The organism is Psychrobacter sp. JB385 (assembly GCF_900163785.1).
Taxonomy (GTDB): Bacteria; Pseudomonadota; Gammaproteobacteria; order Pseudomonadales; family Moraxellaceae; genus Psychrobacter.
In genome coordinates, this window is record NZ_FUKN01000013.1 from 346,028 (window position 1) to 461,370 (window position 115,343).

The window sequence follows — 115,343 nt, forward strand, 5'->3', positions numbered from 1 at the left end:
TCAAACGCAGATGAATCAACTGGTCGCAGGCGATATTCATTACTACTCAAACAAAGCACAAACTCATACTGCCGCGCATGGTGATGTGACCATACAAGCGCATCAAAGCGAGATGCGCCTTGATAGTGAGCAAGTACTGCGTATCCATAGCCGAGACAGTATTGAGATCATTGCGCCTGATACGCTGACGTTAAAAGCTGCTGGCAGTGGAATTGAGATGTCTAGTGGTAATGTGACGTTTATCACGCCAAGCCAAGTAGGTTATAAGGCAAGTAAGGTAGATTGGGGTAGTGGGGGCGGTGCTGCTAAGGAATTAGTGATGAAGCAAATGCAGTTTGAAGCTTGTGAGAAGTTAGCAGAGCAGGCTGAGGACAATCATGCCGCTAGTACCGACTTGTAATAAAGATGACTTTCACTCAAACCTTATATACAGATATAAAAGCATGACAGTATCATGAATATTCAACCAGAAAAACCATTGAGCATAAGTCTACAGACGCAAATGCTTAACGCTAGGGTACTTAGTACCTTTGACGTCATGATTGTTCATCATAGTCAAACAGAGTTGATTGAAGAAATTCATTCTGTTTTTCCTGATGCCATATATTCATTAGAGCAGGAACTGATGCGCTATCACATGATTGATAGTCCAGTCATGGTCACGCTAAGCTCAGACATTAGTAATATATTAGAGGTGCATTTGCAGCAGTGTGAGCTGCTATCTCGTCATCACGGGATACTCACACTATTGGATTATACTGCCCCTAATATAAGAGCATATAAAACAAGAGTCAGTGCAAAAGAGTATCTACCAGATGATCCTGAATGGCAGCAGCCAATAGTTACTGTAACTGATATAGAAGCCTTCAAACCAGATACTAAGCAAATCGCTCGTTTACTAGGATTGAACCAAATCATCCAGAAAGGTGGTCAAAAAAAGCATTTTCGCTACTTAGATGCGCAAGTACTGATTCACCTTTTACCGTTACAACAGCACCATTATATTGCCAATCGCTATGGCTATCCCAAGCGGCTGTGGTTGGCCTTTGGTAGTGACTGGTGCAGTTTAGATAAGATTCACGATTGTGTACTAGACACTAAAAGCTATATCCAACATCAATCAAGCTACTGCCCAATCGCTCAAAACCAGTTAGATAACATTAGTATACTCAATCGCTTCTTTGCTAAAGAAGTGATTGATGGTAACGATTTGATATTCAATCACTATGAGGCATTACTTAGTTGGTTGGACAAAGCCAACACTCAACTAACCGCTGCCACGCACCTTACCAATCCTGTGGATCGTATGACGATGATGAATAGGTGGCTGTATGAGTGCTATGAACAATCTAGCTTAGCAGAAATAGATAATTAAAAAATAAGGAACAAGGTCATGGCAGAGAGATGTGAGCAGTGCTTGACGGAAGGGATTACATTATTACCAATGCGTTGGGGCTGTAGTATTGATATTAATGAGCTAGGCATAGCTAATTTATCTTATCCTCAAAGGCTATTGCATGAGGGCTATGTTTATATTCTGGATAATAACAATAAATGGTATGGCTATATTATTACTGAAGGTCGTTATTTTAAAGGTTTCACGGTAACTGGTGTATCAGGTCCGCCGCCTTATGCAAATGAGCCTGACTTACCTTACAAAGACTCAACATGCTTAAAGGGAGGTAACTGTACGGTATTAAACAGCTTTATCCGCATTCCTAATCCAAATAACGATATTGAAACGTTATGGATAGCTTATAGTCCTGTTAAATGGACAAAAACAGTATTAGATAGGCATAAAAATAATACTGATGGTGCTAAAACAAATAATATGATTGAACTTAGCCAAGCACTAAAAAATAATTCTAGGTTATATGAAGCTGGTCAAGCAAGTACATGGGGTTATGCATCGGATGGAGGTTCAAATTCACAGGCTTTATTTGGAAACCTTCCTATAGAGTACGGACCTATAGGGCCTTTTCAAATAAGAGAAAAATTTATAAAACCAAACCCATTCACAAATGAGGGTTATCTGCCGAATAAACAAAAAGAAGCAATAGAGTTAAATAATGCACTCATTAGCTATATGAGAAAAGATATAGATACGACTGGTGAAGACAACACAGTATTTGTTGTCACTTTTTCTGACTCTGTTGGTACGCTGATTGATTTAAATGAGCTTATGATTAATATTGAAGATTATTATGATTCAAAACTACTTAAAAGTATGTCTGTTAATTCTTTTGATACACTGAATCATAAAGCATTTATTGCTAACACTATACTTGATTTAGAAAACCAGATTAAATCTAATGCTCCAGCATATGCTGATAAACGGAAGCGAGAGTCTCTAAGTGATCCCTATGGCTCTAATCACATCTTCTTGACTTCAAAAGAAGATTTGGCAAAAGGTTATTATAAAAATAATTGGGAAGAGGGTTTTAAAGAGTTTATTAGATATGATGAAATGAAAAAATGGTCATCTAGCTATGATAAGGCTAAAAACACTAACAATATAAGTCGAAAAGAAATATTAGATGAGTTAGTTGAAGCTTATAACGAAGAATTACTCTCAGAATACCTAAAAGCAGAAATGACGTACAATTTTGATAGTGGCGATATAGACAGCTGTGCAAGTTATACGCTGACTGTACAAGAGTTTATTGGTTCAACTGCCAAGTACTCTATCATAGCCGAACAGTATACTGCTATGCTGACAAAAAATTCACTTTCAAACAAAAAAAACTACTTAGGCCGAGCTTACTGTTTCAATGATGACAGCACTATTAACCAAGTTGAAAATCAAAGCAAAGGCCTTACCATTAATGGCATTTTAACACTTTCATGGTCTGCAGCAGCAGGAGAGGTGTTATCAGTGATTAAAAATAAATATCTAACAAAGTTAAAAGATTATGGTACTACCATTACTTTAGAGCAACTCACCTTTGATACTTACTTATACGCTCGTAAAATTGGTAATGATAAGCTAGTAACCAGTACTGCTTACCCAAATATAAAGCTTGGGCGTAGTGATTTATTGATGAGTATATTTACTAGAAGGCCTTTGTCTGTGGTTACCGTTGAGGGTAATATTAAAGAAATTACTAAAGGGGTTTATGGGCTACTCAAAACAGAACTTAGCAAAAATGGTGGTCAGCAAATAAGTAACAATAAGCTGAGAGATGCCGCTTCACAATTTGTCAATGAAATGGAAGCAGATGGCATTGAGGTAAACAAAAACATAACTACCAAAGTGACTGTTTTCGTTAGTATAGAGGCTTTGACTAATGCTAATAGTGCAAAAAGCTCAGCAGATATAGCAAAAGCTATGATGACTGATTACAGACTAAAATTTGAAGAGTTTAAAGTTTTTTATAAAAGTCAAGCATCCCAGTCAGGTGCTGGTAATTTTGGTGGTGTACTACAAGTATTGTCTTGTTTAAGTCTGTTTGGAGGCTTCATAGATTCTGCTGGTACTGATGCGAAAGAGCCTTTACACAAGTTTGGTGCCAGTATAGCGATATTGGCAGGTGGTGTGGTACAGCATAGAGCTGACGTTGTTGGTTTAAGAAGAGAGCTTTATGGGGCAGTTCCCACTAATAGTCCTCACAGACAGGTTAAACTGGCTAGAATGGTAGAAGGTACTGAACTTGCTTATTCAGGTCTAAAAGTAGGCGCTAGGAGCCTTAATATTGGTGGGGCAGCCGTCTTTGCTTATTATGACTATCAAGCAGCGATGACTAACTTTGAAAATAATGATAATGCAATGGGTGTCTTGTACTTAACATCTGCTGGTTCGGGCGTTATATCAACTACTTTGCTCGCATTTGGTGTTAGTGGTTCGTGGGTACCGGTAGCGGGGTGGGTTATTTTGGGTGTATCTATCGTGGCTGGGTTGGCTATTATGTGGTTCGAAAGAACACCGTTAGAAAAATGGCTCCAGTATGGTACTTGGGGGACAGATAATAAATCGTGGACATTTGAAACTGAAAAGCTAAAGCTTGAAAAAGCAGCCAATGGCGAAGCCATAAAAATTTAGGACAATGAATAATGAGTGGATATGTTGTAGACATGGAAGGGCGGTTTCGACTGACCAAGAAGCCACCATTTTTGACCCCTGGTTATCAGGCAGTGGGGCAAAAGCTTGATGATGTAAAAGGCATCCGTAAAAGAGTGCTGTTAGAAAAAGATACAACCTACGATGTGCCGTTGCAGCCTCAACAAACGGTTGTACAGTTTAATTCAACGTATCTAGAAACCACAGGTCGCAATGAAAGAAGACGTGGCGATGCGGTAGGATGGGGGCTGGCTTTAGGGTTTGTTGGACTGTCTGTTAGCAACGGTATTATCTTTGCGATAATGAGATTTATAACAGATTTTAATATTGTGTATTTAAGTGTTTGTCTTATTCTTGCTTTTTCTATGATTCTTCTATTCTTTGTTCCATTAATAAATGTACTCTCAACCGAGTTATTGACCACATGGCATTATCCTATCCGCTTTAACCGCAAAACCCGTAAGGTCTATGTCCGTCAATATAACCGTAAGGTAGAGGTATATAACTGGGACGAATTGACCTTTTTTATTGCCTATATTAGTGAAGACAGAGACATTAGAGCGGTTACCTTTGATAAGGATGGCGAAACCGTGACAGGTATGTTTGCACTCGCTTTTCAAAACAATGTCATAGATCAGAGTTTAATCAGTTATTTTGAGTTTATCCGTCGGTATATGGAAGGCGATGATCAGCAACTAAAAGAAGTCAAAGAAGCCATACGTTATATCTATCCCATTCATAAGAAACGTGAAACACCGCTCATGTCATTTAAGCGCTTGATACTCAATGTACTATATTACTCTCACGAAAATATAGAGTATCCTGAACGCACGTTTAGATTTTATCCAGTGACATTAGTTATTCTGCCTTTATTGGCACTGCGCTATGTAGGCCGCGTGATTTCTATGCTGACCAGTTATCGGCATCGCTTTAGTAGACAAATCGAAGCGGAATGTCAGATTGATCCCAATGACCCTTATGATCTGAATAAGAATTTACCTGAAGGCAATCTTGAGCAGCGCAACCAGCCTATTTGGAAAACAGTGTCTTACAGCGTAGGAATCGCTATTGCTACTATTGCCATGCTATTCGTGGGTGCATTTATTATAGACATGATGGGTGCTGTAAGACCACACGGTGATTATCCAAGTATGGTTGGTAAGCTGTGGTATGTGGTCAGTTTGGGGTGGTTATTTTAATAAATTTTTGGTCACCTTTTTTTTATTGTATGTGATCGCTTAAATTAAAATTAGAAGGCTTTGAATGCAACTGCGCAACGACTTTGCTACTCATATTAGTGAACTTAATAATCCTATAGATCGCCCATACACTCAGCCTATAGATAAGACGTTACTCAACGATCATGAAAGTGATATAAGTTATCTTAATAGAGAAATTCATAATTTAAACCCCGATTACCTTACCTTTTTCCCTGCTTATTTTTGGTATTTTTATTTTATTATTGGCTGGGTTTATTTTTCTGTTTTTATGTTTTCTATTATGAGTCTTATGGTAGTAGGAAATGAAGAGCTATTGAATTCCAAATTTATGGTTTGGTTTTTAATAGTTGGGATCTTCATATTTATACCGTCATGTATACCTCTAATTCTAATTCTCTATCAATTCATTACCAAGAAACCGTTTCGCACCCAATATTACTTCTTAAAGCAGCAGCAAAAGATAGCCTACTACTACCGTCCGCTATGGAAAATCAGACAGCCCTACGAGCTGAAAATAGTAGACTACAAAGACATCCATCCAGACCTGCATCAAGACAAAGGCAATCGGGCATATACACCGCTTAATTTATACGTTGCCGACACCGAGACCGGAGATATCACCCATCATCTAAAATTGGAAGACTATAACGTGAATCCAAGAGTGCAATGGGCCTTTATCCGTACCTACATGGAAAGTCCAAGTGAAGCGCTACCGATAGATTCAAAGCTATGTCAGGCTTATCCTACTGATACAAGCAAATCATTATTTGCTTGTAGCGACATTATCTATCGAAGAGAGGGTTCTATAAACACGAAACATAGTGGGGGAACCGTTATGGGCATGCTAGCTATAGGTTCAATATATGCTTTAGGTAACTTGTTTCATGGCAGTCATTATCAATGTGTCAAAAGGGCGATTCTACATCCTGATGTTAAGAAGTTACTCACATGGGATGGTAAAGACAATCCTTATCCGATACAGCCAATCACTACTGAAGCACAGAGGGCATTTCAAGGTAAGAATTGGCAAGTCAATTTTAGATGGATAGTAGCGATATTAATTAACATAAGTTTGTTTTCGTGGGCAGTGGTGGTTTATAATAGTTAGTTAACATTGCTCGCTAATCACATATCGTTTAACTATGATCTTACCCATTCCTCCCATACCTCCTGTCGGTAAAATACTCAGTCGCCCCTATGAGGGCGGTATTCCTAATTTTAAAGAAAAAAATGCCAGTATTAAGAGATTAAGTTCGCTTATCCATGAGGTGAATCCAGATTATCTACTGTTTCATCCAGTAATAAACTCTATTCAAAACGTATGGCTTTTAGCGTCATATTGTGGTGCATGGTTAGGTGGGCAGAATATATTTTTCTTGTTGGCGGTTATATATGATTACATTTTTTTAAGTCCTTTTGATATTGTTGGTTTTTCATTAATAATAATGCTGATTATACTGATATCAATCTTATCATTCGGTGCATTTTTTACTCTAAAGCAACTTAAAAGAAAGCAATCTCGATACCACAAAATATTGCTATTAAAAAATACTCAACAAATCGCTTATTATGAGCACAAGCGTAAGCAGAAGCCTATCTTTCACCTAATCAATTACAAAGATATTACTGCCTCAGTGAGACGTAATGAAGGCTTAGTTTATGAAGTTCTTAATTTGCACGTTATCGATGAGTCAGCAGGAGATTTGATACACTCTATTAGTTTTGAAGATATGCGACTTAATCCCTACGACCAATGGTCCTTTATTCGCACCTATATGGAGCGTCCAGCAGATGAGCTACCACTAAACTCAGAGTTTGCGCAAGCTTGTCCAACTGATATGAGTAGATCATTATTTGCCTGCGCTGATATTGCTCAAGCTTCCAAAGATTATTATCTTAAAAATCCCACGCATGAGTTTCGTCTTGGTGATTGGGCTAGATGCTGCATAATCAGCTATTTAGATCTAGCTGAAGGCAATATCTATCAATCAAGCGCCAATCCTGCCCTGCATCCGGAAGTGCAGCGTCGTCTCATGTGGGAGGGAAAAAACAATCCCTATAATATCTTGCCTATCACGGCAGAGCGTCAAGCGGCCTTTGCTAACCAAAATAAAGCGGTTAAACGTAAATGGTATTCAGGGATTGCGATCAATGCGACATGGTTTATCGGGTCGGTACTGTATGTGATGTTGGTGATTGCTTAATAAAAAGTGCAATAAAAAAGTCGACACCACTTGGTATCGACTTTTTTGTATTGTCTCATAGCGTTTACATACCAATCTGAGTGACCAAAAAGTAGATAATCGTGCCGATATAGTTGCCGACGACATAACCGACCGTACCGATGACTAAAATAGGGCCGACCAGTTTTGTCCAGCCTTTACTAATTGCCAACGCCGCTGCCGTAGTCGGTCCACCGATATTGGCATTACAGGCAAGTACAACTTCTTCAATATTGAATTTGAATAGTTTACCGATACCCATGGTAATGGCCAAATTGACCATCGCAATGATAAAGACAAAGACGAATAATAAGGGTGCTTTGGTCACAATCAAGCTGATGGAGGCTGGGATACCGATGACAACAAAGAAGAGATAAATACAATAAGTACCAAGCTCCTGACTACCATTTAATTTTTCAAAAGTGCCTTTAAAGAGAGAAGCCACGATAAAGGTAATCGTGGTCAACAATAAGTATTTATCAGTAATGAGGTTGATAATCAAATCACCGATAATATTATCGCTGGTACCTAATACCGCTTTTAATAATGCAGACAATTTGAATGAAATCAAAACAATGAGCATGGAGCTTGCTAAACAGATTGCAATGTCTTTTAATGATATGAGATTGGGCTTCCAATAAGCCTCAGACAAAGTGCGACTGCTTTGCATTGCTGGATCTTTTTCAATCTCATCAGTATGCGGTGAGCCCCATATGCGGCGAATAATAGGTATACCAGCCAATCCAATGAGTATTAAAAAGTAAAAAGCCATCATCATATTGTCAGCGACGATCGTAGCAGCATTAATACTTTCGCTCGGCTCTAATTTGGCGGACATAGCAGCATAGTTCACACCGCCACCACTATAAGAGGCTGAAATCATCCCACTGATTTTATCTAAATCGGGTATGTAATGTCGCAGCGCCAAAAAAGCAATGACCGTACCGATCATGGTTGCCATAGAGGAGGTTAAAAAAAGTAATAATAGCTTCCAACTTTCTTTGACCAGCGACTGTATGTTGGTCTTGAAGAGTAGTAAGGGGATGGCAAGCGGGACGATATAGCCCCAAACAATGTCATAAGTAGGTGCGTCTGTTGGGATGATTTTTAAGTTTGAAGCCGTAATAGCGATTAACAAAGCGATCACCGCACCGGGTATTTTACTCGCCCATTTATAGCGTTGCTCAATGAAAATTGCTGAAGTGGCAGCAACCAATACGAATGTCCATAATGCTAAATGATCATCTGCTTGAATAAGTGTTTCCACAAAGTCCCTCCATGAACCAAATACAAGTGTTGCTTAGCAAAAAACTAGGTTAGGTACTATCTTAAGCACTACGCGTACCTAAGACGCTACAGACTCCCAATGAGCGGCCCCATAGATAGCATGATCCTGCTGATAGTAATGCGCCCAAAGCGGGTTGCCATAGTCAAAGTGCCACCATTCTGTTGGCAAATTGCTAAAACCAACGGTCGTCATGACTGAGTACAATAAGCGTCTGTTCGTGCAAGCAGTATGCTCGGGTTGGTCTTCATAAAAATGCGTGTGTGAGCGTTCTGTGGGCTCATCGAAATCAGCGCCCATATCAAGCCATTCACCCGTTTTTACATCAAACAAAGTAATATCTACAGAGCCACCTGTTAAGTGAGGACTGATAAAATTTGGACCGACTGGCGCGACAAAGTCTGACAAAATGTCTTGTTGATCAGACATACTTAGATTCGGATACTTGGCTTTTATGATGTCGCCTATCTCTGTTTGAACGGCTTGTTGGACATCTCGTGAGCGCCAAGCATCTAGTACGACGATCCCTAAATGATCAGGGAGTAGGTTTGCCGCCTGTTGCAGCTTTTGAATAACAGAGGATCTTGCTACACAAACATCAATGGCGTGTGATATATTTTGATCAAAATAAATAGGAAATTGTTTTAATTTTTCAGTATTTGGAATGATATGTAGGGGCTCATCTGCTTCAAACACGGGGATAGCTTCTAAGTTTTGCCATTTGTGTTGAGGAAGCTTGGGAATGGGGTTTACAGACATTGTTTTCTCGCATTAACGGGTTTTGCTTTGCATTTAATATATACAGTTATAGTAAATATCAGCAGTATCGCTATTTATCTTATCTTGTGTTTAAGAAGTGAGTCAACTTCGGGTTATGACATGATAAGTTTTATATTCTATAGGCTGCTATGGAGTGAGCAATGATAATAAAGCGTATCAACGCCTTTAAAATCAATGTTTAGCAAGAATTTTTTATCCATTGTGCCTTTAAGATACCAATAGTTGATAGGCATTTGAGTTCAACTACCGACTGATTAAAAAAGTACGTGGGCGTTTCTGGCTATCATAATAAGTCCACTAACGACCATAAGTATGAGCAGCATGATTCTAAACTGACTCACACTCATGCCCGCCAAAAAGCGTTTGCCAATAATATTACCAATAACTGCACCCAGTCCTAACACAAGCCCATATAGCCAAATATTCGCAGTAAGCAAACCAAAAAAAGCATAGCTGCCGATTTGTACAATGCCCACAAAAAAAGAATTGGCGGTTTTGGTGGCAATAAGACTTTCTTTCTCTAGACCAGCATTCATATAAAAAGGATTGAGTATCGGGCCGAGACCACCTATCAATGTGCTCATAAAAGCAATGACAAATCCTAAAGGTATAAAGCCAACTTTTGGCATATTAAAGGTCTTGCTTACCTTGCCAAACTTATATTGAAAAATGGTAGATACCAAAAATACCCCGACCAATAATTGGATCCAGTTGGCATTTAAACGACTAAAAATCAATGCAGCCAGCCATGCCCCTAAGATTGCACTAGGTACGTAATATTTGGTCAATGACCAATCAATATGATGCCAAAATAGATAAATTCGTGAACCATTACTGATAAAAGTGGCCAAGTTGATTACTGGTGGCGCCGCTGCTGCTCCTAGCATCCAAGAAGTGACTGGTATCAGTAGTATGGCTCCGCCGCCGCCAGAAATGACAGAGATGATAAAGGCGACCATACCAGCGATAAACAAGCCTGCTAAATGCCAAGTTGGAATTGTTTGTAGTAGGTCTAAAACAATGAACAATATAGAATCCTCTTCCCTGAGTCATATTGAATAATGATTGTGTACTTAATTATTATATAGCATTGAAAAATGCTGGGTAGGGGGCACGGATAGATACGTTTATCCACGCAAGCACTGTCATTTATTTGCTTAAAAAAGGAAAGAAAGGCTCAAGCAGACCAGCCAAGGTTTATCAAGTAGGCAAGAAAATGTTAGTGGACGACTAATAATAAAGATATCTTTTGATAATGAAAACAATGATGCAGTGTTTTTTAGCGTATCGCAAGGCTGACAATCAAATGCTTTAAACAGGATAAATACGAGTAATCTAATCCGTGATCGTTTTTATCCAGTGTAATGGTTGGCTCGTCGTCTTCTAGGTAGACTATGCCTATGTATGCTATCAATAGGATAAAATAGGCTTCGCTTAATTTGTAAATATAAACGCGCACAAAAAAGCCCAAACGCTTATGACGTTTGGGCTTTTTTGTACTGCTATATGGTACCCGGAGCCGGACTTGAACCGGCACGCTATTGCTAGCGAGGGATTTTAAATCCCTTGTGTCTACCAATTTCACCACCCGGGCAAAACTTGTATTATCTATTCAGTAAGCATTCTACTTGCTAGATAAGTGCTGGCTATTATAAGCGGTTATGCTAATAATGCAAGCTAAAATTAACGTAAAGTTAATAAATAATTGGAGGCTGGAGTCGGAATCGAACCGGCGTTAACGGAGTTGCAGTCCGCTGCATGACCACTCTGCCATCCAGCCAATCAAGGTGGACTATATTAGCAAAAATATACCAAATTACAAGTCATTTTTTGATTAAAAACAGGTTATTTTCTCGCTTACTTATATTTAGATACTATTTGCGTTTATTTATACTATAAAAAGGCTTCATAGACTCTGCGTTGGGTAGGTATTTGATAGCGAACATACAGATTGATATTATCAGTGACAGCTTATTTACTGAGTTTTCACTCTAATAGCATTTGGTTTTTTGATAGCATGGTAGATTAGCGACGTCTTATATAGCTGCTCTAAGTATTTAGATAATTTGAATAATATGTCACTCGATCATTGCGCAAAAATCCAGCCACACCCAATCCATAGCGTTCAGCGACGCGAACCGCGGTACTGGTAGGGGCAGACATACCAACCAGCCAAGGGATATCACTACGAATGGATTTTTGTACCAGCTCAATCGATAAACGTGAGGTCATCAGCACGCAGCTTACCTCTCTTTTCTGACGCAACTGCCAGCCAATCAGTTTATCAAGGGCATTATGACGGCCTACATCTTCAAATAGATACAATTGTTGTTCATGTATCGTGGCAGCTGCATGTACCGCGCCAGTCAATTGATGTGTATGCTGCAACGCATCCACTTTTTGTCGCATGTCTAATAGATACTCAAGACTGGGTATTGCTGCACGCTTGGTTGAGTGAGATTGAGGCGTATGAGGTAAGCGCCTTTGTGAATAGCTGCTAAGATCGGGCAGTGCTTGTGTCAATCCAGTAATGCCGCACATGCCGCATCCTGTGCGTCCTGCTAGCTGACGCCTTTGAGCCTGAATACGTTGATGACAGCGCTGACTTAGTACCAGCTCGACCACATAGACATCATAATCTTGCAGTTGCTCGGAAATTTGCTCAAAAGTAGCAGGTTCATTACTGTCAGCATCTAGGTCTTGAGCAAATTGTTGATAACTTGAAATATCAATAAGCGGCGTCACTTCCCAATCTAATAGCTCATGACTATGTTGAATTAAGCCTTCACTAAATAAAAACCCAACGGCTAAATATTCAAGCTGGTTCGGACTTGCCATTAGTACCGCGTAATGTATGCCATTGATGACAATGGCAACAGCGGCCTCTACTGCTAAGCTGGCTGGCTGGTTGTCAATATAAGGCTGAGCTGCGCCGCTCTGAGCGTATCCGTCTGAAAGATAAGCGTGTTTCTGTGACGAATGAACACGCGCAAGCGGCGTTGTAGGGATGTCTAGAGCATTAGGTTGCTTATCTGCTAAAAATGGCTCATTTGCTTTATCTGTCACATTAGTCTTGGTTTTATCTGTCATTATAAATAGTCACAATGTTCAGTCATCGATATAGTCAATCCAATATAAAAGAAATACAGTACTGTCAACATCATATGTTCTTGCTCGTTTTGCGTTCGCAAACACATAGGAGATGAAAATATATTGTTAGCAGTACATAATCGTTGTTGTACGTTTTTTATTTAGGGTTCACCATATTAGTTTTATCATCGTCGTTACCGAGAGACTTGGCGTTCAAGAACTAAGCAGAGTCTGCCATATCTATTTCTGCATTCACACGCTGTAAAATCACGGTCGTGGATTTGTAAGCAGGTATATGAGAGTCTGGCGCATGCGTATCTAAGTCGAATAAATCATTACACTCAGGGTAGTAAGCTGCTACAGCATTTGAGGCAATATCCATCTCAGTCAATACTAATGGGCCTAATATACGTGGCTGCTGCGTGCTGTTTTCGCTGGCGTGTCGAGTAACCATCACCTCATCGCCTTTTTGCCATCCTAAACGGCTCATCTCATCAGGATGCATGAACAGCACATCACGTCGATCGGTGTGACGATAACGATCTTGAAACCCAAAAATCATGGTATTAAATTGGTCATGGCTACGAACACTGGTCAGCTGCCAAATTTTTTGCTCATTACCTGACGTATCATCCGTAGGATTAACAGCTCTAATTTTTGACTCCTCTCTAAACGAGGAGGTTGCCTCTGCCATTTGTGCAGCCACATAAGTGATCGGATATTCGGGTACTACAAATTGAGCTTTACCATCGCTAGTATTCCATACGCGATGACGCGCTGGATGATACAAATGAAAGCCGCGCTCAGTGGTACGAATGTGTTGATTGAAGTCCTCAAATCCGTCAATTGCTTGGGCAATATAGTCACGAATGATATCGAAGTCTTCGCTCATTGCTTGCCAAGGGATTGAAGTATCAGTGCCAAATAGGTGAGTTGCCATATCCGCCACAATTTGCGCTTCAGACTTTAATGTATCGCTAACTGGTTTAAGCTTGCCTTGAGTTGGCACGATCTGGCACATAGAGTCTTCGATAGTGGCAAACTGTTCACCTTTGGCGGTCACGATGCGTTCAGTACGACCCAAACATGGCAAAATAATATTGTTAGCGCTTGGGTATAGCATCGTCTCGTTGAGCTTAGTGCCCACAAAAATATTGAGCTGAGTCGTGGTTAACGCTTGTTGAATGGCTTTGGTATCAGGCGCTGCAACGGCATAGTTGCCACCCATACCCATAAATACTTTTAACTTGCCAGCAATCAATGCTTTGGCACCTGTGACCACATCATAGCCATGCTCTTGCGGCATAGGATGCTCAAACACACGCTCAAGCGTATCCAGTAGTTTTTGAGCAGGGCGTTCATGGATGCCCATGGTACGGTCGCCTTGTACATTGGAGTGTCCGCGCACTGGGGACGCGCCTGCGCCATCAATACCGATCATACCCATTAGTAGCAATAAATTGGCAATCATCGCCACATTATCATCGCCTTGCACATGCTGAGTAATACCCATGCCCCACGTGCAAATCGTTGCTGGACTGTCAGCCACTAGCTTAGCAAGACCGATAATTTCTGCCTGAGTGATACCGCAACCACGCTCAATATCTGTCCATGACTGCTCGGTTAACCACTGCTTTAATGGCTCAAAACCTGAAGTATGAGTCGTGATAAAGTCAGTATTGATCTTATCGTTTTCAATAAGCCATTTAGCCATACCGGTTAGCAATGCTGCATCGCCACCAATTTGTATCTGAATGACGTCATCGACCATTTTATCGCTCTGACCAGCTGCCATATGAGTAGGTTTTTGCGGGTTTCTAAACTTACTCAAGCCTTGTTCACGCATGGGGTTGATTGAGATAATTCGGCAACCTTGATCATGAGAGTAAGCCAGCATTTCAAGCATACGTGGATGATTGGTTGCAGGGTTTTGTCCAAACATCAGTATCAGTTTGGCTTGTTCAAAGTCTTCTAGTTTGACCGTGGCTTTACCAACACCTAATTGTCTGCTTAGCATGACTGAAGTGGGTTCATGACACATGTTTGAGCAATCAGGCAAATTATTGGTGCCAAAACAGCGTACAAATAACTGATACATGAAGGCGGGTTCGTTGGTGACACGCCCTGAGGTATAAAAGAGCGCCTCATCTGGTGAGTCAAGCTGTTTTAACTGCTCAGCAATACGCTGATAAGCGGTTTCCCAAGAAATCGGCATATAATGGTCTTGCGCTGCATCATAATAGACAGGCTCTGACAAGCGGCCAATGTGCTCAAGCTCGTAGCCTGACCATCCCTGTAGTTCAGTAACCGTATGTTTTGCAAAGAAAGCCGCATCTGCTTTTGTGGTCATGGTTTCACTAGCGACCACTTTAATACCATTTTCACAGACGTCTATGGCTTTATGTGACTTATGATCGGGCCAAGCGCATCCTGGACAGTCAAAACCGCCTTGAGGCTGATTACTTTTGAGGACACTGGCACTACCACGCAAAAAAGTCTGATAGTCCATCAGTTTACGAGCAGAGGATATGAGCGCTGGCCAACCAGCAGCAGGATGAGTATAAACAGGAATTTTACGCATGACAGATCTCACAGATAAATAGCGATATACAACAACTATATCTCTATGAGAAAAGTTTTTATACGATTATTAACTATAGATAACAAAAAAACCTCCAAGAAAATTATGTCTTCTTGAAGGTTTATAACAATTGTTTTTATGTGGCTTAACTTAAAATTAAACTGTCATCTTCTACTTTTTCACCGCGCGTTTGCTCAAACATATCGAGCAAGTCATGCACTGTCATGCCTTTACGAATGTCACCTGAGACATCTAGAACGACTTGACCTTGGTGTAGCATGACCGTGCGAGTGCCATGCGCCAACGCTTGCTGCATGGAATGCGTCACCATCATCGTCGTGAGCTGGTTGTCCGTCACGATCTTATCGGTTAACTCCAAAACAAACGCCGCTGTTTTGGGGTCAAGTGCAGCGGTGTGTTCATCGAGCAACAGAATTTTAGAGGGTTGTAAGGAGGCCATAAGCAAGCTGACGGCTTGACGCTGACCACCTGATAATAGCCCCATGCGATCGGTCAAACGGTTTTCTAATCCCAGTTTTAGCACTGACAGCTTTTCTCGAAACAGATCACGATTGTTTTGATTGAGCGCAAAGTTTAAACCGCGTTTGCCGCCACGCTTGTAGGCAAGAGCCATGTTTTCTTCAATGGTTAATGCTTCACAAGTCCCTGCCATCGGATCTTGGAAGACACGAGCCACCCAATGAGCGCGCTGATGAGCGGTCTTTTTAGTGACATCAATACCATTTAATAAGATGGAGCCACTATCGACACGGGTGGTGCCGCTAACGGCATTCAAAAAAGTTGATTTACCAGCACCATTAGTACCAATGACGGTCACAAATTCACCATCTGCAATATTTAGGTCGATGCCGCGTAATGCAGGATTTTCAATGGGCGTTCCAGGATTAAAGGTCAACCGCAAATCTGTAGCTTGCATCATAATAATTATTCCTTATGGTTGCACATTGACATTAAGCCCGAACTTTACGACTTAAAAATTTATTTTTGGCTTTTGGTAATACCAGAGCCAAGACCACGAGTAACGCTGTAATCAAGTTCAAATCTTGCGGACCAAAACCGATGCTACGCAGTGTTTGACTAGATAGCGCAACCTGAATAAAGAGTTTGTATAGCACCGCACCGACGACCACTGCAAAAGTGATTAACCAAATCCGCTTAGCAGGAATAATAGTCTCACCAATGATAACCGCTGCCAAACCAATGACAATCGTACCAATACCGATAGATATGTCTGCGCCACCTTGCGTTTGTACAAACAGCGCACCAGCTAAGGCTATCAAACCGTTAGAGATTGCCATACCAATAATGGTCATCCACGACGTATTGATACCTTGAGCCTGTGCCATTCTAAGGTTTGAGCCAGTCGCGCGCATGGATAAGCCAGTTTCGGTACTATAAAACCAGTTTAAAAATAACATGGCAAGCAACACGACAGTGCCGATGATTAGACAGCGCATCCAGTAGCCGTTGCCATCGGACACTAACGTGCTAAACACAGTGGTTTCGCCCAATAGCGGCAAGTTTGGTGCACCCATGATACGTAGGTTGACAGAATATAGCGCGACCATCACCAAGATACTGGCAAGTAATTGCAAAATCCCAAGCTTGACGTGCAACCATGCAGTGACAATACCAGCGACTGAACCTGCTAGCATACCAAACGCGCAGGCAAGCCATGGATTGATACCAGCGATAATAGAAATACCAGCGACTGCACCGCCAAGTGGAAAGCTTCCATCAGCAGTCAAGTCAGGAAAGTCGAGAGTACGAAATGAAATTAGCACACCAAGTGCTACTAGGCCATAAATCAGACCGCTTTCAAGCGCACCAAAAAAAGCAATTAAGGACATAAGAGATCAGTAAGTCATAACCAAGCGTTTAGTAAATAACGTTGTCGCTATTCATAGGATAAAGCAACCAAAAAAATCGGTACCATTTTATCCATGAATCAAGTTATCTAAACGGCTGAGCGGTGAATTTAACAGATTAGGTAATCTGCGGTTAGGGTAAACCAAAACATATCAAAAAGAAGCCCAGCCTACTGATTCATAGCTGGGTTTCTTATAATAAACACTTGCTGTCATAGCGACACATGGTGAATGACAATGTTGTCATTATCACGCATTATCTTTTTTCGCTATGACCATCCAAGTATAAAAGTTCGTTATTCTACCACTTCTTTTGCTTTATCGATAACCGCTTGTGTCAAAGTAATGCCTTCTTCTTTAGCATGCTTTGGACTGACGTATAGGTCTAACATTTGCGGGGTATAGACAGGAATAGCACCTGCTTTTTCACCATTCAAGATACGAACAACGATTTTGCCAGTTTCGCGACCAAGATTGTAATAATTCACGCCCAATGCTGCCACTGCACCGCGCTCAACAGAACTGGTGTCTGAAGCAATAAGTGGGATTTTACTTTCTTTGGCGATTTGGTAAAGCGACTCGTAAGCCGATACCACGTTATTGTCAGTTGAGGTATAAATCATGTCGACTTTACCCTCAAGGCTACGTGCTGCCATAGCAATATCATTACTACGCTGAGCAGGTGCTTCATGCACATTGATACCGAGTGGCGTTAATTTTTCTTTCAGATTTTTTAAGATGATGGTTGAGTTCACTTCACCTGGGCTATAAACATAACCAACATTCTTTAAATCAGGAATGATTTGACGCATCAATTCGATCTGTGGTTCATACGGTAGTGCATCTGATGCGCCTGTCACGTTGGTGCCAGAGCCGTCAAGCTTAGGTACCAGTTTGGCTGCTACTGGATCTGTGACCGCTGAGAATACCATAGGGATACTGCTTGTTGAAGCTGCAACAGACTGGGCAGACGGGGTTGCAATAGCGACGATCACATCTGGCGCATCGGCAACGAACTGTTTTGCAATCTGTCCAGCAGTTGCTGTATTGCCTTGGGCGCTTTGGAAGTTGACAGTCAAGTTTTCACCGTCTTTAAAGCCTGCTTCATTCAACTCGTCTATGACACCTTTGCGTACATCGTCAAGCGCTGGATGTTCAACAATAGCAGTAATAGCGACTGTCTTCATCTCTGTTGCCGCATCACCAGTGGCAGCAGTATCTGTCATACTGGTATCTTGTGCCGATTGATTGCAACCGGTCAAGATAGCGGTACAAACGCTGCCCACTAATAGCGCCTTGCTAAACTTAAAATGACCAAAACGATTTTGATACAACATAGGTTTCACTCCTGAAATAATAATGTGTCCGTACATTATTGAATAAATAAAAGTTCATACGAGCCATCTAAACAGACAGCCACTATCTAAAGGTTATTTCTCAGCACTTTGCGCTTTGTTATCGACATTGATGGCATTTTTTAATAAATCATCTGTCAAGCTGATGCCTTGATCAGCTGCGTGTTTCGGGCTTGCATATAACGTTAGGGTGTTCATGACTTCAGGCTTAATGGTATTGATAGCCTCACCATTTAACACGCGATAAACCATCTTACCTGTGGTGCGACCAAAATCATAATCATTGACACCCATGGCAGCAGTCGCACCTCGTCTGACACTAAATTCATCTGAGGCAATGACGGGGATTTTTAGCTCATTGGCAGCGCCTGCCATCGCTTCAAAAGCGGATACCACGTTATTGTCCAATGACGTGTAAATAACATCGGCACGGCCAGATAAGCTACGAGTCGCCATAGCAACGTCTGTTGGGCGATTGGCCGTAACATCTAATATGGTCAGTCCACGTGCTGTGGCAGCTTTTTTAAGCTGGTTGAGTACGACGACCGAGTTCACTTCGCCTGGGCTATAAACGTAACCAATGGTTTTGGCATTAGGGACGATTTTTTGGATATTATCTAGTTGTGGCTCAATAGGGAGCTGACTAGACAGCCCTGTTACGTTAGATTGGATTGGCACCTCATTTTCATCGATGAGCTTTGCTGCTACAGGATCTGAGATGGCTGTATAAATGACAGGAATTGTCTTAGTTGACGCTACAACAGATTGAGCAGACGGCGTCGAGATGGCTACGATCGCATCTGGATTGTCTCCTGCAAATTGCTTGGCAATCTGACCTGCTGTCGCGGTATTGCCCTGAGCGCTTTGAAAATTCACAGTCAAATTTTGGCCTTCAACGTAGCCATTATCTGCCAGCTCATCAATAATACCGCGACGCATCTCATCTAATGAGGGATGCTCGACAATTTGTGTGATGGCTAGCGTCTTGGCAGGCTTGGCAGTATCAGCAGCCGAGCTTTCATTGGTAGCAGCAGTATCGGTTGCGTTTGAGCAGCCAATCAGTCCAAGAGTGACACTGATAGCAGCGCCGAATAGGCTTAAGCGTAAAGGAGAAGCAATAGTCATTATTAGGATAACTCATAGGTTATATCAATCACAAAAACCAAGCGAGGACTGCCAGATTGGTTGAGCCTGCTAATAGCAATGCTCAAATGATCTGTTTGGCTCTCTTTGGTTTTAAAAAAGATATTGGAAAATGCAGATTAGCCGAGTCAATGCTAGGTTGATGTCAAAATAGCAGGCTAACCATTAAATAAAGTAATCGTTCCGTCGATTATTATGTTCATATTATGACAGTAATGTAAGTTATCGCAATAAAAAATTAAAGCGCATTCGTCATAGGCGTACTGAGTAAGACCATTAGGCATTGTCGTAACCATTATCATAAGCGTGGTTTTGAGTATTTAACCATAAAAATTAGCCTCTTAAGGCATTGTCTTATCCAATAAACTGATAGTCAAAAAGCGTACAAGCTAGCAACGCATCTATTACGAACCGACTTCATAATTAACGTAAGCTAATGTTTATACGAAAGTTTTTTATATGAGAAGTAGAGTACGTCCAAAATACATATCATTATTATGTTGACGTGTTGAATATACCACGCACTCGAATATCTCATTATTATTATTCAAACGCATATTTTAAGGATAACATCATGAATACGGCTAATTTAAAGTTATTAACCATCGCTGGAATTACGGCAAGCTCGTTGATTTGCCTGCCTGCTATGGCAAAAGACAATCATGGTAATGGGCACGGTCATGGAAATGGCAACTCCGCTCACATTAGTAAAGATTACAACCATAACAGTTATCAAAATAATGGTAATGCCCACCCTAATATCAACGCGTATCGCAATGCAAGTCCCAATGCCTCATTCAAGCGTGACCTTGATAAGTACGGTTATAGAGTAGTCGGCAAGATTGATAGAAGAGATTATGATCGTTCTGTCATTTTAGACCGTTATGATAACCGTTACGAGCGTATCCGTACGCCAGACAATAAGATTGTGACAGTGATTAATAATACGTTGGAAATTATTGATGTTTTGAGTAGATAACAGCGAACTTTAATTTTTTAAGTCAGCCATAAAAAAACGGTCTATTTAGACCGTTTTTTTTTCGTTCTTTAATGATTACTTACATCATTACTTAAGTTAACGTTACTTATTAACGTTCCTATGCGAGCACATCACCAATGACACAGTTGTCAGGTAGAGTAACGACCGTTAGCTGAGTTTTTGGATTGCCTGTTGACAATACCATGCCTTCTGATATACCAAATTTCATCTTACGTGGCGCAAGGTTGGTCACGCAAATGACCTTCTTACCCGTCAGTTGCTCAGGCTCATAAAATTTACGAATACCGCTAAACACGTTGCGTGGTTTGTCTTCGCCAACATCTAGGGTGAACTGGAGTAACTTGTCCGCACCTTCTACGTGATTGCATTCTAAGACGTGTGCTACTTTCATCTCGACTTTGGCAAAGTCATCAATACCAATATAATCCGTTTGCTCAGCATCTACATTAGCAGGTGTTTTGTCTTTTGCGGCTGGCTTATCATTATCAGTCACAGCAGGAGCATCTGCTTGAGTCAATGATGCTTTTGAGTCTTCTACCATCGCAGTGATGTCTTTTTCTTCGATACGCTGCATTAAGGGTTTGAACTTATTGATTTTATGACCAAGCAACCACTCATTGCGGCTGGCAAAGCTTAAATCATCAATATTCAAAAACTCTTTGGCATTGGCGGTCAGCTCAGGCAATACTGGCGCGAGATATACCATTAATTGACGGAAGATATTGATTGCAACCGAGCAGACGTCTTGAACTTCTTGCTCAGTGCCTTCTTGTTTGGCGAGTGACCATGGTTTTTTGCCATCAATATATTCATTGGCTTTGTCCGCACATTGCATGATTAAGCGCATTGCACGCGAGAACTCACGATTTTCATAAGCCGCGGCAATCTCATCGCCAGTCTTGGTGATATCTTCTAACAACTCAGACTCTACGCAAACGTCTGATAGCATGCCATCGTATTTCTTAACCAAGAAACCTGCGCTACGACTGGCGATATTGACCACTTTACCGACCAAGTCTGAATTAACCTTTTGCATAAAGTCTTCTAAATCAAGGTTGATATCTTCGACTTTGTCAGACAGCTTACTGGCGAAGTAATAACGCAAATATTCAGGATGCAAGTACTCAGCGTAGGTTTCGGCTTTGATAAAGGTGCCGCGTGACTTACTCATTTTTTCGCCATTGACCATCAAGAAGCCATGGGCAAACACGCCTGTTGGTGTGCGCAGCTCGCTACCTGCAAGCATTGCAGGCCAAAACAATGCGTGGAAGTAAACGATGTCTTTACCAATGAAATGATAGACCTCAGTTTTGTGCTCGTTTTCTTGCATCCAATAACGGTCAAAATCTAGCGCGTTCTCAGTGCCTGCGCGTTTATCACATAGGTTTTTAAAACTTGCCATGTAGCCGACAGGCGCATCAAGCCAGACATAAAAATATTTGTCTGGCTCATCGCTTGGGGTGTCAGGAATCTGGAAACCGAAGTAGGGCGCATCGCGTGAAATATCCCAGCTGGTAAGTCCCGCATCAAACCATTCTTGTAGCTTGTTAGCGACCGATACTTGTAGACGGTTGTCACTGCGTGTCCAGTCTTTTAAGAACTGCTCAAACTCAGGTAGATTGAAGAAATAATGCTTGGAGGTTTTGAGCACAGGCGTTGCATCAGACAACGTTGAATACGGCTCTTTGAGGTCTGTCGCATCATAAGTAGTACCACATACTTCACAATTATCGCCGTACTGATCTGGTGCACTGCATTCAGGACAGGTTCCTTTGACAAAACGATCGGCCAAAAATAACTGCTTTTCAGGATCAAATAGCTGCTCGACATCTTTTGTGCTGATATGACCAGCATCATTTAATCGACGATAAATCAGCTCAGAGAATTGCTTGTTCTCTTCTGAATGCGTGGTGTGATAATTATCAAAGTTGATAAGGAACTTCGAAAAATCGGTTTCGTGCGAGGCTTTGACAGCGGCAATTTGCTCCTCTGGCGTCACGCCATTGGCTTCTGCCTTTAACATGATCGCTGTACCATGTGCATCATCTGCGCAGACGTAAGTGACTTGATGGCCTTGTGCTTTCATCGCACGTACCCAAATGTCTGTCTGAATATATTCTACAAGATGCCCCAAATGGATATCACCATTGGCGTAGGGCAGCGCACTGGTTACTAGAATCTCACGCACTTTCATCACCTATATTTTTATATAAACGGGTTGGTTATCAAACGTCGTCAGCCATTTATGGCTATTAGACGCGATATTATCAATGCTAAAAACTTCTAAAAATGAAGAAAATTTAAAAAGTGTGCCTATGATACCGTAATTCAATCATCTTTGTGATGTTCCTCTTTAATTAATACGGTAATTCGCTTCATACAGTACATACATTCCTTATTATAAAAAACCCACCTAGCGAGCTGCTAAGTGAGTTTTTTTATTTGAATGCAAATTTCTAATGTAAGAGAGAAATGCTGGAAAATTTATATGAATTTTAAAATGAGCCAAACATGGTTCCTAAGATAATAATAGCAGTGACGGCTATTAGTGGAATGACAATGGTCACCATTGCCAGATTTAGATAAGACTGTTTGTGTGTCAAGCCGCAGATTGCTAGTAAGGTGATGACAGCACCACTATGAGGAAGCGTGTCCAAACCACCTGCTGCCATAACGGCCACACGGTGCATCAGCTCAGGGTCGATACCTGCGTTTACCGCCATTCTTAGATAATCTTCGCCTAAAGTGGATAGCGCAATACTCAAACCACCAGAGGAAGATCCTGTAATACCAGCCAGCGTAGTCATCGCGACTGCTTCTGAGATAAGTGGATTGTCAGGTGTTAAGTTCAGAATGCTATCGCGAATAATAATAAAACCGGCTAATGAGGCAATGACGGCACCATAGCCCACTTCTGATGCGGTATTAAAAATAGGCAGCATGGAATCATAAGTACCACGGTTGATGGTTTTTTGCAGGTTGTTCCAATGCCCAATACGTAGCAGAATTAACACCACACACGCCACGATTAAGGAGATAATAATAGACCATAATCCGAGTGAGCCTGCGATATTTAAGTCAGGGAACTGAGTCTGGAGAGGGGTAAAATCCATCGAGGGGAAAACCGCATACGTCAATAAGGCGTTTAGAGCGATTACCAGTACCAGTGGAATCATAGCAACAGTGAATGACGTGTGCTGAGTAGTTAAGACCTCAGTTGTCTTGGCTTCTTTTGTACTACTGCCAAGACTGCCTGTGTCTTCCTCGTCATGCTGACCGTAGCCTTCACCTGCTGCATTGGCTTTTTTAGCGCGAGTTTGCAACCACAGCCAGCCACCAATAAACATAATAGTACCGCCGATGATGCCCAGTACAGGTGCCGCGAATACATTGGTATTATAGTAAGGAATCGGAATGGCATTTTGAATGGCTGGGGTGCCGGGCAACGCGGTCATGGTGAAGGTAAAAGAGCCCAAAGCAATGGCTGCTGGAATCAAGCGTTTAGGTATGTCAGCGGCCTTGAATAAATCTTTAGCAATAGGATAGATAGCAAACGCTACCACGAATAATGACACACCGCCGTAGGTCAAAATAGCGCAGACTAAGATAACGGCCAAAATGGCCTTACTAGCACCAAGCTTTTCAACCACTGTATTGGCAATAGCTGTGGCTGCGCCAGAGTCTGCCATCAAACGCCCAAATAGCGCCCCTAGTAAGAAAATCGGAAAAAATTTGAGCAAAAATCCACTCAATGCGCTCATAAAGACATCGGTATAGGCAGGAATACTACTTAAAAAATCCCCTGACAGTAATACTGCTAATACCGCCATAATCGGTGCTAAAATCAACACCGAATAGCCGCGGTACGCGAAGAACATCAATAATAATAAAGTAATGACAATAGCAAATGTGCTAAACATAATCGCCCTCCTTGGCAAAATTAAAGCAATGAGAAGGCAAAACCTATGATCACAGATCAACAAAGAGATAATAACAGACGGATTCACTGTTTATTGCTAAATAGCAATCTAGACTGATACGATGTTGACCTACCATATACTGAGCACTTCCTTTCGCTCGGACACCTGCAATCTTATTTTCTAGTCGCTGCGGGAATAATATGGTAAGTTAGCATAAATATTTACTATATGATATATCGATATAAAATGTATTAGTATAGTGCTGAGTGCTAACGAAACCATGAGTTGAGTACTGATAAACTGATGAGAAGTAACTGAAGAAAGCGAAAATCAATGATGATTGAGCAGCCTCAATAACAAAGAATAGACTTGCAAGGAGATGAGCATGAGTCAATCAAAAGTATATAGCAGTGCCGAAGAGGCGTTAAAAGATGTCGTAACTAGCGGTCAAACGCTTGCCATTGGCGGCTTTGGTCTATGCGGTATTCCTGAAGTATTGATTGAAGCACTGCGTGATAGCGGTGTAAAGGATTTGACCTGTATCAGTAATAACGCGGGTGTCGATGAGTTTGGTTTGGGTTTGTTATTACAAACTCGCCAAATCAAAAAAATGATTTCCTCTTATGTGGGTGAGAATAAAGAATTTGAGCGTCAGTATTTAGCAGGGGAGTTAGAGGTAGAATTGACACCGCAGGGCACATTGGCTGAAAAGCTTCGTTCGGGCGGTGCAGGTATTCCTGCCTTTTATACGGCAACTGGTGTGGGCACGCTTGTGGCTGAAGGTAAAGAGACGCGTGATTTTGATGGTCGTACTTATGTCCTTGAGCATTCACTACGTGCGGATGTGGCACTTATCAAAGCGCAAAAAGCAGACAAAGCGGGTAATTTAATCTTCAACAAAACTGCTCGTAACTTCAATCCAGATTGTGCAATGGCAGGTAAAATCACTATTGTTGAAGTAGAAGAGATCGTCGAAGTCGGTACTTTTGATCCTGATGAGATCCATTTGCCAGGCATATTTGTGCAGCGTATTGTGTTGAACAGCACGCCTGAAAAACGTATCGAAAAAACCACGACCAAAGCCGTTGAAGGCGCTTAGCGTACTTACATTCATCGCGCAATACATCAAAAAATTGTTAAATTAATAATAGAACATTGTAATAATAAGGAAGTTAACATGGCATGGACAAGAGAGCAGATGGCACAGCGTGCCGCAAAAGAGCTGAAAGATGGTTATTATGTCAACTTAGGAATTGGTCTACCAACACTTGTGGCAAACTATATTCCTGAAAATGTAGATGTATGGTTGCAATCAGAAAATGGCCTCCTAGGCATTGGCGAGTTTCCAACCTTAGAAAACGTCGATGCTGACTTGATCAATGCAGGCAAGCAAACGGTCACTGCAAAATCAGGTGCGAGTTATTTTAGTAGCTCAGAATCGTTTGCGATGATTCGAGGCGGTCATGTCAATCTTGCCATATTAGGCGCCATGGAAGTCTCAGAGCAAGGTGATCTTGCTAACTGGATGATTCCTAAAAAAATGGTCAAAGGTATGGGCGGCGCTATGGATTTGGTCGCTGGCGTGCAGCGAGTGATTGTACTGATGGAGCAAGTCAATAAACACGGCGAGCCAAAGATTCTTGCTAACTGTGAGCTGCCATTGACGGGTAAAGGCGTGGTAGATCGTATCATCACTGAACTTGCGGTATTGGATGTCACAGAAAAGGGTCTAAAGCTGGTTGAGTTGGCAGACGGTGTTAGCTTTGATGAGTTGCAAGAAAAAACCCCTGTCAGCATTGCCCAGTAGAGATTGAGCGCTCAAATTCGTTACTTATTTTGATTTTATAAAGGAAAATATATGGCGACCCAATTACAACAGGATTTGACGGGCAAGGTGGCCTTAGTCACTGGCGCCGCAAGTGGTATCGGGCGCGATATTGCTGATACTTACGCGCAAGCAGGGGCAGCGGTCGGCATCGCAGACATAAACATTGACGCCGCCCAAAAGGCGGTTGATGCTATCGAAGCTTGTGGCGGTAAAGCATTCGCCATTGCAATGGATGTGACATCGGAAGCTGCTGTTAACGATGGGGTACAAAAATTGGTTGATACCTTTGGTGGGATTGACATTTTGGTCTCCAATGCAGGTATTCAGATTATTGATCCTATTCACAAAATGAGTTTTAGTGACTGGAAAAAAATGCTAGATATCCATTTAGATGGCGCCTTTTTGACCACCAAAGCTGCTTTGCAACATATGTACAAAGATGACAAAGGCGGTACGGTCATCTACATGGGGTCAGTGCATTCGCATGAAGCCTCATTGTACAAAGCACCTTATGTGACGGCCAAGCATGGTTTGCTAGGACTGTGCCGTGTACTTGCCAAAGAAGGGGCTGAGCATAATGTGCGTGCGCATGTCATTTGCCCAGGATTTGTCAAAACGCCTTTGGTTGAGAAGCAAATTCCGCAACAGGCAAGCGAGAAAGGGATTAGTGAAGAAGCAGTCGTCAACGACATTATGTTAGTCAATACCGTCGATAAGGAGTTTACTACTGTCGATGATATTGCACAATTGGCCTTGTTTTTAGCGGCGTTCCCAAGCAATGTCTTCACTGGACAGTCTATTGTTGCCAGTCATGGTTGGTTTATGAATTGATACCTTATTAATAAATGTCTGTTACTGGTGCCAAACCACAAGGTCATTCCTACTGGCGTTGTGGTTTTTTTATGTCTGTAATTGAGCTACACTGTCACGAGAAAAGGTTTGGACAAAAGGCTTGTCAGCTATATCATTGACCGCATCAGAGTAGTGCTTGATTTGTCTTGCCATACCAACCCACTTGTATAGGTAGCAACGGTAGCCATGTTTAATTTTATGAAGAAAAAAACCAATTCAGACCCTGAAACGCCGCAACAAAGAGCAGAGCGAGATAGTGCCGTTGATAAAGTACTACTCGGCTATGAAATTGGTACGGTGAGTATCGCGACCATGGTCACAGGTCTTGAGCGTCAAGGTGACCAGCTTACTTTGGATTTGCGGCTACCTCAAGACAGTCGTCCTGAAAGCATTCAACAGGAACTGGGACAGCTTCTTCAGCCGCATGGCATTAATACCATACATATGAATGTACGTTTGCCTGCACCAGAAAAAGGAGCAGGATCGACCTTACCTAAGCCCATGCCAAAGACAACCAATGCCATGGACAATCAAAGCCAGTCATCTGCAACCAATAATGCCAATGCTGAACCAGCAATTACCAAGTCAGCGCCAACACAAGCCTCATTGGCAGCGCATCCACGTATACGTCATATCATCGTCGTGGCATCGGGCAAAGGCGGCGTTGGTAAATCAACCACCACCGTCAATATTGCGTTAGCATTACAAAAACTTGGTAACCGCGTAGGCGTACTTGATGCAGACATTTATGGGCCTAGTATGCCAACGATGTTGGGTGTAGATAGCGTAAAACCTGAGTTAGAAAATGAGCAATTTGTTCCTGTTAATGCGCATGGCTTAGCGATGCTATCGATTGGTAGTCTGCTCGATGGTGATAATACGCCTGTTGCTTGGCGTGGTCCTAAAGCGACAGGGGCTTTGATGCAACTATACAATCAAACCAACTGGCCACAGCTAGACTACTTGGTGATTGATATGCCGCCAGGAACAGGGGATATTCAACTGACATTGGCGCAGCGTATTCCAGTAACGGGTGCGGTGATTGTCACGACGCCACAGCATGTAGCACTACTCGATGCACAAAAAGGCATAGAGATGTTTAACAAAACCAATATTCCTGTGCTTGGCGTGGTTGAGAATATGGCACTACATACCTGTAGCAACTGCAACCATACCGAAGCCATCTTTGGTACGGGTGGTGGTGAGCGGATCGCTGAGCAGTATCACGTGCCTTTATTGGGGCAACTACCGCTGGCTAGTGGCATCCGTGCTCAAGTGGATAAAGGGGAACCAAGCGTATTGGCTGATGATGAGTTTGCGTCATATTATGTGAACATCGCTAAAAACATCGAAACCAATATTGATAAATTCGCCAAGCCTGTTGATGACAAGCGGATCTTTTAATGTTTGAAAAGTCTGATGAAGGACGGCATTTTTATGTCTAAAATATTAGTACTTACTTAAAGAGAGTATTTTGAGTTTATCTACCTATGAAAGGCATCTTAAAGAAGTGCCAAAAAAATACAACGTATTACAGTTATTTCGGCCGCCGATATATGTGATTGAGCTGTCAAATAATCAACTGAGAACCGTTTGCTACTACAAAGATGGTAGTAGCAAGCGCCATCAGCTCAATGCTGACTTTAGTAACCGTCGTATGGTGATTGCCGATTTTCTTAAGGCAGTACAGGCTACTTCTGATCTGCTTCAACAGTTTCCCAAACACCCATTTGGAGTAAATACTTTTGCAGTAGCTAATGTGACTGAAGAGTTGGCAGATGGTTTGACTATGGTAGAGATCAAAGCCGTTATGGAGGCTGTTTGGACAGCTTCAGGAGAGGCAAAAAGAAAAATAGTGTATACCACTGTTAGTTACCAAGGACAGACAGTTTCCTAAAATGCTGCAATGATAATGACCGTAGGCTTCGTTGACTATAAACTTATTGCGCCCCTATAAATTAACCCATCAATTCCGTATAATCACCACTATCAAAAAATCGTCGCTACTAAATATTTGCTAAGGAATAACAATGTCTATCAAATCTGACCGCTGGATTCGTAAAATGGCTGAAGAGCATGGCATGATTGAGCCATACGAACCAGGTCAAGTGCGTTTCAATGATGATGGCGAGCGTTTGGTGAGTTACGGTACGTCAAGCTATGGTTATGACGTGCGCTGTGCCCCTGAATTCAAAGTATTTACCAACGTTCATTCGGTTGTCGTGGATCCTAAAAACTTTGATGAAAAAAGCTTTATAGATATTGTGGGTGACGAGTGTATTATTCCGCCTAACTCATTTGCGCTAGCACGTACGATGGAGTATTTTCGTATTCCACGCGACGTATTAACCATTTGTCTTGGCAAGTCAACGTATGCACGCTGCGGCATCATCGTCAACGTCACGCCACTTGAGCCTGAATGGGAAGGGCACGTTACCTTAGAATTCAGTAATACAACCAATCTACCCGCGCGTATTTATGCGGGGGAAGGCGTTGCACAAATGCTGTTCTTCCAAAGCGATGCTGATGATGTGTGCGAGACCAGTTATAAAGATCGTGGTGGTAAGTACCAAGGCCAACGCGGTGTAACGTTACCTAGAACGTAATAACTATACTCATGTCTTAGTGCCTTTATGGGTCTTAGTTTGTCTAAAAACATAAGCAAAAAGCCAGTCATATCGAATATGGCTGGCTTTTTGTTTGTACGGAGCGGGTTATTTTAAAACTTTTAAACCTGCTTTATTATCACGCTTAGGTTTAGGCGCGCTAGTCGTTTTATTGGCAGTCGTGACCGACTCTTCTTCAGGTTGATAGTTTTCGTATTCGTTCGGGTCAAAAAACATACCTTGTGAGTTTTCTTTTGCATAAATGCCCATGACTGCGGTGAGTGGCACCCAAATATCTTGTGATACCCCGCCAAAGCGAGCGCTGAAATTAATGTAGTCATTCTCCATACTCATGTTACCAGTGGCACGGCTGGCAATATTGAGTACGATACGACCATCTTGTACATGCTCTGTTGGAATCTGTACGTTTTCAGCAGTGGCATCGACCATTAAGTATGGGGTAAGTTCATTGTCTTCTATCCATTGATATAGCGCGCGCACCATATAGGGACGGGTTGGAGTAATAGAGGTGATGTCGCTCATTGTTTGGCTTCCTATATTGATTGCATTGAATGATTACATTTAAAGTGATGGTTTCAACTTTTCATCGATTTACCAAGGATTTATACTCTTTACTGTTTTTTATTTTAAGGCTGTGACATCTGATTGTCTAATCAGCGTACGCTTTTTTGAAAACTGTCTCGCTCAAAGACCCGTTTTTGATATTCAAATAACGGACGACTAATAGCGCGTGGCAATTCAATCTTCATCTCTTCGAGTCGCCATAATAAAGGTGCCAACAGAACATCGCACCACCCAAATTCATCCGCCATAAAATAAGACTTATGAGCAAACAAAGGGGATAGGGTGATTAAAGAATCGCTTAGTTGTTTTTTAGCCATCGCTGCCTGCGCTTTATTGAAGCTATCTGGGTGCGTCAGTAGGCGTTTGCCAAGTGATAGCCAATCACGCTGAATGCGCCAAGCAAGCTGCCGGAACTGCGCGCGCTCTTGTGGTGTCTCAGGCAATAACTTGTTTGTGTGGTAACGTTCTTCAAGATACTCAAAGATGACATTGATTTCATAGAGCGCAATTTCACGCTGCTGTAAAACAGGCAACGTATGATAGGGATTGAGCTCGGTTAAGTCTTCAGGACGCTCAGAATGTAGGCGTGATAAATAGTAAGCAAGCTTTTTTTCTTCAAGTAATAGGCGTACCACATGACTGTCGTAGCCGTCATCAGCGTATAAAATTAGCTGACTGCTTGGTATGTCATTCGCATCAATCATGAAAGCCTAATGTTAGTAGTAAAGCCTGTCATCGTAAACAAAGTCGCCTTATTTATCAAGGTAACGTACGTAAACATTGCTGCTCAGCCCTTTATTTGTTGATAGGAGGTTTATCATTTAGGCACAAAAAAGGCACTACCAATGTAGTGCCCAATATTACCTGTAACATCTAGGTATTCAATACTTGGTTATTTTACATCTTTCCAGAACTCTTTATTCAATAAGTAAACTGGGATTAGTAAAACAAGTAAGAATAAAATAACAAAGAAACCAATCACTTGACGGTCGTGACGTGCCGGCTCTGCCATCCATGCCATAAAGTTAACCAAGTCACCAACCTCGCTTTGAAACTCTTCGGCACTTAGCTGCTCTTGCATATTGTGTAATACATGAGGCATTGCTGCATTTTGTAGCACTAAGTTATTAGCGCCCCAAGGACGGCTTGGGTCTTCATAAAACGAGAGTAGGTAAGTATATACCCAATCATCACCACGCAGTCTCGTCTCAAGTGACAAATCTGGAGGCGCTGCGCCAAACCATGCTGCTTGTACTTCAGGGTTAATCTCAGCGTCGATATGATCACCGATTTGATCAGTGGTGACCATCAGGTACTTTTCGACCAGCTCTGGCGGTATCTCTAAATCTTTGGCAATGCGTGAGTGCCGAACATACTTTGCTGAGTGACAACCCGCACAGTAGTTCATAAAAGTTTTCGCACCATTTTGTAGAGAACCCTTATTGGTAAAATCAATAGGAGCAGTACTACAAGCTAAATGCTCTTCAACACCTTCAGCGTTCACGAATGTACCACATCCGTGACCGCCAGCTGCTAATGCCGTACCAGCAGTCAAGGTCAATGTCGCGCCTAAGCCTAGACCAGCTAGGGATTTAATTAGCGTGCTCATCAGTGACCTCCGGTAACGCGTTCTGGTGGCTGTTTACACTTCTCAATGGCAGTGTAGAACGGCATCAGTAAGAAGAACAAGAAATATAGAATCGTAAACACACGAGCCATAATAGTCGCTGTTGGTGTTGCAGGAGTTGCACCTAAATAGCCCAATACGATAAAGCTAATAGCAAAGACGGTAAGTGCAATCTTAGATAAAATACCCTTATAGCGCATAGAGCGTACAGGCGATCTATCAAGCCAAGGAATTAAGAATAACACAGCAATAGCAGCACCCATGGCGATAACACCACCAAGCTTATCAGGAACCGCACGCAAAATGGCATAGAATGGCGTGTAGTACCATACTGGTGCAATATGCGCTGGTGTTTTCAGTGAGTTGGCCGTCTCAAAGTTTGGTGGCTCAAGGAAGAACCCGCCGCCTTCTGGGAAGAAGAATACCACTGCAAAGAAGCAGATAAAGAAGACCACGATACCAACCATATCATGCACAGTGTAATACGGATGGAATTCAATACCGTCTAATGGTACACCGTTTTTGTCTTTTAGCTTCTTGATATCGATACCATCAGGGTTGTTTGAACCCACATGGTGGAGCGCCACAATGTGCATAAATACCAGACCCACTAGTACTAATGGGATAGCAACCACGTGCAGGGCAAAGAAACGGTTTAAGGTAATACCAGAGATGATATAGTCACCACGTACCCACTCAGCAAGACCGTCACCAATGACTGGTAGCGCGGCAGGAAGGTTCAAAATAACCTGTGCACCCCAGAATGACATGTTGCCCCAAGGTAGCAAGTATCCAAAGAAACCTTCTGCCATAAGCGCTAGATAAATACCCATACCGATGAGCCAAATCAGCTCACGAGGTTTCTGGTATGAACCGTATAATAGCGCTCTAAACATATGTAAGTACACTACGACAAAAAACGCAGAGGCGCCAGTCGAATGCATATAGCGGATGAGCCAGCCACCTTTTACGTCACGCATGATGTATTCAACAGATGCAAATGCCCCTTCGGCACTTGGATTGTACATCATCGTCAGCCATATACCGGTCACCAATTGGTTGACCAATACAATCATCGATAGCACGCCAAAAAAGTACCAAAAGTTAAAGTTCTTTGGCGCATAGTACTTTGACATATGGTATTCATAGGTTTCTGTCGCTGGAAAACGCGCGTCCACCCAGTGCATTAACTTTTTACCCATACTCATATTAAGCCTCCCCAACCGTCAAAATGGTACCATCCATACCATATTCTGGGACGGGTAAATTAAGCGGTGCAGGAACGCCACTGTATACACGGCCTGCTAAGTCATATTTTGACCCATGACACGGACAGAAAAATCCACCATACCAATCGTTACCACCTAAATCCACTGCGCCCACATCAGGACGGTAGTTCGGTGCACAACCCAAATGCGTACAAACGCCTTCAACCACCAATATGGTTGGTTCTAAAGAGCGAGTAGGGTTTTTGCAGTATTCAGGCTGTAAAGACGCATCAGAATTAGGATCAGACAATAATGGTTTGACTGACTCTAGTCCCGCGACCATATCTTCGGTGCGTTTAACCACATAAATAGGTTTACCGCGGTATTTGACAACGATCATTTGTCCTGCTTCGATAGAACCAATATCTTGGGTCACTGCAGCCCCTGCAGCCTCAGCTTTAGCACTTGGATACCAAGAACGGACAAAAGGGGTCGCCACAGCAGCTACCCCAGCTGCACCGATTGCGGCAGTCGAGGCAATAAGAACTCTACGGCGTTGTACATTAACGCCTTCGGCTTGGCTCATTAATACTTCCTCCAGGTGAATGAAATGGGATTACCCCACACTGGGTTTGTGGCTTAGAAAATACACAATATCAAGCCACTTTAGCTGTGCCTAATCTTGCTAATTGTTGCTATTCTAAGCTATTTTGGTGATAAAATAAATTATTGCGTTAAAAATAAAGCAACCTTTGTAGGACATATTATAAGGTTGAATATGATGACCAGCATAAAATAACTAACGTTATCAATATCTAGCATCTATGTTTTTTACTAGGGATTGTAAATGTGATGACCTTATAATTAATAAGGATATTTAGTAATAGCGCATGATACTTGAAATTGCGGTAATGTTCACTAACTTTCAGTATCTAAACAGATTGTAACTGCTTTATAAACAAATAATCACCACTTTATCCTGTAAAGCGGTGATTATTTGAAGGTCTTTAAGCATTTATCGAGCAAAAATAAGCAATGTCTAACAGGTTTTTCTAAAGAGATAATAAGTTATTTCTTACTATTAGTCCTCAAGTGTGCTCCAGCGTTCAAGCTTATTCATCATCTCTTCTTCGATCACTAACAAGCGCTCACTAGCAGCAGTGGCCGCCTCAATATCTTGCGTAAACCATGAGCCGTCTGCCAGTTGTTTTTCTAACTGGCTTTGTTCTGCTTCTAGTGCTGCAATCTCTTTCGGTAAATTGTCAAGTTCACGTTGCTCGTTATAATTGAGTTTCTTAACCACTTTTGCAGGTTTTGCCGCTACGGTCGACTTATTAGTCGCTTTAGTATTAGCTCCGTTATTGGCTGGTGCTCTAGCAGCACGGGCAGCTTCTTCGCGGTTTTTCTGCACCAAATACTCTTGATAGCCACCCACATATTCTTTAACAATGCCTCTGCCTTCTTCGTCCTGATCAAACACCCATGTAGAGGTGACAACGTTGTCCATAAATGAGCGATCATGACTAATAAGTAAGATAGTACCGTTGAAACTGCTGACTGACTCTTCTAATAGCTCGAGAGTGGCCATATCCAAATCGTTGGTTGGCTCATCTAGCACCAAAATATTGGCAGGCTTTAGCAGTTGCTTAGCCAATAGCACACGATTACGCTCACCACCTGACAGCGCTTTTACTGGGGTACGGGCGCGCTCTGGTGCAAATAAAAAGTCTTGTAAGTAGCTCATGATATGCGTCTTACGACCACCAACCTCGACAAAATCAGAACCTTCAGAAACGTTTTGCGCCACGCTGGCTTCAAGATCTAATTGATCACGCAATTGATCAAAAAACGCAATTTGCAAGTTGGTACCAAGCTCAACATTCCCTGTTTTGGTGACCTCAGCATCAGACATATCGAGTAGGGCTTTAATCAATGTGGTTTTACCCGCACCGTTAGGACCAACGATACCAATTTTATCACCGCGCATCACTGTCGTGCTAAAGTTGTCAACCAAGACATGACCATCGTATTCGAGGTGTAGGTTTTTAACTTTACAAACCAGTTTACCGCTTTTCTCACCTTCACCCATCGTGATATTGACGTTGCCGACTTGCTCACGGCGACCGCTACGCTCTTCACGTAAGGCCTTTAGTTCACGTACGCGGCCTTCGTTGCGGGTGCGGCGTGCTTTGATACCTTGACGAATCCAAACTTCTTCTTGCGCCAGTTTTTTATCAAAGTTGGCATTGTTCTTTTCTTCAGCCAATAATTGCAACTCTTTTAGCTCTTGATAGCGCGCATACCCTTTGGCACCTTGAGTAACGTCATAACTGGTCAATTGACCACGGTCAAGCTCGACGATACGAGTGGCCAATTTATTGACGAAGGCTCTATCATGGGTTACAAACAATAGCGTCAAGCCTTGCCAGTCAAGTAAAAAACGCTCTAACCATTCAATGCTCTCAACGTCCAAATGGTTGGTTGGCTCATCTAGTAACAAGACATCAGGTTTAGTGACCAAAGATCTGGCCAGTAGGACGCGGCGTTTACGACCCCCAGATAAAGAGGATAAATCATCTTCTGGATCCAATCCCATCGTGGTAATCAGACGTCTAGCATCACGCTCTAAGTCCCAGCCATGCACCGCATCGATGTCATGTTGTAGCGTTGCCATGTGCTCACAAGCATCCATGTCACCATTGGCACACAGATCAACTTGTTTATTATAATTAATCAACAAGTCAGCAGTGCGGCGACTGCCACCCATGACAATATCTAAGATACGTCCGCTTGTTTCAGGAACGTCTTGTTCTAGCATAGCAACACGCATGCTGCTATTGGTAATAATCTCACCGCTATCAGGCTGCAATGAGCCATTAATCAGTTTAAATAACGTAGACTTGCCTTCGCCATTGCGGCCGATCAAACACACACGCTCACCTGCATTAATAGCAAAATCAATGCCATCAAGAACGGGGGCGACGCCGAATGCTAAGTGAATATCTTTTAAATGTATCAGTGCCATAGAATATCTTAAGCTTATATAATAGAGGAGTAGGGGTTGTTGCAAAATTGCTAGCAGTATAACATGCCACCACGTGACTGTAGTGAGCGTAAATGGTTTTATAAGGACTATTTATAGCTTTTACGGCGAGCTGCTAAATTATGACTCTCAATCAATATTTAGTGCCGCTATTCATCGGCTGCTGATCCTTACTATTAGCCAATAAACCTCACCTTATTTATCACAATTTAGAGAGCAATATGAACCAATCTAATAATCAAAATGATGCCTCAAATCCGCCTAATGAATGGCAAACACAGCAAGTTATTGACCTACAGATGAGTATGGCACATCTTGAGCTGACAGTAGAGCGCCTTGACGAAGTCATTGCAAGACAAGACAAGGATATCCAAACGCTCCAACGACAGCTACAACTGATTTATAAACAAGTTGAAAGTCAGGATACCGAAGGAGGGATTGCGCCTTTCGATGTGATGGCAGACAAGCCGCCGCATTATTAATATTAGCGAAAGAATCATGCACGCATACATCAATAAAAACGGTAAGCGTATTTTTAGACAAGTGTAACGTCCAGTGACTATGTGGTCATAATGTAGAAATAAGCTGTTTTTATAGTTGTTTTCATGTTCGAATATCTTTAATATCGCTCATCTCGGATGCTGCTTGCCTAATGAAAATGGTTTTAGTAGTAAAACAATGCGGATGTTTGGAGATATACAATGCGGGCGAATTTTCACTTAAAAACTCTTACAGTAGCGGTTGCTACCCTTTCTGTTATTAGCGTTGCTAACGCTGCTGGTCTTGATCGTTCAGGCCAAGACATCACCGCATTTTTACAAGATGGCACTTATGCCGAAGCTGTTTATACCTATATCGATGCTGATGTTACGGGTCATGACAATGCTTATGTTGGTTCGGACAAGAATGCCTATCAAAAAGGCAAGAAGATTGACGACATTGCTGAATCATATGACTTTTTCCGTTATGGTGTAAAAGCAGACATTAACGATACATTTAGCGTCGGCATTCTATATGACGAGCCGTTTGGTGCTGCTGCTGATTATAGTGGCAATAATAATTTTGTCGACCAAAACCCTCTTTCACCCAGAAATGGTGAAGGCACTAACGTAGAAGTACGTACTGAAAGTATTACTGGTATCATCGGCGCAAAACTTGGTGAAAGTAAGAATTTTCAAGTCTATGGCGGGCCAGTAGCTCAACGTGTGAAGGCAGATGTAAAACTGCGTGGAACTGCTTATAGTGCAGCGAACGGTTATAGCATTCATGTCAGTCCAGACCAAGATTATGGTTGGATCGCAGGTATGGCTTATAGCAAACCAGAAATTGCACTTAAGGCGGCTTTAACCTATCGCTCTGAGATTGAACATAATGCTCCAGCCTCTGAATTATATCCTTTTGTTGCTAATCTACCGCCAGCTTTAGGGCTTTCAACAAATAGAAGCGATACTATTGAAATCAAAACGCCAGAATCAGTCAATTTTGACTTTCAGACAGGTATCAATCCAACGACACTAGCTACTGCAAAGGTTCGCTGGGTACCTTGGAGTGATTTTGCAATCGTACCATCTCTATATAATGATGTTAGCAAATTGTCGACTGGTGATAATACAGGGTTACCCTTGGTTGACTATGATGATGATCAATGGCAAGTAGAGCTGGGTTTAGCGAAGCGTGTAGCACCAGCACTAGCAATTAGTGGTACTGTTGGTTGGGATAGTGGCGCTGGCAATCCAATAACTTCCCTAGGCCCTATCGAAGGCTACTATAGTGCTGGTCTTGGCGCAAAATACAACTTCACTGAAAACTGGGCAGTATCAGCTGGTGGTAAATACTTGTGGTTCGGTGATGCTAAAGGGCAGATTCCAAACAAAACTATCGTCAGTGATTTTGAAAGCAATGATGGTTTTATCCTTGGCGCAAAACTTTCTTATCAAGCAAAATAACGTATAGAAGAGTCGTACTGTTAAAGTCCTTAATAATGAAATAAGAGCGATCCGTAATGGGTCGCTTTTTTACTGCGTTATTTATACGTAAAACTTTGTCTTGATCATTCAATCAAAATAAGTGACTTTTATTTTCTTCACATGTCAGTGATGGAAAAATGTGTTTTCCTAAAATAAGAATCCGTATGTTGTTTATATCTTATATGTACTGTTCAGTCATATTTGAGAAATAAAGTGCTTTAATTGTTGTCTTAGTGTCAAAAAGGCATTAGTATTCAACTTAGGACACTACTTTAATTATCGAAATACTACGCATAGTAATGCTAAGTATTGATGATTCAAGTATCAAAACAACGAGGACGTTTGGAGATACACAATGCGCACTACCTTTCATTTAAAAACCCTTGCAGTAGCAATTGCCACACTTTCTGTTGCTAGTGTGACCAATGCTGCTGGTCTTGATCGTTCAGGGCAAGACGTCACCGCTTTCTTACAAGATGGAACGTATGCCGAAGCTGTTTATACTTATATTGATGCTGATGTAAGCGGCTACGATAGCGCGAACGTCAACCCTAACCAAAATGACTATGAGCGTGGTAACAAGACGGGTGATATTGCTGAATCCTATGACTTCTTTCGTTATGGTGTAAAGACCGATATCAACGATACTTTTAGCATCGGTGTCTTATACGATGAGCCTTTTGGTGCGGCTGCTGAATACACGCAAAGTAATTTCGTTGCAAGTGAAGACAGAAATGCTTCAGGAGGGGCATTGGTAGGTGATGGTGTAGACCCACAGACCGCAGGTGCAATAGCATTAGCTGAATCAGCCACTGCAGGTGAAAATACCAACGTAGAAGTCCGTAGTGAAAGCTTAACAGGGATTCTCGGTATGAAATTCGGTGCCAATAAAGAATTCCAAGTATATGGTGGTCCAGTTGCTCAGCGTATCAGAGCTGATGTGAAGTTGCGTGGTTTGGCTTACGGCCCTGCTACTGGCTATACGTCAACCAGTAACCCTGATATGGATTACGGTTATATCGCAGGTATCTCTTATAGCAAACCAGAAATTGCACTTAAGGCTGCCTTGACTTATCGTTCTGAGATTGACCATGATATTGATATCGCTGAAAATTATCCTATAGCAGGTATCTTAGCTCAAGGAGCTGCTTTGCAACAAGGAGCTACTCCAGCACAGGCAGCAGCTATAGGTGCTGCGGCTGCCAACCGAAGCAGCAATTATGAGATTACAACCCCTGAATCAGTCAACTTTGATTTCCAAACGGGTATCAATCCAACAACACTAGCAACGGCGAAAGTGCGTTGGGTGCCATGGAGTGATTTTGTAATCACACCACCATTATATAATGACGTTAGTAAACGTAATTACGGTCCTGATGGTCTAAACTTGGTTGAATATGAAGACGATCAGTGGATGGTAGAGCTAGGTCTGGCTAAGCGTGTTGCACCAGCCCTTGCTATTAGTGGTACTGTGGGTTGGGATAGTGGTGCGGGTGACCCGACAACGTCGTTAGGTCCTGTTGATGGCTATTATAGTGTCGGTCTTGGTGCCAAATACAATGTCACTGAAAACTGGGCGGTATCGGCAGGTGGTAAATACTTGTGGTTTGGTGATGCAAAAGGCCGTCTACCTAGCGGAAAAATTGTTGGTGATTTCCAAGACAATGATGGCTATATCTTAGGTTTGAAACTTTCTTATCAAGATATCAAATAGTATCCATATTTAGCAGTACTAATAGATAAAGAAGCGATCCGTGAGGGATCGCTTTTTTTATAGCAGTTATCAATAAATTACCTATATAGAATGGACTGAGAGAAAACCAGTTATGAAATTTCCAGACACCCCTATACTATAGATTGTTTACTCTCTAAAAATTGGTTCACGTTACTGTGTAGTTTGTTTGATTATAAAGACATACTGTATTTGTCGAAATCCATCAATGAATAGATGTGAATAGTGATTACAAACAAATGCTAAAAGTAATCATAGGATTGCTAATGCCACAAACTTCTTGATCTCATCTATGAGTGTCACAGCTTTATCTTAAACATGAGCCTCTAGACAAAGATGGTCTTTATCAAATCAGTCAAATGACTACACCTTAAAGGGTAAACGACAACTCATAAAAAAACCTCGCCAACGTTGGCGAGGTTTTCTAATGACAAACTACTTTATTGCTTTACTTGTTTAAGTTAAGTTCCATTTCTTTATATTTTGCAGCCACTGAAGGTCTTGGACCGCCAGTCATGATACTAACCGCAAAAATGGCAATAGTACTTAAGATAAAGCCTGGAACGATAGCAAATAACCAGCTGTTAAGTGCCATACCATTCATTTGGAATGGACCATAAATCCATAGGATAACAGTCAAGGCACCAATTACCATACCAGCGACAGCACCGTTACGGTTCATACCGCGCCATGTCAGACTGAAGATCACCAATGGGCCAAACGCTGCACCGAATCCTGCCCAAGCATTAGAAACCAAATCTAGTACTGAGCTATCTGGGTTAGAAGCTAGGAAGATAGAGGCGAGCGCGACGGCTACAACTGAAACACGGCCTACCAATACCTGACGAGCTTCTGGTGCATCTTTATCAAAGAATAGTTTATATACATCTTTGGTTAGTGAGCTTGATACGACAAGCAGCTGTGATGAGATGGTACTCATGATGGCTGCTAAAATCGCAGCTAATAAGAAGCCTGAAACCAGCGGTGTGAATAAAAACTGGGTGAAAACCAAAAAGATGGTTTCAGGGTCGTCTAAGGTCATGGCCGTTTTTTGTACATAGGCGCGACCAGCAAAACCTGTCATCAAAGCACCCATCAAGCTGATAACCATCCAGCTCATACCAATATTTCGTGCTGTTGGTACATCTTTGACCGAACGTATCGCCATAAAACGAACGATAATATGTGGCTGACCAAAATAACCTAAGCCCCACGCCAGTAGTGAAATAATACCAATGATGGTCATACCATTAGTTATGTTCAGCATACTTGGATCAATATTTCTCACCGCTTCAGTAGTGGCTGAAACACCACCAAGATCTGTGAAGGCGACAATAGGTACAATCACCATCGCAAATAACATGATGACGCCTTGCACAAAGTCAGTCATCGATACTGCTAAGAAACCACCAAATAGCGTGTAAGCGACGACCACACCAGCCGTGACCCATAGACCTGTCGTGTAAGATAAATTGAGTGAACTTTCAAATAGTTTACCACCGCCCACCAGACTTGCAGCAGTATAAACCGTAAAGAATAAGATGATAACCAATGCAGAGATAACACGCAGCATATGCGATTTATCTTCGAAACGATTGGCAAAATAATCCGGTAGAGTAATAGCATTATCAGCAACCTCGGTATAAACACGAAGTCGCGGTGCTACGATAAGATAGTTTAAAAGGGCACCAAGCGTTAGGCCAAGTGCAATCCAGATACTAACCACACCGTCTGAATACATGTAACCAGGTAGACCAAGTAGTAGCCAGCCTGACATGTCAGACGCGCCTGCAGAAAGTGCAGTGACTGCTGGGCCTAAGTTACGTCCCCCTAATAGATAGCCTTCTGTATCATTGGCTTGCTTAAAATAAGCATAAACGCCAATTCCAATCATCACTAAGAAATAGGCGCCAAGTGATATCAGTACGCCACTAGAAACTCCGTTCATATAAGTTGTCCTTAACCAATATTATTGGCTTTAATTATGTTTGACTATAAGACTTTAAGCTTACAAGACGAGGTTCAAAACAATATTCAAAGACAAAAGAAGCCATTAAGTAGGACATAATGGCTTCTTTCAATACATGCTGTTAGCTTTTCATGAGTGACAATGCTTTATGGCTAGCACTCATATAGAGATAGAGAGCAACGGGAAGTTTTCACTCCACTTATCTGTTATTATTGCTCGCATCTGCTATTTGTATATGAGTATTAGCAACTTATATAATCAGTCATTTGCAACTATTCAGCTTGCTGTTAATCATCATATCTTACGCGAAGTATTCAATATATGACTATCAGTGTCCTTGTAGTAAACTTTTGTGAGAAAACAACGTCAACTGCATTATAACGTATGACTATCACAAATGCGAACAGCTTATTTTGTAAATCAAATATAGCGAATACATGTATATAGCAGTTATTCTATAGGAGCAAGTAAGTCTAATAAGGCAGTCACGCTACTAGATGGCGTTAATTTTGGATTGATTACGACGCCTAAGTAACGCTGTAATTCAATATTGTCCGCCATATCAATACGTTCCAAATCTTGACTAATCATCGTTTGTGGTAGTACTGACCAACCAAGACCGACAGAAACCAACATGCGAATAGACTCAAGCGGGTTGGTGCTCATGGTGGCATAAGGCTTGAGATTGTGCTTTGCAAATTCAGCCAACGTAATCTGACTGGTGAACGTATTGGCAGAAGGTAAAATAGCAGGATAACGTGCCAATTGCTCTAAAGTGACATTAGACTTGGTGGCCAAAGGTGACAGCGTACCTGTCATAAAGTACAGAGGATCAGACCATAATGTATGATAGCTCAAGCGCTTATCATAAACAGGTGGTAGTGTTACAAAGGCCAGTGACAAATCACCATCCAGTACGGCTTTGTGAGCCTTTTCTGAGTCAACAAAGTGTACTTCTAGTTGTACGGCTGGGTAAGTTTGAATAAAGTGCTTTAGTACAGGAGCTAGATGATGCAAACCAATGTGATGACTGGTACCGATGACCAATTTACCAGAGACAATGTGCTGAGAATGTTGCAAGTTGATTTTAAAGTTTTCATAGTCCTCTAGCCAGCGTTTGGCATGAGGTAGCATTTCACTAGCAGCTTGAGTCGGCACAATGCCTCGTCCGACTGTGTCAAATAGCGTGATATTGAACTCATCTTCCAGATTTTTGATACGCTTACTGACAGCAGGCTGTGTAATGAACAGCTTTTCTGCTGCGCCCGAGATACTGCCTGTATGCATGACAGTAACAAATGTCGTTAAGTTTGTGGTGTTCAAGCGAATGTCCTTAGCTATGTAGCGAACTATAAATAAAAGTTAACTGACCTAATCACAGGGTATTAGAAATAAAAGTTTGCATCTGGTTAAAAATCATCAATTATTATTATAGGATTAGCCTGCTATAATCACAAGACATCAAGGCGTATTGTGACATATTTATTGTAGCCACTTGGAAATTTGGCACACAAAACAAGTCTCAGTGTCCCAATATAGTCATAAATAAAAGAAACACATAACATTTGAACAAACACTTCGCCTATTATTACTGTATAGGAAAGTGAAATATTCAATGATTAGTAACCAATAAAGGATAAGAACATGGCCGGTCAAACGTTATACGACAAACTTTGGAGCGCTCACGAGATTACCAAACGTGACGATGGTTCAAGCCTAATTTATATTGACCGCCATTTGCTGCATGAAGTGACAAGCCCGCAAGCATTTGAAGGATTGGAGTTGGCAAATAGAGCGCCATGGCGTTTGTCTGCCAATATCGCAAGCCCTGACCACAATGTGCCAACAGTATCTAAAGAGCGCTTAGAAGGGGTGTCTGGTATTAAAGACAAAGTCTCACGCTTGCAAGTGGTCACATTGGATGACAATTGTACCAAGTTTGATATTGCTGAATTTACTATCAATGATGCTCGTCAAGGTATCCTACATGTAGTGGGCCCTGAGCAGGGCTTGGTATTGCCAGGTATGACAGTCGTATGTGGCGACTCGCATACAGCGACACATGGCGCACTTGGTTGTTTGGCGCATGGTATCGGCACCTCAGAAGTTGAGCACGTGCTAGCCACGCAGTGTTTGATTCAAAAGAAATCAAAAAACATGCAAATTCGCGTTACTGGTAAGCTTGGTGCTGGCGTGACATCAAAAGACGTGGTATTGGCCATTATTGCTAAAATTGGTACGGCCGGTGGTACAGGATATGCGATTGAGTTTGCAGGACAGGTTTTTGAAGACATGAGTATGGAAGGTCGCATGACTGTCTGTAACATGGCGATTGAAGCAGGTGCTCGCGTAGGTATGGTCGCTGTTGATGATGTCACCATTGATTATGTCAAAGGTCGCCCGTACGCGCCAAAAGAATCACAATGGCAGCAAGCTGAAGCTTATTGGCGTACCTTATATTCAGATGACGATGCGGTATTTGATACGGTAGTTGAAATTGACGGTAGCCAGATAGCGCCGCAAGTATCGTGGGGAACCTCGCCCGAAATGGTTGTCGATATCACGCAATCAGTACCAACACCTGATCAAGCGGTTGATGAAGCGCAAGAAGAGGGCTGGTTACGGGCCTATACGTATATGGGATTAAAAGCTGGGCAAAAAATCACCGATATTCAGCTTGACCGTATTTTTATTGGTTCATGCACCAATTCGCGTATTGAAGATTTGCGTGACGCTGCGGCAGTTATCAAAGGCCGTAAAGTTGCTGATAATATCAAAGAGGCAATCGTTGTCGCTGGCTCAGGACAAGTGAAGCTACAAGCAGAAGCAGAAGGTCTTGATGCTTTATTCACTGAGGCTGGGTTTGAATGGCGTGAGCCAGGTTGCTCTATGTGTCTTGCCATGAATGCAGATAAGCTTGAGCCGCAAGAGCATTGTGCATCGACCTCTAATCGTAACTTTGAAGGTCGTCAGGGTAATGGTGGTCGTACGCATTTGGTCAGTCCAGCAATGGCAGCAGCAGCAGCGCTCGCAGGTCACTTTGTTGATGTAAGAACGTTTTAATTCTACATTGGTATAGAGCATGACAATGAAAAGGCTATTTGTTTTATTTTGCCTATTGAGTAGCTCTCCGTTAGCGATGGCTCTTGAATACTGTAACGCAAAATTTGCCTACTGTATTGATGTGCCTAACCAATTAGAATGGCTGCCTGAGGCAGATAATGGAGATGGACGTCATTTTAAGTTGGCCAATTCCAATGCCGATATTTTAATTTTTGGCAGCTATACACCAAGTGTCTTGTTTTATACAGATAGCGATTACTTGAAAGAGAAGCAGCATCGATATAAGACAAGTACCATAGTTACTTACGAACTTTTAACAGTTAACACTTATACAGTAAGCGGCTATAGAGATAACGGTCAAGTTTTCTATCATGTTATTAAGGTTGAAGACGGTAAGGAAGCTGTCCTACACTTGAACTATTCCAAAAATGAAAAGAGTAGGATGACTAAAATAGTCAAGCACATGGGACGCTCTTTTGAGCTTTATTAAGTAGCCAAAAAATTTTACGTTAGTAATTGATATTTTAAGGAAAAGCTATGCAAGCTTATAACACTCAAACGGGTATTGTTTGCCCACTAGATCGTGCAAATGTCGATACCGACCAAATTATCGCAAAGCAGTTTTTAAAATCTATTAAACGAACAGGTTTTGGTGTCAATTTATTTGACGATTGGCGCTATCTCGATGACGGTTATCCGGGTCAAGACAGTAGCACACGCGTTATCAATCCAGACTTTGTTTTGAATAAGCCACGTTATCAAGGTGCGACTATTTTGCTGGCACGTAGAAACTTTGGCTGTGGCTCTAGTCGTGAGCATGCGCCTTGGGCATTGTCTGAGTATGGTTTTCGCACAGTCATTGCACCAAGTTTTGCCGATATTTTTTATAATAACTGCTTTAAAAATGGCATGTTACCCATTGTATTGGATGAAGCGATTGTCGATACTTTGATGAAAGCCACCTTTGCCAACGAAGGCTATCAGCTAACCGCAGATCTTGAGCGTCAGGTAGTGATTACTCCAACGGGTGAAGAGTACGCTTTTGAAATAGACGCATTTCGTAAGCACTGCCTGTTGAATGGACTTGATGATATTGGTTTAACGTTACAGCAAAGCGATGCCATCAAAGATTACGAGCATAAGATGATGCAAAAAACACCTTGGATATTTAATGAGGTGCGAGCCTAAGGAGTCAGATTCTAGCAGGCAGGTCATAAAAGCTCTGAGTAGTAATAATGTAGCGTTGAGTTATAGTGGTGAACTGGCTAAAATAAAGAGCAGTTTTTCACAGTCTTTTATTATCTCTATTACAAATAGTAGCCGCCATTATGAATAAAAAACGTTATGCGTTATGGACCAGTACAATTTTTGCCGCAACTTTATTGGTGTCTGGCTGTCAAGTATTGACTGGCTATCAGAAGATAGATGAAGCAGAAAATGCCAAGTCATTGGTAGGAAGCATTCAACCGCTTGATGGCGAGGTAAATATTACTTGTGCGGGTACTTATCATTGTGAAATTGTGCAGATAGACAAAACATTGGTTATTGCACCTGACACTCATGAGCCAGTCAATCCTAATATGTTGGTAACTTTACCAAACCATGATGGTGTTAAAAAAACGGTAAATGCACCGATGGATATGGCTCCATTGACCACTAAAGATGCGATCAAGGTAGTGCCATTATCTGCATCAGCAATGCCGGGTTTGACCAATTATTATGCTCGAGTCATGCCTGCAAAACGCGAGGTACATGTCAATTTTTATCCAGAAAACAATGAAGGTTATGTAGAGCGCTTTGCGATGATTCATGACTTTGTTAGGACAGGCACTTATAAGCTGCGAGCTTATCAAAAAAAATCTGATACAAACTCTGGTAGCTTATTAGAGACTGCCTCACCTGAACCCTTATGTGTCGATCTGCTACAAGATAATCAAGTACAGCGCCGATTCTGCAAACAACTTGATACCGAGCACCAAGGTGAGTTTGTAGAAGCGAGTATGAGGCAAGGATTATCAGCAGTGTCGAACCCTAAAAAGGTAAAAGCATAGAAGTGTGTTTAGCAATCACGTATGAACGCTCAAATAATAGTGAGCAATAATGCGTCATCACACTATCAATTAATAAAAATGTTCAATTAATAAAAATATTCAACTAATAAAAACTTATTTGTTTAAAAGGACCAGTATGGCAACGATTTTAACATTAGCAGGCGATGGTATTGGCCCTGAAATCATGACTCAAGCCATTGATGTGCTCGAAGCCGTCAATAAGAAGTTTTCGCTAGATTTGATATTAGAATCTGGATTGATTGGCGGCGTAGCCATTGATGCAACTGGCGAGCCTTTACCGGATGAAACTCTGATACGTGCACGTGCTGCAGATGCTGTATTACTCGGAGCAGTTGGTGGTCCTAAATGGGATAGTATCGAACGCAGCAAACGCCCAGAGCGCGGCCTACTTAAGATCCGCGGTGAACTTGGTTTGTTTGCTAACCTTCGAGTAGCAAAACTATATCCGCAGCTTGCTAATGCATCAAGCATCAAGCCTGAAATCATTTCTGGCTTGGATTTATTGATCGTTCGTGAATTGACTGGTGGCATCTATTTTGGTGAGCCGCGCGGTATTCGTACATTAGAAAATGGTGAGCAGCAAGGTTATAACACCATGGTGTATAGTACCAGTGAAATACAGCGCATCGGTAAAGTGGCTTTTGAGTTGGCAAAAACGCGCGCGCAAGCTGCAGGTACAGCGCCAAAAGTATGTTCGGTAGATAAGGCAAATGTCTTAGAAGTGACTGAATTGTGGAAGCAGACGATGATCGAGATGCAGCAAGCAGACTACAGCGATGTGGCGTTGTCGCACATGTATGCTGACAATGCTTGTATGCAACTTATCAAAGATCCCAAACAGTTCGATGTGATGGTCACAGGCAATATGTTTGGCGATATTTTATCTGACGAAGCCGCGATGCTGACCGGTTCTATCGGCATGCTACCATCAGCAAGTCTTGATGAAGCTGGTAAAGGGATGTATGAGCCGTGTCATGGCTCAGCACCTGATATTGCTGGTCAAGACAAGGCCAATCCACTGGCAACCATCTTATCTGTAGCGATGATGCTTCGTTATACCTTTAAGCAAGAAGCAGCGGCGCAAGCCATTGAGCAAGCAGTCAGCGACGTCTTGGATGATGGTTTACGTACTGTCGATATATTAGATCGTAGCGAAGAAGGACTCAAGCAGGTTGGCTGTCAAGAAATGGGACAGGCAGTATTGGCCAAACTGATATAAAGCCAATTTGAGGAAATCAATCTTCTCTTAGTCTTATCGAAAAGCGCCAATTGGTACTTTATCAACCCATAAATTGCTCAGCAGTTTATGGGTTTTTTATTGCTTATTCATTGAAGATAAAAACGGACAGCAATAATTTACGCCATATTAAAAACCTTCTTATCAGCAGTGTTAACAGATATGCCTCACAATTCAGATGCTATTAACATAAAGCTGTTACATCCTCACAGAATAATGTGTCAACATGAGTTGTTTGTTAAACTTAAAAAGTAACGCTTGAAATAGATTAATAAAGCTATGTATCGAGCAAGTGGGCATTCGGAGTAATCAGTCTTAATAATAAGACCCTTAATAACAGCATAATAAAAAATTAGGAGCATTACATGCATCAATTGAAAAAAATAAGCGCTGCAATCGCAGTGGCAAGTCTATCAACAGCAATGTTTATGAGTCAGAGTATTGCAGCGACGAATGATGGTCAGAGTGCCAATAACGCCTCTAGTATGGCTACGACTGATATCAGTCCAGTAACCAATGGTGTCAGCCAAAAGCTGATGGGGAATAGCAAAACGGTCAGTTCGCTCAAGAACTTACTTCCCGTTATCAACTATACAACAGATAATTTGTCTCCCATGGCAACAAAAGTGAATGCAGCAAATTGGAAGGCAGGTACAAAAATCGATCGTACCACAGGGACAAAGTTGCAGGCACTATTGAACTGGCATCATAATGGCGTGGGTCCCGTAGATGGATACTGGGGTAAGAATACGCGCAAAGCAATGCAAGCATTTCAAAAGGCAAACGGTCTGAGCGTCACTGAAAATTTGAACAACGAGACATGGCAAGCATTAACTAAAAATGAAAAGCTGGTTGCCCAGCCTGTCTTGGTGAGCTATCAATTAAGTGATGACGATGTGAATGTCAAAACGATCAAAATACCAGCTGACACAAAAGAAAAAGCCAAGCTCGATGGCATGTATTATGAAAGCCTCACTGAAGCGCTGGCAGAAAAGTTTCATATCAGTGAAGATTATCTAAAAGCATTGAATCCTAATGCCAAGTTTACAGCTGGTGAGACCATTATTGTCTATAACCCTAGCAATCCTAATACCAAACCTGTTAGTCGCGTTGTTGCAGATAAGGCTACCGAGACATTGTATGCTTATGATAACAATAACAAACTGATTGCTAGTTATCCCACCACGGTAGGAAGTACCGCGACACCGTCACCAACAGGAACGCATACTGTAGAAGTAAAGGTACATGAGCCTAATTATACGTATACCGCTGATGATGGTAGCAAGTTAATCATTCCGCCAGGGCCTAACAATCCTGTTGGCTTGGTCTGGATTGGACTTAGCAAACCTACATACGGCATTCATGGTTCGCCAGATCCTGCCCGTATCAGTCGCCAAGCATCAGCAGGTTGTATCCGTCTCACCAACTGGGATGCACTGGCACTTTTAGGAGTAATCGAAAATGGTGCCACGGTTGAATTCAAATAAAAGCTGTTTTGTGATTCAAAATTGATATTCAAAGAGTCCATAAAACACACAAAAAAATACCGCTGATATTAGCGGTATTTTTTTACTAAAATAAGTTGCATGCAGTAAATATTAAAACATTGATAGGCAATAATGAGTAGGTTAGCATTTTCATTATTATTATCAGGTAAACCACTCAAACATTCATATCAGCGGTAAGGAACAACGTAGCAACTGGTAGTATAAGTAAATGCTCTTATACCATTTTAGTTGATAAAGAGTTAGTTCTTACCACGGTAAGTAATGCGACCTTTCGATAAATCATAAGGTGTCATTTCTACTTTAACTTTATCGCCTGTTAAAATACGGATATAGTGTTTACGCATCTTACCAGAAATGTGAGCAATGATTTCGTGTCCGTTTTCTAAACGCACTTTGAATAAAGTATTTGGAAGGGTGTCGATGACTTCGCCTTCAAATTCAATGATATCGTCTTTTGCCATAATTTGTATCAATCAATTAAAAATAAGCCCATATTATACGTAAGTTGACTGGTTAAAGCAATACAGAACATGGTTTTGACTTGACAGTCTGTAAGTGATATGTATATCAATCAGGCAGGTTTAGCCAAAGTGGCGTTAAAGGCGCTTTTGGAAGCAATTTTTGAAAATGCTCAGGATAGTAAGCATTAATAAAATACAAACCATCACCAGATGCAGTTGGCGGTGCTATGGTACGATCTTTTTTGTTTAAAATATTCAAAAAATCTGTCGGATCAAGTTCATGTCTACCAATAGCATACAACGTGCCCATTAAATTACGAACCATGTGATGCAAAAATCCATCTGCTTGAATATCAAAAACGATAAACTGACCGTGAGAAAACAAGTTTGCATGGCTAACCTGACGCACAGGTTGGTTGGATTGACAGGCCGCAGCACGATAACTGCTAAAGTCATGTGTACCCACGATATCGGCTGCCGCCAATTGCATCGCTTCTAAGTCAAGAGGTTCGTAGATATGCGTCACTTGATGGTTGAGTATCGCAGGACGCTGTGCTTGATTGAGGGTGATATAACGGTAACGCCGTGCAATGGCACCAAAGCGTGCATGGAAGTCGGCTGGCATGGGTTGAATCCAGCGTAGCGCTATGTCATCAGGCAGTAGGCTATTTACACCGCGCAACCAGTTATGTGTAGGGCGATACGCACGCGTGGTAAAATGAGCAATCATATTGCTAGCGTGCACACTGGCATCAGTACGCCCAGCGGCGACGACTTCTACTGGCTCATTGGCGACCTTACTGATGGCGACCTCCAACGCTTCTTGTACACTCAGTACTTCTCGCTGCCGTTGCCACCCATGATAATGCGTGCCTAAAAACTCAATAGCAATTGCTAGGGTATAGGTTGGCAAAGTTTCAGGCTTGCTGGTTTTTATGTCAGGCATTATGTCAGTGTTAGGCATTGTATTTGTAAAGCTTATAAAATGAAAAAGGAGTTACCGTTTTTTAATGGTTGTACCGGTTTGAGTCACATTATTTAACCAGCGCTGTCGGCGTCTCGCTGGACTGTCGTAACGTAGTAACAACCACAATAAGCGTGCATAAACAGCGGGAATGGTCAAACGGCCACCAGAGATCACATGGTGCTCGTATTGCCAACTGCCAGCCGCATAACTATCGCTAACTCCGCCAAACGGGCATTGACTAGTACCTACTACCATATGTCCTTTTTGATGAGCAAGCTCCAAGGTTTCTGCCAAAGCTGCTGAATAAGGGACATTGCCGGCACCAAACCCCATCAAAATAATGCCAGAAGGCGGCTGTGATAGTAAGGCTTGTAATTGACTGTTTATCGCTTCAGCATCATTGGGCAAACAGTATAGCGCGCTGATACGCACGTTATTAGCACGGCTTTGAATATTTTCTACTACTTCTTGCTGGTCATCTAACCAATGCTGACGACGAGTATCTGGTAGGCTTTTTATATAACTGTTGGCTGGATAAGCTGCTCTAAAATGACCTGTAAACGCCATCAAATCATGACTGTGAATTTTTTGAACCGTCTGAGCAGGCCACGCCTCACCACCAAAACTGATCTTGACGCCAGATTCACCTGCTGCTGCCAACTGTAGTGAATGATTCAGATTGTCCCAAGCATCGCTATGCTCATCGATACAGTAAGAGTGGATCACTTCACTGTCTAGTAAAGGACGCATACTCCCAGTTAAGACAATACAGATATCGCTACCAGCAAAAGCTTCTGCCAAAAAAGCGCCCAAATAGCTTAGCGTGTCTGTCCCAGTAATCAACACAAAACGTCTACCACCTTGCGCATATGCAGCCATTAGAAGCTGATAAAAATGGGCAAAATCGCAGGGTGTCAATTGACTGCTGTCTTTGAACAACGTGTTGTCTAACCATGAGCTTTTTGATAGATGTGCTGTGTGCTCTTGAGCTGCTAATAGCTCCTGCACGATAGGTAAAAACACGTCTGCTGATAACGATGATAAAGGTTTTCCATAGCTACCAAAGGTGCCACCGGCATAAATCAGTTGAATAGGATCAGATAGAGTCTTTGTCATAGTAGAGGATGGCATAGTATTGGTACGATAAAAGAAGATAAGGCAGTAATAATAGATAATATAAAGGCGAAATGCAAAAAAATCAGCAAGTATTCTATGTTGTATATTTATAGAATACCTGCTGATCAAAAATCAAGCTATTTATGCTTGTTGTATCTGTAATTACGCTGTGCGTTTAAGCAAAAGTTTGGCTTGATGTTGCTGCTCTTGGTTACCTTGATCGATAACTTCATTGAGTAAGCGTTTGGCGCTATCGTATTCCCCCAATTGTACATATTGAGTGGCCAAATCTAAGGTCACTTGATGACTATCCAACGACTTTACAAAATCAAAGTCTGCTGAAAAACGGGATGCGAAATCTTCTGCTGATTCGGTATCAGTTTCATCTTCAAAAGTAATGTTACTGTCGGTTTCGACAGGTGCTGACGACGTCGGCATTGCTGGAGTACTTGGCTCAAACTCAAAGTCTTCCTCTAATACGGTGTTGTCATCGAACAATAGCGGCTCAGAAGCGGTAGTAACCTCTGGCGTCTCAATAATTTCGCTCTCTACAGAGTTGTCGTCGAATCGCAGTTCTTCAAGACTGATGTCTTCAAATTTATTATTGTCAAGGTTACCATTTTCAAGGCTACTGTTTTTAGAGTCAATATTTTCAAAAGTGTGGTCGTTAGAGCTGCTGTCTTCAAAGTCAGTATTTTCAAGAATGAAATTATCGATGTCATTCGTGTCTTCAAGAGTAGGTACAACGCTCTCTGACACAGTCTCTGTATTATTTGATGTATCAAAATCATCTAATGATAAGACGAAATCCTCTTCATTTTGATTCGAATCGATATTCAATGCTTCGACAGTTGATTCTTTATTATCAGTAATCGTATCGGTCTCAGCATCGGTGACCAAATCATCAAAATCTAAGATGAACTCTTCGCTTTCTAACGTCATATCTTCGTCAGCGTTATCAGAGTCACGTGACGCTACAGATGTGTGAGTTGGTGCTTTATCTGCTTCAGATGAATCAAAATCAAAGTCGAAATCAATGATATCGCTGTCTTCACTAGTTGTCTCATCGACGGTAACGGTATTGAAGCTTTCTTCTTCTGTGTCATTCGATGAGGTTACAGGCGCTGCACTAGTAGTGACTGGTTCTTCAAAACCATGATCTTCAAAATCATTGTCAAAGTCGCTGAGGGTAAGATCAAAGTCGTTTTCTACTGATTCATTAGTAGAGCTGATTTGATCAAACTCATTTGGCGCTGCGGTTTTATGGGTTTGCTCATCTGCCCAAGTAGGATTGCTATCTTGTACAGCTGGCTGGTCAGGCAGGACGTTTTGATCGTCAGTTTGGCTGATTGGTAAGTCAAAATCGATACTTTCAAAGTTGGTTTGATCTTCTACTGGTGCTGCTTCTACAGCAACTGATGCTTGCTCTTCAAAGAATAAAGCCTTTAATTCATTGGCCTGAGTGATACTTTGTGGATCGCTCTGAGTTTTAATAGTGTCATAAACAGTGTTAAAGTTTTCAGGTTGATCGAGTGTGGCATAAATGCTCAGTAGCTTAAGTAATAATTGACTGTCGTTCGGCTTCTCATTCAGTCCGCGAGTGAGTGTCTCAATGGCTTTGTCATGGCGCTGCTGATCGATAAAGCGCTGAGCAATGGTGATGTGATCAAATTTCTTATCAATATCTTCACGGCTATGAGCAGGAGTATTGTCAGTTGTTTTGGCGGTCGGCGTTAGAGTTGCAGCCTTTTTCCCTGTTTGAATAGCGGGTGGTATTGACGTTTCTTGTGCTTTCTTTTTGCGCAATACTAAAACAGCTACCAATAAGATGAGCACCAATCCGGCGATGATATATAGCATATTGTCCATAATTACTCCAACGCCTATCTATGATCATGGCGTACTGCATTGATCAATCAGGCAATTATTGATTGCGTAGTTTTTTAAGACGAGCTTGTAGCTCAGCCAGTTTTTGGTTTTGTAATTGAATTTTTCTAGCATAGTTATCAAGCGCGCTACTGGTCTTTGATAATTGCTGTGCTTGTGTCGCTGTGCTTTGTCTTGATGATTTTAGAGTCGCTAAGATATCTGTACTCAGACCATTACCCTTGGTCGCTGCTGATTTTGCCTGTGTGCCCTCGGCACTACCGTTATGATCAGGCGCTAGAACTGAAAACTGAGCTTTTGGCAATGTGCGAGTCTTAGTGGTTGTAGGCTCTATACGTTGTTTGTTTGCTTGAGCCATTTCAGATGACTGCTGTGAGGGTTTTTTGGTGGTTTTGGGTACCGCAGCAGTGTTTGCGCGGCGACTATATTGTCTTTGTGCGCTAATCGCGTCTTCTATTTTTTTCTGTGATGGGATCACCTCATAGCTGGGCAAGTTTAGCTTTGCATCTGCTTTTAGTTGACCTGCATCTTTATTGATGAAAGCGTCAGGGTTTTGTGATTGAATCTGCTTCATCACGGTTTGGACATTCAGATCATTTTCTTGGGCAATTTGCTGCGCGATCATCCATAAGCTATCGTTGCGTTGTACTTGGTATTGAGCCGCTGTGCTATTAGTTGTATTGCTAGAGACGGCATTGGTAACATTCTGAGGATTATTGAGGGTCTTGGCGTCAGAGTTTGCGATATTCGCTGGTATATTGCTAGTTGAAGCAACGATAGAGGTGGCATCGCTTGTATCAAGGTTTGTCTCTGAATTTTTAACAGCCAAATCTTTAGCCATAGTGTTATTGGGCATTGGTTCAAGATTAGAGGCAGCAACAGTGCTGACTTCTTTCTCGATTCTTGGCTGTATCTGGCGAGTGACTTGTATATTCAAAATATCTAACTGTTTGTCAGTAATAGCTTGAGTGGGTGCTTTATCAACTGCAAGGGTGGCTTGACTATGGTTTGCGTTATTAGCAGTACTATTATTGAGCCTGTCGTTGGCTATGCTTTCAATAGAATTGGCGCCAAGGCTACTTTGCTGAGTTGCAACATTTGCTTTATCTGTCAAACGACCATTGTCTAAACGGCTAGGTGCATAAGAGAGGCTGTTGCCTGCTGACGCCGTGACGGTAGGCGCTTGGATACGAGTCGCCTGAATACTAGGCACAGGCGATTTTGCAGCGATCAACTCATTTGTCGATGAATGGACGGCTGGTAGATTCGATGTAGACACCAATGGCGGCGGCGCGCCTTTTCTGAGCGTCAGCGGCTTGGCAGTACTGGCAGATACCCTTGGTAAGTTCGGCTTTTTTGCCCCTGTGTTGATGCTAGTAGATGTATTAAGGGGCAGGCCCGCATCGAGCGGCATCAGCAAGGTTTTGGGAACGACATTGCTCTGACCTTTATCATTAATGGTTAATACCACATCAGCAAAAGGTTTTGATACTGGCTGTGAGGTGGTAATGATGACTTGACCACTGGTTGCTGACGTGGGCGTAAAGCGTACCATCATTGAATCTGTTTTGGTCAATCCCATTTGCTGATAAATAGCTGGGTTTGCTAAGCTTGCTGAAAAGTCTGCTGCTCGAATATCAGTGACGACGATACTTGCTGCTAGCGGCTCATGCTGGGCAGAGGTGACGACTGTCTTGCCAATCGTTGCGGCCTGAGCACTTGAGGTTAGAGCCACATAACCGACAGAATACAATAATGCCATCGAAATCGCGCGATGTACAGTAGTCAAGCGATGAGAGAGATGACAAGACATGAGCCGCCCTTTAGGATATAAGTTGTCTTTGCTGTTATAGCAAAATACTAGCCAGTTTACCAGTTTATTTCACAACTGTTGTGACCAATAAAGAAATGTTTGTCTTATGTTCTATTTGCCTTTTTATCGAGCAACATGGCATCGCCGTAACTAAAGAAGCGGTATTGCTTTTCAATGGCGTGTTGATAGGCATGTTCGATGGCAGCTTTGCCAGAAAAAGCGGAGACCAACATCAATAAAGTAGATTTGGGCAAATGAAAATTGGTCAGTAGACGATCTATCACCCCAAACTTAAAGCCAGGGTAGATAAAGATATCTGTATCGCCTGACCAGCTAGAAAGTGGTTGACCTGCTGTCGCAGTCTTTTGATACGCAGTTTCAAGGACACGAGTGACCGTCGTGCCAATAGCAATGACTTGGTTGCCGTTGGCATGAGTTTGGTTGATAAGATCAGCGGTTGCCTGCGGTAAGTGAGCATACTCACTATGCATCGTATGATTGAGCAGGTTGTCTGTCTTAACGGGCGCAAAAGTACCAGCGCCAACGTGCAACGTGACAAAAGCGGTATTGATGCCTTTTTCTGTTAGTTGATTCAATACAGATTCATCAAAATGTAGGCTTGCAGTAGGGGCCGCCACACTTGCAAGCTTGGCTGGATCATGAAAGACAGTTTGATAACGCGTGTTATCCGTATCATCTGCATGACGCTCAAAGTAAGGCGGGATAGGCAGCTCGCCATAAAGCTCTAGATGAGGCAAAATAGGGGCCTCAAATGCCAAAATAAACAGATTGTCTTGACGACCAATCATAACCGCATTCATATGACCATCTGCCAGCGATACACGCTGCCCAAGCTTAGGTGCCTTACTGGCTTTTACATGACAAAGCGCAATATGTTCTTTATTGACAGTCGTATCGTTTACGGTCTCTATGTGTAGAGTGGTTACATCTAAATCTGAGAGGGTCACCAAACGCTCAATCAATACCTCAATCTTACCACCTGTGTCTTTTTGACCAAATAACCGCGCCTTCATCACTTTTGTGTCATTAAACACAATCAAATCGCCTGCGTTCAATAAATCGGGTAATTCAGCAAACAAACGATCCTGCACACTGGCTGTGTTTTTTTGATTATCAGTGGCTAAATACAGCAGTTTTGAGGCAGAACGTTGTGCCAGTGGATAGCGAGCAATAAGACTATCTGGCAATTCATAATCATAATCATCAACGCTCAAATAGTCTAAGACGTTGTGGTCTGCATCGTTATCAATTAAGGTGAGAATCGTAGAATCTAGCGCATGAGAGTCGGTCATAATGAGTCTTTAAATGAATGTAAATTTTGGCACAATTGTAGCAGAAATGAGGTTGTGAGAGGATAGCTAAATACAATTACTCATACCTAAAATAGCTTAAAAACCATAAATAGCCTAAGCATTAATTTATCATAATGGACCATAGATAAAAACACCCAAGATTTATGAGTTATAAAACTATTCAAATAAATTGAGCTGAGGTAGCAATTGTGCTGCTGGTAGTAACGATGAAAAAGTAACGCCCACCAGCCGAATGGGAAGCTGGCGTGGAATGTCTAAAAACAACTTATCAAGCCAATAATGAGCAGATTCGGCGCTATCAAAAGCCGTAGAGAGCGTGTGTGTACGCGTGATTTGCGTGAAGTCTGCGTACTTTACTTTTAAAGTAATGGTATGAGCGATGAGCGCCTTCTTTTGTAGCTGATTGAATGCGTCCTCATTTTGTTCATAAATCTGTATACGCAGTGCATCATCATCGTTTAAATTCTCTGTAAAGGTGGTCTCTGACCCAACAGATTTATGCGTTCGCTCTGATTTTACTGCACGCTCATCACGCCCATGAGCAATGTCATGATAAAACTGTCCACGCTTGCCAAACTCTTGCACCAATAAAGCCGCTGACAGGTTGCGAAGATCCGCACCGTTATTGACACCCATCGCGTGTAGACGCTGAGCAGTGGCCTTCCCAATACCGTGAAAGCGCTCGATAGGTAAGGTGCTAATAAAAGCTTCACTGTCTTCTGGCGTGATGATGGCTGTGCCATTGGGCTTGTTAATATCAGAGGCAATCTTGGCCAGCATTTTGTTAAAAGATACCCCAGCAGAAGCTGTCAATCCAGTGTGCTCAAGAATCTGGGCGCGTAGCCAATTGGCCATTAGGGTTGCTGACCCTTGATGGACTTTTAACCCAGTGACATCTAAGTACGCTTCATCCAATGACAACGGCTCAACATGAGGCGTTAAGCGGTACATAATCTGACGGATCTCGCTGCTGACGGCTCTATAAACCTCAAAACGTGGTCGTACAAATATCACGTCTGGACAGCGTTTGCGCGCCTCGTAGCAAGACATGGCAGAACGCACCCCAAATTGACGTACTTCATAACTGGCCGCTGCTACCACACCGCGACCATTTGGATCGCCGCCTACGACCAGCGGTTTACCTTGCAACTCCGGAAAATCGCGCTGCTCAACACTGGCATAAAAGGCATCCATATCTATATGGATAATCTTACGAGGATTGGGGTTTTTGAAGGTTGTCATAGTCCTTATTTTACCTGACAGACAGTTTGAGTTCAGTATCAATTATTGTCGCAATCAATATAATAACCATGTGTTTCAACACCTACTTGGTTGAGCCAACATCAGTATTAAATGAACGACGCACAATGATTGCAACGTGCTACTAAGATAAATTTTCCTTGCTGAGCCGTTGCTGTCAGAGGCTACGCAAAATTTATCTTAGTAGCACTTTATTTGTTTTATAGTGAATCAACCATGTGCTGACATCAATATACTTGACTGATATGTAAAGCGGAGTGTACCTGTGAAAAAATTCGAAGAAATATGTTTAATAGTCATTGATGACATTAAGTCTGGTAGAAAAAAAATTGGAGACAAAATACCTTCAATTCGTGCTATGTCAAAACAATATAACGTGTCAAAAAATACCATAGTGAACGCGTATAGTATTTTGTTAGAGCAGCGTTGGATCAAGGCGTTACCCAAATCAGGGTTTTATATCAGTGAAGATTTATCCAGCAAAGAGACGCACAATACCATGCTGGATTTGACCAATTTTTATAATGGCGTCGATTTACTTGAGCAACAGCTGGTCAACGAGTACAGTCACAAGCCTGGTGAGGGTAGATATCCAAGAGAGTATATGGATAAGCTCAAGCTAGACAGCTATTTGGGTTACCCGAACTATAGTGACAAATCCTCTTATCTTGACTATGGATATGGTGATCCAGCCGGTAATAGTATGCTTCGAGGACTGATCACTGACATACTCAAAAACCACTCTCTTGACGTTGATTCGCAAAATGTCTTAATGACCTACGGTACCAATCATAGTGTGGATTTAATCATTAGGCATTTTTTATCAGAAGGCGATAACGTTATCGTAGAGTCACCTGGATATTACCCTTTATTCAGTAAGCTCAAGCTTCATAAAGTGAATACGATTGCGCTCAAAAGAACCAAGTTCGGCTTAGATGTGAACAATCTAGAAGCCATTATTCAAAAAAAGCATCCTAAAATGTTGTTTTTGCAGCCCTTCGCGCACAATCCAACAGGAACAGACTTAACCATAGAAAACCTTGAAGCCATTAAGTCGGTCTGTATAGAGAATAATGTGGTTATCGTGGAAGATGATCCTTTTTTACTGATTCGAGAAAAAGCCGCCAGTTATCTGTTTAGTGAAGACGATCCTGTGATTTACTTAAGCAGCTTTTCAAAAACCGTTTCGGCCTCGTTAAGATGTGGTTTTATTGTCGCCTCTACACCGTTAATAAAATCCCTTACGCGTCTAAAAATGATAACGGTCATCAATACGTCATCAATCACCGAAAACATCCTTAATCATATGATCAGTAGTGGCACACTCGGCAGTCATCTACAAGCACTAAAGAGTCTGTCACATGAAAAGTCGGCCGAATCAATCACGGCGCTGAATACCATCGAAGGCCTAAAGCTTTATCCTCATAATCCCAGCGGTCATTTTTTGTGGTTTCGTATTCCAATGGATGACAAAAAAGTCGTCAATCACGCCAGAAAAAACAATATTTTTATGGCACCAGGCAATCTGTTTTTTCCTTGTGAAAATACGTACTTTGCTTTGAGAATCAATAAATTTTATATAGACCAAACCACGGTTACATTCATTGAAGAAGAGGTGTTCAATACGCGTTAGCCCATTGTTTGTTATGACTACTTTAAGCCAGTTGCCCAAAAAGAAACTGCTGGGTGAACACATTGTTCACGCTTAGTACGACTTCACGACCTATCTGTTTACCTATTTTACTTATCCTGCTTATCTAGTGACATCTTCCTGTATTCAATCGACTGTATTGGCCACAATTACCGCGCTTTATAAGAATGGGTACAGTTTTGAGGGAAAAAGCCTTTCTGTACCCTTGGAAGAATATTCTGCGCATGGTATTTCTATAATAACGGACTGAGATAGTACTGCTATGAGCAGTCTTAGGGTTTGCTATATCAAACCCTTTTTAAAGGAATCATTTTACAGGATGTATACCCATGCAAGACTCAACCTCTTCTTCGCGCATTTCCAGTTTTTATAAACTTGAGCACCAGCAACGGTTAGAAAAAATCGCTGAATTTTTGGGCGAAAGCAATTTCAATCAAGAGCACTTTTTGAACACTGGTAATACGGAGTTTCAAACCGTTGATAATATGATTGAGAATGCCATTGGTACGATGAATATACCCATTGGTGTTGCTACCAATATGATCATCGATGGTAAAGACAGATTGATTCCTATGGCGACAGAGGAGTCGTCCGTGGTGGCGGCTGTTTGTAATGCCGCCAGACAATGTCGCGCTACTGGCGGTTTTTATACCCATACTTCTGAACACATCATGATCGGTCAGATTCAATTGGTTGATGTCATCAATCCCATGATTACCAAACAAGTTATCCTCGAAAATGAGCACGATATTAAAGCTATCTGTAACGACGTAGATCCATTATTAGTGAAGTTAGGCGGTGGGTTCAAAGGGTTAGAAGTGAGAGTGTTGGATGATGGTCATGAGTACAATATTATCGTACATATTTTGGTAGATACGTGCGATGCCATGGGTGCAAATGCAGTCAATTCTATGGTTGAGGCGTTATCACCAGCGTTAGAGAGCTGGACATCTGCCAAGGCAAATATGAGGATTTTGTCAAACCTTGCAGACAAACGCCTGTCAATGGCTCGTGCCACATGGCCTACGGATGAAATAGGAGGCGAGGCCGTCAGAGATGCGATGCTATCGGCATTCCGATTTGCAGATACTGATCCTTATCGGGCAGCGACCCATAATAAAGGCATTATGAACGGGATATCGGCTGTGATTTTGGCAACAGGGAATGACACACGAGCGATAGAAGCGGGCGCTCATGCTTATGCTTGTAAGACAGGCCAATACCGCAGTTTATCCAGTTGGGGTGTGGATAAAGACGGTAATTTATGTGGCAGCTTAGAGCTACCTATGGCAGTCGGTCTGATTGGTGGTGCGACCAAAGTGCATCCAACGGCGCAGCAAAACTTAGAGATTTTGAACATTGATTCTGCAGATGAGCTGGCTAGGATTACGTGTGCGGTTGGATTGGCACAAAACTTTGCGGCAATGAAAGCCTTGGTGACCACAGGCATTCAAAAAGGCCATATGTCACTGCATGCAAAAAACATTGCACTTATGGCAGGTGCCAAAACCCATGAGGTTGATACAGTAACTGAGCTATTGGTTCAGAGCGGCAAAGTACGTATCGATGTGGCTGAAGAGATTTTAACAACCTTACGTCAAAACAATACGTAAGCGGGGCATGTCGATATAAAAAAGGTTCAGTAAGCATCAAGGTCGATGCTTCAAGGCTGGTTTTTAGATGGTCATTCTATACGGACTATGATGACAAGGATGAATATGACTATGGACAGTTCAAACAGTGATTTGGTAGAGGTCTGGGGAGATACGGTTAATTTTAAGTCCATGCTGTTCGCTATCGTGATAGGTAGTGTCGTGAGCACAGGTACTTTTTTATTGGCCAAGTTTTTTCTGTCTTCTTCGTCTGGAGACACCACGCTACTTAATGGTTATGCAATGCTTATTGGCTTAGGAGGGTGTCTGCTCTCAGGGTTTATTTGCTCCATTATGTTTAAACCAGCGAGGACAGTGATATCCAGTCAAGAAGACAATAGCGAGAATGTCAAAGCATTCATTGTCGACTTGATTAAAGACGATCCCAATTATACCAGCGTCGATGACTTACCTGCTGAGGTAAAAGAAGAGCTGAATTTGTTGCAATTAATGACTGTGTTTCAAGAAGCCGAAGAGACAGCAAAAAAGAAATAATAACCCATGGACGGTTTTTCTAAGTATTTATATAAGAGCCATTAGCCAATACACGACAGCCACTGGCTAAGAGTACAGACTTCAAGGAAGAAGGCGATGTTACATGAGATTTTGATTCAATTTTGGCCAGCGCTGATGTATGGCGTTATTGGCGCTATTATTTTTTCGCTGATTGGTATGGTGTCAGGAACGGATGAGACCGCGACCATGGTACCACTCACCTTAATGGTGATTATCATTGGAGCGCCACCAGCCGCCGTGTTTACGTTTTGGATGGCAGGTGCGGTGTCCAAACACATGACGCATGCCATACCGACAGCGCTGCTGGGGATTCCTGGTGACACGATGGCGACGCCTATGTTAGAGGAGGCAGATCTCTTACGGAAGTTGGGCATACCGCATATTGCTCTCAAAAAGATGATCTCAAGCTCAATTATATCGGCTTTTATTGCGGTGGTTGCCGCTGTTGGGTTTGCCTTAATTTTAGCGCCATTTGGTGATATTATTACTAAGTTTGCGCCGTGGATTTTTTTAATAGCGGCCATATCGATTGCTTATTTTTCTAAAGGTAAGTGGGCATCGGTACTATTACTCATTCCCTTTGTGACGTTCATCTTGGCGCTAAAAGCCTTTACAGCACAATACGATACCAGTCTGGGCGTGACTTACTTCTTAGCCATTGCTATCGGCCCGCTAATAGCAGATTTGTTTACCGTTATGAGTCCTGCTGGTAGAAAGTTGCAATCTCGAGCAAAAAATAATGAGGTTCAAGTCGCGCCAGATTTGAAGCTCTGGCAGGGTTATTTTCCCAATCCATTTAAAATTTTGAACAAGACACAGATTAAATTTACGGTAATAACCTCCCTCATATCGAGTGCCACCTTTGTGTTTAGCCCAGTAGCGATGACCGTGATATTGGGCGAGTTTGTCGGTTCGCGTATCAAAAATACGTATCACAGGCTAACGACAGTCTTATCTTCTAAGAATGGGGTCACTGAATCGACCTACATTGCAGAAGCTTTGATTCCACTCATTGCGTTTGGTCTGCCGCTCAGTCCAGTCGCTGCTGGCCCTGCCGCGCCTTTATTCAATGCGCCGCCTGTGTTCAATGTGGAGACAGCTGAGGTAGCAGGTAATAATTTGCACCACTTACTCAGTCCGATGGATTTTCTTTTTTATGGTGTCCTATCAGTCATATTGGCCGCTATTATCGCGTATCCTTTTTCAATGAACTACGCCAGAAACGCCGCTTTATTTGTAGTGAAAAAAATCAGTCACGAAGCGATTATCGCCACTTTTATCGGTCTGATTTTGGTCATTAGTATATGGGAAGGCGGATTGGTTGGCGTGTTTACCGTTCTAGGATTGGGTTTATTGGGTGGTCTTTTATCAAAGCACTTCTCATTCAATACAGGCTGTCAGTTCATGGGTTATTACGTGGCTGTGCTGTCGATCCCTGCGATTATTTGATATCGACTCTTGATGAGTAACATCTTTAATAGAGTGCTGAATAGCGTTCGGCACTCTTATATATTGTTAAACAAAGAATAGCGATAATGATAGTAAGGCATGGCTAAAAAATTTGGTATGAATTCTACTAAGCACGAATAAAGGTGCTAAGGTGAATGAATCAGGAAGAAAGTAATTTTAAAAGGGAGAGTGAATTTGTTGGCTTTATTGGGGTTTTTGACGATTGCTGTATTTTTGGTTCTTATATTGACTAAAAAAGTATCCGTGATTGTTTCACTGATTTTAGTACCGATCGTTTTTGCATTAATAGGCGGTTTTGGCAGCGAATTGGGCACTTTTATGTTGGACGGTATCGTGAGCGTGGCGCCAACGGGCATCATGTTAGGGTTTGCTATTTTATTTTTTGGTGTGATGAATAATGCTGGACTATTTGATCCATTAATTACAAGAATCTTAAAACTGGTCAAAGGCGATCCAGTAAAAATCACCATAGGGACAGTTGTCATTGCCATGATTGCTCATTTGGATGGTTCTGGAGCGTCTACTTTTTTGATTACCATTCCTGCATTATTACCGCTATACAATAAATTAGGCATGAGCCGAATTGTACTCGCGGGTATGGTAGCGCTCGGCGCAGGTACCATGAATCTTACGCCTTGGGGCGGACCAACCGCACGAGCCGCAGCGGCACTAGAAGTTAGCACCGCTCAGTTATTTAATCCTATTATCCCCGCATTCATAGCAGGTATCGTTTGGATCATCTTTGTGGCGTATCTGGTCGGAAAAAAAGAGCGTAAACGTTTGGGTGTTCAGGAGATGGAGCATAGCTTGCAGGATGAGATGACCGAAGAAGAACGTAGTATGCGTCGTCCTAAGCTGTTTTGGTTCAATTTGGTATTGACCGTTTTGACCATTGTGGCGTTGGTTCAAGTATGGCTGCCATTACCAATTGTCTTTATGGTGGCGTTTGCCGTCGCTGTGCTTATCAATTATCCCAAACCAAACGATCAGATGGATCAGATACGCGCGCAGTCGGTTGGCATGATTACGGTTGTTTCGATTATTTTTGCTGCTGGTATTTTTACAGGGATTCTGTCAGGTACTGGCATGATTACGGCGATGGCGACGTCTTTGGTTAACATCATTCCTAATCAAGTAGGCGGCTTTATGGGAGTGATTGTCGCTACCATCAGCATGCCACTGAGTCTGATATTCACCCCAGACGCTTATTACTTTGGTGTCATGCCGATTCTGGCAGAGACGGCTGGTGCCTATGGATTGGATCCTGTTCAAATTGGTCAGGCATCTATGCTTGGACAAATGACCACAGGGTTTCCTCTAAGTCCTCTCACGGCTTCGACATTTTTATTGATTGGGTTGGCAGGGGTAGAGCTTGCTGATCATCAAAAATTCGTATTCAAATGGGCGTTTGGGACGACCATCGTTATGACCATTGTGGCAGTCATCACTGGCGTCATCATATAAATAGAATATATAAAGAAAAAAGGAAACACTTCATGAAATCTATCAAAATTGGGTCGGGTGCAGGGTATTCAGATGATCGATTAGAACCCGCTCTTGATATCATTCGAGATGGCGATGTTGATTATATTGTGTTTGAATGCTTAGCAGAACGTACCATTGCCATTGCACAGCAGCGCAAAATGAAAGATTCAAAGCAAGGTTATGACAGTCTGCTTGAGTATCGAATGGAGCAAGTCTTACCGCTTTGTGTAGAAAACAACGTCAAAATAGTTACCAATATGGGCGCGGCCAATCCAAAAGCGGCTGCCGAAATGGTCAAGCAAATCGCTGAAAAACAAGGTTTGCACCGCTTAAAAATAGCCGCAGTCACTGGTGACGATGTATTCCCAAAAATTGAGCGTTATCAGAATGAGACACTGTTAGAAAACGGTCAGCAAATTCAAGCGCTTGGCGAGTCAATCGTTTCGGCAAATGCGTATATTGGCGCGGCAGGTATCGTACAAGCGCTTAAGGCAGGTGCCGATATAGTCATCACGGGCAGAGCTGCTGACCCGTCATTGTTTCTTGGTCCCATGATGTATGAATTTGGCTGGTCTTTTGACGACGCTGAATTGATCGGTAAAGGCACCATCGGCGGGCACTTAATGGAATGCGGCGCGCAGATTACAGGCGGGTATTTTGCTGATCCTGGCTACAAAGAGGTACCAGAGCTGTGGAACGTAGGTTTTCCCATCATGGAAGTGACTGAAAACGGAGAATATCATATCACTAAATTGGCGAGCGCTGGCGGTTTGGTGTCGTTAGCCACAGTAAAAGAACAATTGCTTTATGAGATTCATGACCCCGCGAACTACCTAACGCCAGACGTCATTGCTGACTTCTCTAATATTCAAGTTGAAGAAGTAGCAAAAGATGTGGTTAAGGTGTTTGGTGGCTCGGGCAAACCAAAGACGGGTTTGCTAAAAACGAGTATCGGATACAAAGATGGGTACATTGCCGAGGCAGAAATCAGCTACGGCGGTGCAGGTTCAGTTGAAAGAGCAAAACTGGCCAAAACCATTATGGAAAAAAGACTGGCGGCTCAAGGTATTGAACCCATTGAGACGCGCTATGATTTTATTGGACTCAACTCTTTGTATGCCAATGAGGTTTTTGACACTCAAGAAGTCTCTGAAACGCGGCTTCGTATTGCTGCAAGAACCGAGGATGAGACAGTTGCTAATGCTATCGTGCGAGAAGCAATGTCACTTTATACCAATGGGCCAGCAGGCGGCGGTGGCATTCGCTCAAATATCAAAGAGATAGTATCTATAGGCTCAATACTCATTCCCGAAGCAGACACTGATATTAACGTTTCATATTGGGAGGTATGATAAATGAAATTACGTGAAATAGCCCATTCCCGAACAGGTGATAAAGGCAATATATCCAATATTTCTCTTATCGCTTTTAAAGAAGAAGATTATGAGCTTCTCAAAAACAAGGTCACTGAAGATATCGTCAAAGAATGGTTTAAAGACATTGTACAAGGAGAGGTTGTTCGTTATGAGCTACCGACTCTCAATGCGTTCAATTTTGTGATGCATGGCGCGCTGGGCGGCGGGGTGACCAAGTCGTTAGCGCAAGATATGCATGGCAAAAGCCTAAGCTCTAAATTATTGGATTTAGAGATATAGACAAGTCAGTCGTTTATCGCAGGTCTGACAGCTGCATATAGCAGTTTTGGAAATTATGTATTTAAGAGAGTGCCTTCATATCAAGGTGCTCTTTTTTATTGAAAGTTTGAGTATGAGGGCAAGAGGTCGAAACATCAAAAAATATCATATTAACGAGACAGCTTGTGGTTAAATGAATAAGAATAAAAAGCAAGAATAAGGTAGCCTCAGGGTTATAAATAAAGTCTACATTCGGCTAACAGGGAAGTAAAAAAATGAAAGGGATTACACGTTTTTCAAATAGCTTGATGGAAAAGTATTTACCAGATCCATTTTTATTCGTCATTATCTTGACGGTTGTCATCTTTGTCCTTGGTCTAGGATTGACGGACTCTTCACCCGTACAAATGGTTGCATTTTGGGGAGAAGGGTTTTGGGCGTTACTTGCATTCTCCATGCAAATGGTGCTGGTGCTGGTAACGGGCTTTGTGCTTGCAAGCAGTCCGATTTTTAAAAAAGGGCTTGGTAAGCTGGCAAGCTTTGCCAATTCGCCAGGCAGTGCCATTGTTTCAGTGACGTTGGTGTCACTGGCTGCCAGTTGGATAAATTGGGGATTTGGCTTGGTGATTGGTGCGCTATTTGCCAAAGAGCTGGCAAAGCGCGTGGAAGGCGTTGATTACCGCTTATTGATTGCTAGTGCTTACTCTGGGTTTATTATTTGGCACGCTGGGTTTTCAGGATCGATCCCTTTATCGATTGCGACAGAGGGTCATCCATTCGCGGACAAGATTGGTATCATTCCAACGAGTGCTACTATCTTTGCCACTTATAACTTAATTATCGTTATTGCGCTCGTGATTATCGTGCCTGTATTAAACCGTCTGATGATGCCAAAAGCAGAAGATACAGTGACCGTCGATCCCAAGCTCTTGGTTGATCCTATCGTTGAGGACGTTCCAGCTAAAGCCGATATGACGCCAGCAGAGCGTTTAGAAAATAGCTGGATGTTATCGATGATTATCGGTCTGATGGGCATTGCCTTTATCGTTTATTATTTCGTGCAGAATGGCTTTGCGTTAACGCTCGACTTAGTGAACTTTATGTTCTTGTTCCTTGGGATTATTTTTCATGGCACGCCTCGTAAGTATTTGATAGCGGTTCAAGAGGCAGTCAAAGGCGCGGGCGCTATCATCGTACAGTTCCCATTTTATGCGGGTATCATGGGTATGATGACCGCCTCTGGTCTGGCGGCTATTATGTCGCAGGCGTTTGTTAATATCTCGACAGCAGAGACATTGCCGCTTTTTGCCTTTTTGAGTGCTGGACTCGTCAACTTCTTCGTGCCTTCAGGTGGTGGACAATGGGCGGTACAAGCGCCAATTATGTTAGAAGCGGCAGAAATGCTGGGTAGTGATCCGGCAAGAGTAGCGATGGCAGTGGCGTGGGGTGATGCATGGACCAATATGATCCAGCCGTTTTGGGCCTTACCAGCTCTTGCCATTGCAGGACTAAAAGCCAAAGACATTATGGGCTTTTGTGTCATTGTTTTGGTTGTCAGTGGCGTGGTGATCGGTTTGGGATTGCTGTTTTTATAAATACAGTTTAAGCGTTAAAGCATTGGCCTTGCCTTTAGGGGTGGGGCTTTTTACGCTTGAATACCAAAAAGATGACGACTATCCCATGGTTTATTGAAAGAATGATAAATGTTAGAAAATAAAGGTTTTATCTTTATGGTTAATTCAGAGTAAATGTGGAACATACAGAGGTTATATCTTATTGGTATAAATCTTCCTTCCTTGCGGTTCGAGAGAATATTCATTGAACACAAGACTCAAAACGTGCCAATAGACTGGTTATGTGCTCAACTGCATCTGCATTGCTCAAGCGATAGTATTTTACTTTTTAAGGAAGAATCATGACCCTACAAACACAGCAACAGACATTCATTTATAAAGTAATGATAGTAGGATTATCGTGTGGGATAACCATGTCAGCTATGGCTGATCTTGGTAAAGTGAGCACGTTAGTGAGTAACGGCGTAGCCACTGCTCAAGCCACTCTTGGCCATATGTATCTTACTGGAGAGGGTATTGGTCAAGATGACGTTAAAGCGTTTGAAAGAACCAAAGAAGCTGCTTATAGAGGCAGAGCGTTTTCTCAGTATGCACTTGGTGAGATGTACAGTAATGGCACGGGCGTACGTCAAAATGATACTAAGGCCATTGAGTGGTACGAAAAAGCTGCCAAACAGGGCAATGCTGAAATTCAATATAATCTTGGAACGCTTTATCAAAATGGTGACGGCATTCCGCAAGATGATCACAAGGCAGTTGAATGGTATCAGAAGTCAGCTGATAAAGGTTTTGCACCCGCTCAGTATAATCTGGCTGCAATGTATTACGAGGGTCAAGGGGTGAGTCAGGATTACGTGGAGGCACTAAAATGGCTAAGAAAAGCGGCTGCTCAAGGATATGCGAGCGCTCAAAACAATATCGGCGACATGTACGAGACTGGCAAAGGCATTGAGCGCAATGATACAAAAGCCGCTGAATGGTATCTAAAAGCTGCAAATCAAGAAATAGCCGAAGCTCAGAACAGTCTTGGCTTGATGTATTTTGAAGGCCGCGGTGTGAAGCAACACAAGGCCAAATCGCAAGAGTGGTATAGCAAATCTTGTGACAACGGATATGAGCCTAGTTGTGATGAGTTGTAGCTGGTGGTAGCGAATTTAGGCTAGAGTGGCACTTGGTAAAATCTATATTAGTGACAATATATATGGCGATAAATCTAGTGCTAACACCAGATACAACAAAGCCCCTGATATCAGGGGCTTTGTCGGCTCTATAAGTAACTATAGAACTATATATTGGTACCAGTGGTCGGAACGGTATTTATCACGTAAATAACTGATTTTAAGTGGAAAATTATTTTTATAATTTTTAGATGTACATGGCAGTGTACAGAGGGTGCTGATTTCATTTTCTCATTGATGGCTAACAAAATATAATTCAACTTTCTCTTATTCTGATTTTAGCGTTTATGAATACTTGAATTATGTCAACTATCGGACTTAATAGATTCGTACTCTGCGTCGATAATTCTTTTTAAGCAGGATGTTATGTCTTCACCGTAGGCTTCTGATATTTCTTTAACTTTCTTTTCATAGCCATGTGGCAACTTGATTTTTTTTTCAGCTTTCACTGGCTTTTTATCCCTAAATACCTTCTGATTCCAAGCAGTACGCATTCTTGATATCCATTCAACTTTGGCGTCGCTGGCCTCATAAGCACTTTGGACTAATTTTCCGTAAGCCTCTACTCTTGGCAAACCACTCTTTGTGAATTTTCTATAATTATTGGCTTTACTTTTCTTTCCATCTTTATCCATAGCTTCATTTTTTACAATTTCCTCTGTTTGTTTTAATTTTAGTCTCTTACTTAAACTTTGGTCCAGTTCAATTGTATTTTTAGTCTTGCTAATAAGCTTTTGCTCCAAATCTAAATGTAAATCAAGTGCATCCAGTGAAGCACATATTTGTGCATAGCGCTCCTTGTTACTAATAGGAAGAAATGTAGGGACGTTGATCAAAAGATGATTTTCTTGTAGGTACTGAATCGCCCAGTCTATTTGTTTGTGATTTTTATAGTTCAACCAAACCAAATCTTTAGGACTCACTTTATGGCTATTGTAGCTAGGGATTGCAAACTTCATTATTCGGATTTTGTCCCATCGTTGAAAGAACCCGAAAGTGCTTCGTTCCTTTTCTCTACCGTATTGGTAACAGTCGAAATTTAATATCAGGTCTCTAGAAAAAACATTATGCACAATCTCTATTGATAAGTTCCAGTTTTGTCCAATAATTAATAACGAGTAGAACCAAAGAGAGGCTCTTAAGTCATCTTTTAACCAACTTATTAACTCATCTTTAACTAGGCATAAGTCTGTTCTAAAAAAGGTGTAATCAGTCATACCCCTATTTGACTCATGACTACTAATAAGCTTGAGATTCTCAATATCCTGTAAAGGTCCAGTTACGAACCCTAACCGTTCTAAATTACAGTATATAAATTCAATCTCTCTCTGGGAATATCTTATTTTGTCAAAATCAAAATGATTATAGTCCAATTCAGTCTACCTTAACTTTGAATATTAACTGAGAAATTTTAGTAATTATAATATCATTTAATAATAATTTTAGAGTGATTTTTACGTAACGTAAAATACTATACCTTCCTTGTGTTACATAGGTTTCAGGGGTTATAAATATATTTATTTGGTTCAATAGAATCAGTATATTATTCCTATAAACATAATACGTAACTCCCCACACAATAAACTCGCTTTTAAACGGGATTTTAAAAACCCAAAGCTAAGTTACAGCGTGATATTTTTTGATCTTAAAATCCGGTTATTAATATTATTAATAAAATGTAAGCCACAAGTAGATTCGCTGATCACTCTCACTATTGAAAATAATAATTTACTCATCTGCCTAAGATTATGAACGTATAACTTTAGGTAGATAACATGATCATCCCAAACTTAAGCCATGAGGTAGTAGTCGCTAAAGTCGACAAACTCGTGAGCGATATCCTTAACCCTAAAAATCGAATTAGCATTCAACAAATTAGTTATCGACTAAATCTTTATTATCAGCCAATGACACTGCTCTACAACAACGAATTAAAATACACGAACTCGATAGAATGGTTTATAGGCAGCTGCTACCTTGTTTGCGGTAATTGCTATCCTCATGAGATTTTTTGGGATGAGGCGATGGCAGAGAGTTTTTTGAATGCGCTAAATTTTTATCAGTACGAGTATGCCACTGATAAAGCAGATTTTGCTTTTCAAGAACAACGCAATAGCCAATCACTTATGGAATATATGAGTTATTACTTAGAGAAATATGCACGTGTGCTTATTGTAAGAGTAGATCTTAAACTGAAAGTAGAGTTTGCCCACCTTGTTGATGCTGAGATCTTTCAGGGTTTCATGAATCAGCTTATGGTAAAAATCCAAAGAGACAGAGAAAAGGAAAAGAAAAGGAAAAATGGAAAGTTAGCAAATGCCAGTAAAGGGTGTTTTGAGGATCTAAGAGGTTATGCTTGGGCTATAGAGCAGGGTATTGAGACTGGTGGTCTACACTGTCACTTAGTTTTGATTTATAACGGTGATAAGCGTCAGAAAGACTGGTTTTTAGGCGATACTGTTGGTAAGAGATGGGTTGAGATTACAGAGGGTTTAGGCTGGTATTACAATGGTAATACCCCTAAGCGTAAAGCAAGCTATAGGCGCCGAGGTAAGCTCGGTATAGGGATGATTGATAGAGACAAGCCTTTAGAGGTGAATAACGCTATTAATGCAGCGTTGTATCTAGCTCGCCCCAACAAATATGAGCAACGCCTCAAATCTTGGCCACTTAAAATGCGTAGCTTTGGTCGCGGGGCTCTACCTAATAGCTAAGTAGTACTCAACATATATGATATCAAAATAATTTCAGATACATACTACCTCCATGAGATCGAGCATTAGCGTCCTAATGCTTATCCTACTTTGCCCATTAAAGGTCTGCCTCGTGCAGACCTTTTTTATGCTCAACATAAAAGGAGTTCTTATGAAACCAGTATGTCCACATTGTAAGTCATCTAGCGTTGATGAGATGACTGATGGCACTAACCACACTATGAATGAGACGCTGTTATCACCTACTGTATTGATCAGTATTGGCATCAGTCTATGTAGATCATTTAACGTTCATCCAGCAGTTGGCGTTATTGCAGGTACTGCAATCGCAACGTTATTCAAAATGTCTCAATCGAACAATGCTCTACCAATGCTGATTAATAAGCAGTATCGCTGTGAGGACTGTACTCACATGTTCTCAACCATCCATTCATTTAACTCAATCTAACTAAACCATCAACTCACTAAATAACACTTAAAAGGAAAATCAACATGGCACATTTAATCGAAAGCATGGCATACATCGGCGACACCCCATGGCACGGTCTTGGCAACGAGCTATCCCCCAAACAGCCGATTGAGGTCTGGGCACGTGAGGCTGGGATGGATTGGCGTATTGAATCCTCAGATGTCAGCTACATGGCAACCAACGATAAAGGGCAAAACCTGATCATGCCTTATGACAATAACAAGGTACTGTATCGCTCAGACACGCTTGAGCCGTTATCAGTGGTGAGTCAGCGCTACCAAGAAGTGCAACCAAGTGAGATTTTAGAGTTTTATCGTGATCTGACTGAACAAGCAGACTTTGAGCTGGAAACCGCTGGTGTACTTAAAGAAGGCCGTAAGTTCTGGGCACTCGCTCGTACGGGGCAATCAGCAACGCTACGTGGCGGTGATGTCAGTCATGGCTATCTGCTCCTAGCAACCGCTTGTGATGGTACGCTTGCCACCACAGCACAATTCACCAATATTCGCGTGGTGTGTAATAACACTTTAGCGATCAGCCTCGCTAATGGCAGTGGCGGTGTGGTGAAAGTACCGCATAGCACTACCTTTGATGCCGAGAAGGTCAAGCAACAATTGGGCGTATCCGTCAGCCAGTGGGATGCGTTTAACTATGAGATGAAGCAGTTAACCAATAGACGCGTCACGCAAGCAGAAGCAGCCAACTACTTAAACCGTGTGTTTAATGATGTCAAAGACGATGGCTTGATTCTGTTTAATACGGCGAAGAAGGAAAAAGATGCCATCCCTAATGCAAAAGCGATGAATCAGGTGATGTCCATGTTTAACGGTCAAGGTCGCGGTGCAGATCTGGCATCCGCTAAAGACACGGCTTATGGGTTGTTAAATGCGATGACAGAATTTGTTGATCATGAACGCCGTGCGATGTCGCAAGATCATCGCTTGGATTCCGCCTGGTTTGGGGCTGGGGCCAAACTTAAAGATAAAAGCCTCGATGAAGCGCTACGCTTGATTGCTTAGATAGTCTGATCTAATGAATCAACCACGCCTTTGCGCGTGGTTTTTTTATGCCGTTAATTAAGCAAGGCACATTTACAGATACAGATCACCAAGAATAAATCTACTAAAGGAGTTCACCATGAACCTGATCGCAGTAAACAACACAACCACGAATCAGCTAAAACCTAAACGTTCAGTCATGACAGGTAAAACGTCCAGAACCGCTAAGTCTAAAATCAAGGACAATCCAGCAGAGGTCACGCTAAAGCAAAATGAAGTCATTAGTAAACTTGCTCAACCAAAGACATCAACCACCGCTAAGCGTTTGGTCAATACCAAGAAACTAAGCCGTGAAGACTGGCTACGAGTACGAAAGCAAGGTATTGGCAGCTCTGATGCTGCCGCTGCCTGCGGTATCCATCCGTATCTATCCATGCTTGAGCTATGGATGATCAAAACAGGACGCATGAGCTCAGACATTGATGCCAGTAGTAATAACGGCATTGAAGGGTATTCGCCGCTCTACTGGGGCAATACGCTTGAACCCATGGTCGCAAAATACTACCAAGAGCATACAGGTAATAAAGTACGCCGCGTTAATGCTGTCTTGCAGCATCCTGATCCTGATAAAGCGTTTATGCTGGCCAATTTGGACTATGCCATTACAGGTAATGATGAGGTTCAGATTTTAGAGTGCAAAACCGCTGGTGAACATGGGGCCAAGCTGTGGAAACATGGCGTACCTCTCTATGTGACTTGCCAAGTACAGCATCAACTGGCGGTTACAGGCAAAACTGCTGCCCATATCTGCGTGCTACTTTGTGGACATGAAGCGAAGATTTATAAGGTTGAGCGTGACGAACGCTTGGTTGAATCTATCACTGAGCATGAGCGTTTGTTCTGGCAATACGTGGAAACGGATACTCCGCCCACACCGGATCACTCTGAGTCAGCAGCGCGAGCATTAAAACAGCTGTATCCAACTGCTAAGCCATCAAGCAAGGTTGATCTACGAGGCGATGATGGGGCCAACAGGTTGTTTGAACAATTACTTAGCTACCGCGCATCTATAGAAGACATCGAGCAGCGTTCTGATCAAGTTAAGCATCAACTGCAAACACTGATTGCCGATAATGAGGTGGCTGTGTTCTCAAAGGGCGCTATTTCTTGGAAGCGCTCTAAAGACAGTGTTGGTCTTGATAGCAAAGCTGTCATAAAAGCGTATCCTGAATTGCTCGCGCAGTTTAGTAAAACACAGCAAGGTAGCAGACGCTTTGTTGTGCTCAATAATTGAGCTAAAAATCACTCAATCATCAACACAGCAATCAACCAGTCGAAGCGAATCAAGCAAGCGCATAACCGCCCACCTAACAAGGTGGGCTTTTTTATGGCTAAACACAATCTATTAAACATATAAGGAATATCACCATGATTAAAGGTCTAACGATAACCCCGCCCGTATTAGGTCGCATCAGCATCGGCCGTGTCATTGAAAAAGACGGCAAGCGTCTGCCTGCCAAAGACGATCAATTCACGATTACCAGCCAAGTCCAAAACAAGGATGGCTGGGTCAATCATCCACTTGATGCAAAGCTACGCGAAAATAACGACGGTAAGCTCAGACAAATACCGGTACGCATGCTGTTTAATGATCCTGAGCTAAACCTGCGAGCTGAGTACACCTTGTTCGATAGACAAACAGGTCGGCCACTATGCGTGGGTGACGGTGAGAAGTGTCAGCGTAGAACCAATAACGGTGTCGAGCAGCTTACTTGCCCGTCGCCAGATCGCTGTCCGTTGGCGCAAGGCGGTGCTTGTAAGCCGTATGGTCGTCTGTACGTTAATCTGAGTGAGGATGATGAGCTTGGCACGTTTATCTTTCGAACCACAGGCTTTAATAGTATTCGCACTTTAGCCGCACGCTTAAGCTACTTTGCCGCAGTATCAGGCAACAAGTTGTCATGTCTGCCTCTGCAACTCACACTCCGAGGTAAAAGCACCACGCAAAGCTATCGTACGCCAATCTACTTCGTGGATTTGACGCTACGTGAAGGCGTCACTCTAAAACAGGCCGTACAAGATGCGCAGGCAATTGATACGGAACTGAGCGAGCACTGCTTTGATCAAGCGGCCTTAGAAGAAGCTGCCAAACAAGGTTACGTAAATTCCTGCTTTGAGATTGATAGCGATGGTCTGCTGGATGTGGCTGAAGAGTTTTATCCGATGGAGACAGAGAATATGAGTAGTAGTCAGCAAGGAAACTATCAGAACGGGTTAGCCACTCAGAACATGACCAGCATCGAGCACGGACTACGAAAAAGCGTGACGGCTGTGAGTTAAAACAATTGTACGGATATGCAACAAAAAAAAGAGCTGATTGATTCAGCTCCTTTTTTTGTTGTCTGAGTCAACGTTAGAAGCCGGACGGTATGGGATGCCGTAAAAAAATATGGGACTCCGTAACTGTATGAGAAGAAAGATTCTCATTAACTTACAAAGGAGATAATCATGGAAAATTTAAACGCAGCACAACCTGTAATCGAGCAATGCAATCATATACCACAGTTGCTAAGTATCAAAGATGTTAGCAACTATACTGGTCTTAGTCGTTCTACCATCTATGAGATGATCAACGAAAACTCTGATCGCTATGATCCAACCTTTCCTAAGAAAGTACAGCTTACCCAAGTGAGAGTAGTGTGGGTAGCGGGTGAGATTGCAGAATGGATCAATACTAAGATAGCAGAACGCTCTGCTTAAAGTTATCTAACCGCTTTACCACTAAAGGTAGGGCGGTTTATTTTTTGCTAGATTTTACAGATTAGATATACTTCTAACAATCTCATGTATTTTTTACATGCCAAACTTTATAGTGTGAAGGCGTTTACTACCCACTAATCAATAACTCTACAGCGACTTCAAAATAATACTTATTTTTGATAGTAATATTTACTTTACCTTTATGGGCATTAGCGATAGCTTGAACAATAGATAGACCTAGTCCTGTTCCAGAATACTTATTGTCTGTTTTATCATGACGATAGAATCGCTCAAATAATTTATCGGCCGCGCTTTGCTCTAGCGGTTTTTCTAAGCGGTTAGTCAAGGCGATTCTTAATAATGATTGTTTTGAGGATAGAGGATCTTCTTTTGAGCTCTCAAGAGTGATATCTAAGGCAATGATGGTAGCTGATACAGTGATAACACTGTCACTAGCTGCATAATAAATCGCATTTGACATCAGATTGGCAAACAACCGTTGCAATAAACCTTCATCCCCTAGTATTGTTTTAAAATCACCTGATTTCTCAAAAACTATCTTACGATCCTCTGCAATCATTTCATAATAGTCTATCAGCTTTGTGATTAGACTCTCGGTATCTACGTTACTAATTTGCGTGTCGCTTAAGCCTTTTTGAGTTTTTGCCAGCAGCAACATATTATTAATCATAGCCGATAGCTGCTCTAACGTGTCATGTTGATGGTGTAGCTGCTCAATGTATTCATTACCATCTCTTGGCTTATTCAACATGACTTGCGTTTGCGTACTCAGCGTCGCAATTGGGGTACGGAGCTCATGGGCGATATTATCTGAAAACCGAGACAAGGATTCAAAATTACTCTCAAGTTTGACCATCATTGAATTATAAGATTTTGCTAGTGGTCGTAGCTCTAAAGGCATATCACTGACGGTTATTCTTTCATCCAGTCTTTCAGGGTTAATCCTTTTCATTTTTTGTACGATAGTGGCTAAAGGTGCAAAACCCCAATACACACTTAATGCAGCTACTGACACCAGTAGTAATGTAATAGCGAATAAAATCATACTAAGCTGACGATTGAAATGCATGAGATAGTGGTGATGAACATCGATGGGCAATGCAATAAGTGCCAAAACCTCTTGGTTTTCGATGATGATTGCTCGGTAATTCCTACCCTTTATCTCAATCGTGAATTGCTGATCACGATAGACTTGCCACAATTGTGGCAGGCTAAAATCTGATGGTAGGTCGTTGATGAAGCTGGTTGGATCGCTAGATAACAGTACCCCGTTTTTATTTGCAATGACAGTTTTTAAGTCATAGTCAAGCCGAGAAGGATGTAGATGGTTGGCGCTAGTTAATGACTGAGATTTTGAAGCTGCTGCTGACTTTGTCTGATCATCAGAAGCATTGATACTTTTGCGTAGGTTAAAAGCTGCATGCGTGATAATCTCAGAGTCCATTTGTTCAAAATGTCCACTGACAGAACGCTGCACCCACGCGTAAATAATCACTTGAGAGATAATTACGAATACGGTTAGCAGAAAAACGGTGCGCCACAGTAATGGCAGGCGTCGACTATCTAACCGATATTTCATATTAGATATCGTCAGCTTCGTCAGATGGCTTGCTATCAGCGATTGTATTGACAGCATCTAATCGGTAGCCCATACCACGCACAGTATGAATCAGCTTTGCCTCATGTTCATCGTCTATTTTTATACGAAGCCGCCTGATTGCCACATCAATCACGTTCGTATCATTTTCAAAATTCATATCCCATACTTGAGAGGCGATGACTGAGCGTGGTAGGACTTCACCTCGGCGCTCTAATAAAAACTGTAATAACGAGAACTCTTTTGCGGTCAATTTAATAGGCTGGTCTCTTCTATGTACGGTACGCTTTGCAATATCCATTTTGAGATCTGCTATTTGCATAATCGTACTTTGATAATCGACTTGATTGGCACGTCGCAATAAGCTTTTTATTCTGACTATCAATTCTGCAAATGCAAAAGGCTTGGTTAAATAATCATCGCCCCCAATCTCAATCCCTTTTATCTTATCGCTTAAGTCATCTTTTGCCGTTAAAAATAGCACAGGAGTATGCTTACCTGCAGCTCGGTAGTTACGCACCAGCTCAAAGCCACTAACATCCGGTAGCATGACATCCATCAGTATCACGCTAAATTCTTCAGTCATCAATGCGTGATAGCCATCTAGGCCTGTTAGATGATGATCCACAATAAACCCAGCTTCAGTTAAGCCTTTTTTTATATATTCGCCAAGTTTCAACTCATCTTCTACAAGCAGTACTTTCATAATAGCTTCCCATATACCTTTCACGCTTACCTAGCATAGTAAAGCATAACCCCGCTTTGAACATCAAAAATTCGCAAGATGACAATATTGTAATCTTGCGGTCATGTCTCTGTCAGAATCAATAAAGTATGCTTTAGAGTAACTTAATACTTTGAAGTCTTGTTGATTTCATACCAATCAAATAAGGATCTATCATGTCACTATTTAAATCAATCGTAGCAACCGCTATCGCTTTAGTTGTTTCAACGTCAGCTTTGGCTCATGACCCTAAGATGCATGCTGAAAAAGATCAGATGAACTGTGAAAAAATAGAAAAGCATATGCAGATGATGCAAAAGATGGATCACAGCAAGATGGACATGAATGATCCTGCCATGAAAGCAATGATGGCTAATATGGGTAAAATGAAACAGATGTACCAAAAACACTGTGTGAGCAGTGATAGCGACTCTTAACGATTCCTTTTATACGCTCATGATTATTGCTAGATGATTTTCATCAAAGGTTAATCGGATATTAATAAAAATGGATTTTTAGGATGAGCCTATGAAGTTTTTACTAGGAATACTCTTTGCTGTCTTTGTCGCTATTGTAGGCGTTTTTGCGGTAGTGACTAGTGGTGTGATAAATATTGGCGCTGATCAAGCCCATAGTCCACTGGTTTATAAATTTTTAGAGACTGCCCGCACGCGCTCAATAGCAAATGCTAGCAAGGACATCATCGTTCCAAACCTAGCAAAAGTAGATATGATCAGTACAGGCGGTGCGGATTATAAAGATATGTGTGCAGGCTGTCACTTATCACCTGGGGTGGAAAGCACCGATTTTAGTGAAAGTCTATACCCTAAACCGCCCAACTTTACCAACGCTGATGTGGTGAAGCGCTATCAAACGAAAGCTGGCGCACAGCAAGGATTTTGGGTGATTAAGCATGGGATTATGGCGTCTGGAATGCCAGCATGGGGTGCCTCTCACGACGATGACAGAATGTGGGCAATGGTGGCTTTCATTAGATCGTTGCCTGAATTGAATGACGCTCAGTACACGATGCTGACCACGAGGATAGACACTGACATTATGGACATGAGCTTTGATGGAGATATGGATATGTCGGATGATAGCTTTGAAATGCAGCACTAATTATTTAATAAAAAGCGTAGCACTAAAATAGTGCTACCTTTTGCAATTTAAGTTTGGCCTGTTTTACTTTATTTAGTGATAGGTTGTAGAAATTTTAAAATGTCCAATAGACAAATACATGCTTAGGAGTGTTTTATGAGACGCTATACCAATATGTTTTCTAGTAAGCACAACCAGTTATCTGGTCGTACTCTTTTAGTGATGATGACATCTTCACTGTTACTAGCGGCTTGTAGCCAATCAAATACGGGCACTTCTGATTCAAAACCCGTACAACCTGAGCCAACTGTCGCCACATCAACCACTCAGGTGACAGAAACACAAGCTGAATCTACAGCGGTTACGACGCCTGTAATCAACCAATCAGACCTACTTAAAAATGTTTCAGCGACGGTTTATAAAGATGCCAACTGTGGGTGTTGCAAAGAATGGGTAAGCTATGCAGAAGATAATGGATTAAGCGCAACCGCACACGATGTTGAAGATCTGTCTTTATTCAAAGAACGCTATAGCGTACCGCAGCAGATGCGTTCTTGTCATACCACTGTCACCACCGACGGCTTTGTTTTTGAAGGACATGTTCCTGCAAAATACATGGCACAGTTCTTAGCAAATACTCCTACACAAGCCATTGGACTTGCTGTACCAAGTATGCCTGTTGGTAGCCCCGGTATGGAGTATGAAGGTAAATTTATGCCTTACAAGGTAATGCAGCTTAACAAAGACGGCACCACAGAAGTTTATGCCGATATTGAGTCTCCTCAGCAGCAACTGTGATTAAATTATTCGTTAAATATAAGAAATATTACAGCCATAAGCTTAACCACCATCTCGCAAATTAAATTAGGTCATCATTATGAATAAACAGAACATACTGAACCGCCGACGTTTTTTGACTGGATCTTCTGCTGTCCTTGGTGCTTCCTTGATACCGACCATTGCCAGTAGCGCATTAGGCCATTCGAGTCGCTCGGGCAGTCAGGCGGCTACCATTAATAGTGATCAAAACACTCATAAAGTACCTATATTGACAGGCAAAGAGTTTGATTTATACGTCAGTAAACAGTCTGCTATTGTGAACGGTAAAAAGAGCATGGCGACGCTCATCAATGATTCACTGCCAGCACCAACGCTAAAGATGCGTGAAGGTGATACGGTGGTGATACGTGTTCATAATCAGATGGATGAATCAACTTCTATTCATTGGCATGGGTTGCTGGTGCCGTTTGAAATGGATGGTGTACCTGGAATTAGCTTTGAGGGCATTCCTGCGCACAGCACCTTTACTTATAAGTTTAAGCTCATGCAGTCAGGCACCTATTGGTATCACTCACACAGTGGGTTCCAAGAACAAACTGGCATGCTGGGTGCTATGGTGATTGAACCCAAAGGTCGCGAGCGTCATCCTATCGAAGAAGACCACGTGATCGTGCTCAGTGATTGGACCAGCCGTAACCCGCATAATCTACTGAAGCTGCTCAAACAGCGCGCAGACTTTGACAACTATCATCTGCCAGACTTCAAGAAGCTGTTGTCTGATATTGCCGAAACAGATATGAAAACCGCGTTTGATAAGCGCAAAATGTGGAATCAGATGCGCATGATGCCAACCGATTTTACTGACTTGTCGGGTGAGACTACCTTTACCTACCTTATTAATGGCAAAACAACGGCAGCTAATTGGGCACAAATCGTTAAAGCAGGACAGCGCGTTAAATTACGCTTCATCAATGCCTCAGCCCAAACCATTTTTGATGTGCGCATACCCGGTCTCAAAATGACTGTAGTGGCAACCGATGGTATCGATGTCGCACCAGTTGCGATTGATGATTTTCGTATTGGTGTGGCTGAGACTTATGATGTCATCGTTACCCCGACCAAAGATGCCCATACCATATTTGCCCAAAACATAGACCGTTCAGGCTATGTCGCAGCAACACTTACAACCAAAGAAGGCGCTCGTGCAGCAACGCCTGCCATGGACAAAGTTGAATGGCTCACAATGGCAGATATGATGGGCGCTATGGGTGCTGATGGTTATAAAGCCCGTCATGCCAAAACAGAATATGATTTTAAGAGTGATATGCGTGTGGACAGTCCACGTATGAATCTTGATGATCCCGGTATCAACCTGCGCAATATTAATAGAGAGGTATTGAATTATAGTCAGCTGCGCTCTGTCGATGAGGCAATATTTGCGGAGCAGCGCAAACCTACCCGAGAGATCGAGCTACATTTGACTGGTAACATGGAGCGTTATATTTGGGCGTTCGATGGGGTCAAATTTAGTGACGCGACACCAGTTAATATTAAGCCGGGTGAGCGCGTACGTATTACCTTGGTTAATGACACGATGATGAATCATCCGATGCATCTACATGGGATGTGGAGTGATTTACGTATGCCTAATGGTGAGTTTCAGGTGCGCAAGCATACTATTATGGTACAGCCAGCGCAAAAGATTAGCTTCGATGTGACAGGAGAAGCTGGACGATGGGCATGGCATTGTCATCTGCTGTATCACATGGAAGCCGGTATGTTCAGAGAAGTGGCCGTCGTTTAATAAACCTTCGAATATGAGCCTTATTATGAAAATTTATAAAGTAAGTCTACCGTTTATTGGCATGTCATCTTTGATGTTATTAACGTTACCTTTAGCAAATGCTGCTGAGATGCCCATCATGGATCATAGCAGCATGGATATGTCAGGCATGGATCACAGCAATATGGATATGTCAGGCATGGATCACAGCAGTATGGACATGCCGGATATGGATCATAGCAGTATGGGCATGTCAGGTATGGATCATAGCAGCATGGATATGTCAGGTATGGATCATAGCAGCATGGATATGTCAGGCATGGATCACAGCAGTATGGACATGTCCGGTATGCAAGGTGGTCAGGCTCCAGCTGATGCTCGCAGTCCTGACTACTCAAACGGTGTTCCCTATGGACGTTATGGCAAGCCTATGATGATGGGTGATATGCCATTATGGGGCGTTTCTGTAGATGATTTAGGTTATCAGTTTGATGACGATCAGATTAATTATGAGGTTGGTGCTTGGTATGGCCTAGATGAGCGCCGCCTCTCTTTACGCAGCGAAGGTAGTGTTCAGACCAAGGGTGATAAAGAAATTGATAGTCTGACCTCGTTGTCTTATTGGAAGCCACTAAGTATCTTCTGGAATGGTTTGGCAGGGGTAGCCTACGATACCGAGAACGATAAGCCTGCTATTATGGCGGGTATTGAGGGCACAGCACCTTATTTTATTGAAACCGATGCAATGGCTTATCTGTACTCTGATGGACAAGTCCGATTGGACCTCGGCGCAGAATATGAGTGGCGTTTGAATCAGCATTGGGTTGTGATACCAGAAGTAGAACTAACGGCATTTAGCAAAGAGGATAGCGACAACCATATTACTAAAGGCTTTAATGAATTAGAGGCTGAAGTGAGGCTGACTTATGAGACACTAAGCCGTCAATTAGCGCCTTACGTTGGTGTGAGTTATGAGACGGCGCTTGGTAGTGCTCGTGGTCAACGACGTCAACATAATGAATCAATTGATAGCAGTAGTTTGACAACGGGGGTCAAATTCTGGTTCTAATATCATTAAAATAATAGGAGATATACTATGAATGCTTCAGATCAGAAAAACATGAATCATCAACAGGGCATGAACCCGTATGTAAAGTTCACCCTGATGATTCTAACGTCTACGATTGTGATGTACATCATGATGTATTTCAATACTTATGAGTGGGATCATATTTATTTTAGTGAGACCAGAGCCTATATGGCACTGTATATGGGTGCAGGTATGGCAGTGGTCATGTTGGCCTTTATGACCAACATGTATAAGAAGACCAAAATTAACTTGATGATCTATGGTCTGAGCGTATTGATGTTTGCTGTTGGTATTTGGGGTGTTAGATCACAAGCAACAGTCGATCAAGTCGATTGGATGCAGGCCATGATACCGCATCACTCGATTGCTATTCTCACTAGTAGTCGTGCTGATATTGAAGATCCGCGTGTGCAGCAGCTTGCCGACGATATCATAGAAGCACAAAAGCGTGAAATTAATGAAATGAAGCAGTTGATTGATGAGCTGGAATAAAGCATGAAGAGTTTAAAAGGTGGAATCTAGAAGTTAGAAATTAGATAGGAGTGTGTATTGTGAAAACAGCCGTGGTTTATCGCATGGTCAAACCGGATCATGTTTGTCCATTTGGTTTAAAAGCACTCGATCTTTTAGAGCGTAATGGTTATCAGGTCGAAGACAAGCATTTGACGAATGATGCTGAAACTCAAGCACTTAAAGACAAGCTCAATGTTAAAACTACGCCGCAGATTTTTATCGATGGCGAGCGCATAGGCGGGTATGATGATCTGCAAGCCTTTTTTGGCAAAGAGGTTTCTGAAAGTACTGAGATGAGCTACACGCCAGTGATTGCGATATTCTCAACCACAGCACTCGCTAGTATTTCACTCAGTTGGGGTTTTAGCAGCACATTGTTTTCGGTACAAACTATCATCTGGTTTGTTGCCTTATCCATGATCGTGCTTGCTATTCAAAAGTTGCAAGACTTGGAGAGCTTTACCAATCAATTTTTGGGATATGATTTGTTAGCACGTAAGGTGGTCCGTTACGCCTACGTTTATCCTTTCGCCGAGGCGTTTGTAGGTATTGCCATGTTAGCAGATCTCGCATGGCTAAGTGTAGTAGCGGCTACCGTGGCTATATTTATAGGCGGTATCAATGGCCTCTCAGTGTTTAAGGCCGTCTATATAGACAAGCGTGAGTTAAAATGTGCCTGCGTTGGTGGTAACTCAAATGTACCGCTTGGTTTTGTGTCTTTGACTGAAAACATCATGATGGTTGGTATGGGCATATATATGCTCATGAAATTTTCAAGCATATTCTAGTTCTTATGATGATTGGCCTTAGGCTTGAATCTAAATAAATCCGTGAATCATTTAGAGTATAAAGATAGCTTTATAGGTAGTTTTTCTATCACACATTGGCTGATTATATTGGTAATAGTAGTGGTCGTGTTTGATACTGCTAAGCTCAAGAATGCAGGTAAAGATTTAGGTGGGGCAGTTCAAAGCTGCTGATTGTTGTCTGCTATGCTTTTATAATGACAGAATAAATGTAGTATTAAATACTTCTTACACATAATGATTTTTTAGAGAAACTGCACGGAATAATCTTTATTATTACGAATATTACAAAAATAGTCTTTTTATAAAAAAAGACTATTTTTGAACTATTATCCATTAATAAAACTATATAAAACAATTACTTAAACCTCTCTCTAGAGACGATTAAATAGTCTTAAATTTGTCAATAAGTAATGTTTTTTAGTGTTTTGATTGAAAAGGTAGGTAGGCTATTTAAGAGTGAAAGCGAGTAGATAAAACTGGTTATATGCTTACCTGAACACGCATATCTTGTGTAGAGGTCAACTAATTTAGAACACATGATAAGAGGTTTACCCAAAATGAGCCTTTCCCAAAAACCGTATAACTGCTCCCAACCCTCTACCAATAAAAAAGCCACCTTGCAAAATGCTAAGGTGGCTTTTTTCAGAACTACTAGCTATCCATCAAGTACAGCTACTCATATACTGTGCTTCTGTCAGATCTGGGTTACGACAATCGGCTAACGGATCATATCCGTCGTCATAACCTGAACGTTCGATCACGAATTTACGCAGATCAGCATCTGTGCCACCACCAAGGGTAAAATCATTTAGTAAATCTATCATGTCTTGTGGTACTTCAATATCGTTATTAACAAGGTAGTCAATGTGTGCTGCTTGTGCTGGTGTTAGTAGTTCGGTCGTTTCTACAGAGTAATCACCGGTTCCATTATCGTAGTAGTCATTATTCGACGTATCATAAGTAGCTTCACTCTCATCTGATATAGACGTAGTATCAGTATCCAGTTGCTCACTTAGATCTTGGAATATGTCATCATAGGTTTCATTTGCAACATCTTCATCAATCAAGCCGAAGTCAGTGACAGATGATTCCTCGATGTTCTTATTAGAGTTTTTATCTTTTAAGTCTAATGAAAAAGAAATCCTTGTGACTTTCCAGCTAAGACCGTCTCTCTGCATAATCACATCTAATGACTCATCCGAATCATCAGCATCAATGATCTGAACTTTGAATTGATTAAAGGATAGGTAGCCAGCTTTATAATCAATATCTTCATTGTTGATTTTAGCCTTATCTTCAGAGCTGTCATTACTTGAGTCAAAATCCAAATTTTGCCCTTGAAACATTAATGCAACCCCATCAGGTGTGACCAAACCATCAACGAGTGGATCTATCATTGCAGCGGCTAACATCGTTCCTAAAGCTTCAAAACCATCTTGCTCATCACTTGCAGCAAGCTCTTCAACCATAGCAGCTTTGACTTGATCTTTTATGCTCTGCTTAACGCTAGGGAAGTCAATATACCCTGACAGCTTATCTGCGTCTTTCTGTTCAACAGCATTTTTAATATTGTACAAAGCTATATATGGTGAAGCGTAGAGATAAATCGCAAATATAACCAACAAGCCAGCCAGCCAAGGTAAAAGCTTTTTCAAAAGATCTCTCCTGAATTTTTAACAATATTAAAATACGATGAAGCACCATTTACTTATAACGCTTGAAGGTTATTAGCTGCCGTGCTTACAAATCGTAATTTTCGCCAAATTTGTGTATTTATACATGTTTACATAGTAGTAACATTTAGAAATTAATGCTAACATTAGTTGACTTGCAAAACAATTTAATAAGCTTTTATTTATCAAAATACCTTTTAGTATTCGACAAGAACATCAACGTTGTCGTTCATAGAGTAATTTGCTTAGGTCTATATAAATTCTGAGTCGAGCAAAATAAAAATTAACCATTGTTTGTGATCTATATCGAGTACGAGATAACAGTTCCTTCCAAAAATGAATTGATAGATAAGCTTGCTTAAAAGCCCAATCTAGTTAAAATTGTTATCACAAAACAAATCACTTTCTTGTACGGCTAACCATACATTTATTTCATGGTTAGCCATCAGAGCATAGAGAACAAAAAAACATGGCCAAAACATCGGTAAGCAAAAAAGATAAAACAGACAATGGCAATTTTGAAGAAGCCCTTTGGGATGCGGCCAACAAGCTACGAGGTAGCGTTGAATCCTCAGAATATAAGCACATCGTTCTTAGCCTGATTTTCTTAAAATTCATCAGTGATACTTTTGAGCAGCAGCGCCAAAAGCTGATCGATACGGGCTATGAAAAACATATCGATGTGGTGCAAGCCTATACCAAAGATAACGTGTTCTATTTGCCAGAGGAGAGCCGTTGGAGCTTTATTCAGCAGAATGCCAAGCAAGAAGATATCGCCCTTAAAATTGATACGGCGCTTAGTACCATTGAGAAGACCAACCAATCATTGAAAGGCGCATTGCCTGACAACTACTTCTCGCGTCTTGGCTTAACGGCTAGTAAACTTGCTGCTTTGATTGATGTGGTCAATAACATCGATACCATTGGTAATCCTGAGGAAGACACGGTAGGGCGTGTCTATGAGTATTTCTTGGGTAAGTTTGCCGCGACTGAAGGCAAGGGCGGTGGTGAGTTCTATACGCCTAAGTCTGTGGTCAATCTGATTGCAGAGATGGTTGAGCCATATCAAGGCAAAATCTATGATCCTTGCTGCGGTTCAGGCGGCATGTTTGTCCAGTCCATCAAGTTCATTGAGAGTCACCATGGCAATACCAAAGACGTGTCTATCTATGGGCAGGAGTACACCAGCACCACCTACAAGCTCGCCAAAATGAACCTCGCCATTCGTGGTATCTCTAGCAACTTGGGTGATGTGGCAGCCGATACCTTCTTTAAAGATCAGCATGAAGACCTAAAAGCCGACTTCATCATGGCAAACCCACCTTTTAACCAAAAGGATTGGCGCGCGCCTGATGAGCTGGTCGATGATCCACGCTGGGCAGGCTATCCGACACCGCCAACGGGTAATGCCAACTATGCATGGATATTGCACATGATATCTAAGCTCTCTGAGCACGGTACAGCAGGTTTCGTACTGGCCAATGGTTCGATGTCTACCACCACCAGTGGTGAAGGTGATATACGCGAGCAAATCATCAAAAATGATCTGGTCGATTGTATGATTGCGCTACCGGGTCAACTGTTTTATACCACGCAGATTCCGGTGTGCTTATGGTTTATCAGTAAAGACAAAGCCGTCAAGTCCGCTGATAGTCAAGCACGTGGGCTGCGTAATCGCAGCGGTGAGACGCTATTCATTGATGCCCGTAATATCGGTGCAATGATAGATCGTACCCATAAAGAATTTTCTACTGATGATATTGAGGCGATTGCTAAGACTTATCATGCATGGCGCGGAGAGAAAGAAGCTGGCGGTTATGAAGCCTATAGCGATGAGGCAGGCTACTGTAAATCAGCAAGCCTAGCGGATATCGAAGCTAATGACTATGTGCTCACGCCTGGGCGTTATGTCGGTGCTGCTGCAATTGAGGATGACGGAATCCTGTTTGAGACAAAAATGTTAGAACTCAGCCAAACGCTGTATGCACAGATGCAAGAGTCACAAAAACTAGATGCAACTATTCGTCAGAATTTGGAGGTGTTGGGTTATGGCGAGTGATTGGGTAAAAACAACTCTTGGAGAAATAGTAAAGCTAGGCAATGGAATAATTCAGACAGGACCATTTGGTAGCCAATTACATGCCTCTGATTATGTTGATGAGGGGATTCCAGTAATCATGCCTCTTAATATTATCAATAATAAAATAGATTTATCTGGTATAGCTAGAATAACTAAGGAAGATGCAGAAAGACTATCAAAGCATTTAGTGAAAAAGAACGATATCGTATACAGTCGCCGAGGTGACGTAACTAGAAAAGCGTTGATTACTGAACTTGAAGAAGGAATGTTTTGTGGTACTGGATGCTTACTTGTAAGACCTGGTAATAGCATAGATGCTCGTTTCTTGACCTATCACTTAAGTTCGCCTATAAATCAAGAGTGGATAATCAGACACGCTGTTGGCGCTACTATGCCTAATCTTAATACAGGAATACTCAAGCGCGTTCCTTTGAACATACCAAGTTTGGATACTCAAAAAGCCATTGCCCATATCCTTGGCTCATTAGACGACAAAATCGAGCTAAACCGCCAAATGAACGAAACGCTAGAAGCGATGGCGCAGGCGTTATTTAAAAGCTGGTTTGTTGACTTTGATCCCGTGATTGATAATGCGCTCGCAGCTGGTAATGCCATTCCTGATGAATTTATCGAACGTGCTGAGCAACGTAAAGGCATTGAGAAAAAAGACAATTCAGATATTCAGGCATTATTCCCTGATGAGTTTGAGTTTACAGAAGAGATGGGTTGGATTCCGAAGGGGTGGGAATCTGGAACGCTTGCTGATATTTGCTTTTTCGGGAAAGGTAAAATAAATACTTCAGAACTCAGTTTGGAAAATTATGTTTCTACTGAGAATATGAATAAAGAAAAAGCGGGTATTTCTTACGCAGCAAGTATCGCGATTACTAGTCAAGTTCCAAAGTTCTTTGTAGGACAAACCCTGATTTCTAATATACGTCCGTACTTCAAAAAGATATGGCTTGCTAGTTTCAGTGGTGGTCGGTCAAATGATGTTTTAGGCTTTCAAGCTAATGATGCTGTAGCTAATGAATATCTATTTAGCCTTCTTTATCAGGATTCTTTCTTTGATTATATGACTGCAACGTCAAAAGGAACCAAAATGCCACGTGGCGATAAAGCAGCAATCATGAGCTGGTCAGTAGCAATACCTCCACTAATATTGATGGAAGAGTTTTCAAATAAAGTAAAACCTATGTATTTAGCAAATAATATTCGTTCAAAGCAGGCTATTTCTTTATCTGAACTCCGCGATACTCTTTTGCCTAAGTTGATGTCAGGTGAGCTCAGCATTCCCGATGATGTTTTTTAGGATGCTTGGAAAGTAGCCTACAGAATTTAAAATTAAGCCATAAGGTGCAAAAATGAAAAATAGCTATGCGCTGCCATTACTATTTATACTTATTTGCTATAGCCACAATGCTAATGCAGTTGATGTATATCCCAAGCAGGCCAATAGCCTGAATTCGTATGAGTTTGGTCAGTTCGTCAAAGACTATATGCCTAATGCTAATGCTTCAAATTCATGGAGCTTTAGCACTAACGACTCGAAAATTATTTGGGACAAAGGCATTGAGAGAAACGAATACACTAGGCAATTCCAGAAAAATGGATATATACGGATAAACTTTGATAACTATAGCTTAAAGGAATCACCTTATAACAATCCCAATAGTAAGGCTGAAGCCGCATGGGGGATTAGTTACTATGGAGACAATACTAAAAATGTTGACATGATAAGTATAAATCATTCTGAAGCTGCTGGAATGTTAAGCACAGATGAAAACGAAAAAGTTAAACCCTTTAATTCTTTGATTGAAAAAAATATTCTTTATAAGCCGGTATGTCTTTACAAGATGACGGGAGGTAATTATTCAATAGCTTATGAACTCTCCTCACCAAATAAGAAGAATATATACTTACTTGAAACGAACTCAGAAGGTTCAGGCGGTCTATCAACGTTCTATGATTTATTTAATGAAAAAGAGAAGTTGCATGAATATTTCTTTGATGTTAGCGATAAAAATGAAAACGCTTGTTTGATTATCTGAAGGAAACTTTAAATTGTACTTAGGGTTTCGATTTACACGCTAAGTTTATAAAAAGGACGCACGCATTGAAATTCACCGAAGACAGACTTGAACAAGCCATTATCGAATTGCTAGCAGCCGAGGGCTATCCACACACGGTTGGTGAAGCACTTAACCGTAATCCTGATGATGTGCTGATTAAGTCTGATCTTCGACAGTTTCTGGCAACCCGTTATAAAGCAGATTTGATCACAGAGTATGAGATTGAGTCCATCATTCATAAGCTTGAATACCTTCCTGCGTCCGATCTGTACGATACCAACAAAGCCATTATGAAGCTTATTGCTGATGGCTTCACACTCAAGCGTGAGGACTATACCCAAAAAGACTTATACATCCAACTGATTGATTATGAAGCACTCGATAACAATCGCTATCGCATCGTCAATCAGATGGATATACAAGGCTTTGAGCTGCGTATTCCTGATGGTATTCTCTCTATCAATGGCTTACCATTGGTAGTGTTTGAGTTTAAGAGCAGCATCCGTGAAGATGCCACTATGTTTGATGCCTATACCCAGCTGACCACTCGCTATAAGCGCGATATTCCAGAGCTGTTTAAATACAATGCCCTATGTGTCATCAGTGATGGGGTCAACTCAAAGATGGGTTCGTTCTTTGCGCCTTATGAGTTCTACTACTCTTGGCGCAAAGTCACTGGCGATGAGAAATTAGAGAAAGACAGTATCCATTCCTTACTAACCATGATTAGCGGCTTATTCGATAAAGCACGTTTGGTTGATGTCATCCGCAATTTCATCTATGTGCCTGACAAATCAAGCAAGGAAGAGAAGATAGTATGTCGTTACCCGCAGTATTATGCAGCCACCAAGCTATACGCCAATATCAAACAGCACATGAAGCGGCTCGATAGTCATGGCAACTTGATTGACGATAATGGCTTACGTGACGGGAAGGGTGGTACGTACTTTGGCGCGACTGGCTGTGGCAAGAGTTTTACCATGCTGTTTCTCGCACGTCTGCTGATGCGCGATGTGGAGCTTGGCAGTCCAACCATTATCTTAATCACTGATCGCACCGATTTAGACGGTCAGCTGTCTGAAACCTTTACCAATGCCAAGACCTATATCGGCGATGACAATATCATCAGTGTCGAAAGTCGAGCGCATCTACGCGAACAGTTAAAAGGTCGCAGAAGTGGCGGTGTGTTCCTAACCACCATTCATAAGTTCACCGAAGACTTAGCCCTACTGACCGAGCGTACCAACGTCATCTGTATTTCAGATGAAGCACACCGTAGCCAAATCAATCTCCAACAAAAAGTCACCGTCACCGAAAACGGTGTGAAAAAGACCTACGGCTTCGCTAAGTACTTACATGACTCATTGCCCAATGCCACTTACGTTGGCTTTACGGGTACACCGATTGATGCCACCCTTGATGTCTTCGGTCCAGTGGTTGATAGCTATACCATGGTCGAATCGGTATTCGATGAAATCACGGTACGTATCGTTTATGAGGGTCGCGCTGCCAAAGTATTACTCGATAGCAAACAGCTTGATGAAGTAGAAAAATACTATAAAGAAAGCGCAGATGCTGGCACCAATGAGTATCAGATAGAGAAAAGCAAAAAAGCCATGGCGAGCATGTCCACTATTCTTGGTGACCCTGACCGCATCAGAGCCATTGCTGAAGACTTTGTTCAGCATTATGAAGCGCGAGTAGAAGAGGGTACCACGCAGAAAGGCAAGGCAATGTTTGTCTGTAGCAGCCGTGAAGCCGCCTATCAGTTATATAAAGACATCATAGAGCTGCGTCCTGAATGGGATGAGATACGAGCGTGCGAAGAAGGTTCAATCTTATCTGAAAGCGACAAGAAAAAGGTCAAACCGATGGAGCGCGTCAAGATGATCATGACTCGTAACAAGGATGATGCAAAAGGGATGTGGGACAGTCTTGGTAATAAAGACTACCGCAAAGAGCTAGACCGTCAGTTTAAAAATGGCAAGTCTAACTTTAAGATCGCCATCGTCGTCGACATGTGGCTCACAGGCTTTGACGTGCCATTCCTAGATACCATCTATATTGATAAACCCTTACAAAAACATAGCTTGATTCAGACCATCTCACGGGTCAACCGTAAGTTTGAAGGCAAAGAGAGTGGCTTAGTCGTTGATTATATCGGTATCAAAAAGCAGATGAATCTGGCGCTCTCGCATTACACAGGCGGTCAGGTTCAAAACCTGGACGATATCCAAAAGTCAGTCGTAGTAGTCAAAGACCATTTAAAGCTACTCGATACGGTCTATCATAAGTTTGACGCAAGCCTTTACTTTAACGGCACGCCACTAGAGCAGCTCAATTGCTTAAATGCAGCAGCTGACTTTGCGCTGCAATCTAAAAAGCTAGAGAAACGCTTTATGGATTTGGCCAAGCGTCTGAAGTCTGCCTATGATATTTGCGTGGGTAGTGAAGCGCTTAACAAGGTGCACAAGGACAAGATTCATTACTACCTAGCTATTCGTACCATCATCTTTAAAATTACCACTGGCGGTGCGCCTGACGTTGAACAAATGAATCAAAAGGTACGTGACTTGGTAAAAGCTGCACTGATGAGTGATGGCGTTGAAGAGATCTTTAAGCTGGGCGATAACACCGACGGTGAGATCGATATCTTCGATGAAGACTACCTAGCCAAGCTTGAGGTGATTAAGCAGCCCAATACCAAGCTGGAGCTGCTACAACAGCTACTCGCAAAAGCCATTGGTGAGCTGAAAAAGACCAATAAGGTGAAGGGCGTGGATTTCAGTAAGAAAATGAATGCGCTCGTTGAGAAGTATAACGACCGTAACGAGCAAGATTTACTGCGCGCTGAAGTCATTGGCGACTTCTCTGATGAGATCATCAAGCTGTATCACGAGCTGCGTGAAGAGATGGCATCATTTAGTGAGATGGGTATCGACTTTGAAGAAAAAGCGTTTTATGACATTTTGCTATCATTGGCGCATAAGTACGACTTTACCTATCCAGAAGACAAGCTGCTTGAGCTGTCTAAAGAAGTGAAAAAGCTCATCGATGATAAGGCTAGATACACTGACTGGAACAAGCGTGATGACATCAAAGCTGAGCTACAGTTTGATCTAATGGTATTGCTCGATGAATGGGGCTATCCACCTGTTGATTCAAAAGAGGTCTATAAAGAGATATTTGAGCAGGCTGAGAACTTTAAGAAAAGTAGGGTGGTTTAGTTGTACTCAGACGTAATTTGGTATGACCTCTCTGAGTTTGTAAAGCAGAGTTATGACAACTTCATCATGTCAGGCATGGCTGCCTGACTCAAGTAAATCAACCTCCGATATAGTCGGGGCGGTTCAGTTTTTAAATCTACTTTTGTAAACGATTAGCTTCATCCAGTGTTTCTTTTCTACTCAAGATCCTTAATATTTAATATTGGACTTAGACTGTTCTCCAAATATTAGATTTTTTAAGGTTTAATAAATTTACATTTCTATAGGCATTTTAGTAAAAACATGAAAAATTTCACATTGTTAACACTCACTCACAAATATTGTTTTGAACCTGAAGTTACCGAAATGTTAAATAATCTCTTAGAAAATGCTTACTATAGTAATTTCACAACGATAATAGAAATATCTAATTTTATTGTAAAAAATAATCTTGAAGGTGTTTATGGAAAGATATCTGGGACAGTGGAAATGAGTAAAGAAGGAAGAACATGGTTTCGCAGAGGCGGTTTTTCTCCAGACATGTATGACATCATTTGTTCAGAGTTAGGTATTGAAAACCAAAGAAGTACGGCACACTGTATTGGCTACACTCCTTATGGATAAGTTCCGAGTTCTAATTTATTATAGCAACCTTATTAAAACCTAAAGTAACCACCGAATATATTTTAAGTACAGGTATTTTTTATTTACCTTCCAGTTTTTTGGATAAGTATAAACTTACAAAAACTATGCTAACATTTCACTTTGTTATAGTTAGATAGATTTCATAATTCGCAGAGGGGGTAATCCCCTTGACCCCTAAAAGATAAAATAAAGGATTTTCTAATGGCTGCTTTTTTAAAATTTGAGAATAAATACATTAGCATAAATAATATTGCTCAAGTTGAACTAGATTCAACCTCAGCTACCTGCCACGATATTAATATTCATCCAGCTCAAGGAAACAGAATTTTTTTACAGCTTAGAGTTAGCGAGAAAGATGTCGCTGACAAGATTTTTCAAGAACTAGGAAAAGCATTAGATACCAATAATTCGATTGACCTTGATGCCATCAAGTTAAAACATACCTCTGTTGAGTAAGTATGGCGATTTATCACCTATCGACTAAGCCAGTATCGCGCAGTAGCGGAAGAACCGCCACTGCGTCTATTGCTTATCGTGCCGGTATTGCTATCAAAGATGAACGCACAGGCAAAGAACACGACTACACCAAAAGAAGCGGTGTAGTATCTACTTGACTTCATACCCCAAACGATTTAGAAATTAAGCGTGATGAGCTTTGGAACTTAGCGGAAGCCACCGAAACAAGAAAGAACAGCAGAACTGCTAGAGAGATTGTCGTTAATTTGCCTCATGAGTTATCAGGACGTGAACGGATCATGTTGGTTAATGAGTTCGCCAAGGACTTAGCCAATCAATATGGTGTTGCCGTTGATGAGGCAATACATTATATCTGACGGTTATGGCGATCCTAGTAGTCTTTTCGAGCTATAGCAGCGAACATATCAAGCTGCAATACACTGCTCATAAATCTTGTGCACCAGTGCCTTATATTTCGCCTCGTGTGGCAAATGCTGTCACCGTATTAACTTAAGCAAGTTAACTATCTACTTAGATCGCGATGATGGAGTATGTCAGTATTTTAATGAGGTGAGTAATCTGTGCAATAGCTATAGTGAAAGGCCTTTAATCTGTAGAGTAGGAGACTACTATAAAACTTATTTAACTGATCAAATAGGTTGGAGTGATTTCGTCAAAATAAACATGGACATCTGCGCAGACCTTTAAATGTATTACTGATTGAGCCTTTTGAGAGTGATTGTTAAACGTTTTTTAGTAAATAGTATATGACTCAATTTACTTAGAAAGCAGTATCTTAACCTTTGTTTTTCAACAGTTCTAAAACCTTATCCTCTCCAAGCTGATCGACTAACGCTTGCAGTTGCGCGGTAGAGTCAGCTTTGGTTTGTGCATCCGCTCTAAACTCAGCCGTATCTCTTCCTTCTCTGAGTGCATCTAAATAGTCAGCCCACTTCTGCATCATATCGCTACGATCATCAATGTACTCAAATCGACCGTAAGCGCTTCCATTAGGATCTTTAGTGGTATGACCCAATGCCATCTCTACAAGCACAAGCGGATACTTTAACTGCTCTTGTAAGAGTGTCTTTGCTGTCGCTCGAAAGCCATGAGCACAATGTATGTTTTGATAGCCTAAGTCCTTGAGGCGTTTGTTTGCTGTATTCTCAGAGATGATCTGATGCTTTTTTGCCGTTTCGCTAAAAAAGACATATTCGGTATGACCATTAATTTTTTGCTGTTCACGTAGTATAGCTACGGCTTGATTAGGTAGGGGAACAAACATATCCTTAACCATAGTTACCTTGCCTTGTCCCTTCAATGGCTTTAATTGCCACCTGCCAGCGTCTAGATCAATATCAGACCAACGCATACGTCTTAGATCACCATTACGCACGAACAGTAGCGCTAATAGCCTAAGAGAATTAATAGTATTTAAATCACCTTCTATCGTTTCAATAGCTCGCAGGAGTTTGGCTAGGTCTTTAGGTTTGGTGATGGCAGGACGATGACCATAGCTAGATTTAGCCAATTGACTCTTGATAAGCGCCGCAGGATTGCTGCTACAGAAACCACGAGCGCCAGCATAGACAAACACGTCACTAGCGATACCTGCACAGCGTTCAGCCTTATCTGTGGGCTTACCAGCTTTATTTAATGAACTGGCCTGAATATCTAGTAGTACTTCAAGCATTCTAGGTGAGTCAATTTCACTAATAGGTTCATTACCAATATAAGAGCATATAAGCGCTAAACGGCCCTTTTTACGAATGAGTGTATTACCTTTTTGAGTTTGCTCCAAACTGTCAAAATACTCCCATGCAAAATGATTAAAAGAGTTTTTAGTTTTGCTAATAAGACTTTGCTTTAATTCTTCACGGTGGTTTTTGGGATCAATGTTACGGCTTAATAGTTCTTCATAGTCACGCCAGATTTCACAGGCACGTGAGAACGATACGTTTGGATACACGCCAAGCGATATGCGTTTGTTTTTTGAATGAGTAGGGGATAAGTAGCGATAAACCCAAGATCTGGTGCCGTTAGGTCTGACCATTAAGTAAAGCATGGGATGGTTTTTGACAGAGACCAGATATTCTTTGTCATCGGCTTTATGACTACTGATACTGCGGTCGGAGCTAATAGGCTTGCGAGCTTCCATGACTGATACCCCAATGTACATTTAAAAACCAGTGTACATAGTAGTGTACATCAGATGCATGGATTAGGATAGATAACACAGGACAGTATAAGACGTCAGATACAACAAAGCCCCTGATATCAGGGGCTTTAGCTATTCTATAAGATAGTATAGAACTATGTATTGGTACCAGTGGTCGGACTCGAACCGACACGCTTTTAAAGGCAACGGATTTTGAATCCGTCATGTCTACCAATTCCATCACACTGGCATGTAAGGAGATAATGTCTATTCAAGAAATCATCGAATTGGGCTACAGGGTTAACTCTGTATAGGCTGCGTATTATAGCAGCCTATTTTTAGCCGTCAAGAATTATTTTAAATTATTTTCGACTGACTTGAAAAAATACCCATTATCCAACAAACGCACGCTCAACAGCATAGTCTGCTTGTACACCCATACGCGGTGATACGGTTAAACCAAAGTCATCCAAAATGGTTGAAACATCGGCGTTAAATGGCATACTGCCACATATCAACACACGGTCATCCTCTTTATTGATTGGCGGCAGTCCAATATCTTCAAAAAGCTTGCCTGATTTCATCAAATCCGTCACACGACCTTGATTTCTAAATTCTTCACGGGTAACGGTAGGGTAGTAGATGAATTTTTCACGATACCATTCGCCAAAAATTTCATCATTGGGTAGCTCGTTTTCGAACATATCGCGATAAGCTAAGTCCTCTGCGTTACGTACCCCATGTACCAAAATAATCTTTTCAAAACGCTCATAAACTTCAGGATCACGCGCCAATGCCAAAAACGGTGCCATGCCCGTTCCTGTTGAGAGCATGTATAAGTGTTTGCCCGGTAGCAAATCGTCTAGTACCAGTGTACCTGTCGGCTTTTTACTGACCAATAACTCATCGCCGACCTTGATGTGCTGTAAGCGTGAGGTTAGAGGGCCATCTGGAACCTTAATAGAAAAGAATTCTAAATGATCTTCGTAGTTAGGGCTGGCAATTGAATAAGCGCGTAATAGCGGTCTGCCATCGACAACGATTCCAATCATTGCAAACTCGCCATTACGAAAACGTAAGCCGTCGTCACGAGTGGTTTTGATGCTAAATAGAGAGTCATTCCAGTGATGAACCTCAGTGACCGTTTCGGTGCGAAGTTTTGACATAAAGTCCTCGTCAATAAGTTGCTATCTGTGTCGTTAAATTAAATGAGTATTAAATGTATTTTTTCAATGTTACATTAAAAACGATAAATGATATTAAAGATGATAATAAAGGGATTGAGCATCGATGACGGTATCAAGTGTTGTTTTTCAAACATCAATCTTACAAGCGTTCGATCATATCACGTATTCATTGACCAAAAATTTGAGCGCTATTCTAACATTTTATGGGATATTGTCAGTATGTAGAGATGGCTTGAAGGTCTGTAGAAAGATAAGAAATTGAACGGCTGTCATCGAAGCGCTCGCTCATAATACCAAACTTTAAAATAAAAATCCGTCCAGTAGCAGCGATGCAGCATGATAAAATGGAATATCGTTAGCGAGTAATTTTGTAAGATTGAACCATTTTGCTTGATAAAAGCGTGCTGTTATTTACGGAGTAGAGTTATGCCTAGTGAAAATGCGTCTCAACATGGAGGCTATCACGCGCCTATTATTGGTTACCATCGTGCGCCGCTAACGCAAAAGTTTGGCGCACCAAGACAGCCCAATCTGGTAGCACTGACCAGTACCATTGAGATGTTAGCGCCCTATGATGATCCAGCCGCTTTTATTGGTATGGAGGCGTTTAGTCATATTTGGATCAGTTGGCATTTTCATCATAACTATATGGATAAAAACAATAATCTCAATCGAACAGACAGCAGTTTTCGCCCGCAAGTACGTCCTCCTAGACTTGGTGGTAATCAAAAAATAGGCGTATTTGCCAGTCGGAGCATGTATCGACCTTCTGCCTTAGGATTGTCTGTCGTTAAGCTTGAACGTATTGACGTCGTAGAAGGACGCGTATTACTGGTTGTTAGCGGAGCCGATATGATCGACGCCACACCAATCATCGATATTAAGCCTTATGTGGCTTATAGTGATGCAATTATGCATGCAGTGAGTGGTTTTGCTCCATCTGCCCCTATAGTATTAGAGGTGACGATGACCGACTCTGCTCACGAGCAGTTTATGGGTTTGGTAAATAAAGAAAATCTAGCTGATAACGTCAGTGAGGTAAAACTTGATACAGTCGCTGCGCGTATTTATCAAATACAGAACCAATTGCTGGTCACTGACATGGGTGTGATTAAAGCGCTTATCGCTCAAGATCCGCGTCCTGCCTATCGCCGTGATGATACAAAAAAGGTGTTTGTGATGCGTTATAAGTCTGTTGATGTGAGCTTTCGGTTGACGGAATCAGATGAGTTACAGATAACTGATGTGGTAGCGGTGAGTGTATAACGTTAGAATCGTCTCGTCGCATTTACGGGTTAGTTGTTTATGAATGATAGAGCCGTGATTGATAAAGCGCTAAACTGACACTTGTCTCTATACCAACAATATAAGAAGAAAAATATGTCTGTCCAAAATTATTCGATAGTGATTGATCTGCGCTGGTGTCTTGATGAACTGCTGGCAGATAAAGTCATTGATCAGCGCGGTTACAACTTAGTGATTACCAGCCGCCGTGATAAAGCGCAGCATCCACTGATTACCATCAGTGAGTTTGGTTTACCAAACGGTCATGCTCTTGATCCAAACGCTGAGACCAAACTTACCCTTGCATGGTTGAACCAATGGTTGGCTAGTAAAGCAGGTATGCCACTGGTTCGTATCGACCCATTAAAAGTTGATGTCCCTGCTGCGACCCAACTGATGTCTTTTGAGTATGCTCGCTCGCAGCATATCTTACCGATTGAAGTGAAAAGTGATGAAGTGGTTATCGGTACAGATCAGCCATTTTATACGGATTGGCAAGCAAATATTGAAAAGCTCATTAAGTCTAGAAGCTACCGTACAGTCTATATCAGTCCTGACCAGATTCATCGCTATCGACGAGAGTTTTATCAAGTCACCCAAGCGATTGCTGGAGCGAATAGTGTCCATAAACGAGCGGCTGCCGATGTCACCAATGTCGAGGCATTGCTTCAGCTGGGCGATAATACCAATCCCGATGCCAATGATCAGCATATCGTCAGAGTGGTCGATTGGCTGTTGCAATATGCGTTTGAGCAGCGCGCCAGTGACATTCATCTAGAGCCGCGCCGTGAGACAGGCAAGGTTCGCTTTCGTATTGATGGTGTGCTCCACACTGTTTATGAGATGCCATTGGCAATCATAGTGGCAGTGACGGCACGTATTAAAATCTTAGGACGGCTTAATGTCGCTGAAAAACGCAAGCCGCAAGATGGCCGCCTCAAAACCCGCACACCAAAGGGCTTAGAGACCGAGCTGCGTTTATCGACCATGCCAACGGCGTTTGGTGAAAAATTGGTCATGCGTGTGTTTGATCCTGAAGTATTGGTACGCTCATTTGCTCAGCTTGGCCTATCTGGCAAGCAGCTTGAGACATGGCATGAGTTGACCGCCAATCCTAACGGCATTATTCTGGTGACAGGTCCGACAGGTTCAGGAAAAACCACCACTTTATACAGTACACTTAAGCAGTTAGCCACTGAGCAAGTCAACGTCTGTACGATTGAAGATCCAATTGAGATGATTGAGCCCGCTTTTAACCAAATGCAGGTCAATCCTGGTGTCGAGCTGCATTTTGCCGATGGTATTCGCTCATTGATGCGCCAAGACCCTGATATCATTATGGTTGGGGAGATTCGAGATGCCGAAACGGCAAATATGGCAGTACAAGCTTCTCTGACTGGTCACTTGGTATTATCGACATTACATACCAATGATGCCCCAAGCTCATTGACTCGTCTGCACGATTTGGGCATTCAACCGTTTTTGACGTCAGCGACCATCTTAGGGGTAATGGCTCAGCGCTTATTGCGGACGTTATGCCCGCACTGTAAGCAAGCAGTAGACGTTACACCCGATAGCGAGATTGCCATCCAGTGGCAAGAGTTAGTCCAGCCTTGGCGTGCGTCTTTGCCTGCTCAAATCTATACAGCGCAAGGTTGTGAGCACTGTCGCCACACTGGTTATCAGGGTCGTGTGGGTTTGTATGAAATCATGCCCTTATCCAATGATTTAAAAAAACTGGTCGCTGCTGATGCAAGTTTGGATGTGCTCAAACAACAAGCATACCGAGAAGGCGTACAACCACTACGTTTATCTGGCGCAAAACGTATTAGCGAAGGCGTCACTACCATAGAAGAGGTAATGCGCGTCGTGCCGTTGCACTGATGATTGGCATTGACGTTATGTTCATCGCTCCCAGCGTACATTCTGGCGAATAATTTTTGCTGGCGTGCCTGCTATCATAGAGTTTGGTGTTGTGACTGATTTATTGACAAACGCGCCTGCTGCAATGATGCAGCCACTGGCAATAGAGACATTTTTAGAAACAGTCACATTGGCGGCAATCCAAATATGACTGCCTAAAACGACATCAGAATGAGCAGCATTTAAGCGCATATCGGACTCTAAATCGTAAACCTTATGCACATCGGTAGCACGGATTTCAATGCCGCGCGATATCATACAAGATTTGCCAATTTTCACACTTTTATCACGTGCCAAGATATAGCAGTCGATAGCGGTGGTATGTGCACCGATATGAATGTGTAGATGATTACCGACAACTAATAGATGGCCGGAGAATTTGACATTTTGTTCAATGGTGACTTTATTGTGATTGCCATTGATATCGATTTTTAAATGATTAAGTTTGCCTTTTTCATCGATTGTAATTTGATTATCATGACCCTTACGAATGGTGATAGATGAATTGCCAATGATACGTACATCTCTAGCAATTTTGATACGGTTGTCATGACCGTTGTCTTGTAATAAAAATCTCCGTCTATATAGCTTTTTTGGTAATACCGCTCTGAGGATCGGAGATAAGGTGATGGTTTTTTTAGAATTCATAATAAAAAGCTTATAAATAAGTAAAAATTGTATGGAGCTGCTTGCTGACGATTTTATGTGTTTTCGAAAACCATTCTATAGTGTACTTTTAAACCTCACTTGAAAACAGCAGTCTTTAGAGCAATAAATACTATTACAACTTTAAATTTTTAACCCAATTTTGCTATTTATCCATTTTTATTAACGAGAATATATATGTTTACTGATACCCATTGCCATCTGAATCGTTTAGATTTAGCCAAGTACGATGGTCAACTGTCTGGCGCAATAGATGCGATGAAAGCCGCTAACGTCACTCGGGCGATGGCCATTATGTGTGACTTCAATGAGTATGAAGACATTGCCAAGATTGTGAGTACTTATAGCGATGAGATCCTCAATCTTGGTATGAGTGTGGGCATTCATCCTTGTGAAGACATTCAGGTCTTACAATCAGCGACCGTTGAGCGACTCATAGAGACGGCCAGTAACGATCACGTATGGGCAATAGGAGAGACAGGGCTCGATTACTATTGGTCAACTGAGAATAAAAAAGAGCAGCAAGCCAGTCTTGCTCGTCATATTCATGCCAGCCAGCATTTAAAAAAACCACTCGTGATACATATGCGTGATGCCAAAGATGATACCATCGACATCCTAAAAAGTGAGGGCGCTGAACACGGCATTATTCACTGCTTTACTGAAGATTGGGAAACCGCAAAACAAGCGTTAGATTTGGGATTTTATATCTCATTTTCAGGTATTGTAAGCTTTAAGAGCGCCCAAATGATTCAAGATGCAGCAAAAAAAATGCCTAGAGACAGGATACTTATCGAGACGGACAGTCCTTACTTGGCACCCGTACCCAAACGTGGTAGACCCAATGAGCCCGCTTATGTGCCCTATGTCGCCGCTTATATTGCAGACATGTATGACTGTAGCGCCGAAGATATAGGCAAATTAACTGCAAAAAACTTTGAAAATTTACTGGCACAGTATCATTAAAATCGTTATGCTATGACCAATCAGTCATTTATTCGTTAGCCTTGAAACCTCATGCGCTAAGCCATTCAAATGATCGGTATAACCCTATGGTTGATGGTAGCTATTTTGCAAATATAAGCATATCCTCTATTGTTGTTTTTGAGCCGTCTTTGCATAGATGCATACTTGCATTGCCGATGCGCTAATCCAAACAACGGTTGTATGTCCAAACTTGTCAGGTTTTAGGAGAGATTATGAGTCGTCAGCACCAATTCAAAGCACGAGAAGAGAATATCTTAGCGATGGCAGAGCAGCTGCTACTTGAGTCGGGCGATGGTGATATCACTTTAGACAGTTTGGCAGACCAGCTTGATTTGGCTAAAGGCACACTATATAAGCATTTTTCTAGTAAAGATGAGCTTTATTTGCGCATCATTATTCGTTATGAAGAGCAGCTATTTGCAATTAACCGTATTGATGACTGCCCATCGGCAGGCGTGGCACGAATGATTTTTCAGCAGCTGTTTAACCCACAAAAAGCGATGCTACTCAATCAAATTGAAGAACGCTTGGCGGCCTCAGTGACAGGCCTCAATCGCTTATTTGGTGAATTATACGATATTCGCCGTCAGCGTATGAAACGCTTGATTGATATCATTAGTGCCTATCTAAAAGACGAACACAGTAGCCTAAGCACTCGTGATTATCTCTCTTCTATTTGGGCAATGGGTCAAGGCGGAGCAGGGTTATTGAATTCAAGCTTCTATCAGCGTTATTTAGGTCGCCGTGATACCTTGCGTTACGCTTTTGTGCAGCAAATGCTTGAGTTGCCAAGCCATTATCCGGCTCATGAGAATGAGGTGATGGATGAGGATATGCAAGAGCTGGTAGAGCAAATCGATACCGAGTCAGAAGAACACCGCAACACCAGTTATTGATATCTTAACGCGTTAACCCTATAAATGGGCGCGTGCAAAAATCTGTGTCGTCGTACAGGCGATGGCGACACATACCACTCTGTTTTTTTAGCGTGATGCTACTCATACTACTGTATATACAACAACCTGCTTATTATGGGCTTATAGGTGCAATATGCCGGTCACTGCCAAGATTCAGTCCAGCTCAGTGACCAGTGGCTATACTGCCTTAATCTATGAAAACCTGTCATATGATAAAACGAGTATCAATCCGTTAGATTGTCCTTATTCTGATAAACACTCTTTGCAAAAAAATCCTTACGCGCCTGCTTCTCGTCTGCTTTATTTACCACGCTCACAATCAGGGTTTACTTTGGTTGAGATTGTCGTTGTTGTGGTTATTTTATCCATCTTTGCTGGCATGATGAGCTTATCCGTCGGTAGTAGTGAATCTCGCAAAAACCGTGCATTCTATGAGCATCTTACCGATTCATTGAGCTATGTTCGACTGTTATCGGCGGAGCGTATGCAGCCAATGGGTCTGAGCCTACAAGCGGATAAGCAAGGTCAGGTGGCACCTGTGATTGTCACTTTATCAAATCCTTATATCGCTTATCAAACACCTGAAATTCCCTCAAATAGTATGGACAGTCGTCCTAAAAACGTGATGGAATTATCGTCAGATTTGACAGGTATGCCTGATGAGCAACAGCCTACGCCAAGCTGGGAAGTCGAGCCAGAGGTCAGTTTGCCTGAGTTACCGACTGGTGTCAGTCTGAGAATACAAAGTTTGGATGCTGGTGGCGCATCAAATGCTAATCAGAATCAGACACTACAGCCTTGGTTTACCAGTCAGACCGTGCCACAGATTTTATGGTTTGGTACGGGACAAGCGACACCAGTGACTATTGAAGTGATTCACAATTCTCGCTTGGTGGGTGAGGTGATTATGATTATGCCGGATGGCAGTATGATGATCGGACAGGAGTTATAACTGATGGCTCTTTTATCCAAACCATCTCCCGCTGTTATCAAGACAGCGCCATCTAAATCCAAATACGAGCGTGGCTTTACCTTAATCGAGGTTATGGTTGCCTTAGCCATTTTGGCAGTGGTTGCCGTTGCTGCTAGCCGCGCAAGTAGTGCGTATCTCAGCTCTGTCGATATATTACGCACTCGCACATTGGCACACTTCGTCGCACAAAATGCGGCAGCTGATTTACATATTCAAAAGACATGGCTAACCGCAAATCGTACTCAGACAGTCAATGCTCAAGGCCGTGATTGGCAAGTGGTGATGACGGTCAGTGATGCCATCACGCCTGCATTAAAAAAAGTAAATATCGCTATTGCGCCCATAGTAGACGGACAGGTGCGCAATGCAGTGACAGATATTGATGTGATCTTGAGTAATCCGAAGCAAGATATGGGCAGTTTGGATCTGGGTAGTATGAGCAGTCAAAGTACGGGCATGTCAGGACAAGTGGGGGGCGGCCTATGAAAGAGCAAAATGGGTTCACTCTACTTGAACTCATGGTTGCGATGGCTATATTTGCCATGCTAGCGGTGGCAGGATGGCAAGTGTTTGATAGTGTCAATCGTGCTCGTGAACGGGCACAGTTGCATGCCGATCACTTGGCTGTGTTGCAATATGCTTATCTACAATTGCAGCAGGACATGAATCAGATTATTCCTTACCAAGCACTCGATGCCCAGTCAGATAATATGACAAATAACAGTCTCAATGCGGATAGCCAAGCCAATGAAACAGTACCAGAGCCTTTTATGAGCTTGGATGGAGAGCATATCAGCTTTGTACGCTACGCCGACCCTGATCCGCGCTATCAGAGCAGTGATAGCATACAGCATGTTGAATATATTTTTGTAGATGAGCGCTTGGTTCGCCGTCAATACACCAGTTTAGAGGGTGGACGTGATAGTGTTAGCTTAGATAGCGTATTGCTCGAAGGCGTCACTGATGGACGTTGGCAAGCCTATCTACCAGAATTAAGCGCCAAATTTCCTAACGAAAATAGTAGTAATGTTAATATGAATAGTGGCGCTATGCAGACAGCTAGTGATGGTGTCACAAAGCCTGAAGTATCCTTACTACCAAAAGGTACGGCTGTCAGCTTCACTTATCAAGATATGCCAATCACTTGGCAATGGGCACTTGCACCTCAGCCGATACCACGTAGTTATAAAAATGTCAGTAATAATTAGAATTCTTCTAATGACCAAAACTCTCTTGACGGACATAATAACAATCGTGATATTGCTGGCAACGACGCCCAGAGCGGCTTTAACGATGTCATAGAAAGCAGTAACTAAGAAGGTGACATTAAAAATGCACCGTAGAATCAATAACCGAGGCAGTTACCTATGTCAATGACAGCGCACTCTCAGCGCGGCGTGGCGCTCCTGACTATCCTGCTATTGGTCGTCAGTATCACTGTGGTCGCAGGGGCCATGCTTGCCAGTCAAAAAATTGCTATTCGGCGCAGTGGTTTGTTGTTTGATCAAGATCAATTATTACAAGACCTCAATGCAGGTCAGCAATTAGCGCTCACTATGATTCGGGCTGATGATAAGCTCAATGATACGGACAGCGAACAGGACATTTGGGCACAGCCCATACCACCATACACCTTGGGTAAGCATAGTATTGGTATCGAAGTGCGTGATGAGGCCAGCCGCTTTAATATTAATAATTTATATCAAAATGGTGCGGTTGATACAGCAGCTGTCGCCATGTTTCAAAGGCTGTTGACTCAATTAAATTTAGAGCCTGATATTGCTATTGCGGTACTTGATTATCAAGACACGGACAGTGAGGTGTATAAAGATGGCGGTGCTGAGGCGGCAGTATATACGCAGCAGTCAAATACGACGACCTTGCCCAATCAGTCTTTTGTGAGTATCGATCAGTTACAAGAAGTGAGAGGCGTCAACGCTGAAGTATTAAAAACACTACGTCCGTATATCACAGCGATGCCTTATTTTGTACCCGTGAATGTGAATACAGCCAGCCCTGTGTTGTTAGCGGCTTTGATGGACGGTGCTACAAGCGAGCAGATGCAAGGGCTGGTCGATATGAGATCAAAACAGGCAATCGCAACCGTTGATGATCTGTGGCAATTACCAGTGCTGAGCAGTTTGGACGACGCGCAGCGTAAAGAGACCTCGACGTTATTGGCGGTGGACAGTCAGGCATTTTTGGCGCTCATTACAGCAACCGATGGTGGTAGTGTCGGTCAAACCAGACAGCGCTTTGCAACCGTACTGATCAGTAAAACGCCAACGTATGCCAGCGTTATAGAAAGCAATAATGATGCTAATAACGGCGGTGCTAATAGTGCTAACAAAAATAACAGTGGTACTGAGAACGATGATAAAGCCAAGACCATCGAGATAGTAGCGCAGCGTCTTTGGGCTTTTAGACCCAGTTTTTGATAGGTATCAAAAAGCCAGTGATTAATCTTTCAAACGAGTCTCTTCACTCGACTTCCAGTTATAAGCGCCATAAAACAGCATCTGCGCTTGGCGAGTACAGTTATGTAGCATGAGATGCTTATTCTCTTCAACCTCATTCAAATCGACCTCATCGTCATGATCTTCTGTATAGGTCAGCTCCAACCAGTCAATGATCCAAGAAAAGAACATATTGACACCCGCTTCAGCCAATAAGCGACGATCATACCCATTGATATGGGTAAAGGCTGGCTGCAACGCCAGATCTTCCGCAAGACTGTGCGCGTGCTTTTTAACCAGCTCATTAATGGCTTTGCGCACAGCTTCTGAGCCACCATAACGCTCACTGACCAAAAACTGCCAGTAATAAGGCTGATCGCTGACCATATACAAAAACAGCTGAATACTTTTTGCAATCTGGCGATCAAAGCTGCGCTTGCGGCCTATCTGTAAGCTGTCGCTCAATATGGCGAGTGTGCCGCCCAACTCTTCTACCACAAGCGCACGACCCAGCGACTCCATATCATCGAAATGTCGATAAAATGCAGTCGGCACCACACCTACCTCACGAGTTACCTGCCTGAGGCTAATAGAGCTAAAAGACTGTCCTGTCATACACAGATCGAGCACTGCATTAAAAAAGGCGTGCCGAGTTTGAAGTTTCTTTTGTTCGCGACTGCTCATAATGGTTCAAAATTATCCGATAGGGGTTTATGATACTCATTTCAGCGCACAAATACGACTGAAATACGCAAATTGTATTCAATTACTACACCATTGCCCCCCAATGCCCTTGTAGCTCCTGCGCCAAACGATACGCTTCATGATCATTCATACCTGTAATAAAATCCAAGATGTTTAAGATATTATGGTAATGATTGTCTGTAAGTGTACGGTGATGCTCATCAAGATGGGGTTGGAGTAATCTCAGTAGGCGCTGCTGTTCAAAGGACATAGATAGTGAGGTGGAGGTCATTTGATTGCTTGTCCAAGCAAGTGGCATAAAGGCATCTAAGAGACGGTGCAAGCATTTGTTTGCCATCAGCTCCATTCTGACTTTGCTTGGATGATTGAATATCTGCTCACGTGCCAACTGTTTGGCTTGATTGATGCCATTTTGCACGCTTGCATCGCAATGATCAAATAGGCTGCCGGGCAGCTTTCCAGCCAGTAAAGCATTATTATTGTCCACAAAGGCATCGGTCACGGTATTGACCAGACGCATCATGGCACGTGCTCGCAATGAGGCCAAGCTTTGTCTGACCGACATATGTGCTGGTAGTTGAATACTGCTCGGACGCTCACCAATCAACTCATAAAAAATGCTGGCCACATCCGTATAGGTTAGCATATTCAAATTGATGCCATCTTCTAGATCAATTAAGGCGTAACAAATATCATCAGCCGCTTCTAGCAAATATGCCAGTGGATGACGGGCAAAGCCATCGTGCTGCTCTGATCGAGGTAAATGTAGCGTTGCGGCTAGTACTTCTAACTGTGCTGACTCACTATTAAAACAGCCAAATTTTTGTACGTTACTGACCATGTTGGGATTATTAACATCATTACTGTGAGTGGCAAGCCAAGGGTACTTCATAAAAGCGCCCAAGGTTGCACAAGTCAGCCGCATGCCGTCTTTATCAGGATGGTGCTCGTTGCGCACCAATAATCGAAACCCCTGTGCATTGCCTTCGTATGCCAACAGATCTAATTGCTCATCTATGCTTAGGTTTTGCAAAATTGCTTGAGGGTTGGGTTGCCGAAACCAATCACGAATGGCGTATTCTCCCGCATGACCAAATGGCGGATTGCCAATATCGTGAGCAAGACAGGCCGCTTGTACAATGACGCCAACATCGGCTGGCGAGATGCCAGCAGGAATACCACTATTTAATTGATCATGCAGTTTTTCTGCCGCCATCATACCTAAAGAGCGACCGATACAAGAAACTTCAAGTGAATGGGTCAAACGAGTATGAATACCAAGCTGATTGGTCAATGGGTGAACTTGGGTTTTTTGATTAAGCTGACGAAAAGAGTGAGAGAAAACCAGTCTGTCGTAATCTTTATGAAAGTGGGAGCGGGTGGTTTCACCAGCTTTAGGCGTTTTGGTTGAACCAAGTCGTTGAGCACTGAGTAAGTGTGACCATTGTGTGGTGGTAGAAGACACGGTTAGATGGTTAGACATTATTATTATAATCCCTGTGATGAACGGACAGTATTTACTCTATTGCTTCTTAGCATAGCAAAATAGTCGCATAGGTTCATCTGTTGTCGTTGCCTGATCTCAAACAGACAACGACCTCCTTTAAAGGGACAGTTATATGTATTAATCAATAAATCTTAGCTGTCTGCTTTTTGGCAATCAAACAATACGGCTTCAGCCTCTGTCGCGACACTGCCGTCCAACGTTTTATTGCTTAATACTGCTTTCGTGGCGTCAGCATTTAACTGCCATGTCATACCGGCATCATTCGCAATACCAATATCGGTCTCATACGCAGCACCAGTAGTATTATTTTGAGGTAAAGTCATGGCGGTTAGATCATACTCAATCCCATCGATCAATAAGTGGGCGCTGGTGGCAGGCTGGGCACTATCTTCAGGATCATAGTGAGCTTCAATGGTTTGTTCAGGCTGGCAGTTATAGGTCGTCATGTCTGCATGATCATGATGATGTCCTTCATGATCGTGTCCGTCGTGGCTATGTTCGTGGTCATGCTCTTCATGGTCGTGTTCCTCATGAGCATGATCTTCATGCTCAGCATGGACGTCCTCTGTCGTTGCCACTTCATTAGAAGTTTGCGGAGACTCGGTTTTTTGTTCGCAGCCTGCGCCTGCTAATAGAAAAGCCGCACAAAGTAAAACCGTTTTAGAGTGAGTAGGAGTAAGCGCTATCATGGGAATGCCTTTACAAATATAAAAGTAGGTGAATGAAAGTAACTACATTGTTACGTTATAATATAACATATAAACCATAAAAAAAACCAACATAGATTGCTCTACATTGGCTTTTACGCGTAAGACAAAATATATTACACGTTAAATCTAAAGTGCATCACGTCGCCATCTTGTACGATATAGGTTTTGCCTTCTAGGCGTGACTTACCAGCGGCAGCCGCACCTTTTTCACCGTTATATTCGATAAAGTCATCATAAGCGATGACTTCAGCACGAATGAATCCGCGTTCAAAATCAGTATGAATCACGCCAGCGGCTTGCGGCGCTGTGGCACCGACGGCGACTGTCCATGCGCGTACTTCTTTGACACCCGCAGTAAAGTAAGTCTGCATATCAAGCAGGTCATAGCCGCCACGAATCACTTGATCAAGACCGGCCTCTTCCATATCCATCTCAGCCAAGAAGTCTTTTTTGTCATCTTCGTCGAGTTGGGCAATCTCAGATTCAATTTGATTACAAAGCGCGATGACGATAGAGTCTTCACCAGTGGCGTAGTTACGGACGGCATCTAGATATGGATTGTTTTCAAAACCATCTTCAGAGACGTTAGCGATGTACATGGTCGGTTTTAGCGTAATCAAACCATAGCTTCTGATGAGTTTTTTCTCATCATCATCAAGATTGGCTGCGCGAGCGGCTTTACCTTCTGCCAGTAGTGGTTCAATCTTTTTGAACACATCCAGCATGGCGCTCGCATCTTTATCGCCGCCTTTGGCTTTTTTGGTTAGGTTCATTATGGCGCGCTCAACGGCTTCTAAATCTGCCAAGGCCAACTCAGTGTTGATGGTTTCGATGTCATCAATCGGGCTAACACGACCATCAACGTGCACGACATTGTCATCATCAAAACAACGTACCACATGGGCAATCGCGTCGGTCTCACGAATATTGGCTAGGAACTGGTTACCCATGCCTTCGCCTTTTGACGCGCCAGCCACCAAACCTGCGATATCCACAAACTCCATCGTCGTTGGCAATATGCGCTCAGGATTGACGATGTCAGCCAGTTTTTTTAGACGTGGGTCTGGCACAGGTACGATACCTGTGTTGGGATCTTTGGTACAAAATGGAAAGTTTTCAGCGGCGATACCCGCTTTGGTCAAGGCATTAAACAGGGTAGATTTACCCACGTTTGGTAGGCCGACGATGCCGCAATTAAAACCCATAACGTTCTCTCAATATAGTAATAAAATCAGTTGATGTACAACTTGCTCAAATAGTAAATCAAAATTGCGCATATTGTAGCAAATTTCACTCAATAGGGGTGAGGTTGTTATATTGGATAAACGGATTTTCATGAGACAGCATCTGTCAGGTTAGCTACTTGCACTATTATGATAAGCTAGGACTTGTTGCTTACGTTAAACGATTATTCAGTGGCATTAATCTAACTATTGAGTGCGCCGCAAACCCCATCAAAGGCAAGACTGTATCATGAAACCTACGATTTTTGACACACATCATTATAACTACCCGCAAAACTTCATTGAGATGAAACCCAAGCTTACGCGTCTCGAAAAAGCGATTGAGAAGCTTGAAGCCAATTTGATGACCGCGGATACTGACTTGTTGCAGCAACGGCTTGCTCATGATTTAGGATTAAAGATTGATTATGCCAGTGAGCTAAACGCTCATCAGCTCTTGGCTGCCACAACCATTGAAGGTAAGGTTTTGGTCATCGCGGGTGCAGGCTCTGGTAAAACAAAAACGCTCACTTATAGAACCAGTTATTTGATAGAAAATGGCGTGTCTCCCAAAGAGATTTTGCTGCTGACGTTTACCCGTAAAGCCGCCAATGAAATCAAAGGTCGCGCCAAGACCTTGCTGGCAAGTAGTCTCGCGAGTGATGGTGAGAGCCAAAAAGACAGTCAAGCGCTCAATGCGATTACCAGCTGTACTTTTCACTCGTTTTGTACCCTGCTGCTGCGCCAATATTCAGGATTGCTTGGTATCAATCCAAGGTTTACCATTTTGGACACGGGCGATAGCGAAGATGCAATCGACTTGATTAATAAAGAGAAAAAATACGCAACCAATATCACCAGCCAAGCTTTTCCGCGCAAAAAAACGCTGCAAAAAATATTTTCTACGTCTAGAAATCGGCGAATCCGTATCCGTGAGTTGATTGAAAATGGCTATCCCGATATTGCGACCCATACCCCTGCTATAGAGCAATTGGCGATTGATTTTCACGAATACAAACGCGCCAATCATTTATACGACTTCGATGATATTATCGGCCAAGTGGTACGTCACCTAAAAACCAATGACAAATTCCGTGAGCTGCTTCAAACGCATTATCGTTATGTCATGGTTGATGAATATCAAGACACCAATATTCCGCAAAAAGAGCTGATTGATCTCATCTGTACCCCCGAATCAGTCTCACTGATGGTGGTCGGTGATGATAACCAAAGCATCTACGCCTTTCGTGGCGCCAACTATGAAAATATTCTTTTATTTGGTGAAACATACCCTGATGCCAAGCTTATTAAGCTTGAGCAGAATTATCGCAGTACGCCCGCTGTCTTAAATTATATCAATGCCTTATCAGATGAAATCACATTAGGCTATCAAAAACAGTTGTATTCAGGCTCTCAAGTAGAGGGGATGAAGCCTGTTTTTTGCCGCTTAAGTAACGAAACCAAAGAAGCCAAATATATCGCCGATAAAGTCATCGCGTTAAAGTCAGAATATGATTATCAAGATTTTGCGGTATTGTGCCGAACGTCTTTTCAGTCTAATTATATACAGCTGGAATTTATGGAGCGTCAGATTCCATTTATTGTTGTCGGCGGTATTAAGTTCATTGAAAGGCGTCATATCAAAGATGTATTGGCATTTGTCAAAATACTTTATAACCCCAACGATACCATCTCTTGGCATCGTATCTTAACCTTGTTTAAAGGGGTTGGGTCAGTGACTGCAACACGCTTAACCCAAGCAATCACTGCGGATAATAATTCTTTTGAGCCATTACTGACGGCAAAATTTGCCAAAAAAAGTGATCAGTTGATGCCGTTATACAAGATGCTGAGTCAGGCCAATCAAGCAGATTCAGTAGAAAAAATTATTGCGCTGATTCTTGAGTTTTATATACCTGTCTTAAAAATCAATGAAGACAATTGGCGGGAGCGTAGCGAGGATTTTCGTGTCCTTACAAACTTAGCGAATGAGCATGACAGTCTGGACAGTTTTTTAGAAAATCTTGCACTCGATCCACCTAATGACTCAGTTGCTACCGCAGGCAAGTTTGAGCAAGGCGATGCGGACACTGATAAACTCACCATCTCTACCATTCATAGCGCTAAAGGGCTGGAATGGCCTGTGGTATTTGTGAATGCGTTGGTTGATGGTATCACGCCACACTACCGCTCATTGAGTGATTTTGCAGAGTTGGAGGAAGAGCGTAAGCTGTTTTATGTCGCTTGTAGCCGTGCGAAGAACCGATTGTTTTTGACCGCGCCAGATTATTTTTCGAGTTACTCAGGGTATTTTGATAAAGCCTCACGGTTCATCGCTGAGCTATCCATAGATAAGGTTGAAGTAGAAACGGTTAAGAAATCTATTAAAGAAAGTGATGAGCCAGTGTGGTGGTGAGTATGGATTTAGCAATCTCATTCCTTTTAAAAATGACCTACAAATAAAGGTATAGCCAAAAGTATTTAATAGTAAAAATATTTTTCAGATAAGGGTTTAATATTGAGCACAATGCGTTACTATTACCACCTAATTTGGTTAGACCTTTATATTTGATACTCTGTATTAACACCCTAAGAAAAGGATAGGTTATGCGCTATGAAGTTATCGTTATCGGTGCAGGTATGGTTGGCACGTCAATCGCGTGGCATCTACAAAAAAATAACTCAAATGTATTACTCTTAGACAAGAAATTGCCTGGGTCAGAGACCTCATATGGCAATGCAGGATTGATTCAGCGCGAAGCGATTCATACGCATCCTTTTCCGCGTCAGCTGACAGAGATGATCCGAGTATTGCCGAACCAAGGTACTGATATTCGCTACCGTATTCCAGCGATTCTGCGTTATCATCAAGCGCTGCTGCAATACTGGAAATACTCTACACCTGCGTCTGTCAAAAAAATCGAGTCAGAGTGGCAGACGCTGATTGAGCATTGCACTAGTGAGCACCAAACCATGATTAGCGCTTCTGGTGCTGATGAGCTCATTACTCGTGATGGTTGGTTACAACTACATCGCTCAGAAGAGACATTCAAAGAAGCGCAAGCATCCGCCATTGATGCGCGTAACCAAGGTGTTGAGCATAATGTATTAAACCTTGAAGAGCTAAAAGCAATGGAGCCTCGTGCCAATTTTGAAGGTTTCGTTGGTGCGATTCATTGGTTAAATTCATGGCAAGTATCAAACCCAAGCTCGCTTGTAAAAGCTTACGCAAAAAACTTCCAAGACATGCAAGGTACGATCAAAGAAAATGACGTAAAAGAAATCGTCCAAGAAGCGGACGGCTGGAAAATCATCACTG

The 115,343-nt window shown here is 42.2% G+C and carries 97 protein-coding genes, 3 tRNA genes and 2 pseudogenes (2 of these 102 running past the window's edge); 62 read left to right on the plus strand and 40 right to left on the minus strand.

The genetic code is table 11. The features are described 5' to 3' along the window. From CZ794_RS08740 to CZ794_RS08765, 6 genes are all read left to right on the plus strand, one after another. A protein-coding gene (locus CZ794_RS08740) for a contractile injection system protein, VgrG/Pvc8 family (protein WP_087041218.1) crosses the window boundary here: on the plus strand, nucleotides 1-400 show its 3' end. The gene continues 2,342 nt to the left of window position 1, outside the view; only the last 400 of its 2,742 coding nucleotides appear in the window; its start codon lies beyond the left edge, outside the window; it ends in the stop codon at nucleotides 398-400. Nucleotides 401-454: 54 nt separating this feature from the next. After that, complete coding sequence (locus tag CZ794_RS08745) at nucleotides 455-1,375, plus strand: hypothetical protein (RefSeq protein ID WP_087041219.1); 921 nt, start codon at nucleotides 455-457, stop codon at nucleotides 1,373-1,375. A gap of 18 nt (nucleotides 1,376-1,393) precedes the next feature. Then, nucleotides 1,394-4,039 carry a T6SS effector BTH_I2691 family protein gene (locus CZ794_RS08750; RefSeq protein WP_087041220.1) on the plus strand — a complete coding sequence of 882 codons (2,646 nt, stop codon included), beginning with the start codon at nucleotides 1,394-1,396 and terminating at the stop codon, nucleotides 4,037-4,039. An 11-nt stretch (nucleotides 4,040-4,050) separates the two neighbouring features. Further along, on the plus strand, nucleotides 4,051-5,256 hold the full coding sequence (locus tag CZ794_RS08755) for a DUF6708 domain-containing protein (protein ID WP_087041221.1): 1,206 nt from the start codon (nucleotides 4,051-4,053) through the stop codon (nucleotides 5,254-5,256). Nucleotides 5,257-5,320: 64 nt separating this feature from the next. Further along, nucleotides 5,321-6,385, plus strand: a complete 1,065-nt coding sequence (locus tag CZ794_RS08760; RefSeq protein WP_087041222.1) for a hypothetical protein — start codon at nucleotides 5,321-5,323, stop codon at nucleotides 6,383-6,385. Nucleotides 6,386-6,419: 34 nt separating this feature from the next. Then, nucleotides 6,420-7,481: a hypothetical protein gene (locus CZ794_RS08765; protein ID WP_087041223.1), complete on the plus strand. Its 1,062-nt coding sequence runs from the start codon at nucleotides 6,420-6,422 to the stop codon at nucleotides 7,479-7,481. Nucleotides 7,482-7,545: 64 nt separating this feature from the next. On the opposite strand, the gene CZ794_RS08770 is transcribed toward CZ794_RS08765, so the two are convergent. The 11 genes from CZ794_RS08770 to CZ794_RS08820 all read right to left on the minus strand — a co-directional run bounded on the left by CZ794_RS08770 (nucleotide 7,546) and on the right by CZ794_RS08820 (nucleotide 19,604). Further along, nucleotides 7,546-8,766, minus strand: coding sequence for a DUF819 domain-containing protein (locus CZ794_RS08770; protein ID WP_087041224.1), 1,221 nt, complete (start codon nucleotides 8,764-8,766; stop codon nucleotides 7,546-7,548). 78 nt (nucleotides 8,767-8,844) lie between these two features. Next, nucleotides 8,845-9,543: a M15 family metallopeptidase gene (locus tag CZ794_RS08775; protein ID WP_087041225.1), complete on the minus strand. Its 699-nt coding sequence runs from the start codon at nucleotides 9,541-9,543 to the stop codon at nucleotides 8,845-8,847. A gap of 275 nt (nucleotides 9,544-9,818) precedes the next feature. Further along, nucleotides 9,819-10,592 (minus strand): sulfite exporter TauE/SafE family protein, encoded by a 774-nt coding sequence (locus CZ794_RS08780; protein WP_227681244.1) that lies wholly within the window; start codon nucleotides 10,590-10,592, stop codon nucleotides 9,819-9,821. A 479-nt stretch (nucleotides 10,593-11,071) separates the two neighbouring features. Next, nucleotides 11,072-11,158, minus strand: a tRNA-Leu gene (locus CZ794_RS08785). Between the two features lie 112 nt (nucleotides 11,159-11,270). Further along, nucleotides 11,271-11,344 (minus strand) — tRNA-Cys (locus CZ794_RS08790). 269 nt (nucleotides 11,345-11,613) lie between these two features. Continuing rightward, nucleotides 11,614-12,654 (minus strand): formate dehydrogenase accessory sulfurtransferase FdhD, encoded by a 1,041-nt coding sequence (gene fdhD, locus CZ794_RS08795; RefSeq protein ID WP_087041227.1) that lies wholly within the window; start codon nucleotides 12,652-12,654, stop codon nucleotides 11,614-11,616. 220 nt (nucleotides 12,655-12,874) lie between these two features. After that, nucleotides 12,875-15,235: an FdhF/YdeP family oxidoreductase gene (locus tag CZ794_RS08800; protein ID WP_087041228.1), complete on the minus strand. Its 2,361-nt coding sequence runs from the start codon at nucleotides 15,233-15,235 to the stop codon at nucleotides 12,875-12,877. 145 nt (nucleotides 15,236-15,380) lie between these two features. Beyond that, entirely contained in the window at nucleotides 15,381-16,175 is a 795-nt protein-coding gene (locus tag CZ794_RS08805) for an ABC transporter ATP-binding protein (protein WP_087041229.1), read from the minus strand. A gap of 31 nt (nucleotides 16,176-16,206) precedes the next feature. Beyond that, entirely contained in the window at nucleotides 16,207-17,106 is a 900-nt protein-coding gene (locus tag CZ794_RS08810) for an ABC transporter permease (protein WP_087041230.1), read from the minus strand. A gap of 314 nt (nucleotides 17,107-17,420) precedes the next feature. Next, a complete protein-coding gene (locus CZ794_RS08815) occupies nucleotides 17,421-18,461 on the minus strand; it encodes an ABC transporter substrate-binding protein (RefSeq protein ID WP_087041231.1) in 1,041 nt (346 codons plus the stop codon). A gap of 93 nt (nucleotides 18,462-18,554) precedes the next feature. Beyond that, nucleotides 18,555-19,604, minus strand: a complete 1,050-nt coding sequence (locus CZ794_RS08820; RefSeq protein ID WP_087041232.1) for an ABC transporter substrate-binding protein — start codon at nucleotides 19,602-19,604, stop codon at nucleotides 18,555-18,557. Between the two features lie 592 nt (nucleotides 19,605-20,196). Here CZ794_RS08820 and CZ794_RS08825 point away from each other — a divergent pair. Next, nucleotides 20,197-20,601, plus strand: a complete 405-nt coding sequence (locus CZ794_RS08825) for a hypothetical protein (RefSeq protein WP_087041233.1) — start codon at nucleotides 20,197-20,199, stop codon at nucleotides 20,599-20,601. Between the two features lie 118 nt (nucleotides 20,602-20,719). On the opposite strand, the gene metG is transcribed toward CZ794_RS08825, so the two are convergent. Then, nucleotides 20,720-22,816 (minus strand): methionine--tRNA ligase, encoded by a 2,097-nt coding sequence (gene metG, locus CZ794_RS08830; protein ID WP_087041234.1) that lies wholly within the window; start codon nucleotides 22,814-22,816, stop codon nucleotides 20,720-20,722. A 301-nt stretch (nucleotides 22,817-23,117) separates the two neighbouring features. After that, a complete protein-coding gene (locus CZ794_RS08835) occupies nucleotides 23,118-24,542 on the minus strand; it encodes a GntP family permease (RefSeq protein WP_087041235.1) in 1,425 nt (474 codons plus the stop codon). Between the two features lie 385 nt (nucleotides 24,543-24,927). Between CZ794_RS08835 and CZ794_RS08840 the strand changes: the two genes are divergently transcribed. The 6 genes from CZ794_RS08840 (at nucleotide 24,928) to dcd (ending at nucleotide 29,828) form a co-directional block, all read left to right on the plus strand. Beyond that, the gene (locus CZ794_RS08840; protein ID WP_087041236.1) at nucleotides 24,928-25,641 is read left to right on the plus strand and encodes a CoA transferase subunit A; all 714 of its coding nucleotides are present in this window, start codon (nucleotides 24,928-24,930) and stop codon (nucleotides 25,639-25,641) included. Between the two features lie 78 nt (nucleotides 25,642-25,719). Beyond that, entirely contained in the window at nucleotides 25,720-26,349 is a 630-nt protein-coding gene (locus tag CZ794_RS08845; RefSeq protein WP_087041237.1) for a CoA transferase subunit B, read from the plus strand. Between the two features lie 51 nt (nucleotides 26,350-26,400). Further along, nucleotides 26,401-27,201, plus strand: coding sequence for a 3-hydroxybutyrate dehydrogenase (locus CZ794_RS08850; protein WP_087041238.1), 801 nt, complete (start codon nucleotides 26,401-26,403; stop codon nucleotides 27,199-27,201). Nucleotides 27,202-27,408: 207 nt separating this feature from the next. Further along, entirely contained in the window at nucleotides 27,409-28,626 is a 1,218-nt protein-coding gene (apbC, locus tag CZ794_RS08855) for an iron-sulfur cluster carrier protein ApbC (protein ID WP_087041239.1), read from the plus strand. 70 nt (nucleotides 28,627-28,696) lie between these two features. Next, complete coding sequence (locus CZ794_RS08860) at nucleotides 28,697-29,119, plus strand: hypothetical protein (RefSeq protein ID WP_087041240.1); 423 nt, start codon at nucleotides 28,697-28,699, stop codon at nucleotides 29,117-29,119. A 133-nt stretch (nucleotides 29,120-29,252) separates the two neighbouring features. Then, nucleotides 29,253-29,828 (plus strand): dCTP deaminase, encoded by a 576-nt coding sequence (gene dcd, locus CZ794_RS08865; protein WP_087041241.1) that lies wholly within the window; start codon nucleotides 29,253-29,255, stop codon nucleotides 29,826-29,828. A gap of 108 nt (nucleotides 29,829-29,936) precedes the next feature. Here dcd and CZ794_RS08870 read toward each other — a convergent pair whose 3' ends face one another. From CZ794_RS08870 to CZ794_RS08895, 6 genes are all read right to left on the minus strand, one after another. After that, complete coding sequence (locus CZ794_RS08870) at nucleotides 29,937-30,371, minus strand: ClpXP protease specificity-enhancing factor (RefSeq protein ID WP_087041242.1); 435 nt, start codon at nucleotides 30,369-30,371, stop codon at nucleotides 29,937-29,939. Between the two features lie 131 nt (nucleotides 30,372-30,502). Beyond that, nucleotides 30,503-31,117 (minus strand): glutathione S-transferase N-terminal domain-containing protein, encoded by a 615-nt coding sequence (locus CZ794_RS08875; RefSeq protein WP_087041243.1) that lies wholly within the window; start codon nucleotides 31,115-31,117, stop codon nucleotides 30,503-30,505. A gap of 188 nt (nucleotides 31,118-31,305) precedes the next feature. Then, entirely contained in the window at nucleotides 31,306-32,022 is a 717-nt protein-coding gene (locus CZ794_RS08880; RefSeq protein WP_087041244.1) for a cytochrome c1, read from the minus strand. After that, nucleotides 32,022-33,242 carry a cytochrome bc complex cytochrome b subunit gene (locus CZ794_RS08885; RefSeq protein WP_373407915.1) on the minus strand — a complete coding sequence of 407 codons (1,221 nt, stop codon included), beginning with the start codon at nucleotides 33,240-33,242 and terminating at the stop codon, nucleotides 32,022-32,024. Before CZ794_RS08885 ends, CZ794_RS08880 begins: the two co-directional genes overlap by 1 nt. Nucleotides 33,243-33,249: 7 nt before the next feature. Beyond that, nucleotides 33,250-33,834, minus strand: coding sequence for a ubiquinol-cytochrome c reductase iron-sulfur subunit (gene petA / locus CZ794_RS08890; protein WP_087041246.1), 585 nt, complete (start codon nucleotides 33,832-33,834; stop codon nucleotides 33,250-33,252). A gap of 495 nt (nucleotides 33,835-34,329) precedes the next feature. After that, a complete protein-coding gene (locus tag CZ794_RS08895) occupies nucleotides 34,330-36,273 on the minus strand; it encodes an ATP-binding cassette domain-containing protein (protein ID WP_087041247.1) in 1,944 nt (647 codons plus the stop codon). A 239-nt stretch (nucleotides 36,274-36,512) separates the two neighbouring features. Here CZ794_RS08895 and CZ794_RS08900 point away from each other — a divergent pair, with 239 nt between their 5' ends. The 3 genes from CZ794_RS08900 to CZ794_RS08910 all read left to right on the plus strand — a co-directional run bounded on the left by CZ794_RS08900 (nucleotide 36,513) and on the right by CZ794_RS08910 (nucleotide 39,972). Further along, nucleotides 36,513-36,773 carry a SlyX family protein gene (locus CZ794_RS08900; RefSeq protein WP_087041248.1) on the plus strand — a complete coding sequence of 87 codons (261 nt, stop codon included), beginning with the start codon at nucleotides 36,513-36,515 and terminating at the stop codon, nucleotides 36,771-36,773. A 219-nt stretch (nucleotides 36,774-36,992) separates the two neighbouring features. After that, nucleotides 36,993-38,237 carry an OmpP1/FadL family transporter gene (locus tag CZ794_RS08905; RefSeq protein ID WP_087041249.1) on the plus strand — a complete coding sequence of 415 codons (1,245 nt, stop codon included), beginning with the start codon at nucleotides 36,993-36,995 and terminating at the stop codon, nucleotides 38,235-38,237. Nucleotides 38,238-38,613: 376 nt separating this feature from the next. Continuing rightward, nucleotides 38,614-39,972, plus strand: coding sequence for an OmpP1/FadL family transporter (locus CZ794_RS08910; RefSeq protein ID WP_087041250.1), 1,359 nt, complete (start codon nucleotides 38,614-38,616; stop codon nucleotides 39,970-39,972). A 466-nt stretch (nucleotides 39,973-40,438) separates the two neighbouring features. Here the strand turns inward: CZ794_RS08910 and putP are convergent, their stop codons facing one another. Together putP and CZ794_RS08920 are read right to left on the minus strand one after the other, a co-directional pair. After that, a complete protein-coding gene (gene putP, locus CZ794_RS08915; RefSeq protein ID WP_087041251.1) occupies nucleotides 40,439-41,938 on the minus strand; it encodes a sodium/proline symporter PutP in 1,500 nt (499 codons plus the stop codon). 471 nt (nucleotides 41,939-42,409) lie between these two features. Next, nucleotides 42,410-43,282, minus strand: a complete 873-nt coding sequence (locus CZ794_RS08920; RefSeq protein WP_062844225.1) for a LysR family transcriptional regulator — start codon at nucleotides 43,280-43,282, stop codon at nucleotides 42,410-42,412. 321 nt (nucleotides 43,283-43,603) lie between these two features. Here CZ794_RS08920 and leuC point away from each other — a divergent pair, with 321 nt between their 5' ends. The 6 genes from leuC (at nucleotide 43,604) to CZ794_RS08950 (ending at nucleotide 49,818) form a co-directional block, all read left to right on the plus strand. Beyond that, nucleotides 43,604-45,022: a 3-isopropylmalate dehydratase large subunit gene (gene leuC / locus CZ794_RS08925; protein WP_087041252.1), complete on the plus strand. Its 1,419-nt coding sequence runs from the start codon at nucleotides 43,604-43,606 to the stop codon at nucleotides 45,020-45,022. 19 nt (nucleotides 45,023-45,041) lie between these two features. After that, on the plus strand, nucleotides 45,042-45,512 hold the full coding sequence (locus tag CZ794_RS08930; protein WP_143515713.1) for a hypothetical protein: 471 nt from the start codon (nucleotides 45,042-45,044) through the stop codon (nucleotides 45,510-45,512). A gap of 47 nt (nucleotides 45,513-45,559) precedes the next feature. Next, entirely contained in the window at nucleotides 45,560-46,210 is a 651-nt protein-coding gene (gene leuD, locus CZ794_RS08935) for a 3-isopropylmalate dehydratase small subunit (protein ID WP_087041254.1), read from the plus strand. Between the two features lie 140 nt (nucleotides 46,211-46,350). Beyond that, nucleotides 46,351-47,073 (plus strand): hypothetical protein, encoded by a 723-nt coding sequence (locus CZ794_RS08940; protein WP_087041255.1) that lies wholly within the window; start codon nucleotides 46,351-46,353, stop codon nucleotides 47,071-47,073. Between the two features lie 136 nt (nucleotides 47,074-47,209). Then, a complete protein-coding gene (gene leuB / locus CZ794_RS08945) occupies nucleotides 47,210-48,313 on the plus strand; it encodes a 3-isopropylmalate dehydrogenase (RefSeq protein WP_087041256.1) in 1,104 nt (367 codons plus the stop codon). Nucleotides 48,314-48,696: 383 nt separating this feature from the next. Continuing rightward, nucleotides 48,697-49,818 (plus strand): L,D-transpeptidase, encoded by a 1,122-nt coding sequence (locus CZ794_RS08950; protein WP_087041257.1) that lies wholly within the window; start codon nucleotides 48,697-48,699, stop codon nucleotides 49,816-49,818. A gap of 260 nt (nucleotides 49,819-50,078) precedes the next feature. Here CZ794_RS08950 and infA read toward each other — a convergent pair whose 3' ends face one another. From infA to dinB, 7 genes are all read right to left on the minus strand, one after another. After that, nucleotides 50,079-50,300 (minus strand): translation initiation factor IF-1, encoded by a 222-nt coding sequence (infA, locus tag CZ794_RS08955; RefSeq protein WP_021814850.1) that lies wholly within the window; start codon nucleotides 50,298-50,300, stop codon nucleotides 50,079-50,081. A gap of 106 nt (nucleotides 50,301-50,406) precedes the next feature. After that, entirely contained in the window at nucleotides 50,407-51,246 is an 840-nt protein-coding gene (truA, locus tag CZ794_RS08960; RefSeq protein WP_087041258.1) for a tRNA pseudouridine(38-40) synthase TruA, read from the minus strand. Nucleotides 51,247-51,297: 51 nt separating this feature from the next. Next, nucleotides 51,298-52,383 (minus strand): asparaginase, encoded by a 1,086-nt coding sequence (locus tag CZ794_RS08965; protein WP_087041259.1) that lies wholly within the window; start codon nucleotides 52,381-52,383, stop codon nucleotides 51,298-51,300. Between the two features lie 162 nt (nucleotides 52,384-52,545). Beyond that, on the minus strand, nucleotides 52,546-54,252 hold the full coding sequence (locus CZ794_RS08970; RefSeq protein ID WP_087041260.1) for a FimV/HubP family polar landmark protein: 1,707 nt from the start codon (nucleotides 54,250-54,252) through the stop codon (nucleotides 52,546-52,548). Nucleotides 54,253-54,307: 55 nt separating this feature from the next. Continuing rightward, nucleotides 54,308-56,083, minus strand: a complete 1,776-nt coding sequence (locus CZ794_RS08975; protein ID WP_087041261.1) for a peptigoglycan-binding protein LysM — start codon at nucleotides 56,081-56,083, stop codon at nucleotides 54,308-54,310. Between the two features lie 104 nt (nucleotides 56,084-56,187). Then, nucleotides 56,188-57,396 carry a tRNA preQ1(34) S-adenosylmethionine ribosyltransferase-isomerase QueA gene (gene queA, locus CZ794_RS08980; protein ID WP_087041262.1) on the minus strand — a complete coding sequence of 403 codons (1,209 nt, stop codon included), beginning with the start codon at nucleotides 57,394-57,396 and terminating at the stop codon, nucleotides 56,188-56,190. Nucleotides 57,397-57,573: 177 nt separating this feature from the next. Beyond that, nucleotides 57,574-58,659: a DNA polymerase IV gene (dinB, locus tag CZ794_RS08985; protein WP_087041263.1), complete on the minus strand. Its 1,086-nt coding sequence runs from the start codon at nucleotides 58,657-58,659 to the stop codon at nucleotides 57,574-57,576. Nucleotides 58,660-58,942: 283 nt separating this feature from the next. Between dinB and CZ794_RS08990 the strand changes: the two genes are divergently transcribed. The 9 genes from CZ794_RS08990 to CZ794_RS09030 all read left to right on the plus strand — a co-directional run bounded on the left by CZ794_RS08990 (nucleotide 58,943) and on the right by CZ794_RS09030 (nucleotide 69,798). Continuing rightward, nucleotides 58,943-60,310 (plus strand): PLP-dependent aminotransferase family protein, encoded by a 1,368-nt coding sequence (locus CZ794_RS08990; RefSeq protein WP_087041264.1) that lies wholly within the window; start codon nucleotides 58,943-58,945, stop codon nucleotides 60,308-60,310. 347 nt (nucleotides 60,311-60,657) lie between these two features. Beyond that, a complete protein-coding gene (locus tag CZ794_RS08995; RefSeq protein WP_087041265.1) occupies nucleotides 60,658-61,941 on the plus strand; it encodes a hydroxymethylglutaryl-CoA reductase, degradative in 1,284 nt (427 codons plus the stop codon). A gap of 111 nt (nucleotides 61,942-62,052) precedes the next feature. Continuing rightward, complete coding sequence (locus CZ794_RS09000; RefSeq protein ID WP_087041266.1) at nucleotides 62,053-62,475, plus strand: hypothetical protein; 423 nt, start codon at nucleotides 62,053-62,055, stop codon at nucleotides 62,473-62,475. A 96-nt stretch (nucleotides 62,476-62,571) separates the two neighbouring features. Next, on the plus strand, nucleotides 62,572-63,945 hold the full coding sequence (locus CZ794_RS09005; RefSeq protein ID WP_087041267.1) for a tripartite tricarboxylate transporter permease: 1,374 nt from the start codon (nucleotides 62,572-62,574) through the stop codon (nucleotides 63,943-63,945). A gap of 195 nt (nucleotides 63,946-64,140) precedes the next feature. Next, nucleotides 64,141-65,430, plus strand: coding sequence for a CitMHS family transporter (locus tag CZ794_RS09010; protein ID WP_087041268.1), 1,290 nt, complete (start codon nucleotides 64,141-64,143; stop codon nucleotides 65,428-65,430). Nucleotides 65,431-65,462: 32 nt separating this feature from the next. Further along, nucleotides 65,463-66,803 carry an acyclic terpene utilization AtuA family protein gene (locus tag CZ794_RS09015; RefSeq protein ID WP_087041269.1) on the plus strand — a complete coding sequence of 447 codons (1,341 nt, stop codon included), beginning with the start codon at nucleotides 65,463-65,465 and terminating at the stop codon, nucleotides 66,801-66,803. Nucleotides 66,804-66,806: 3 nt separating this feature from the next. Beyond that, nucleotides 66,807-67,106 (plus strand): hypothetical protein, encoded by a 300-nt coding sequence (locus CZ794_RS09020; RefSeq protein ID WP_087041270.1) that lies wholly within the window; start codon nucleotides 66,807-66,809, stop codon nucleotides 67,104-67,106. A 254-nt stretch (nucleotides 67,107-67,360) separates the two neighbouring features. Continuing rightward, nucleotides 67,361-68,680 (plus strand): short-chain fatty acid transporter, encoded by a 1,320-nt coding sequence (locus tag CZ794_RS09025; RefSeq protein WP_087041271.1) that lies wholly within the window; start codon nucleotides 67,361-67,363, stop codon nucleotides 68,678-68,680. A gap of 392 nt (nucleotides 68,681-69,072) precedes the next feature. Next, the gene (locus tag CZ794_RS09030) at nucleotides 69,073-69,798 is read left to right on the plus strand and encodes a tetratricopeptide repeat protein (RefSeq protein ID WP_256958929.1); all 726 of its coding nucleotides are present in this window, start codon (nucleotides 69,073-69,075) and stop codon (nucleotides 69,796-69,798) included. A gap of 344 nt (nucleotides 69,799-70,142) precedes the next feature. On the opposite strand, the gene CZ794_RS09035 is transcribed toward CZ794_RS09030, so the two are convergent. Then, nucleotides 70,143-71,054, minus strand: coding sequence for a hypothetical protein (locus CZ794_RS09035; RefSeq protein WP_143515715.1), 912 nt, complete (start codon nucleotides 71,052-71,054; stop codon nucleotides 70,143-70,145). 558 nt (nucleotides 71,055-71,612) lie between these two features. Between CZ794_RS09035 and CZ794_RS09040 the strand changes: the two genes are divergently transcribed. From CZ794_RS09040 to CZ794_RS09065, 6 genes are all read left to right on the plus strand, one after another. Further along, nucleotides 71,613-72,551 carry an inovirus-type Gp2 protein gene (locus CZ794_RS09040; protein ID WP_087041274.1) on the plus strand — a complete coding sequence of 313 codons (939 nt, stop codon included), beginning with the start codon at nucleotides 71,613-71,615 and terminating at the stop codon, nucleotides 72,549-72,551. Between the two features lie 151 nt (nucleotides 72,552-72,702). Beyond that, nucleotides 72,703-72,999, plus strand: coding sequence for a hypothetical protein (locus CZ794_RS09045; protein ID WP_179207279.1), 297 nt, complete (start codon nucleotides 72,703-72,705; stop codon nucleotides 72,997-72,999). Nucleotides 73,000-73,043: 44 nt separating this feature from the next. Next, the gene (locus CZ794_RS09050; protein WP_087041276.1) at nucleotides 73,044-74,039 is read left to right on the plus strand and encodes a DUF932 domain-containing protein; all 996 of its coding nucleotides are present in this window, start codon (nucleotides 73,044-73,046) and stop codon (nucleotides 74,037-74,039) included. 178 nt (nucleotides 74,040-74,217) lie between these two features. Continuing rightward, nucleotides 74,218-75,312, plus strand: a complete 1,095-nt coding sequence (locus tag CZ794_RS09055; protein WP_373407916.1) for a YqaJ viral recombinase family protein — start codon at nucleotides 74,218-74,220, stop codon at nucleotides 75,310-75,312. 134 nt (nucleotides 75,313-75,446) lie between these two features. Continuing rightward, complete coding sequence (locus CZ794_RS09060; RefSeq protein WP_087041278.1) at nucleotides 75,447-76,358, plus strand: hydrolase or metal-binding protein; 912 nt, start codon at nucleotides 75,447-75,449, stop codon at nucleotides 76,356-76,358. 168 nt (nucleotides 76,359-76,526) lie between these two features. Further along, complete coding sequence (locus CZ794_RS09065; protein WP_087041279.1) at nucleotides 76,527-76,778, plus strand: AlpA family transcriptional regulator; 252 nt, start codon at nucleotides 76,527-76,529, stop codon at nucleotides 76,776-76,778. Nucleotides 76,779-76,905: 127 nt separating this feature from the next. Here the strand turns inward: CZ794_RS09065 and CZ794_RS09070 are convergent, their stop codons facing one another. Next, nucleotides 76,906-78,378, minus strand: coding sequence for an ATP-binding protein (locus CZ794_RS09070; protein WP_087041280.1), 1,473 nt, complete (start codon nucleotides 78,376-78,378; stop codon nucleotides 76,906-76,908). A 1-nt stretch (nucleotide 78,379) separates the two neighbouring features. Beyond that, on the minus strand, nucleotides 78,380-79,102 hold the full coding sequence (locus CZ794_RS09075) for a heavy metal response regulator transcription factor (RefSeq protein ID WP_087041281.1): 723 nt from the start codon (nucleotides 79,100-79,102) through the stop codon (nucleotides 78,380-78,382). 194 nt (nucleotides 79,103-79,296) lie between these two features. Between CZ794_RS09075 and CZ794_RS09080 the strand changes: the two genes are divergently transcribed. The 8 genes and pseudogenes from CZ794_RS09080 to CZ794_RS09115 all read left to right on the plus strand — a co-directional run. After that, complete coding sequence (locus tag CZ794_RS09080) at nucleotides 79,297-79,557, plus strand: hypothetical protein (protein ID WP_087041282.1); 261 nt, start codon at nucleotides 79,297-79,299, stop codon at nucleotides 79,555-79,557. A gap of 91 nt (nucleotides 79,558-79,648) precedes the next feature. Further along, on the plus strand, nucleotides 79,649-80,242 hold the full coding sequence (locus CZ794_RS09085) for a cytochrome c (RefSeq protein WP_087041283.1): 594 nt from the start codon (nucleotides 79,649-79,651) through the stop codon (nucleotides 80,240-80,242). A 135-nt stretch (nucleotides 80,243-80,377) separates the two neighbouring features. Beyond that, a complete protein-coding gene (locus tag CZ794_RS09090; protein ID WP_087041284.1) occupies nucleotides 80,378-81,019 on the plus strand; it encodes a DUF411 domain-containing protein in 642 nt (213 codons plus the stop codon). Between the two features lie 79 nt (nucleotides 81,020-81,098). Continuing rightward, on the plus strand, nucleotides 81,099-82,805 hold the full coding sequence (locus CZ794_RS09095) for a copper resistance system multicopper oxidase (protein WP_087041285.1): 1,707 nt from the start codon (nucleotides 81,099-81,101) through the stop codon (nucleotides 82,803-82,805). A 25-nt stretch (nucleotides 82,806-82,830) separates the two neighbouring features. After that, nucleotides 82,831-83,853 (plus strand): copper resistance protein B, encoded by a 1,023-nt coding sequence (locus CZ794_RS09100; RefSeq protein WP_087041286.1) that lies wholly within the window; start codon nucleotides 82,831-82,833, stop codon nucleotides 83,851-83,853. A 27-nt stretch (nucleotides 83,854-83,880) separates the two neighbouring features. Further along, nucleotides 83,881-84,366 (plus strand): DUF305 domain-containing protein, encoded by a 486-nt coding sequence (locus CZ794_RS09105; RefSeq protein WP_087041287.1) that lies wholly within the window; start codon nucleotides 83,881-83,883, stop codon nucleotides 84,364-84,366. 59 nt (nucleotides 84,367-84,425) lie between these two features. Continuing rightward, nucleotides 84,426-85,175, plus strand: coding sequence for a glutaredoxin family protein (locus CZ794_RS09110; protein WP_256958930.1), 750 nt, complete (start codon nucleotides 84,426-84,428; stop codon nucleotides 85,173-85,175). Between the two features lie 72 nt (nucleotides 85,176-85,247). Further along, nucleotides 85,248-85,358: pseudogene (locus CZ794_RS09115) on the plus strand (twin-arginine translocase TatA/TatE family subunit); the annotation flags it as partial. Nucleotides 85,359-85,858: 500 nt separating this feature from the next. Here the strand turns inward: CZ794_RS09115 and CZ794_RS09120 are convergent. Then, a complete protein-coding gene (locus CZ794_RS09120; RefSeq protein WP_087041288.1) occupies nucleotides 85,859-86,851 on the minus strand; it encodes a DUF2939 domain-containing protein in 993 nt (330 codons plus the stop codon). A gap of 487 nt (nucleotides 86,852-87,338) precedes the next feature. Here CZ794_RS09120 and CZ794_RS09125 point away from each other — a divergent pair, with 487 nt between their 5' ends. The 7 genes and pseudogenes from CZ794_RS09125 (at nucleotide 87,339) to CZ794_RS14175 (ending at nucleotide 95,705) form a co-directional block, all read left to right on the plus strand. Next, nucleotides 87,339-88,928 carry a class I SAM-dependent DNA methyltransferase gene (locus CZ794_RS09125; protein ID WP_087041289.1) on the plus strand — a complete coding sequence of 530 codons (1,590 nt, stop codon included), beginning with the start codon at nucleotides 87,339-87,341 and terminating at the stop codon, nucleotides 88,926-88,928. Next, the gene (locus tag CZ794_RS09130) at nucleotides 88,918-90,261 is read left to right on the plus strand and encodes a restriction endonuclease subunit S (RefSeq protein ID WP_087041290.1); all 1,344 of its coding nucleotides are present in this window, start codon (nucleotides 88,918-88,920) and stop codon (nucleotides 90,259-90,261) included. Before CZ794_RS09125 ends, CZ794_RS09130 begins: the two co-directional genes overlap by 11 nt. A gap of 52 nt (nucleotides 90,262-90,313) precedes the next feature. After that, nucleotides 90,314-91,000: a hypothetical protein gene (locus tag CZ794_RS09135; protein ID WP_087041291.1), complete on the plus strand. Its 687-nt coding sequence runs from the start codon at nucleotides 90,314-90,316 to the stop codon at nucleotides 90,998-91,000. A gap of 65 nt (nucleotides 91,001-91,065) precedes the next feature. After that, the gene (locus CZ794_RS09140; protein WP_087041292.1) at nucleotides 91,066-94,248 is read left to right on the plus strand and encodes a type I restriction endonuclease subunit R; all 3,183 of its coding nucleotides are present in this window, start codon (nucleotides 91,066-91,068) and stop codon (nucleotides 94,246-94,248) included. 282 nt (nucleotides 94,249-94,530) lie between these two features. Then, nucleotides 94,531-94,851 carry a hypothetical protein gene (locus CZ794_RS09145; protein ID WP_087041293.1) on the plus strand — a complete coding sequence of 107 codons (321 nt, stop codon included), beginning with the start codon at nucleotides 94,531-94,533 and terminating at the stop codon, nucleotides 94,849-94,851. A 222-nt stretch (nucleotides 94,852-95,073) separates the two neighbouring features. Then, on the plus strand, nucleotides 95,074-95,328 hold the full coding sequence (locus CZ794_RS09150; RefSeq protein ID WP_087041294.1) for a hypothetical protein: 255 nt from the start codon (nucleotides 95,074-95,076) through the stop codon (nucleotides 95,326-95,328). Nucleotides 95,329-95,330: 2 nt separating this feature from the next. Next, nucleotides 95,331-95,705, plus strand: a pseudogene (locus CZ794_RS14175) (MobA/MobL family protein). A gap of 419 nt (nucleotides 95,706-96,124) precedes the next feature. On the opposite strand, the gene CZ794_RS09165 reads toward CZ794_RS14175, so the two are convergent. From CZ794_RS09165 to CZ794_RS09175, 3 genes are all read right to left on the minus strand, one after another. Next, nucleotides 96,125-97,486, minus strand: coding sequence for a tyrosine-type recombinase/integrase (locus tag CZ794_RS09165; RefSeq protein ID WP_087041297.1), 1,362 nt, complete (start codon nucleotides 97,484-97,486; stop codon nucleotides 96,125-96,127). Between the two features lie 163 nt (nucleotides 97,487-97,649). Then, nucleotides 97,650-97,736, minus strand: a tRNA-Leu gene (locus CZ794_RS09170). 142 nt (nucleotides 97,737-97,878) lie between these two features. Continuing rightward, complete coding sequence (locus CZ794_RS09175) at nucleotides 97,879-98,652, minus strand: ferredoxin--NADP reductase (RefSeq protein WP_062844254.1); 774 nt, start codon at nucleotides 98,650-98,652, stop codon at nucleotides 97,879-97,881. A 447-nt stretch (nucleotides 98,653-99,099) separates the two neighbouring features. On the opposite strand from CZ794_RS09175, the gene tsaA reads away from it, so the two are divergent. Next, nucleotides 99,100-99,939: a tRNA (N6-threonylcarbamoyladenosine(37)-N6)-methyltransferase TrmO gene (gene tsaA / locus CZ794_RS09180; protein ID WP_087041298.1), complete on the plus strand. Its 840-nt coding sequence runs from the start codon at nucleotides 99,100-99,102 to the stop codon at nucleotides 99,937-99,939. A gap of 114 nt (nucleotides 99,940-100,053) precedes the next feature. Beyond that, a complete protein-coding gene (locus tag CZ794_RS09185) occupies nucleotides 100,054-101,841 on the plus strand; it encodes a GspE/PulE family protein (protein WP_087041299.1) in 1,788 nt (595 codons plus the stop codon). 21 nt (nucleotides 101,842-101,862) lie between these two features. On the opposite strand, the gene CZ794_RS09190 is transcribed toward CZ794_RS09185, so the two are convergent. Beyond that, complete coding sequence (locus CZ794_RS09190) at nucleotides 101,863-102,528, minus strand: acyltransferase (protein WP_087041300.1); 666 nt, start codon at nucleotides 102,526-102,528, stop codon at nucleotides 101,863-101,865. A 195-nt stretch (nucleotides 102,529-102,723) separates the two neighbouring features. On the opposite strand from CZ794_RS09190, the gene CZ794_RS09195 reads away from it, so the two are divergent. The 6 genes from CZ794_RS09195 to gspK all read left to right on the plus strand — a co-directional run bounded on the left by CZ794_RS09195 (nucleotide 102,724) and on the right by gspK (nucleotide 107,861). Continuing rightward, a complete protein-coding gene (locus CZ794_RS09195; RefSeq protein ID WP_087041301.1) occupies nucleotides 102,724-103,512 on the plus strand; it encodes a TatD family hydrolase in 789 nt (262 codons plus the stop codon). Between the two features lie 233 nt (nucleotides 103,513-103,745). Continuing rightward, nucleotides 103,746-104,429: a TetR/AcrR family transcriptional regulator gene (locus CZ794_RS09200; protein WP_087041302.1), complete on the plus strand. Its 684-nt coding sequence runs from the start codon at nucleotides 103,746-103,748 to the stop codon at nucleotides 104,427-104,429. 154 nt (nucleotides 104,430-104,583) lie between these two features. After that, the gene (locus tag CZ794_RS09205) at nucleotides 104,584-105,402 is read left to right on the plus strand and encodes a prepilin-type N-terminal cleavage/methylation domain-containing protein (RefSeq protein WP_087041303.1); all 819 of its coding nucleotides are present in this window, start codon (nucleotides 104,584-104,586) and stop codon (nucleotides 105,400-105,402) included. Nucleotides 105,403-105,405: 3 nt separating this feature from the next. Next, complete coding sequence (gspI, locus tag CZ794_RS09210; RefSeq protein WP_087041304.1) at nucleotides 105,406-105,909, plus strand: type II secretion system minor pseudopilin GspI; 504 nt, start codon at nucleotides 105,406-105,408, stop codon at nucleotides 105,907-105,909. Beyond that, on the plus strand, nucleotides 105,906-106,631 hold the full coding sequence (gspJ, locus tag CZ794_RS09215) for a type II secretion system minor pseudopilin GspJ (protein WP_087041305.1): 726 nt from the start codon (nucleotides 105,906-105,908) through the stop codon (nucleotides 106,629-106,631). The genes gspI and gspJ overlap by 4 nt, the downstream gene beginning before the upstream one ends. Nucleotides 106,632-106,790: 159 nt before the next feature. Beyond that, complete coding sequence (gene gspK / locus CZ794_RS09220; RefSeq protein WP_256958931.1) at nucleotides 106,791-107,861, plus strand: type II secretion system minor pseudopilin GspK; 1,071 nt, start codon at nucleotides 106,791-106,793, stop codon at nucleotides 107,859-107,861. A gap of 21 nt (nucleotides 107,862-107,882) precedes the next feature. Here gspK and CZ794_RS09225 read toward each other — a convergent pair whose 3' ends face one another. From CZ794_RS09225 to ychF, 4 genes are all read right to left on the minus strand, one after another. Continuing rightward, entirely contained in the window at nucleotides 107,883-108,563 is a 681-nt protein-coding gene (locus CZ794_RS09225) for a TetR family transcriptional regulator (RefSeq protein ID WP_087041306.1), read from the minus strand. An 85-nt stretch (nucleotides 108,564-108,648) separates the two neighbouring features. Beyond that, nucleotides 108,649-110,067 carry a deoxyguanosinetriphosphate triphosphohydrolase gene (locus CZ794_RS09230; RefSeq protein WP_087041307.1) on the minus strand — a complete coding sequence of 473 codons (1,419 nt, stop codon included), beginning with the start codon at nucleotides 110,065-110,067 and terminating at the stop codon, nucleotides 108,649-108,651. A 155-nt stretch (nucleotides 110,068-110,222) separates the two neighbouring features. Next, the gene (locus CZ794_RS14075; protein WP_087041308.1) at nucleotides 110,223-110,780 is read right to left on the minus strand and encodes a hypothetical protein; all 558 of its coding nucleotides are present in this window, start codon (nucleotides 110,778-110,780) and stop codon (nucleotides 110,223-110,225) included. Nucleotides 110,781-110,914: 134 nt separating this feature from the next. Continuing rightward, a complete protein-coding gene (ychF, locus tag CZ794_RS09240) occupies nucleotides 110,915-112,006 on the minus strand; it encodes a redox-regulated ATPase YchF (RefSeq protein WP_087041309.1) in 1,092 nt (363 codons plus the stop codon). 268 nt (nucleotides 112,007-112,274) lie between these two features. Here ychF and CZ794_RS09245 point away from each other — a divergent pair, with 268 nt between their 5' ends. Both CZ794_RS09245 and CZ794_RS09250 read left to right on the plus strand, forming a co-directional pair. Continuing rightward, nucleotides 112,275-114,440, plus strand: coding sequence for an ATP-dependent helicase (locus CZ794_RS09245; protein WP_087041310.1), 2,166 nt, complete (start codon nucleotides 112,275-112,277; stop codon nucleotides 114,438-114,440). 191 nt (nucleotides 114,441-114,631) lie between these two features. After that, nucleotides 114,632-115,343, plus strand: the 5' portion of a protein-coding gene (locus tag CZ794_RS09250; protein WP_087041311.1) for an FAD-binding oxidoreductase. The gene runs 536 nt beyond the window's last position; the window shows 712 of its 1,248 coding nt (coding positions 1-712); it begins with the start codon at nucleotides 114,632-114,634; its stop codon lies beyond the right edge, outside the window.

Coding starts and splice junctions, on each gene's coding strand:
- gspI (WP_087041304.1), top strand. CDS start 105,406: ATGGCTCTTTTATCCAAACCATCTCCCGCTGTTATCAAGACAGCGCCA.
- CZ794_RS09055 (WP_373407916.1), top strand. CDS start 74,218: ATGACAGGTAAAACGTCCAGAACCGCTAAGTCTAAAATCAAGGACAAT.
- CZ794_RS09075 (WP_087041281.1), bottom strand. CDS start 79,102: ATGAAAGTACTGCTTGTAGAAGATGAGTTGAAACTTGGCGAATATATA.
- CZ794_RS08845 (WP_087041237.1), top strand. CDS start 25,720: ATGGCATGGACAAGAGAGCAGATGGCACAGCGTGCCGCAAAAGAGCTG.
- CZ794_RS08885 (WP_373407915.1), bottom strand. CDS start 33,242: ATGGGTAAAAAGTTAATGCACTGGGTGGACGCGCGTTTTCCAGCGACA.
- leuD (WP_087041254.1), top strand. CDS start 45,560: ATGCAAGCTTATAACACTCAAACGGGTATTGTTTGCCCACTAGATCGT.
- CZ794_RS08970 (WP_087041260.1), bottom strand. CDS start 54,252: ATGGACAATATGCTATATATCATCGCCGGATTGGTGCTCATCTTATTG.
- CZ794_RS08765 (WP_087041223.1), top strand. CDS start 6,420: ATGATCTTACCCATTCCTCCCATACCTCCTGTCGGTAAAATACTCAGT.
- CZ794_RS09025 (WP_087041271.1), top strand. CDS start 67,361: ATGAAAGGGATTACACGTTTTTCAAATAGCTTGATGGAAAAGTATTTA.
- leuB (WP_087041256.1), top strand. CDS start 47,210: ATGGCAACGATTTTAACATTAGCAGGCGATGGTATTGGCCCTGAAATC.
- CZ794_RS09225 (WP_087041306.1), bottom strand. CDS start 108,563: ATGAGCAGTCGCGAACAAAAGAAACTTCAAACTCGGCACGCCTTTTTT.
- CZ794_RS09060 (WP_087041278.1), top strand. CDS start 75,447: ATGATTAAAGGTCTAACGATAACCCCGCCCGTATTAGGTCGCATCAGC.
- CZ794_RS08930 (WP_143515713.1), top strand. CDS start 45,042: ATGACAATGAAAAGGCTATTTGTTTTATTTTGCCTATTGAGTAGCTCT.
- CZ794_RS09040 (WP_087041274.1), top strand. CDS start 71,613: ATGATCATCCCAAACTTAAGCCATGAGGTAGTAGTCGCTAAAGTCGAC.
- CZ794_RS09020 (WP_087041270.1), top strand. CDS start 66,807: ATGAAATTACGTGAAATAGCCCATTCCCGAACAGGTGATAAAGGCAAT.
- CZ794_RS09095 (WP_087041285.1), top strand. CDS start 81,099: ATGAATAAACAGAACATACTGAACCGCCGACGTTTTTTGACTGGATCT.
- CZ794_RS09070 (WP_087041280.1), bottom strand. CDS start 78,378: ATGAAATATCGGTTAGATAGTCGACGCCTGCCATTACTGTGGCGCACC.
- petA (WP_087041246.1), bottom strand. CDS start 33,834: ATGAGCCAAGCCGAAGGCGTTAATGTACAACGCCGTAGAGTTCTTATT.
- CZ794_RS08995 (WP_087041265.1), top strand. CDS start 60,658: ATGCAAGACTCAACCTCTTCTTCGCGCATTTCCAGTTTTTATAAACTT.
- apbC (WP_087041239.1), top strand. CDS start 27,409: ATGTTTAATTTTATGAAGAAAAAAACCAATTCAGACCCTGAAACGCCG.
- CZ794_RS08875 (WP_087041243.1), bottom strand. CDS start 31,117: ATGATTGATGCGAATGACATACCAAGCAGTCAGCTAATTTTATACGCT.
- dcd (WP_087041241.1), top strand. CDS start 29,253: ATGTCTATCAAATCTGACCGCTGGATTCGTAAAATGGCTGAAGAGCAT.
- CZ794_RS08835 (WP_087041235.1), bottom strand. CDS start 24,542: ATGTTTAGCACATTTGCTATTGTCATTACTTTATTATTATTGATGTTC.
- CZ794_RS08800 (WP_087041228.1), bottom strand. CDS start 15,235: ATGCGTAAAATTCCTGTTTATACTCATCCTGCTGCTGGTTGGCCAGCG.
- ychF (WP_087041309.1), bottom strand. CDS start 112,006: ATGGGTTTTAATTGCGGCATCGTCGGCCTACCAAACGTGGGTAAATCT.
- CZ794_RS08805 (WP_087041229.1), bottom strand. CDS start 16,175: ATGATGCAAGCTACAGATTTGCGGTTGACCTTTAATCCTGGAACGCCC.
- fdhD (WP_087041227.1), bottom strand. CDS start 12,654: ATGACAGATAAAACCAAGACTAATGTGACAGATAAAGCAAATGAGCCA.
- CZ794_RS08975 (WP_087041261.1), bottom strand. CDS start 56,083: ATGTCTTGTCATCTCTCTCATCGCTTGACTACTGTACATCGCGCGATT.
- CZ794_RS08825 (WP_087041233.1), top strand. CDS start 20,197: ATGAATACGGCTAATTTAAAGTTATTAACCATCGCTGGAATTACGGCA.
- dinB (WP_087041263.1), bottom strand. CDS start 58,659: ATGACAACCTTCAAAAACCCCAATCCTCGTAAGATTATCCATATAGAT.
- CZ794_RS08910 (WP_087041250.1), top strand. CDS start 38,614: ATGCGCACTACCTTTCATTTAAAAACCCTTGCAGTAGCAATTGCCACA.
- CZ794_RS09195 (WP_087041301.1), top strand. CDS start 102,724: ATGTTTACTGATACCCATTGCCATCTGAATCGTTTAGATTTAGCCAAG.
- gspJ (WP_087041305.1), top strand. CDS start 105,906: ATGAAAGAGCAAAATGGGTTCACTCTACTTGAACTCATGGTTGCGATG.
- CZ794_RS08750 (WP_087041220.1), top strand. CDS start 1,394: ATGGCAGAGAGATGTGAGCAGTGCTTGACGGAAGGGATTACATTATTA.
- CZ794_RS08895 (WP_087041247.1), bottom strand. CDS start 36,273: ATGGCACTGATACATTTAAAAGATATTCACTTAGCATTCGGCGTCGCC.
- gspK (WP_256958931.1), top strand. CDS start 106,791: ATGTCAATGACAGCGCACTCTCAGCGCGGCGTGGCGCTCCTGACTATC.
- CZ794_RS08775 (WP_087041225.1), bottom strand. CDS start 9,543: ATGTCTGTAAACCCCATTCCCAAGCTTCCTCAACACAAATGGCAAAAC.
- tsaA (WP_087041298.1), top strand. CDS start 99,100: ATGCCTAGTGAAAATGCGTCTCAACATGGAGGCTATCACGCGCCTATT.
- metG (WP_087041234.1), bottom strand. CDS start 22,816: ATGAAAGTGCGTGAGATTCTAGTAACCAGTGCGCTGCCCTACGCCAAT.
- CZ794_RS09165 (WP_087041297.1), bottom strand. CDS start 97,486: ATGGAAGCTCGCAAGCCTATTAGCTCCGACCGCAGTATCAGTAGTCAT.
- CZ794_RS09185 (WP_087041299.1), top strand. CDS start 100,054: ATGTCTGTCCAAAATTATTCGATAGTGATTGATCTGCGCTGGTGTCTT.
- CZ794_RS08950 (WP_087041257.1), top strand. CDS start 48,697: ATGCATCAATTGAAAAAAATAAGCGCTGCAATCGCAGTGGCAAGTCTA.
- CZ794_RS09150 (WP_087041294.1), top strand. CDS start 95,074: ATGGCTGCTTTTTTAAAATTTGAGAATAAATACATTAGCATAAATAAT.
- CZ794_RS09245 (WP_087041310.1), top strand. CDS start 112,275: ATGAAACCTACGATTTTTGACACACATCATTATAACTACCCGCAAAAC.
- CZ794_RS09035 (WP_143515715.1), bottom strand. CDS start 71,054: ATGACTGATTACACCTTTTTTAGAACAGACTTATGCCTAGTTAAAGAT.
- CZ794_RS09080 (WP_087041282.1), top strand. CDS start 79,297: ATGTCACTATTTAAATCAATCGTAGCAACCGCTATCGCTTTAGTTGTT.
- CZ794_RS09005 (WP_087041267.1), top strand. CDS start 62,572: ATGTTACATGAGATTTTGATTCAATTTTGGCCAGCGCTGATGTATGGC.
- CZ794_RS09230 (WP_087041307.1), bottom strand. CDS start 110,067: ATGTCTAACCATCTAACCGTGTCTTCTACCACCACACAATGGTCACAC.
- CZ794_RS09135 (WP_087041291.1), top strand. CDS start 90,314: ATGAAAAATAGCTATGCGCTGCCATTACTATTTATACTTATTTGCTAT.
- CZ794_RS09205 (WP_087041303.1), top strand. CDS start 104,584: ATGCCGGTCACTGCCAAGATTCAGTCCAGCTCAGTGACCAGTGGCTAT.
- CZ794_RS08840 (WP_087041236.1), top strand. CDS start 24,928: ATGAGTCAATCAAAAGTATATAGCAGTGCCGAAGAGGCGTTAAAAGAT.
- CZ794_RS09130 (WP_087041290.1), top strand. CDS start 88,918: ATGGCGAGTGATTGGGTAAAAACAACTCTTGGAGAAATAGTAAAGCTA.
- CZ794_RS09090 (WP_087041284.1), top strand. CDS start 80,378: ATGAGACGCTATACCAATATGTTTTCTAGTAAGCACAACCAGTTATCT.
- CZ794_RS09145 (WP_087041293.1), top strand. CDS start 94,531: ATGAAAAATTTCACATTGTTAACACTCACTCACAAATATTGTTTTGAA.
- CZ794_RS08815 (WP_087041231.1), bottom strand. CDS start 18,461: ATGTTGTATCAAAATCGTTTTGGTCATTTTAAGTTTAGCAAGGCGCTA.
- putP (WP_087041251.1), bottom strand. CDS start 41,938: ATGAACGGAGTTTCTAGTGGCGTACTGATATCACTTGGCGCCTATTTC.
- CZ794_RS09175 (WP_062844254.1), bottom strand. CDS start 98,652: ATGTCAAAACTTCGCACCGAAACGGTCACTGAGGTTCATCACTGGAAT.
- CZ794_RS14075 (WP_087041308.1), bottom strand. CDS start 110,780: ATGATAGCGCTTACTCCTACTCACTCTAAAACGGTTTTACTTTGTGCG.
- infA (WP_021814850.1), bottom strand. CDS start 50,300: ATGGCAAAAGACGATATCATTGAATTTGAAGGCGAAGTCATCGACACC.
- CZ794_RS08880 (WP_087041244.1), bottom strand. CDS start 32,022: ATGAGCACGCTAATTAAATCCCTAGCTGGTCTAGGCTTAGGCGCGACA.
- CZ794_RS09045 (WP_179207279.1), top strand. CDS start 72,703: ATGAAACCAGTATGTCCACATTGTAAGTCATCTAGCGTTGATGAGATG.
- CZ794_RS09050 (WP_087041276.1), top strand. CDS start 73,044: ATGGCACATTTAATCGAAAGCATGGCATACATCGGCGACACCCCATGG.
- truA (WP_087041258.1), bottom strand. CDS start 51,246: ATGCCTGACATAAAAACCAGCAAGCCTGAAACTTTGCCAACCTATACC.
- CZ794_RS08850 (WP_087041238.1), top strand. CDS start 26,401: ATGGCGACCCAATTACAACAGGATTTGACGGGCAAGGTGGCCTTAGTC.
- CZ794_RS09015 (WP_087041269.1), top strand. CDS start 65,463: ATGAAATCTATCAAAATTGGGTCGGGTGCAGGGTATTCAGATGATCGA.
- CZ794_RS08755 (WP_087041221.1), top strand. CDS start 4,051: ATGAGTGGATATGTTGTAGACATGGAAGGGCGGTTTCGACTGACCAAG.
- CZ794_RS08870 (WP_087041242.1), bottom strand. CDS start 30,371: ATGAGCGACATCACCTCTATTACTCCAACCCGTCCCTATATGGTGCGC.
- CZ794_RS09190 (WP_087041300.1), bottom strand. CDS start 102,528: ATGAATTCTAAAAAAACCATCACCTTATCTCCGATCCTCAGAGCGGTA.
- CZ794_RS09100 (WP_087041286.1), top strand. CDS start 82,831: ATGAAAATTTATAAAGTAAGTCTACCGTTTATTGGCATGTCATCTTTG.
- CZ794_RS08905 (WP_087041249.1), top strand. CDS start 36,993: ATGCGGGCGAATTTTCACTTAAAAACTCTTACAGTAGCGGTTGCTACC.
- CZ794_RS08760 (WP_087041222.1), top strand. CDS start 5,321: ATGCAACTGCGCAACGACTTTGCTACTCATATTAGTGAACTTAATAAT.
- CZ794_RS09065 (WP_087041279.1), top strand. CDS start 76,527: ATGGAAAATTTAAACGCAGCACAACCTGTAATCGAGCAATGCAATCAT.
- CZ794_RS09000 (WP_087041266.1), top strand. CDS start 62,053: ATGGACAGTTCAAACAGTGATTTGGTAGAGGTCTGGGGAGATACGGTT.
- CZ794_RS09200 (WP_087041302.1), top strand. CDS start 103,746: ATGAGTCGTCAGCACCAATTCAAAGCACGAGAAGAGAATATCTTAGCG.
- CZ794_RS08810 (WP_087041230.1), bottom strand. CDS start 17,106: ATGTCCTTAATTGCTTTTTTTGGTGCGCTTGAAAGCGGTCTGATTTAT.
- CZ794_RS08965 (WP_087041259.1), bottom strand. CDS start 52,383: ATGACAAAGACTCTATCTGATCCTATTCAACTGATTTATGCCGGTGGC.
- leuC (WP_087041252.1), top strand. CDS start 43,604: ATGGCCGGTCAAACGTTATACGACAAACTTTGGAGCGCTCACGAGATT.
- CZ794_RS08900 (WP_087041248.1), top strand. CDS start 36,513: ATGAACCAATCTAATAATCAAAATGATGCCTCAAATCCGCCTAATGAA.
- CZ794_RS09125 (WP_087041289.1), top strand. CDS start 87,339: ATGGCCAAAACATCGGTAAGCAAAAAAGATAAAACAGACAATGGCAAT.
- CZ794_RS08820 (WP_087041232.1), bottom strand. CDS start 19,604: ATGACTATTGCTTCTCCTTTACGCTTAAGCCTATTCGGCGCTGCTATC.
- CZ794_RS08745 (WP_087041219.1), top strand. CDS start 455: ATGAATATTCAACCAGAAAAACCATTGAGCATAAGTCTACAGACGCAA.
- CZ794_RS09105 (WP_087041287.1), top strand. CDS start 83,881: ATGAATGCTTCAGATCAGAAAAACATGAATCATCAACAGGGCATGAAC.
- CZ794_RS09085 (WP_087041283.1), top strand. CDS start 79,649: ATGAAGTTTTTACTAGGAATACTCTTTGCTGTCTTTGTCGCTATTGTA.
- CZ794_RS09030 (WP_256958929.1), top strand. CDS start 69,073: ATGTCAGCTATGGCTGATCTTGGTAAAGTGAGCACGTTAGTGAGTAAC.
- queA (WP_087041262.1), bottom strand. CDS start 57,396: ATGACCGACTCTCATGCGCTAGATTCTACGATTCTCACCTTAATTGAT.
- CZ794_RS08940 (WP_087041255.1), top strand. CDS start 46,351: ATGAATAAAAAACGTTATGCGTTATGGACCAGTACAATTTTTGCCGCA.